The organism is Micromonospora sp. SH-82 (assembly GCF_051132485.1).
GTDB lineage: Bacteria > Actinomycetota > Actinomycetes > Mycobacteriales > Micromonosporaceae > Micromonospora.
This window is the reverse complement of the sequence record NZ_CP148049.1, coordinates 3,320,240-3,435,223: the sequence shown is the minus strand read 5'-3', so window position 1 is coordinate 3,435,223 and position 114,984 is coordinate 3,320,240. Positions and strand designations below refer to the sequence as shown.

Annotated in this window: 107 protein-coding genes and 1 pseudogene (1 of these 108 running past the window's edge); 60 read left to right on the top strand and 48 right to left on the bottom strand. The window is 70.7% G+C overall.

Annotated features, from left to right (window positions below):
- The 3 genes from WHN02_RS15755 to WHN02_RS15745 form a co-directional block, all read right to left on the bottom strand.
- Nucleotides 1-669, bottom strand: partial view of a DUF6194 family protein gene (locus WHN02_RS15755; protein WP_434739499.1) — the 5' end (the start) only. The gene continues 912 nt to the left of window position 1, outside the view; only the first 669 of its 1,581 coding nucleotides appear in the window; the start codon lies at nt 667-669; its stop codon lies beyond the left edge, outside the window.
- A gap of 183 nt (nt 670-852) precedes the next feature.
- Nucleotides 853-1,593: an SDR family NAD(P)-dependent oxidoreductase gene (locus WHN02_RS15750; protein WP_434739498.1), complete on the bottom strand. Its 741-nt coding sequence runs from the start codon at nt 1,591-1,593 to the stop codon at nt 853-855.
- 140 nt (nt 1,594-1,733) lie between these two features.
- Nucleotides 1,734-3,893, bottom strand: coding sequence for an acyltransferase family protein (locus WHN02_RS15745; protein WP_434739497.1), 2,160 nt, complete (start codon nt 3,891-3,893; stop codon nt 1,734-1,736).
- Between the two features lie 189 nt (nt 3,894-4,082).
- Here WHN02_RS15745 and WHN02_RS15740 point away from each other — a divergent pair, with 189 nt between their 5' ends.
- The 3 genes from WHN02_RS15740 to WHN02_RS15730 all read left to right on the top strand — a co-directional run bounded on the left by WHN02_RS15740 (nt 4,083) and on the right by WHN02_RS15730 (nt 6,890).
- The gene (locus tag WHN02_RS15740; RefSeq protein WP_434739496.1) at nt 4,083-5,192 is read left to right on the top strand and encodes an endo alpha-1,4 polygalactosaminidase; all 1,110 of its coding nucleotides are present in this window, start codon (nt 4,083-4,085) and stop codon (nt 5,190-5,192) included.
- A gap of 86 nt (nt 5,193-5,278) precedes the next feature.
- Nucleotides 5,279-5,812: a SigE family RNA polymerase sigma factor gene (locus WHN02_RS15735; protein ID WP_434739495.1), complete on the top strand. Its 534-nt coding sequence runs from the start codon at nt 5,279-5,281 to the stop codon at nt 5,810-5,812.
- The gene (locus tag WHN02_RS15730; RefSeq protein WP_434739494.1) at nt 5,805-6,890 is read left to right on the top strand and encodes a hypothetical protein; all 1,086 of its coding nucleotides are present in this window, start codon (nt 5,805-5,807) and stop codon (nt 6,888-6,890) included. Before WHN02_RS15735 ends, WHN02_RS15730 begins: the two co-directional genes overlap by 8 nt.
- A gap of 27 nt (nt 6,891-6,917) precedes the next feature.
- On the opposite strand, the gene WHN02_RS15725 is transcribed toward WHN02_RS15730, so the two are convergent.
- The 3 genes from WHN02_RS15725 to WHN02_RS15715 all read right to left on the bottom strand — a co-directional run bounded on the left by WHN02_RS15725 (nt 6,918) and on the right by WHN02_RS15715 (nt 11,923).
- Nucleotides 6,918-7,985 (bottom strand): FAD-dependent oxidoreductase, encoded by a 1,068-nt coding sequence (locus tag WHN02_RS15725; protein ID WP_434739493.1) that lies wholly within the window; start codon nt 7,983-7,985, stop codon nt 6,918-6,920.
- 261 nt (nt 7,986-8,246) lie between these two features.
- Nucleotides 8,247-9,656: a cellulose binding domain-containing protein gene (locus WHN02_RS15720; RefSeq protein WP_434739492.1), complete on the bottom strand. Its 1,410-nt coding sequence runs from the start codon at nt 9,654-9,656 to the stop codon at nt 8,247-8,249.
- A 134-nt stretch (nt 9,657-9,790) separates the two neighbouring features.
- Nucleotides 9,791-11,923, bottom strand: coding sequence for a sigma-70 family RNA polymerase sigma factor (locus WHN02_RS15715; protein ID WP_434739491.1), 2,133 nt, complete (start codon nt 11,921-11,923; stop codon nt 9,791-9,793).
- A 261-nt stretch (nt 11,924-12,184) separates the two neighbouring features.
- Here WHN02_RS15715 and WHN02_RS15710 point away from each other — a divergent pair, with 261 nt between their 5' ends.
- Nucleotides 12,185-12,784, top strand: a complete 600-nt coding sequence (locus WHN02_RS15710; RefSeq protein ID WP_434739490.1) for a hypothetical protein — start codon at nt 12,185-12,187, stop codon at nt 12,782-12,784.
- A 43-nt stretch (nt 12,785-12,827) separates the two neighbouring features.
- Here the strand turns inward: WHN02_RS15710 and WHN02_RS15705 are convergent, their stop codons facing one another.
- Nucleotides 12,828-13,094: a helix-turn-helix domain-containing protein gene (locus WHN02_RS15705; protein ID WP_350897477.1), complete on the bottom strand. Its 267-nt coding sequence runs from the start codon at nt 13,092-13,094 to the stop codon at nt 12,828-12,830.
- 83 nt (nt 13,095-13,177) lie between these two features.
- On the opposite strand from WHN02_RS15705, the gene map reads away from it, so the two are divergent.
- The 3 genes from map to WHN02_RS15690 are packed head-to-tail and all read left to right on the top strand — an operon-like array spanning nt 13,178 to nt 14,746.
- Nucleotides 13,178-13,969: a type I methionyl aminopeptidase gene (gene map / locus WHN02_RS15700; RefSeq protein ID WP_434739489.1), complete on the top strand. Its 792-nt coding sequence runs from the start codon at nt 13,178-13,180 to the stop codon at nt 13,967-13,969.
- A gap of 58 nt (nt 13,970-14,027) precedes the next feature.
- A complete protein-coding gene (locus WHN02_RS15695) occupies nt 14,028-14,453 on the top strand; it encodes a hypothetical protein (RefSeq protein WP_434739488.1) in 426 nt (141 codons plus the stop codon).
- Complete coding sequence (locus WHN02_RS15690; protein WP_434739487.1) at nt 14,450-14,746, top strand: transcriptional regulator; 297 nt, start codon at nt 14,450-14,452, stop codon at nt 14,744-14,746. The genes WHN02_RS15695 and WHN02_RS15690 overlap by 4 nt, the downstream gene beginning before the upstream one ends.
- A 59-nt stretch (nt 14,747-14,805) precedes the next feature.
- Here WHN02_RS15690 and WHN02_RS15685 read toward each other — a convergent pair whose 3' ends face one another.
- Complete coding sequence (locus WHN02_RS15685) at nt 14,806-17,796, bottom strand: family 16 glycoside hydrolase (RefSeq protein ID WP_434739486.1); 2,991 nt, start codon at nt 17,794-17,796, stop codon at nt 14,806-14,808.
- Nucleotides 17,797-18,122: 326 nt separating this feature from the next.
- Between WHN02_RS15685 and WHN02_RS15680 the strand changes: the two genes are divergently transcribed.
- Nucleotides 18,123-18,839, top strand: a complete 717-nt coding sequence (locus WHN02_RS15680; RefSeq protein ID WP_434739485.1) for a hypothetical protein — start codon at nt 18,123-18,125, stop codon at nt 18,837-18,839.
- A 166-nt stretch (nt 18,840-19,005) separates the two neighbouring features.
- Here WHN02_RS15680 and WHN02_RS15675 read toward each other — a convergent pair whose 3' ends face one another.
- Nucleotides 19,006-19,845, bottom strand: a complete 840-nt coding sequence (locus WHN02_RS15675) for a helix-turn-helix transcriptional regulator (RefSeq protein WP_434739484.1) — start codon at nt 19,843-19,845, stop codon at nt 19,006-19,008.
- 193 nt (nt 19,846-20,038) lie between these two features.
- Between WHN02_RS15675 and WHN02_RS15670 the strand changes: the two genes are divergently transcribed.
- The 4 genes from WHN02_RS15670 (at nt 20,039) to WHN02_RS15655 (ending at nt 23,130) form a co-directional block, all read left to right on the top strand.
- The gene (locus WHN02_RS15670) at nt 20,039-20,983 is read left to right on the top strand and encodes an SDR family oxidoreductase (RefSeq protein ID WP_434739483.1); all 945 of its coding nucleotides are present in this window, start codon (nt 20,039-20,041) and stop codon (nt 20,981-20,983) included.
- Nucleotides 20,984-21,049: 66 nt separating this feature from the next.
- Complete coding sequence (locus WHN02_RS15665; RefSeq protein WP_434739482.1) at nt 21,050-21,676, top strand: histidine phosphatase family protein; 627 nt, start codon at nt 21,050-21,052, stop codon at nt 21,674-21,676.
- 77 nt (nt 21,677-21,753) lie between these two features.
- Nucleotides 21,754-22,347, top strand: a complete 594-nt coding sequence (locus WHN02_RS15660; RefSeq protein WP_434739481.1) for a YdeI/OmpD-associated family protein — start codon at nt 21,754-21,756, stop codon at nt 22,345-22,347.
- Nucleotides 22,348-22,362: 15 nt separating this feature from the next.
- On the top strand, nt 22,363-23,130 hold the full coding sequence (locus WHN02_RS15655; protein WP_434739480.1) for an SIR2 family NAD-dependent protein deacylase: 768 nt from the start codon (nt 22,363-22,365) through the stop codon (nt 23,128-23,130).
- Between the two features lie 96 nt (nt 23,131-23,226).
- Here the strand turns inward: WHN02_RS15655 and WHN02_RS15650 are convergent, their stop codons facing one another.
- The gene (locus WHN02_RS15650; RefSeq protein WP_434739479.1) at nt 23,227-23,775 is read right to left on the bottom strand and encodes a dihydrofolate reductase family protein; all 549 of its coding nucleotides are present in this window, start codon (nt 23,773-23,775) and stop codon (nt 23,227-23,229) included.
- Nucleotides 23,776-23,966: 191 nt separating this feature from the next.
- Here WHN02_RS15650 and WHN02_RS15645 point away from each other — a divergent pair, with 191 nt between their 5' ends.
- Complete coding sequence (locus tag WHN02_RS15645) at nt 23,967-25,445, top strand: alpha/beta hydrolase (RefSeq protein WP_434739478.1); 1,479 nt, start codon at nt 23,967-23,969, stop codon at nt 25,443-25,445.
- 244 nt (nt 25,446-25,689) lie between these two features.
- A complete protein-coding gene (locus tag WHN02_RS15640) occupies nt 25,690-27,408 on the top strand; it encodes a cellulose binding domain-containing protein (RefSeq protein ID WP_434739477.1) in 1,719 nt (572 codons plus the stop codon).
- A gap of 71 nt (nt 27,409-27,479) precedes the next feature.
- Here the strand turns inward: WHN02_RS15640 and WHN02_RS15635 are convergent, their stop codons facing one another.
- The gene (locus WHN02_RS15635; RefSeq protein ID WP_434739476.1) at nt 27,480-27,878 is read right to left on the bottom strand and encodes an MmcQ/YjbR family DNA-binding protein; all 399 of its coding nucleotides are present in this window, start codon (nt 27,876-27,878) and stop codon (nt 27,480-27,482) included.
- Nucleotides 27,879-28,165: 287 nt separating this feature from the next.
- On the opposite strand from WHN02_RS15635, the gene WHN02_RS15630 reads away from it, so the two are divergent.
- The 9 genes from WHN02_RS15630 to WHN02_RS15590 all read left to right on the top strand — a co-directional run bounded on the left by WHN02_RS15630 (nt 28,166) and on the right by WHN02_RS15590 (nt 36,126).
- Nucleotides 28,166-28,801, top strand: coding sequence for a SipW-dependent-type signal peptide-containing protein (locus WHN02_RS15630; RefSeq protein WP_434739475.1), 636 nt, complete (start codon nt 28,166-28,168; stop codon nt 28,799-28,801).
- 9 nt (nt 28,802-28,810) lie between these two features.
- Nucleotides 28,811-29,443: a hypothetical protein gene (locus WHN02_RS15625; protein WP_434739474.1), complete on the top strand. Its 633-nt coding sequence runs from the start codon at nt 28,811-28,813 to the stop codon at nt 29,441-29,443.
- Between the two features lie 10 nt (nt 29,444-29,453).
- Entirely contained in the window at nt 29,454-30,755 is a 1,302-nt protein-coding gene (locus WHN02_RS15620) for a signal peptidase I (RefSeq protein WP_434739473.1), read from the top strand.
- A complete protein-coding gene (locus WHN02_RS15615) occupies nt 30,752-31,282 on the top strand; it encodes a hypothetical protein (protein ID WP_434739472.1) in 531 nt (176 codons plus the stop codon). Before WHN02_RS15620 ends, WHN02_RS15615 begins: the two co-directional genes overlap by 4 nt.
- Before the next feature lie 778 nt (nt 31,283-32,060).
- Nucleotides 32,061-33,227 (top strand): glycosyltransferase, encoded by a 1,167-nt coding sequence (locus WHN02_RS15610; protein ID WP_434739471.1) that lies wholly within the window; start codon nt 32,061-32,063, stop codon nt 33,225-33,227.
- Nucleotides 33,224-34,543, top strand: coding sequence for an aromatic ring-hydroxylating oxygenase subunit alpha (locus tag WHN02_RS15605; RefSeq protein ID WP_434739470.1), 1,320 nt, complete (start codon nt 33,224-33,226; stop codon nt 34,541-34,543). The genes WHN02_RS15610 and WHN02_RS15605 overlap by 4 nt, the downstream gene beginning before the upstream one ends.
- Entirely contained in the window at nt 34,540-35,052 is a 513-nt protein-coding gene (locus WHN02_RS15600; protein WP_434739469.1) for an aromatic-ring-hydroxylating dioxygenase subunit beta, read from the top strand. The genes WHN02_RS15605 and WHN02_RS15600 overlap by 4 nt, the downstream gene beginning before the upstream one ends.
- A gap of 122 nt (nt 35,053-35,174) precedes the next feature.
- Nucleotides 35,175-35,567, top strand: coding sequence for a carboxymuconolactone decarboxylase family protein (locus WHN02_RS15595; RefSeq protein WP_434739468.1), 393 nt, complete (start codon nt 35,175-35,177; stop codon nt 35,565-35,567).
- Nucleotides 35,557-36,126 carry a hypothetical protein gene (locus WHN02_RS15590; RefSeq protein ID WP_434739467.1) on the top strand — a complete coding sequence of 190 codons (570 nt, stop codon included), beginning with the start codon at nt 35,557-35,559 and terminating at the stop codon, nt 36,124-36,126. The genes WHN02_RS15595 and WHN02_RS15590 overlap by 11 nt, the downstream gene beginning before the upstream one ends.
- Here the strand turns inward: WHN02_RS15590 and WHN02_RS15585 are convergent.
- A complete protein-coding gene (locus WHN02_RS15585) occupies nt 36,069-36,749 on the bottom strand; it encodes a flavodoxin family protein (RefSeq protein ID WP_434739466.1) in 681 nt (226 codons plus the stop codon). The genes WHN02_RS15590 and WHN02_RS15585 overlap by 58 nt on opposite strands.
- Before the next feature lie 174 nt (nt 36,750-36,923).
- Between WHN02_RS15585 and WHN02_RS15580 the strand changes: the two genes are divergently transcribed.
- Nucleotides 36,924-37,718 carry a class I SAM-dependent methyltransferase gene (locus WHN02_RS15580; RefSeq protein WP_434739465.1) on the top strand — a complete coding sequence of 265 codons (795 nt, stop codon included), beginning with the start codon at nt 36,924-36,926 and terminating at the stop codon, nt 37,716-37,718.
- Nucleotides 37,719-37,802: 84 nt separating this feature from the next.
- Here WHN02_RS15580 and WHN02_RS15575 read toward each other — a convergent pair whose 3' ends face one another.
- Entirely contained in the window at nt 37,803-38,750 is a 948-nt protein-coding gene (locus WHN02_RS15575; RefSeq protein ID WP_434739464.1) for a ketopantoate reductase family protein, read from the bottom strand.
- Nucleotides 38,751-38,834: 84 nt separating this feature from the next.
- Between WHN02_RS15575 and WHN02_RS15570 the strand changes: the two genes are divergently transcribed.
- From WHN02_RS15570 to WHN02_RS15560, 3 genes are all read left to right on the top strand, one after another.
- Nucleotides 38,835-39,401 carry a TetR/AcrR family transcriptional regulator gene (locus WHN02_RS15570; protein WP_434739463.1) on the top strand — a complete coding sequence of 189 codons (567 nt, stop codon included), beginning with the start codon at nt 38,835-38,837 and terminating at the stop codon, nt 39,399-39,401.
- A gap of 255 nt (nt 39,402-39,656) precedes the next feature.
- A complete protein-coding gene (locus WHN02_RS15565; protein WP_434739462.1) occupies nt 39,657-40,928 on the top strand; it encodes a glycosyltransferase family 2 protein in 1,272 nt (423 codons plus the stop codon).
- Nucleotides 40,929-41,126: 198 nt separating this feature from the next.
- Entirely contained in the window at nt 41,127-41,798 is a 672-nt protein-coding gene (locus tag WHN02_RS15560; RefSeq protein WP_434739461.1) for a hypothetical protein, read from the top strand.
- A 136-nt stretch (nt 41,799-41,934) separates the two neighbouring features.
- Here the strand turns inward: WHN02_RS15560 and WHN02_RS15555 are convergent, their stop codons facing one another.
- Nucleotides 41,935-43,269, bottom strand: coding sequence for an amidohydrolase family protein (locus WHN02_RS15555; RefSeq protein ID WP_434739460.1), 1,335 nt, complete (start codon nt 43,267-43,269; stop codon nt 41,935-41,937).
- A 20-nt stretch (nt 43,270-43,289) separates the two neighbouring features.
- The gene (locus WHN02_RS15550) at nt 43,290-44,015 is read right to left on the bottom strand and encodes an Atu4866 domain-containing protein (RefSeq protein WP_350895589.1); all 726 of its coding nucleotides are present in this window, start codon (nt 44,013-44,015) and stop codon (nt 43,290-43,292) included.
- Between the two features lie 103 nt (nt 44,016-44,118).
- On the opposite strand from WHN02_RS15550, the gene WHN02_RS15545 reads away from it, so the two are divergent.
- Complete coding sequence (locus tag WHN02_RS15545) at nt 44,119-44,994, top strand: helix-turn-helix domain-containing protein (protein ID WP_434739459.1); 876 nt, start codon at nt 44,119-44,121, stop codon at nt 44,992-44,994.
- Between the two features lie 8 nt (nt 44,995-45,002).
- Here WHN02_RS15545 and WHN02_RS15540 read toward each other — a convergent pair whose 3' ends face one another.
- Complete coding sequence (locus tag WHN02_RS15540) at nt 45,003-46,217, bottom strand: winged helix DNA-binding domain-containing protein (protein ID WP_434739458.1); 1,215 nt, start codon at nt 46,215-46,217, stop codon at nt 45,003-45,005.
- Entirely contained in the window at nt 46,214-47,179 is a 966-nt protein-coding gene (locus WHN02_RS15535) for a helix-turn-helix transcriptional regulator (RefSeq protein ID WP_434739457.1), read from the bottom strand. Before WHN02_RS15535 ends, WHN02_RS15540 begins: the two co-directional genes overlap by 4 nt.
- 99 nt (nt 47,180-47,278) lie before the next feature.
- Between WHN02_RS15535 and WHN02_RS15530 the strand changes: the two genes are divergently transcribed.
- Nucleotides 47,279-48,097, top strand: a complete 819-nt coding sequence (locus WHN02_RS15530) for an NAD(P)H-binding protein (RefSeq protein WP_434739456.1) — start codon at nt 47,279-47,281, stop codon at nt 48,095-48,097.
- Nucleotides 48,098-48,177: 80 nt separating this feature from the next.
- Here WHN02_RS15530 and WHN02_RS15525 read toward each other — a convergent pair whose 3' ends face one another.
- Complete coding sequence (locus tag WHN02_RS15525; RefSeq protein ID WP_434739455.1) at nt 48,178-48,381, bottom strand: hypothetical protein; 204 nt, start codon at nt 48,379-48,381, stop codon at nt 48,178-48,180.
- Nucleotides 48,382-48,468: 87 nt separating this feature from the next.
- Nucleotides 48,469-48,960 carry a zinc-binding dehydrogenase gene (locus tag WHN02_RS15520; protein WP_434739454.1) on the bottom strand — a complete coding sequence of 164 codons (492 nt, stop codon included), beginning with the start codon at nt 48,958-48,960 and terminating at the stop codon, nt 48,469-48,471.
- 53 nt (nt 48,961-49,013) lie between these two features.
- Here WHN02_RS15520 and WHN02_RS15515 point away from each other — a divergent pair, with 53 nt between their 5' ends.
- The 4 genes from WHN02_RS15515 to WHN02_RS15500 all read left to right on the top strand — a co-directional run bounded on the left by WHN02_RS15515 (nt 49,014) and on the right by WHN02_RS15500 (nt 51,807).
- Complete coding sequence (locus tag WHN02_RS15515; RefSeq protein ID WP_434739453.1) at nt 49,014-49,499, top strand: helix-turn-helix domain-containing protein; 486 nt, start codon at nt 49,014-49,016, stop codon at nt 49,497-49,499.
- Between the two features lie 80 nt (nt 49,500-49,579).
- On the top strand, nt 49,580-50,077 hold the full coding sequence (locus WHN02_RS15510) for a FluC/FEX family fluoride channel (RefSeq protein WP_434739452.1): 498 nt from the start codon (nt 49,580-49,582) through the stop codon (nt 50,075-50,077).
- On the top strand, nt 50,074-50,433 hold the full coding sequence (gene crcB, locus WHN02_RS15505) for a fluoride efflux transporter CrcB (protein ID WP_434739451.1): 360 nt from the start codon (nt 50,074-50,076) through the stop codon (nt 50,431-50,433). Before WHN02_RS15510 ends, crcB begins: the two co-directional genes overlap by 4 nt.
- 141 nt (nt 50,434-50,574) lie before the next feature.
- Nucleotides 50,575-51,807, top strand: a complete 1,233-nt coding sequence (locus WHN02_RS15500; RefSeq protein WP_434739450.1) for an RCC1 domain-containing protein — start codon at nt 50,575-50,577, stop codon at nt 51,805-51,807.
- Between the two features lie 195 nt (nt 51,808-52,002).
- On the opposite strand, the gene WHN02_RS15495 is transcribed toward WHN02_RS15500, so the two are convergent.
- Complete coding sequence (locus WHN02_RS15495) at nt 52,003-52,443, bottom strand: VOC family protein (RefSeq protein ID WP_434739449.1); 441 nt, start codon at nt 52,441-52,443, stop codon at nt 52,003-52,005.
- 131 nt (nt 52,444-52,574) lie between these two features.
- Here WHN02_RS15495 and WHN02_RS15490 point away from each other — a divergent pair, with 131 nt between their 5' ends.
- On the top strand, nt 52,575-53,135 hold the full coding sequence (locus WHN02_RS15490) for an RBBP9/YdeN family alpha/beta hydrolase (protein ID WP_434739448.1): 561 nt from the start codon (nt 52,575-52,577) through the stop codon (nt 53,133-53,135).
- A 71-nt stretch (nt 53,136-53,206) separates the two neighbouring features.
- Here WHN02_RS15490 and WHN02_RS15485 read toward each other — a convergent pair whose 3' ends face one another.
- Entirely contained in the window at nt 53,207-53,944 is a 738-nt protein-coding gene (locus WHN02_RS15485; RefSeq protein WP_434739447.1) for a VOC family protein, read from the bottom strand.
- Between the two features lie 287 nt (nt 53,945-54,231).
- Between WHN02_RS15485 and WHN02_RS15480 the strand changes: the two genes are divergently transcribed.
- On the top strand, nt 54,232-55,338 hold the full coding sequence (locus tag WHN02_RS15480; RefSeq protein ID WP_434739446.1) for a hypothetical protein: 1,107 nt from the start codon (nt 54,232-54,234) through the stop codon (nt 55,336-55,338).
- Nucleotides 55,339-55,399: 61 nt separating this feature from the next.
- Here WHN02_RS15480 and WHN02_RS15475 read toward each other — a convergent pair whose 3' ends face one another.
- Nucleotides 55,400-56,419 carry an aldo/keto reductase gene (locus WHN02_RS15475; protein WP_434739445.1) on the bottom strand — a complete coding sequence of 340 codons (1,020 nt, stop codon included), beginning with the start codon at nt 56,417-56,419 and terminating at the stop codon, nt 55,400-55,402.
- Between the two features lie 238 nt (nt 56,420-56,657).
- Here WHN02_RS15475 and WHN02_RS15470 point away from each other — a divergent pair, with 238 nt between their 5' ends.
- Complete coding sequence (locus tag WHN02_RS15470) at nt 56,658-57,251, top strand: TetR/AcrR family transcriptional regulator (protein ID WP_434739444.1); 594 nt, start codon at nt 56,658-56,660, stop codon at nt 57,249-57,251.
- Between the two features lie 160 nt (nt 57,252-57,411).
- On the top strand, nt 57,412-57,552 hold the full coding sequence (locus WHN02_RS15465) for a hypothetical protein (protein WP_434739443.1): 141 nt from the start codon (nt 57,412-57,414) through the stop codon (nt 57,550-57,552).
- Between the two features lie 361 nt (nt 57,553-57,913).
- Here WHN02_RS15465 and WHN02_RS15460 read toward each other — a convergent pair whose 3' ends face one another.
- The 4 genes from WHN02_RS15460 to WHN02_RS15445 form a co-directional block, all read right to left on the bottom strand.
- Entirely contained in the window at nt 57,914-58,243 is a 330-nt protein-coding gene (locus WHN02_RS15460) for a hypothetical protein (protein ID WP_434739442.1), read from the bottom strand.
- A 38-nt stretch (nt 58,244-58,281) separates the two neighbouring features.
- Nucleotides 58,282-58,812, bottom strand: coding sequence for a hypothetical protein (locus tag WHN02_RS15455; protein ID WP_434739441.1), 531 nt, complete (start codon nt 58,810-58,812; stop codon nt 58,282-58,284).
- A 100-nt stretch (nt 58,813-58,912) separates the two neighbouring features.
- Complete coding sequence (locus WHN02_RS15450) at nt 58,913-59,965, bottom strand: hypothetical protein (RefSeq protein WP_434739440.1); 1,053 nt, start codon at nt 59,963-59,965, stop codon at nt 58,913-58,915.
- 336 nt (nt 59,966-60,301) lie between these two features.
- Nucleotides 60,302-60,607: a hypothetical protein gene (locus tag WHN02_RS15445; protein WP_434739439.1), complete on the bottom strand. Its 306-nt coding sequence runs from the start codon at nt 60,605-60,607 to the stop codon at nt 60,302-60,304.
- 203 nt (nt 60,608-60,810) lie between these two features.
- Between WHN02_RS15445 and WHN02_RS15440 the strand changes: the two genes are divergently transcribed.
- Complete coding sequence (locus WHN02_RS15440) at nt 60,811-61,800, top strand: helix-turn-helix domain-containing protein (protein ID WP_434739438.1); 990 nt, start codon at nt 60,811-60,813, stop codon at nt 61,798-61,800.
- 396 nt (nt 61,801-62,196) lie between these two features.
- A pseudogene (locus tag WHN02_RS15435) lies at nt 62,197-63,390 on the top strand (cytochrome P450); the annotation flags it as partial.
- Nucleotides 63,391-63,424: 34 nt separating this feature from the next.
- On the opposite strand, the gene WHN02_RS15430 reads toward WHN02_RS15435, so the two are convergent.
- Nucleotides 63,425-65,446 (bottom strand): heparinase II/III domain-containing protein, encoded by a 2,022-nt coding sequence (locus WHN02_RS15430; RefSeq protein ID WP_434739437.1) that lies wholly within the window; start codon nt 65,444-65,446, stop codon nt 63,425-63,427.
- Between the two features lie 340 nt (nt 65,447-65,786).
- Here WHN02_RS15430 and WHN02_RS15425 point away from each other — a divergent pair, with 340 nt between their 5' ends.
- From WHN02_RS15425 to WHN02_RS15400, 6 genes are read left to right on the top strand one after another with little or no spacing between them, the layout of a single operon-like run.
- Nucleotides 65,787-67,814, top strand: coding sequence for a DUF2264 domain-containing protein (locus tag WHN02_RS15425; protein WP_434739436.1), 2,028 nt, complete (start codon nt 65,787-65,789; stop codon nt 67,812-67,814).
- Nucleotides 67,811-69,112 carry an ABC transporter substrate-binding protein gene (locus WHN02_RS15420; protein ID WP_434739435.1) on the top strand — a complete coding sequence of 434 codons (1,302 nt, stop codon included), beginning with the start codon at nt 67,811-67,813 and terminating at the stop codon, nt 69,110-69,112. The genes WHN02_RS15425 and WHN02_RS15420 overlap by 4 nt, the downstream gene beginning before the upstream one ends.
- The gene (locus WHN02_RS15415; RefSeq protein ID WP_434739434.1) at nt 69,109-70,050 is read left to right on the top strand and encodes a carbohydrate ABC transporter permease; all 942 of its coding nucleotides are present in this window, start codon (nt 69,109-69,111) and stop codon (nt 70,048-70,050) included. The genes WHN02_RS15420 and WHN02_RS15415 overlap by 4 nt, the downstream gene beginning before the upstream one ends.
- Complete coding sequence (locus tag WHN02_RS15410; RefSeq protein ID WP_434739433.1) at nt 70,047-70,961, top strand: carbohydrate ABC transporter permease; 915 nt, start codon at nt 70,047-70,049, stop codon at nt 70,959-70,961. The genes WHN02_RS15415 and WHN02_RS15410 overlap by 4 nt, the downstream gene beginning before the upstream one ends.
- A gap of 3 nt (nt 70,962-70,964) precedes the next feature.
- Nucleotides 70,965-71,633, top strand: coding sequence for a hypothetical protein (locus WHN02_RS15405; protein ID WP_434739432.1), 669 nt, complete (start codon nt 70,965-70,967; stop codon nt 71,631-71,633).
- A gap of 19 nt (nt 71,634-71,652) precedes the next feature.
- Nucleotides 71,653-72,750 (top strand): substrate-binding domain-containing protein, encoded by a 1,098-nt coding sequence (locus tag WHN02_RS15400; RefSeq protein WP_434739431.1) that lies wholly within the window; start codon nt 71,653-71,655, stop codon nt 72,748-72,750.
- Between the two features lie 4 nt (nt 72,751-72,754).
- Here WHN02_RS15400 and WHN02_RS15395 read toward each other — a convergent pair whose 3' ends face one another.
- Nucleotides 72,755-73,558 (bottom strand): alpha/beta fold hydrolase, encoded by an 804-nt coding sequence (locus WHN02_RS15395; protein WP_434739430.1) that lies wholly within the window; start codon nt 73,556-73,558, stop codon nt 72,755-72,757.
- A 73-nt stretch (nt 73,559-73,631) separates the two neighbouring features.
- Here WHN02_RS15395 and WHN02_RS15390 point away from each other — a divergent pair, with 73 nt between their 5' ends.
- On the top strand, nt 73,632-74,345 hold the full coding sequence (locus WHN02_RS15390) for a winged helix-turn-helix transcriptional regulator (protein WP_434739429.1): 714 nt from the start codon (nt 73,632-73,634) through the stop codon (nt 74,343-74,345).
- A 168-nt stretch (nt 74,346-74,513) separates the two neighbouring features.
- On the top strand, nt 74,514-75,914 hold the full coding sequence (locus WHN02_RS15385) for an RICIN domain-containing protein (RefSeq protein ID WP_434743970.1): 1,401 nt from the start codon (nt 74,514-74,516) through the stop codon (nt 75,912-75,914).
- 27 nt (nt 75,915-75,941) lie between these two features.
- On the opposite strand, the gene WHN02_RS15380 is transcribed toward WHN02_RS15385, so the two are convergent.
- From WHN02_RS15380 to WHN02_RS15365, 4 genes are all read right to left on the bottom strand, one after another.
- A complete protein-coding gene (locus WHN02_RS15380; protein ID WP_434739428.1) occupies nt 75,942-77,276 on the bottom strand; it encodes an ABC transporter substrate-binding protein in 1,335 nt (444 codons plus the stop codon).
- A gap of 52 nt (nt 77,277-77,328) precedes the next feature.
- On the bottom strand, nt 77,329-78,189 hold the full coding sequence (locus WHN02_RS15375; protein ID WP_434743969.1) for a carbohydrate ABC transporter permease: 861 nt from the start codon (nt 78,187-78,189) through the stop codon (nt 77,329-77,331).
- A 77-nt stretch (nt 78,190-78,266) separates the two neighbouring features.
- Nucleotides 78,267-79,172: a carbohydrate ABC transporter permease gene (locus WHN02_RS15370; RefSeq protein WP_434739427.1), complete on the bottom strand. Its 906-nt coding sequence runs from the start codon at nt 79,170-79,172 to the stop codon at nt 78,267-78,269.
- Nucleotides 79,173-79,371: 199 nt separating this feature from the next.
- Complete coding sequence (locus tag WHN02_RS15365; RefSeq protein ID WP_434739426.1) at nt 79,372-80,013, bottom strand: ThuA domain-containing protein; 642 nt, start codon at nt 80,011-80,013, stop codon at nt 79,372-79,374.
- Between the two features lie 285 nt (nt 80,014-80,298).
- Between WHN02_RS15365 and WHN02_RS15360 the strand changes: the two genes are divergently transcribed.
- The 4 genes from WHN02_RS15360 (at nt 80,299) to WHN02_RS15345 (ending at nt 84,906) form a co-directional block, all read left to right on the top strand.
- On the top strand, nt 80,299-81,804 hold the full coding sequence (locus WHN02_RS15360) for an RICIN domain-containing protein (RefSeq protein ID WP_434739425.1): 1,506 nt from the start codon (nt 80,299-80,301) through the stop codon (nt 81,802-81,804).
- Between the two features lie 20 nt (nt 81,805-81,824).
- Nucleotides 81,825-83,330: a family 43 glycosylhydrolase gene (locus tag WHN02_RS15355; RefSeq protein ID WP_434739424.1), complete on the top strand. Its 1,506-nt coding sequence runs from the start codon at nt 81,825-81,827 to the stop codon at nt 83,328-83,330.
- Between the two features lie 387 nt (nt 83,331-83,717).
- Nucleotides 83,718-84,014, top strand: coding sequence for a DUF1540 domain-containing protein (locus WHN02_RS15350; protein ID WP_434743968.1), 297 nt, complete (start codon nt 83,718-83,720; stop codon nt 84,012-84,014).
- Nucleotides 84,015-84,123: 109 nt separating this feature from the next.
- Nucleotides 84,124-84,906 carry a DUF2470 domain-containing protein gene (locus WHN02_RS15345; protein WP_434739423.1) on the top strand — a complete coding sequence of 261 codons (783 nt, stop codon included), beginning with the start codon at nt 84,124-84,126 and terminating at the stop codon, nt 84,904-84,906.
- 126 nt (nt 84,907-85,032) lie between these two features.
- On the opposite strand, the gene WHN02_RS15340 is transcribed toward WHN02_RS15345, so the two are convergent.
- From WHN02_RS15340 to WHN02_RS15330, 3 genes are all read right to left on the bottom strand, one after another.
- Nucleotides 85,033-86,298: a DUF6357 family protein gene (locus tag WHN02_RS15340; protein WP_434739422.1), complete on the bottom strand. Its 1,266-nt coding sequence runs from the start codon at nt 86,296-86,298 to the stop codon at nt 85,033-85,035.
- Nucleotides 86,299-86,323: 25 nt separating this feature from the next.
- Nucleotides 86,324-86,974, bottom strand: a complete 651-nt coding sequence (locus tag WHN02_RS15335) for a hypothetical protein (RefSeq protein WP_434739421.1) — start codon at nt 86,972-86,974, stop codon at nt 86,324-86,326.
- 238 nt (nt 86,975-87,212) lie between these two features.
- A complete protein-coding gene (locus WHN02_RS15330) occupies nt 87,213-87,401 on the bottom strand; it encodes a hypothetical protein (RefSeq protein ID WP_434739420.1) in 189 nt (62 codons plus the stop codon).
- 359 nt (nt 87,402-87,760) lie between these two features.
- Between WHN02_RS15330 and WHN02_RS15325 the strand changes: the two genes are divergently transcribed.
- Nucleotides 87,761-88,354, top strand: coding sequence for a maleylpyruvate isomerase family mycothiol-dependent enzyme (locus WHN02_RS15325; RefSeq protein WP_434739419.1), 594 nt, complete (start codon nt 87,761-87,763; stop codon nt 88,352-88,354).
- Nucleotides 88,355-88,489: 135 nt separating this feature from the next.
- On the opposite strand, the gene WHN02_RS15320 is transcribed toward WHN02_RS15325, so the two are convergent.
- Together WHN02_RS15320 and WHN02_RS15315 are read right to left on the bottom strand one after the other, a co-directional pair.
- On the bottom strand, nt 88,490-89,110 hold the full coding sequence (locus WHN02_RS15320; protein WP_434739418.1) for a hypothetical protein: 621 nt from the start codon (nt 89,108-89,110) through the stop codon (nt 88,490-88,492).
- Between the two features lie 168 nt (nt 89,111-89,278).
- Nucleotides 89,279-94,729, bottom strand: a complete 5,451-nt coding sequence (locus tag WHN02_RS15315; RefSeq protein ID WP_434739417.1) for a DUF3320 domain-containing protein — start codon at nt 94,727-94,729, stop codon at nt 89,279-89,281.
- A 275-nt stretch (nt 94,730-95,004) separates the two neighbouring features.
- On the opposite strand from WHN02_RS15315, the gene WHN02_RS15310 reads away from it, so the two are divergent.
- Complete coding sequence (locus WHN02_RS15310; RefSeq protein ID WP_434739416.1) at nt 95,005-95,580, top strand: NADAR family protein; 576 nt, start codon at nt 95,005-95,007, stop codon at nt 95,578-95,580.
- A gap of 169 nt (nt 95,581-95,749) precedes the next feature.
- On the opposite strand, the gene WHN02_RS15305 is transcribed toward WHN02_RS15310, so the two are convergent.
- The gene (locus WHN02_RS15305) at nt 95,750-96,088 is read right to left on the bottom strand and encodes a YciI family protein (RefSeq protein WP_434739415.1); all 339 of its coding nucleotides are present in this window, start codon (nt 96,086-96,088) and stop codon (nt 95,750-95,752) included.
- A gap of 195 nt (nt 96,089-96,283) precedes the next feature.
- Nucleotides 96,284-96,904, bottom strand: coding sequence for a TetR/AcrR family transcriptional regulator (locus tag WHN02_RS15300; protein ID WP_434739414.1), 621 nt, complete (start codon nt 96,902-96,904; stop codon nt 96,284-96,286).
- Between the two features lie 122 nt (nt 96,905-97,026).
- Between WHN02_RS15300 and WHN02_RS15295 the strand changes: the two genes are divergently transcribed.
- Nucleotides 97,027-97,821 (top strand): glucose 1-dehydrogenase, encoded by a 795-nt coding sequence (locus WHN02_RS15295; RefSeq protein ID WP_434739413.1) that lies wholly within the window; start codon nt 97,027-97,029, stop codon nt 97,819-97,821.
- A 181-nt stretch (nt 97,822-98,002) separates the two neighbouring features.
- Nucleotides 98,003-98,158, top strand: a complete 156-nt coding sequence (locus WHN02_RS15290) for a hypothetical protein (protein ID WP_434739412.1) — start codon at nt 98,003-98,005, stop codon at nt 98,156-98,158.
- Between the two features lie 210 nt (nt 98,159-98,368).
- Here WHN02_RS15290 and WHN02_RS15285 read toward each other — a convergent pair whose 3' ends face one another.
- Nucleotides 98,369-99,103, bottom strand: a complete 735-nt coding sequence (locus WHN02_RS15285) for a hypothetical protein (RefSeq protein ID WP_434739411.1) — start codon at nt 99,101-99,103, stop codon at nt 98,369-98,371.
- A gap of 247 nt (nt 99,104-99,350) precedes the next feature.
- Here WHN02_RS15285 and WHN02_RS15280 point away from each other — a divergent pair, with 247 nt between their 5' ends.
- Together WHN02_RS15280 and WHN02_RS15275 are read left to right on the top strand one after the other, a co-directional pair.
- Nucleotides 99,351-99,752, top strand: coding sequence for a YunG family protein (locus tag WHN02_RS15280; protein WP_434739410.1), 402 nt, complete (start codon nt 99,351-99,353; stop codon nt 99,750-99,752).
- 110 nt (nt 99,753-99,862) lie between these two features.
- Nucleotides 99,863-100,144, top strand: coding sequence for an AMP-binding enzyme (locus WHN02_RS15275; RefSeq protein ID WP_434739409.1), 282 nt, complete (start codon nt 99,863-99,865; stop codon nt 100,142-100,144).
- Here WHN02_RS15275 and WHN02_RS15270 read toward each other — a convergent pair.
- A complete protein-coding gene (locus WHN02_RS15270; RefSeq protein WP_434739408.1) occupies nt 100,134-100,874 on the bottom strand; it encodes a hypothetical protein in 741 nt (246 codons plus the stop codon). The two genes, WHN02_RS15275 and WHN02_RS15270, sit on opposite strands and share 11 nt — an antisense overlap.
- Nucleotides 100,875-101,022: 148 nt before the next feature.
- Here WHN02_RS15270 and WHN02_RS15265 point away from each other — a divergent pair, with 148 nt between their 5' ends.
- Together WHN02_RS15265 and WHN02_RS15260 are read left to right on the top strand one after the other, a co-directional pair.
- Nucleotides 101,023-104,130, top strand: coding sequence for a hypothetical protein (locus WHN02_RS15265; protein WP_434739407.1), 3,108 nt, complete (start codon nt 101,023-101,025; stop codon nt 104,128-104,130).
- Between the two features lie 232 nt (nt 104,131-104,362).
- Nucleotides 104,363-107,221 carry a BTAD domain-containing putative transcriptional regulator gene (locus WHN02_RS15260; protein ID WP_434739406.1) on the top strand — a complete coding sequence of 953 codons (2,859 nt, stop codon included), beginning with the start codon at nt 104,363-104,365 and terminating at the stop codon, nt 107,219-107,221.
- Nucleotides 107,222-107,310: 89 nt separating this feature from the next.
- Here the strand turns inward: WHN02_RS15260 and WHN02_RS15255 are convergent, their stop codons facing one another.
- Complete coding sequence (locus WHN02_RS15255; RefSeq protein ID WP_434739405.1) at nt 107,311-107,718, bottom strand: Fur family transcriptional regulator; 408 nt, start codon at nt 107,716-107,718, stop codon at nt 107,311-107,313.
- On the bottom strand, nt 107,715-108,083 hold the full coding sequence (locus WHN02_RS15250; protein WP_434739404.1) for a hypothetical protein: 369 nt from the start codon (nt 108,081-108,083) through the stop codon (nt 107,715-107,717). Before WHN02_RS15250 ends, WHN02_RS15255 begins: the two co-directional genes overlap by 4 nt.
- Before the next feature lie 890 nt (nt 108,084-108,973).
- Between WHN02_RS15250 and WHN02_RS15245 the strand changes: the two genes are divergently transcribed.
- The gene (locus WHN02_RS15245) at nt 108,974-109,135 is read left to right on the top strand and encodes a hypothetical protein (RefSeq protein ID WP_434739403.1); all 162 of its coding nucleotides are present in this window, start codon (nt 108,974-108,976) and stop codon (nt 109,133-109,135) included.
- Between the two features lie 23 nt (nt 109,136-109,158).
- Here the strand turns inward: WHN02_RS15245 and WHN02_RS15240 are convergent, their stop codons facing one another.
- The 5 genes from WHN02_RS15240 to WHN02_RS15220 all read right to left on the bottom strand — a co-directional run bounded on the left by WHN02_RS15240 (nt 109,159) and on the right by WHN02_RS15220 (nt 114,902).
- The gene (locus tag WHN02_RS15240; RefSeq protein WP_434739402.1) at nt 109,159-110,886 is read right to left on the bottom strand and encodes an ABC transporter ATP-binding protein; all 1,728 of its coding nucleotides are present in this window, start codon (nt 110,884-110,886) and stop codon (nt 109,159-109,161) included.
- A complete protein-coding gene (locus WHN02_RS15235; protein ID WP_434739401.1) occupies nt 110,883-112,649 on the bottom strand; it encodes an ABC transporter ATP-binding protein in 1,767 nt (588 codons plus the stop codon). Before WHN02_RS15235 ends, WHN02_RS15240 begins: the two co-directional genes overlap by 4 nt.
- A gap of 143 nt (nt 112,650-112,792) precedes the next feature.
- Nucleotides 112,793-113,098, bottom strand: a complete 306-nt coding sequence (locus WHN02_RS15230) for a hypothetical protein (protein ID WP_434739400.1) — start codon at nt 113,096-113,098, stop codon at nt 112,793-112,795.
- Nucleotides 113,099-113,430: 332 nt separating this feature from the next.
- On the bottom strand, nt 113,431-114,162 hold the full coding sequence (locus tag WHN02_RS15225) for a class I SAM-dependent methyltransferase (protein ID WP_434739399.1): 732 nt from the start codon (nt 114,160-114,162) through the stop codon (nt 113,431-113,433).
- Between the two features lie 17 nt (nt 114,163-114,179).
- Nucleotides 114,180-114,902 carry a thioesterase II family protein gene (locus WHN02_RS15220; protein ID WP_434739398.1) on the bottom strand — a complete coding sequence of 241 codons (723 nt, stop codon included), beginning with the start codon at nt 114,900-114,902 and terminating at the stop codon, nt 114,180-114,182.
- Nucleotides 114,903-114,984: the final 82 nt, after the last annotated feature.

The following is a 114,984-nucleotide window of genomic DNA, read 5'->3' as shown; positions in this document are numbered from 1 at the left end:
CGGCAGCGGAGCGGCGGCCTCGGCGTGGTAGCGCAGCAGCCCCACCGCGCTGGTGGCCTGCACGTGGGCAGCCTGCCAGCCCTCGGGTCGTCGGGGTGCCTGCACGTACAGCTCGGTCAGCAGGTCGTCGGCGATCACCCGGAGGCGCTGGGCGTCGGCGGATCGTCCGAACGACCGGCCCGGTTCCCAGATCGCGGCCGGGTCGCTCCACAGTGCCTCGTCGCCGACGAGGTCGTCGATCTCGTCGGCGCGGTCGGAGTCGAGGAAGGCGCAGACCCGCAGGAGGTGGCGGCGGGGACTCGGAGCACCCTCGATCTCCAGCGGGGCGTCGAAGCCGTGCACCGTCAGGCGGTCGGCGGCCGGCCGGCCGGCGTTCCACTCCCGCATCCGCAGGAGCAGGTCGCGGTTGGCCGGGGCGGCACCGAAGCCGTGGCTGAACCCTTCGGCGAGGACCCGGTCGAGCGGCACCGTGGTGCCGCCCCGGACGAACTCGTCGGCGAGCAGTCCGGCGGCCCGGTCGCTCTCCAGCGCGATCGACCGGTAGCCCCGCTCGGCCAGCGTCAGGAAGGCGTCGTTACGCAGTTGGAGGAAGGCCGACTCGCCGTGGGTGGGCTCGCCGAGGGCGAGCAGGGTCGGGGGTACGGGCAGCAGATCGAGGAAGAAGGTCACCCCTTCTACCGTATCGTTGGACAGCCCGTTGATACTTTCAAGCGAACAGCCTCGACAAGACCCCCGAAACCCTCAAACACCCCTCCCGTACGCGGACGCGGGTCGGCGCAGGGGCCGCCCGACGCACCGCGTGACGGTCGTGTGGCCCGGAACGACTCGTGGGTGTCGGTCGGCCCGGCCGGTTCAGGCCGTCGCGCCGCCGTCGATGGCGATCGCCGCTCCGGTGATGTGCCGCCCGCCCTCGCCCACCAGGTGGCTGACCGTCGCCGCCACGTCCTCGGGCGTCGCGTACCGGCCGAGCGCGATGTGCGATCGCTGGGCGTCGGCGGCAGCGCTGTCCGCCGGGTTCATGTCGGTGTCGGTGGAGCCGGGCAGGACCAGGTTGACGGTGATGCCGCGCGGCCCGAGTTCACGGGCGAGGGCCCGGGTCAGTCCGTTGACGGCGCTCTTGGTCATGGCGTAGGCGCTCACCCCGGGGGCCGGGACCCGGCTGGAGAAGCTGCTGCCGACGTTGACGATGCGTCCGCCCTCGCCGAGGTGACGGAGGGCGGCCTGGGTGGTGAGGTACACCCCTCGGACGTTGACGGCGACGGCCCGGTCGAGGTCGTCGAGGGCGACCGACTCGATCGCACCACCGACGAACACCCCGGCGTTGTTGACCAGGATGTCCAGCCGTCCCATCTCGGCGACCGCCCGGTCGACGGCACCGGCCACCGCAGCGGCGTCGGCGCTGTCGCTGCGGATCGCGAGGCCCCGACGTCCGTACGCCTCGACGGCGGCCACCACCGCCTTCGCGCTCTGCTCGTCGGTGCGGTACGTGAACGCCACGTCGACGCCGTCAGCGGCGAGCCGGCATGCGACGGCGGCACCGATACCACGGCTACCACCCGTGACCAGGGCGACTCTCGCGAAACTGATCGTCATCCCGTCATCCTGACAGTCGACTCAGGATGGCGCGCATCCGGGTGCACGGCACGGACGGTCGAGACGGACGGTCGGGCAGGGTAAGGACGACGAACGGCACAGGGTCGACGGTCGGGGGAACGACGGCACGGACGGTTCGTTCAGGGCAGGTGCGGCGAGGCGTGGCGACGTAACAGGTCGTGGAGCCGGGGCGCGAGGTGGCGGGCGTACGTGGCGGTCAGGTGGTGTGCGTCCCGGTAGACGAGCAGCCCGTCGATCACGGCAGGGCACTGTTCGGTGGGGCAGATCGCGGGGTTGACGTCGATCAGGTCCACGTCGGGCAGGGCGGCGGCGGCCCGCTCCTGGGGAAGTCCGACGGCGAGGGCCCGCTGTCGTGGTTGGGCGCAGGCGGTGAGCCGTTCCCGGTTGGCCGAGACGCACTCGGCCATGTCCCGCTGGAAGGCGGGGGTGTCCCGGATGACCACCAGGGGCAGTCCGGCCCGGGTCAGTTCCGACCAGGTCCGGGTCAACGCCGTGGTCTGGGCGTCAGTGGTGGCCGGTCCCGGCGGCGGGGTGCTCCCGGCTACCACCGGAACCTGCGTCACGCTGGAGACGATCACCATCCGGGGGCGGCGTTCACCGGTGAGCGCCGACCGGAGGTTGCGGTTCCACTGTGTGCAGCCGGGGTCGGTGCGTCCGGCGATGCTCGTCGGGGTCGCCAGGAAGGAGCAGGTGGTCTTGATGTAGGTGACCAGCCGCCAGCCGCGCTGGGCGGCGATGACCTGGAGGGCCGGCACCCAGTGCGCCGCGTGGGAGTCGCCGACCAGGGCCACCTCGACCGGCGAGTCGCGGTCGCCGTAGACGCAGCTGCGCAGGTGCGACTCCTGGGCCTGGGTGATGCAGTCGTCCCGGTAGACGTCGGGCAGGTCGTCTCGGGCGTGCAACGGGTCGGGCGTGATGCTGGGGTACCTGTCGACGGGGGCGGCGGGGTGCCCGCCTCCGGGTGCCCCGTCCACCGGGGCGGCACCGGCGGGTTGCGCCTGGTTCGCGGTGGGCGGGACCGACGGGGCCGGTGGGCGTACCGCCAGTTGCAGTCCGAGGCCGGCCGCGACGGTGAACCCGGTGGCGACCAGTCCCATCCGCAGGGTGCGGGCCTTCGAGAACTGCGCGTACCGGAAGGGGTTCTCCACCAGGAGGTGGGTCAGGACCGCCGGGATCGCGGAGGCGACGATCATCATCAGCCCGGCGGTGGTGCTCAGCGGACCCCACCGCGCCTGCGCCACCACCAGCAGCGGCCAGTGCCACAGGTACCACGAGTACGACACCACGCCCACTGCCCGCATCGGTCGCCATTCGAGCAGCCACGCCGGCCCGTACCGTCCGGCCCCGGGACCGGCCGCGATGATCGCGGCAGCGCCGAGGGTGGGCAGGAGCGCGACGTGGCCGGGGTACACCGCCGTCTCCGGTCGGATCAGGATCGCGGCGACGGCGACGGCGGCCACCCCGGCCCAGCCGAGCGCGACCGCCGCCGGGCGCGGCAGCCGGGACAGCTGTCCCGCCAGGATGGCCAGCGCACCTCCCAACGCCAGTTCCCACATCCGGGTCGTGGTGACCAGGTACGCCCGGGCGGGGTCGGCGTGGCTCAGATGGACCGACCAGGCCAGGGACGGGACGCCGACCAGGGCGATGGCGACCAGCACCGGGGCGGACGTCGGGTCGCCGAGCAGCGGCCTGCGGTGCCGCCCCGACGGGGTGGGCCGTCCCGTCCACACCGGTGTCACGGCGCCGGGTCGGAGGCGGACGGCGAACGTGACGGCGGCGAGCAGGAGCAGCGGCCAGAACAGGTAGAACTGCTCCTCCACGGCGAGGGACCAGAAGTGCTGGAGGATGCTCGGTGCCTCCTCGGCGCGCAGGTAGTCGGTGGACTGGTCGACCAGCCGCCAGTTCATCGCGTACACCGCGCTGGCCAGGGCGTCCCGGGCGGTCTCGGCCCAGCGGATCGGCGGCAGGTACAGGTAGGTCAGCAGGAGGCTGGCCACGACGACGACGGTGGCGGCCGGGAGCAGCCGCTTGGCCCGACGGACGTAGAAGGCGGTTATGGAGATCGTGCCGGTGCGGCGGATCTCGTCGACGAGGAGACCGGTGATCAGGAAACCGGAGATCACGAAGAAGACGTCCACGGCGACGAAGGCGCCGGGGAGGGCGGACACCCCGGCGTGCCCGACGAGGATCAGGACGAGCGCGAGTCCACGTAGTCCCTCGATGTCCGTGCGGAACCGGCCCGCCAGGATCAGCCCGTCACCGTCCGCTGGTCGCCTCATCTCCACCCCTTTCCTGGCGGAGCATAGGCGCGAAACGCGGATTGAGTAGGCTTTTGCCCCTTTTGGGCAGTGCACCACCTGTCAACACCCGGCAGCACAAAGTTGTCCCGATCCGATGGCAGCAGACCCGGCACCCCACGGCGTTGAGGGGGAGGAGTTCTCCCCTCGAACGCACAAGGAGTCACATCGATGGCATGGAACCGCAAGCGGGTCAGGGCGGGGGTGGCGGTCACCGCCGCCGTGACCGTCGCCCTCGGCGTCGGCATCGGCGCCGCCGGTGCGAGCGGCCGACAGCACTGGTGGGGAGGGGGAGAGAAGCAACCGGCACCGACGTCGAGCCCGACCTCCGAGGTCCCCTCGTCACCGGCGACACCGGCACCTGACGCGCCCCTGAGCGTTCCCCGGACAACAGCCCCGCCGTCACCGAGCGCGACACCGTCGCCGACCACGTCGGCCTCCGCCTCCCCGAGCGCGAAGCCCTCCGTCGCCCCGACGGCGTCCACCCGCGCCGCCACCCCGACCGCGACGTCACCGTCACCGTCGGCGACGAGGACCCGCACGACCACCGCCGCCGCCACGTGGACGCCCCCGCCCGGCAACGCGAGGTTCGACTACCAGATCGGCAGGCCGTACCCGCCGGCCTCCGGGGTCCGCGTGGTCAGCCGTGACATGGAGGCCAGCCCGGCCCCCGGGTTGTACAACATCTGCTACGTCAACGCCTTCCAGGCCCAGCCCGGTGCCGAGTCGTGGTGGAAGAACAACCACCCGGACCTGCTGCTGCGCGACGCCCGGGGCAACCTCGTCATCGACCAGGGCTGGAACGAGTTGATGTTCGACTACTCGACCGCTGCCAAACGGGCGGCGTTGACCAGGATCGTCGGCGGCTGGATCGACCAGTGCGCCCGCAAGGGGTTCAAGGCCATCGAGCCGGACAACCTGGACTCGTACATCCGCTCCAAGGGCCTGCTGACCCACGCCCAGGCCGTCGCGTACGCCGCGTCCCTGACCTCGTACGCCCACGGTAAGGGTCTCGCCGTGGCGCAGAAGAACCTCGCGGAGTTGACCACCGCCGAGGCGCGGCGGATCGGATTCGACTTCGCCATCGCCGAAGAGTGCGCCACCTGGAACGAGTGCGACGCCTACACCCGGACGTATGGTAACCGGGTGATCGTGATCGAGTACACCCAGAGCAGCTTCGACAAGGCCTGCCGCAGCCACGGCAGTACCCTCTCCATCGTGCTGCGCGACCTGAACGTCACCGCCCCCGGTTCGGGGTCGTACGTGTCGAAGGCCTGCTGAGCCGCTGACCGATCTCTCACGCCTCGGCGATCTCCGGTGACCCTCCCGGTCCCGGAGATCGCCGGCGGCCAGGCGAACAGGCCACGATGACCACCAACGAGTCGACGGACGTGAGGTCCCGCCACGCGGAGGACTTCGACGACTTCGTGCACGGACGCGGACGGGCGCTGCTCAGGTTCGCGTACGTGCTGTCCGGCGACGCGTACCTCGCCGAGGACATCGTGCAGGAGGTCCTGGCCCGGATGCACCGGAACTGGGACCGGATCACCGCGATGCACCACGCCGAGGCGTACGTGCGGACCGCGATCGTGCGGCAGTTCCTGTCCTGGCGGCGGCGACGGGCGTCCCGGGAGGCGATCCTCGCCGACGTGCCCGAACCGACCGGCCTCGACGAGCCCCAACACCGGGTGCTGGCCCGCGCCCACATGTGGCAGCTGCTGGCCGGGCTCCCCCGCGCCCAGCGGGCCGTGCTCGTCCTGCGGTTCTACTGCGACCTGCCGGACGACGAGATCGCCACACTGCTGGGCTGCGGAGAGTCGACGGTCCGGTCGCAGGCGTCACGCGCCCTCGCCCGGATGCGGACCGTGCTGAGTGAGAAAGGGGTGGACGGCAATGGATGACGTGGATCGGTTGCTCGCCGAGACGATGCACCGGGCTGTCGACGGCGCCCCCTCCGAGGCCGGGCTACTCCAGACGGTCCACGACCGGGCCCACCGGTACCGCAGACGTCGGGTCGTCACCCGACTGTCCGCCGTGGCGTTGGTCGTGGTCGTCGGCGTACCGGTGGCGGCGGTGATCACCACCCGACCGGATCCCGCTGTCGCGCCGCCGGTCGCCGTGCCCACGGTCTCCGCGTCGCCCTCGACCGAGGCCTCACCGTCACCGACTGTCGACCAGACACCGTCGAGCCGCCCGCCGTCGTCTCCGCGCTCGTCGCCGCCGTCGTCGCCCGCCACCGCCACCGCCGACCGCCGCGTGACCCTGGTCGACGGGTGGACGGCACCGACGTTCCCGTACACGCTGCCCGCCAAGGACGGGATGACCGCCCCCAGAGCCTCCATGGACGGCGGGAAGCCGATCGCCTTCTTCGAGGCCACCGAGCTGCGCCACCACGCCGACGTGACAGTCACCGTGTCGGGCGCGAGACCGACGTTCACCACCACCGCCACCGAACAACCGATGCGGGTACGCGGGAAGAACGGCACGTTCCGGACCGTCGACGTCTCGCCCGCGAAACAGCTCACCCTGTACTGGCGGGAGTCGTCGACCCGGTGGATCCAGTTGGCCACCGACGACACGTACACCCCGGAGCAGGTCGTGTCGATCGCCGACTCGCTCTCCCCCGCGTCGATCCGGGTGCTTCCCCCGTTCGACCTCGGCCTCAGCCCCGCCGGCCTGGTGGCCGACAGCGTCACCGCGTCCCGGATGACCTTCCGCACGCCGTCCTCGGCACCGGGAGACGCGGCGTTCCGCACCGTCCTGCGCGAACAGCGGCGACTCACCGGTGTCAACCGTAAGGTCAACGGAGACGACGCCGTGCTCACCCGTCGTGACGGCCGGGTCACGCTCACCATCGACGTCACCTACTGGGAGGCCACCCTGGAGGTGACCGTCGACGACGGCCTCACCATCAGCGACTCCGACCTGCTGCGGTACGCCGAGGGCGTGACCATCCTCAACCGCTCCAACCCGGAGTGAACCCCTCACCCCCGACCGTCGGCGGGTTCACCCCCGCCCGTCCGGCGTGGTCCGGTGCATCCCCGTCGACGGCGGGGTGGACCCGTCCAGCGCCGCACCGGCCAGCCGCCGGCCGAGCACCGGTGCCAACTTGAACAGGTTGTCGCCGTACACGGCCAGGACGCGGCCCCGACGCAGGACCCGGTAGCCGTCGTCGAGACCCGGGGTGGTCGTACAGTGCAGGACTTCGCGGACCCGCGGGTCGACGGCGGTGAGGTACCGCCGGACGTAGCCGGTGACGACCCGCCGGGACGCCTGGGTCGCGTGGTCGCGGCCCGCCTCCCACCGGACGTCGTCGCGGCCCACGTGCGCGCCGACCGCCCACTCCCCCGGGCCGCTGAGATGCTGGTACGTGTCCAGGCCGTCGGAGGACCTGCTGATCCAGCACTGGAACCGCTCGCGTTCCGACCCGCGTCGCAGCGCGAAGGTGAACCGCACGTGGTGGTTCAGGTCCGGGGGTGTGTAGATGCCCACCTGGGCCGCCAACCCCGAGGTCGCCGCGCCGGCGCAGACGACAGCGGCGTCGAACACCTCCGCCGAGGTGCTGCTGCGCACCAGCACACCCCGGGCCGTCTCCTCGACGGCGAAGACGGTGGCCTCGCGGACCGCCGAGGAGGTCACGGACCGCAGGTACGCGCCGACCCGGGCGGCCCGCACCACCCCGCCGGCGTGGTCGACGACTGACTGGGCCGGGATCTCGCCGGCGGGCAGCCGCAACAACGGCGAGGTCGGCCCGACGACGCTGTGCCGGGCACCGGCGGCGGCCATCGCCGCCGCCCAGGCGCTGACGTCCGGGCCGCTGACCACCGTCTCGGTGTCGTCGATCAGCTCTTCGGCGGCATCCCGGGACCAGGCGTCGTACATCCGGCGGGACCTGATCGCCAGGTCCACCAGTTCGGCATCGGTGTGCGCGAGCCTGAAGATCCGCGAGCCGCCGACGGAACGCTCCCCCATCGGCCGACCCCTGTCGTAACAGACCACGTCGGCACCCTGCCCGAGCAGGGCGACAGCGGTGGACAGACCCACCACACCCGCGCCGACTACCGCCACCCTCATCCGCCGCCTCCGTCGCCGCCGTCGACCCTGCACAGTGCCAGGTCCCCGGCCTCGACACCGCAGGGTCCCCCGGACGCCCACATGCTGACGCTTTCGCCGACCCGACGCAGGTACGCGGCGTCGGCAACCGGACGGACCCCGGACTCGACGTCGCGAGCAGGGTCCGCCCGGTCCCGTGTCACACCGAAGTCGACCCGAACCGTCCTACCGTCGGGACGGGGTTCAGGCCGAGGCGGTCACTGGTCGACGACCGACCGGCGGTCACAGGCCGATGGCCGCCTGGGGTCCGGCGTGGGTACGCAGCAGGTCCGGCACCTGGGCGGCCGGGTGCAGGGCGTAGGGGTAGAAGCTCGACGGGTCGAAGGCCGAGCCGCCGGACTCCCGTCGTCCGCTGCTGTCGACCACGACGTTGCCGCTCTGCCGCAGCTGCGCCCCCGAGTCCCGGTAGTAGGGGTTGGTGACCCGTTCGAAGTAGCTGTTCTCCAACACCATCCTGGTGGCGCCCCGGGAGTTGTTCCCGGAGCGGGCGTTCTGGAGGTAGTTGTTGTAGAGGTGGGCGTAGGCCACGTTGTCGGTGCTGGGCACCCGGGAGTTGACGTCCCGGAACCAGTTGTGGTGGATGGTCATCCGAGCGGTGACGTTCTCGGTCCACCCGATCCCGAAGGTCTTGTTCGCCTCGGAGATGATGTTCCAGGACACGGTCAGGTTGGTGGTGTCCTTCCGGCTGTCGATCGCCCCGTCGTTCATCCGGGTGATGTGGTTGTGGTCGATCCAGATCCGGTTGGCGGTGTCCATCTGGATGCCGTCGTAGTCGAAGTCCTTGTCGTCAGGGTCGTCCGAGGCCACCCGGGTGTCCCGGATGGTCAGGTTCCGGATGATGACGTTGCTGGTGCCGCTGCCCAGGAAGAACCCGCCGTTGACGATCTGGCCGTTGCGGCCCACCCCGACGATGGTCTTGTCGGACCGGACGGAGATCTCCTTGCCGTACGGGCTGATGGTGATGGCCCGGTCGATCCGGATGACGTGGGCGGCGCTGGCCGTGGCGTACCGCTCCAGGTCGGCCTGGTTGGTGACGGTGACGGTGGTGCCGCCCGCTCCCCCGGTGGTCCCGGCGGCACCGGCGAACCCGTCCGGGGTGCTGGAGTACGGCACCCCCGGCCCGGGGGTCGGTGGCGGGGTGGTCGGATTCGGTGGCGGGGTGGTCGGGGTCGGCGGGGTGGTGGCGGGTCCGGTGGTGGGGGCCACCGATCCCGTGCAGGTGGTGCCGTTGAGGGTGAAGGTGCTCGGGGCGGGGTTGGTGGAGTTGTTCCAGGACCCGTTGAACCCCACCTCGATGGTGGCGTTGGTGGGGATGGCGGCGTTGTAGTCGACGTTCGTGGCGACGACGGCACCGCGGGTGGGGGCGGCGGTGAACCCCCAGGCCTGGGTGACGGCCTGACCGGCGGGGAAGGACCAGCCCAGTCGCCACCCGTCGATCGCGTCGCCCAGGTTCTTGACGGTGATCGTGGCGGTGAAGCCGCCCTGCCACTGCCCGGTCACCCGGTAGCCCACCTGGCAACCCGCTGCCGCCTGGGCGGACACCGCCGTGACGACGCCCGCCGTGACCATCGCCGCGGTGCAGGCGGCGAGCGTCGCCGCCGTCAGACGTCGTCGTCGCAAACCGGTACTCATCTGGACCTCCTCGGACCCGTTCGGTGTGGGGACGGGACGGGGTCCCCCCGGGACACCCGTCGACACCGCAGACGGATCCCCGGCCGGTTCGTTACCGGAAATCGGTGGGGAATTCTCCGCGCGACGGCCGGGGGTCACGGGTCGGACATCCGCGCCCCGACCTCCTCGCGGGAGTCCAGGTAGTCGGTGGGCGGCAGACCGCCGTCGGCCGGGCGGTCCCCTTCGGCCCCGGTCGGATCGGTCGAGCGCAACGTCGACCTGGCCGCGTCCCACGAGTTGTCGGCGGCGGTGACGCCGGGGCCCACCCTGGTCTCCCGTTCGTTGTCGACGGCCAGGTTCGCTCGGGCGTCGCCGTTGGCGGCGGAGAGGTCGAATCCGGCCCCGCCGTTGTCGACGGCGGTGTTACGGACCAGGTCGAGCCGCCCCCGGTTGGCCTCGGCCCCGAACCCGTGCCCACGGTTGCCCCACGCCGCGTTGTCCCGGAGCCGGTGCCCCGACCGTTGGGTCTCCGGTCCCCCACCGAGGGAGAAGCCGTACCCGTTGCTGGCCCAGTCCGCGATCCCCCACCGGTCCTGGCCGTTGCCGAAGGCCCAGTTGCCCTCGACGGTCAGCGGACTGTCGAAGTCACCGAAGTCGAAGCCGTCGTCGGCGTTGTGGAAGGCCCGGTTGCCCCGGATGACGTTGCCCTCGCCGGACCCGAACTTCACCCCCAGCCCGATCCCGACGCTACCGCTGTCGTCCGGGTCGTGGTTGCCGAAGAAGTCGTTGTCGAGCACCCGGTTGCCGATGGTGCCGGGGTCGCGTAGGAGCAGCCCCGACCGGGCGTTGTCGTGCATGGACAACCGCCGGAAGGTGGTGTGTGTGCAGGCGGTGCAGACCCACGCGTGGCTGCGGGAACCCCGGACCGTGAGGTCCTGCACCGTCCAGAAGTCGGTCCGCTGGGTGACCGCCCACTGTCCGTCGGGCACCCCACCGGCGTCCAGGACGACCCGCTCCCGGCGGTGGGGTCGCAGCGTGATCGGCCGGTCGGCGGTGCCGCTGGTGGTGATCCGCACCGGCCGGGTGAGGCGGTAGGTCCCCCCTCGCAGCACGATCGTCTGGCCGGGCCGGACGACGTCGGCCGCGCGGTTCAGGGTGGCGAAGGGCCGCCCCGGGCTCCCGTCACCGTCGTCGCTGCCGTCGGTGGCCACGTGGACCTCGGTGCTGCGGGCCGCCGCCGAGGTGCTCGGGGTCGGCCCGCCGGTGGCGGGCCCCGGATCCGGGGGTCCCGTCGCCGACGGAGACGGGGTGACCGGTGCGGCCACCACCGGGTCGGCCGGCCTGTCGACCGGCGCCGACCAGACCGCCAGGGCCAGGACGCCGGCCACCACCACGGCGGCGACAGCGACCTCGGCGCTGCGGCGGTTCAGGGCCGTACGGATGCCGTCCGCCCAGGACACCGGCACCCCGGGTACGCCGAGGTGCGTGTCGACCGCCGCCCGTACGGCCGCCGCGACACCCACCGAGACCGGTAGGGCCACCACCCCGTAGACCAGGTGCTCCAGCGGGACCAGCCCTCGGCCGAAGTGGGTGCACCCCCGGCAGTCGCGGACGTGCCGGGTCAGACGTTTGCGCCACAGCGGCGACGGGCTGCCGTCCCACCGTCGGGTCAGGGCGGCCAACTCCGGGCACCGGGGGCGGTGGTGCAGCGCCGCGACGACGGCCCGGAGCGAGTCGAGGCGGGTACGCAGCCGGTGCAGCCGGACGGCGGCGGTGGCCTCCGACACCCCCCACGCGGCCGCCAGCTCCGTGCGGCTCACCCCGCCGGTGACCTGCTGCCACCAGAGTGCGAGGCAGGCGCGGTCGTCGGCGTCGAGCCAGTGGGCCGCCGCCGCGAACCGCTGACGCTGTTCGTGGAGCACGACCTCCGACACGGTACGTTCGGCCAGGTCACCGGGGTCGGGAAGATGGTCTTCGCCGGGTCGGAGAGGGACGTCGTGGCGTGTCGCGCGCCAGTGGTCCCGGATCTGCCGATAGGTGATCGACACCAGCCACGACCGGAACCGGTCGGGTTCACGCAGCTCCGGCAGGCCCCGGATGACCCGTACCATGCACTCCTGCACCACGTCGTCGACGTCGCCCCGGCCGTCGAGCGCCCGCCCGACGAGGTTGTACACCAGCGGCAGGTGTGTCTCGACCAGCTCTGCGACAGCGGCGCGGTCCCCCGCACGGGCCGCCTCCACCAGCGTCGAGGCGACGGTCTCGTCTCCGGAACCACCGTTTCGCACCGCCGTGTTCTCCCCCGTGCCCGGCCTCCGGCGAGATGACGGGTCGTGCCGCCCGCCGAATTCACCGATCGACGCCCGTCGACATGAAATGTTCACATACCGGAAACGGCCTGTAAAGATCAGCCGGGCGGGCACGACGGACGGACGGCCCGATCATCCGGGCGGGATCGCCCACGACGGCGGGTTCCGATGGCACTGGCCATCATGGACTAAGTTCGGGGCCTGCCATTCGGCGACGGTCGCAAGAAAGGCGGCAGCAGGGTGGGCACGCAGGGGCAGGAGTCCGGTTCCACGGGCGGGACAGCCGTGAAGATAGCTGTCATTTCTGCGATTTCGGTGGCGCTCACTGCGGTCGCCACGATCGTCGCGGGGCAGATGAACGCCGCAGCCGTCAGGTATCAGGCGGATCGTCAGAGCCAACCCGTCGCGTCGCCCGAGGTGGCCGCTCCCACGCAGGAGACGGACCCGCCGACGCCCAGGACGGTTCCCACGCTGGGGGGCGTTCCCACCGGCGGGTCGGTGTCGGGAGCGGCACCGAGATTCCCGTCGGCCTTCGACGGCTCCTGGAGAGGCGTCCTCCGGGAACCCGGTGGCGCTTCGTGGACACTTCGGGCCAGCATTCGCGCCGGCACCGGCAAGGCCGACGTCGAGTATCCCGGTTTCTGCGTCGGCACCTGGTCGGTCACCGCCGTGAATGGGACCACCGTTCACGTGCGAGAGAAGATCACCAAGAGCGTGCAGTTCTGCGACGACCCCTCGACCGTGGTCTTGACGCCGCAGGCCGACGGAAACCTCCACCTGCGCTACATTCCGCACGTCGGGACCTATCAGGCGGAGGCGACCCTCCGCCCGCAGGAGTGAGGACCCGTTCGGCGACGGCGGCGGATCGTGCGCAGGGGTGTCGCTAGGACGCCTGACGGATGGGCAGGTCGGCCCGCCAGACGTCGGCCAGGTCACTCAGGGAGACGTCGAGGGCCTGACTCAGGCAGACCACGGTGCCGAAGGCGGGAGCGGGGAGCCGACCCGCCTCGATCTTGCGCAACGTCTCGGGGGAGATACCGGCAGCCAGCGCCACCTCGACGAGGCTGCGACCGGCCCGCGCCGCCCGGAGGGCGACTCCGAGGCGCTGGCCCGCTGCGATCTGTTCGGCGGTGAGTGGTTGGCGAACCATTCCCGCAGGATACCCCCGCGAAGCGGACGACCCCTCGTGGTATAAAAATCCCGGTATAGAAATACCAGGAGAGGGAGGCTGTCGTGATCGAGCTCAAGTCCGCCGAGGAGATCGGCCGGATGGCGGTGACCGGCCGGTTCGTCGGCGAACTCCTCGCCGAGCTGGGCGACGTCGCCGCGGTCGGCGTCAACCTGATGGACCTCGAACACCACGCCCGACGGCGGATCGCCGAACGCGGCGCCGAGTCCTGCTACTGGGAGTACGCCCCGTCGTTCGGCCGCGGCCCGTTCCGTAACGTGCTGTGCCTGTCGGTCAACGACGCGGTCCTGCACGGCCTCCCGCACGACTACCTGCTGCGCGACGGCGACCTGCTCAGCATCGACATGGCGGTGAGCATCGACGGGTGGGTCGCCGACTCGGCCCGTTCCGTCGTCGTGGGCACCCCGGACCCCGACGACCTGAGGCTGATCGAGGCGACCGAGGTCGCCCTGGAGGCCGCCATCACCGCCGCCCAGCCGGGTGGCCGCCTCGGCGACGTCTCGGCGGCGATCGGTGAGGTCGCCCGCTCCTACGGGTACGGCGTCAACGGCGAGTTCGGCGGCCACGGCATCGGGCGCACCATGCACGAGGCTCCGCACGTCTCCAACGACGGGCGCGCCCGCCGGGGCATGAAGCTCGTCCCGGGCCTCACCATCGCCATCGAGCCCTGGTTCTGCCACTCCACCGACAAGATCGTGTTCGACGAGGACGGCTGGACGATCCGCTCGGCCGACGGGTCCCGTACGGCCCACTCGGAACACACCGTCGCCATCACCCCGTCCGGCCCCCAGGTCCTGACCCGGCGCCCCGCCGCCGACGGGAGTGCCGCCGCCTGACCCACCCCCGCCACCCACATGGTTGCCACCTTGGAAAGCATCTCGTATGCTTTCCAGCATGGAAAGTATCGAGCCGACGCCGAACCGCCACCAGGCAGCCGCCGACCTCGACGCCGTCGCCGCCGCCCAGCACGCGGTCCGGAACCGCCCCTGGCCGCGCTGGATCTACCCCGCCAACGCCCTGCTGCTCGGCGCGATGGCGCTGACCCCGCTTCTGGAATCGGCCAGGCTCGGAGCCTGGATCACCCTCGGCATCGCCGTGTTCGCCCTCAACTACTGGGCAGGACACCAGATCGGCACACCGTTCGCGATCCCCACCAGCCGTGGCTTCCTCGCCGCCGTCGCCCTGTCGGCCGTCTTCCTCGCCACGGCGATGATCGCCGGTGACGCCGACGCGACGTGGCTGGTCGTGGCCTGCGCGGCGGGGACCTCGATCAGCTACACGATCGGTTCGGTGCTGCACCACCGGAGCACCCGCGGATGACCGGGGAACTGGACCCGATCATCCACCCCACCCACCGGCTGAAGATCTGCGCCATGCTCGCCACGGCGACGACGGTGGAGATGTCTGTCGTCAAGGACACCCTCGGCCTGACCGCCTCCGCGTTGAGCAAACAGGTCGCCGCGCTCGTCGACGCCGGATACGTCACCCAGGAACGTTCCCAGATCGACTCCCGTCGCATCTGGCTGACGCTGACCCGGGAGGGCAAGAGGGCGTACCGCGACCACGTCACGGCCCTCCAGGCCATCGTCGCCGACTCGATGCGTACCGCCTGAGCGCCGAACGCAGGCTCGGCGCCCGCCGGGGAGGACCCGGCGGGCGCGCGTCCTCCCGGTCAGCTGAGCGGTTCGATCCAGATGTTGCGGAACTGGACGGGGTTCTGGTGGTCCTGCAACCGGATCGACCCGGTGGCCGGCCCCTCGGGGATGTTCCCTCCGGTCGGGCCGGTGACGGCCACGTCGTCGTGGACCCGGGTCCCGTTCCAGTCCACTGTCACCCGGGCGTTCTCGACCTTCGCCCCGGCGGCGTCGTACCGGGCGGCCCGGTACTCGATCTCGTAGGTCTGCCAGGTCCCCGGTGGGGTCGCCGCGTTCACGTCGGGAGCCTTCTGCAGGTAGACGGCCCCGGCCTCGTTGGTGTCCAGGGTCGGGTCCCCGTACGAGTCCAGGATCTGGATCTCGTAGCGCTCCTGGAGGTAGACACCGCTGTTGCCCCGGTTCTGCCCGGTCACCTCCGGCGGGAGCACCGGCACCTTGAACTCCACGTGCAGCCGGAAGTCGCCGAAGGCCTGACGGGTCCGCAGGTCACCGCCGCTCACCTGCATGGCGCCGCCCTCGACCCGGGTCCAGGAGGCGGATCGGCCGTCGGTGTGCTGCCACTCGGCGAGGCTCCCCCCGTCGAACAGGACGATCCGCTCCCCGGGGCGTCGGACCGTGACCAGGTCCAGGTTGACGTGGCCGGTGTCGCCGGTGTCCACCCGGTACTCGACGGTGTTGACCCCCTTGCGCAGGGTGAGGCGTTCGGTCCGGGTCGCCCACTCCTTCCAGGTGACGGTGCTGGGCAGCACCGTCTGGCGGACCTTGCGGCCGTTGACGTGGATGCTGAGGGTCTTGTCGCCGACGAACGGGTTCGGGCCGTTGCTGTAGCGCAGCCCGACCTCGTACTCCCCGGCGGCGCTCACCTCGGGGTGGACGGTCGTCGAGGCGTTCAGGCTGCCGTACCCGTCGACGAAACCGACTCCGGAGAAGCCGGCGTGCTCGGTGTCGACGGCCGCGCCGCCCTGCCGTCGACCCTCCTCGGCCTCGTAGAACACCCGGTCCGACTGGGGGCCGGGGATCGCGTTGAGGGTGTACCAGGCCTCCGTGCTCCACAGCTGCTCACCGTTGGAGGCGGTGAAGGAGCGGGGGGAGCGCAGGTGGACCACCCGGTCCCGCTGGAGCCCCTCGACGGTCAGGGTGACCCTGGTGCGGTCGTCGGAGACCTTGACGCCGGAGACGGTGAGGGTCTCCTGGTCCACCTTCGGACCCCCGTAGGTCGGGGTCGGGGCGTAGCGCCACTGCTCGACCCGGTACCGCTGGGCGATGTCCTGGATGGTGTCGGTCGACAGCGGCCTGGTGTACTCGATCGTGAAGCCGTCCCGGGTGGCGCTCATCGACTTCATGTCGAAGGTCCGTTTCCCGTTCGGGGAAAGCTTCTGCAGGCCGTACTGGAGCTTGCCGGGCTGACCCCAGTTGCCGCCCGCGCCCAGCCCACCGACGTAGATGTCGCCGTCCGGGCCGAGGGAGACCCGGTTCACCCCGGCCTCCAGGCCCTGGGTGTGCCGGAACACCGCGCCCTGGTACTGCCCGTGGACCTTCTCCAGGTACGCCCGCTGCAACCCGCCGTAGGTCACGTCCCCGATCAGGAGCTGCCCCCGGTACGGGCCCTTCTTCAGCATGACCGGGGTGCTCGGGGAGTTGGCGATCTCGTTCTGCGGCAGCCAGAGCACCGGGCGGGTCACCGGGTTGGCGTCGAAGCGTCCGACCGGGTTGGTGTAGTGGTTGTAGAAGCGGTCCGGCTCGATCTGGACGAGCTTCGAGGCGGGCAGGTACCCGCCCTGGTTGTCGGTGACGAAGAGGGCGTTCTCCGGCCCCCAGCCGAGACCGTTGGGGGTGCGCAGGCCCCCGGCGACGTAGCTGACCTTCCCGGTCCGCCGGTTCACCACCACGCTGGTGCCCCGGTCGGGGGCCGGCTGCGGGTCGGTGGTCGCCCCGCCCTGGTTGATGGCGACCGACAGGTTCAGGTAGAAGTTCCCGCCCTTGTACAGCAGACCGAAGGCGAACTCGTGGAAGTTCCCCCCGTACGGCCAGGTGGCGATCGTCCGGTGCTCGTCGGCGACCTCGTCGCCGTCGGTGTCCCGCAGCTCGGTGAGTTCGTGCTTCTGCGCCACGTAGACGGTGCCGTCGACGACGGCGACCCCCATCGGTTCGATGAGCCCACCTGCCACCTTGTGGTAGGTGACGTCGTCCGGGCCGGTGGCACCGGTCACCCCGTCGAGGATGTACACCTCACCGGTGCGTGCTCCGCTGCCGCCCCAGGTGCTGACCACGAGCCGACCGTCGTCGGTCCAGGCCATCCCCGAGACCTGCGGGGTGAACCCCTCGGGCCGCAGGCCGGTCAGGGTGTAGTCGGGGTGCACCGAGTCCAGGGGCAGGCCGTCCCCGGGTGAGTCGTCGACCCCCTGGCAGGCCTTGAAGCCGGGGGCGGTGACCCGGACCACCCCGGCGTCGGTGCTCAGCGCCGAGGTCGGTACGACCACGAAGCCGCTCGCCCCCGGGGGCTGCCAGGAGAGGGTGAGCTGCTGTCCGCTGCCCGCCTCGAAGTGCTCGATCCAGAGGGTGTGCGGGCCCTCGGTCAGGGTGACGGTGCCGTCCTTGGCGGTGGGACCGTGCAGCCCGTCGTGGTCGATCACGAGGGCCCCGTCGATGTGCAGCCGGGAGCCGTCGTCGCTGGTGAGGCGGAAGGTGTAGCTACCGGCGGCCGGGATGTGCAGGTTGGCGTGCACGTGGGCGACGAAGTTGTCGGCCAGTCCGAAGTCGGCGGTGCTCGTCCAGTCGACGACCGGCATCAGCTTGTCGACGTTCGGGGTCTGCCCGGGCTTGAGGGTGCAGATCTCGCGCAGCGGCACGCGGACGTCGTAGCTGCGCAGGGTCACCCCCGGCTCCTGGGGCGGCAGGTCCGCCGCCCGGGCCGGGTCGGGTGACGGTGCTACGGCGGCGAGCCCGAGGACCAGTGCGGCACCGAGCACGGTGCCGAGGCGGCGGACTCGTGGGGAACCGAGGAGCATTCCCGTTCTCCCTTCGACGATGCGCCGAGACGCGTCGTCCCAGCGGGGACGGAGCTGGGCAGCGGAGGTGGGAGTCTCGGCGACTGGGAGAATCATCGGCCACATTCATCGCAAAATCTAGATCTTTCGACATCATGGCCGGAACTTCCGTCGATCCGAACGGAAGGTCGCCCGCTTCGCCCGGGGATGCCGGCGTATAGGAGGCATGGTGAGCTACCGCACGATTACCCCCATCGGTGAACCCCAGGGTGTCGGTCGGAGTAAAGGGGACCGACCGCACGAGAACCTCCGGTGGATGCTCCACCGGCCACGAAGATGGAGACCCCGTGGACTACCTGAATCGCGACCCGCTCACCGAGATCCGGACATACTGCGACGCCGCCGTGGTGCGGAATTACGTCGATGTCCTGGACGAGACCAGCCAGCAGATTCTGGCACTGGACCCCACAGTGACCGACAGCCTCACGACCATCCGGCGCACCGCTCTCGACCTCGCACGCCACCAGTCCATCGCGGATGCCGCTGCAGAAGGTCAGGGCTACGGATATCACGAGGAGACCTACCGCGACAGAAACAACCGGCTCGTCGAATCAGCTTTCGTCAACGAGGGACACCAGATCTTCCCCTACACCTGGACCGGCGCCGGTCTGCACGGCCAGGCGAACATCGTGTCAGCCACGGCGCACTACCTGTACGATTCGGGACGGACCATGATGCAGTGGCGAGAGGATCAACTCCGGTCGCTACACGCACGCAACCGTCATCCCGAGAAGGACGCTTTCGCAGACGCCCGGAATCGCGGCCTGGCCAGCTCCGAACGCCTGCTCAGAGAGGCCACCACGGCGAACCACCAGGCATTCAGACAACTGTCCACGGCGGTCAGGACCGCCTCCGAGGGCATCCAGTACCTCAATGCCACGATGGCCGCACAGGCAAACAACAACTACCTTCCACAGGGTCCCGGCTCCGGTCCGGGTGGTCCCTCGATGGGCTATCAGGGGTGGAACACCGGCGCGTCGGCGGGTCAGGCCCGCGGGCGCTGACCGGCCCGGCCACACACGGTGACGACGGGCGGGGAGGACCGTCACAACGGCTCTTCCCGCCCGTAGACGGGCACCGACCGGATCAGGGGCTGGTGAGGGTGAGCACCGGCGCACCCACCGTTCCTCACCGAGGAAGCCCGATCAGGTCGTACGCCCGGTCCGTAGCTCAGCGAAGTGTCTGCGCGCCGATGACGGAGAGGACCTGGAGCTTCTCGTAGCTCTCACTGCCGGGGACAGCCGTGTAGACCAGCAGTGCGTGCGCCTGCCCCGGGTCGACGAGCTGCTGACAGTTCAGTTCCAGCTCGCCGACCTCGGGGTGGACGAAGTGTTTGACCTCGCGGGGGTGTACCCCGATCTCGTGGTCCTCCCACACCCGCCGGAACTCCTCGCTCCCGGCCAGCAACAGCTCGGCCAGGTGCGCGGCGCGGGAGCCGGGTCCCCGCAGGGTGACCTTCTCACGCAGCCCCGACGCCCACATCCGGCTGAGGAAGGCGTGGTCTCGCGGCGCGTAGAGCCGACGGGTGGCGGGGTCGGTGAACCACCGGTATCCGGCGCTTCGGGCCGGGCCGGTGTGCCGCGTGTTGTCCCCGGTGAGGGCCACCCCCATCGGGGACTGCCGCAACGTCTCACCGAGTTCGGTGACGATCTCGGCCGGGGTGTCGTCCAGGCGGTCGAGCACCCGGAGCAGTCCGGGACTGATGTGCTCGGTGGCGGCTCCCCGGGGTGGCGGTGTGTGCCCGGCGAGCCGGAACAGGTGGTCCCGCTCGTCGATCGACATGTGCAGCCCCTGCGCTATGGAGGAGAGCATCCCCTGGGACGGCTGAGGGCCGCGTTCCCGCTCGATCCGGGAGTAGTAGTCGACGGACATGTGGCACAACGACGCGACCTCCTCGCGCCGCAGCCCGTCGGTCCTGCGACGTCGCCCACGCGGCAACCCCACGTCCTCCGGTTGCAGCGCCGCACGCCGGTTACGAAGAAACTGTGCCAACCCGGTGCGATCGATCACGACGCCCTCCCTTCGATGTACTGCCCCGGTTCTACAGTCCGCAGGAGACCGTAGCCACGCCCCGTCGATCCCCCCGTCCGGGCACAGGGGGATCCGGTGAGCCTGGGATCGACAGGGCGTGGCTACCACCGGCGCTCCGGTCGACCATCGACGGCGTACCCCGAGGAACCGAACGACCCAGGGAGCGCAAGCCGTGTCACGTACTCCGTTCGACGTCACCGTCCCCGACCTCACCGGCAGGCGAGCCGTCGTCACCGGCGCCAGCGACGGGATGGGCCTGGGGATGGCGGCCCGGCTGGCCGCAGCCGGCGCCGAGGTCGTCCTGCCCGTCAGAAACCGCGCCAAGGGTGAGGCCGCCGTCGCCAGGATCCGGCAGACCACGCCCGACGCCGACGTCTCACTGCGCAGCCTCGACCTGTCCAGCCTGGACTCGGTAGCGGCCCTGGCCGACACCCTCCGTGGTGAGGGCAACCCGATCCATATCCTGATCAACAACGCGGGGGTGATGCGGCCACCGGACCGGCAGACCACCGCCGACGGATTCGAACTCCAGTTCGGGACCAACCACCTCGGCCACTTCGCCCTCGTCGCCCGACTGCTCCCACTGCTGCGCGCCGGCAACGCCCGGGTGACCTCCCAGGTCAGCATCGCCGCCCGCCGAGGACGGATCAACTGGGACGACCTCAACTGGGAGCGGTCGTACGACGGGATGCGCGCCTACAGCCAGTCGAAGATCGCGTTCGGGCTCTTCGGCCTGGAACTGGAACGCCGCAGCGCCGCACACGGCTGGGGCGTCACCAGCAACCTCTCCCACCCCGGGGTGGCCCCCACCAGCCTGCTGGCCGCCCGCCCCGAGCTGGGCCGCAGCCGGGACACCCCGGCGTACCGGCTGATCCGGGCGCTGTCCGAGCGCCGGATCCTGCTGGGCACCGTGGAGACCGCGAAGCTTCCCGCGCTGATGGCGGCGACCGACCCCACCGCCAGGCCCGGCGTCCTCTACGGCCCCGGTGGACCGGGCAACCTCGGCGGTCGGCCCGCCGAGCAGCGGACCTACCCGCCGCTGCGCAGCGTCGAGGAGGCCCGGCGGGTCTGGCAGGTCTCCGAGCAGCTCACCGGGACCGCCTTCGTCCCCGCCTGAACACCGGCTCCGACGGCGGTCGGTGCCGGCGGCGGCACTGTGGCGGGACCTCCTAGACTCCGCGAGGTGAGAGAGCTGTACGTCGTCACGCACCCGGAAGCGACCCACCACGTCGACGGACTGGTCGGCGGCTGGTACGACTCGGACCTCACCGACCGGGGCGCGGCCCACGCCGAACGGATCGCGGCGGCGCTGGCCGGTCGGCTGTCGGAGGCGGGCGTCGTCGACGTCTTCTCCTCCGACCTGCTCCGCGCCCGCCGGACGGCGGAGATCCTCGGACAGCGGCTCGGGGTGGGGGTGGTGCTCGACCCCGACCTTCGGGAGAAGTCGTACGGCGAGGCGGGAGGACGTCCGCAGGCGTGGCTCGACGAACGGTTCGTCCCGCCCCCCGCCGTCGGTGAGCGGATGCGCCACGACGAGGGGATACCCGGTGCCGAGACGAAATGGGAGTTGGCGGTACGGACGTACGCGGCGGTGCACCGCATCCTCCGGTCGGAGGCGGTGCACCAGGTCGTGGTGACCCACGGGGGAACCGCCACCTTCGTCCTGGCGGCGTGGATCGGCATGCCTGTCGACGCGGCGGGGTCGGTGGGTTGCCGCTTCACCCCCGGAGGGATCACCGTGCTGCGCGAGGACGACCACTTCCACAACCGGTGGATCGTCCGCCTCGACGATGTCGACCACCTGCGGTGACGTCCCGCCGACTGGTGAGTCTCGGTGCGGTGGCGCGGGTGGGCCGGCCTGTCGGTGGGCGGCGCTATCCTGCCGGCATGGCGGCCCCCGAACTGGAAGAGCTGATCGTCGCGGACGCGGGAACGCTCCGCACCTGGCTGTCAGCCCATCACGCGTCCTCCCCCGGCGTCTGGCTCGCCCTGACCAGGAAGGGCGGCACCGTCACCACACTGACCTGGCAACAGGCGGTCGACGAGGGCCTCTGCTTCGGGTGGATCGACGGGCAGGCCCGTAAACGGGATCACGAGACCTCCTGGATCCGGTTCACCCCCCGCCGGGCCCGCAGCTCCTGGTCCCAGCGCAACGTCGGGCACGTGGCCCGGCTGGAGGCGGCGGGACTGATGCAGCCCTCCGGCCGCGCCGCGGTGGAGGCCGCCAAGGCCGACGGGCGGTGGGCGGCCGCCTACGCGCCGCCGTCGGAGGCCGAGCCACCGGCCGACCTCCTCGCCGCCGTCGCCGCCGACCCCGCCGCCCAGGCGATGTTCGACGTCCTGACCAAGGCCAACCGGTTCGCCCTCATCCACCGCCTCAACGCCGTCAAGCGGGCGGAGACCCGCGAGCGGAAGATCCGCGAGTTCGTCGCCATGCTGGCCCGCCACGAGACGTTCCACCCGCAGAAGGCCACGCCGTAGGGCGGTACGAAGACCATGGAAGATGCACCGGCCCAGCGAGCGGCCCGACTCCTGCGGACCGCCCACCGGATGGTCGTCTTCACCGGAGCCGGGATGTCGGCCGAGAGCGGCGTACCCACCTTCCGGGACGACCTGACCGGCCTGTGGGCGCGCTACGACGCCGCGCAGCTCGCCACCCCGCAGGCCTTCCAGGCCGACCCGGACCTGGTGTGGGGCTGGTACGAATGGCGGCGCACCAGGGTCAGCCGGGCCGTACCCAATCCGGGACATCTCGCCGTCACCACCATGGCGGCCCGGATCCCGGACACCACGGTCGTCACCCAGAACGTCGACGACCTGCACGAGCGAGCCGGCACCCCGGCCCCGATCCACCTGCACGGCAGCCTGTTCACCCCACGCTGCACGGCGGTGGACGGCCACCCGGCACCACTTCCGCCCGACACCGAAGCGCCCCCCGAGGGCAGCCGGATCCCGCCCCCGCGCTGCGCCACCTGCGGCCACCCGGTACGCCCGGGGGTGGTGTGGTTCGGCGAGCCCCTGCCGGAGGCGGAGTTCGCTGCTGCCGTCGACGCCGCCGCCACCTGCGACCTGCTCCTGGCCGTCGGCACCTCCGGCGTCGTCCACCCCGCCGCCGAGATCCCCCGGGTCGCCGCACGTTCCGGCGCCACAGTGATCCAGGTCAACCCGCAACCCACCCCACTCGACCCCGTCGCCACAGTCACCCTGCGCGGCACCGCCGCACAGACCCTCCACGGCCTCGTCTCGGCCGCCTGGCCGCACTGACGGGACCGCCGGACGCACCCTCGGCCGACGGACGAACCGACCGGTCCGGATGGTCGGTGCCGTCCCGGACGAGGGCCGGCGGATCGGTCGGGCCGGCTACCTCCTGGGCTCGTACCGCATCACCATGGCGCCGGAGCCCAACTCCGAGCGACTCACGAGCTTCAGGTCGACGGGTCGGGACAGCCCGGCGAACACAGTCGGTCCGTGTCCGGCGACGGCGGGGTGCACCATGAACTCGTACTCGTCGATCAGACCCAGCTCGGTCAGGGCCGCTGCGAGCTGAACCCCGCCGACGAGGATCCCCCGGTCGGAGTTCTGCTTGAGCTGCACGACGGCTCGGGCCAGATCGCCGCGTACGAGTTCGGCGTTCCAGTCGACGTGCTCCAGGGTCCTCGACACGACGTACTTCTTCGCCGCGTCGATGGTCCGGGCGAACGGTCTCGTCCAGTCGGGGCCGGAGTCCGTCGGGACGGGCGGTCGCCACGCCGCCTCCATCATCTCGTACGTCACCCGGCCGAACAGGAGCGCGTCGGCCCGCTCGAGGTTCCCGACGTGGTGGCGGTGCATCTCCTCGTCGGGAACTATCGCCCGGTGGTCGCAGCACCCGTCCAACGTGACGTTGACGGCGTATCGAAGTGGCCCCATGCCGACACCGTATCGCCCCGGGCGACGAGTCGTCGGGCTCCTCGGCTCGCCCCGCACGTCCTCCCCGGGAAGCCAGGCCGACATCCTCACTAGACACTGAGTGTATAGCTCGTGTGTATAGTGGCTGACGTGCCGGTGACGACACCACCGGCGGCGACAGAGGACAGTGACGCGAGACGGAAGGCCGTGACGTGAGACGACAATCCCTGACCGGCGTGGCGATCGCCGCGCTGACCGCAGTGGCACTCGGCGTCCCACCCGCCCACGCGAGTCCGCAGACCGGGCCGGGCGACGCCGGCACCGGCATCGACTGGCAGCCGTGCCCCGACGAACCGGCGGCGCAGTGCGGCACCGTGACGGTGCCCGTCGACTGGGCCGACCCGACCGGGGAGACGATCGAGATCGCGCTCGCCCGCCGTACGGCCACCGCACCGGCCGAGCGGGTGGGCACCATCCTCACCAATCCGGGCGGCCCGGGGGCGTCGGGGGTGGCCGACGTCAAGGCGGGGGGCATCGGCGGCAGCTTCGACGACGACGTACGCCGCCGGTTCGACGTGGTGGGCTTCGATCCCCGGGGCGTGGGCGATAGCCACCCGATCCGGTGCCGGATGTCGACCGGGCCGGATCCGGAACTCTTCCCCACCACCGCCGAACACTTCGACGACCTGCGCGAGTGGACCCGGGCGTACGGCGAGAGCTGCCGCGAACTCAGTGGTCCGCACGTCGACTTCCTGGACAGCAGGAGCGTCGCCCGGGACATGGACGCCATCCGGGCCGCACTCGGCGACGAGAAGCTGACCTTCTACGGCAACTCGTACGCCACCCTGACGGGACAGCAGTACGCCCGCCTCTTCCCCGACCGGGTCCGGGCCATGGTGCTCGACAGCACGATGGACCACAGCCAGGCCACCACCTGGGACTTCCTGCGCAGCGAGACCAAGGCGACGCAGGACGGCTTCGACCAGTACGTGAAGTGGTGCAAGCGCTCGACCGACTGCGCCCTACACGGCCAGGACGCCCGCAAGGTCTTCACCGACCTCTACGCCCGGGCCGAGCGCGGTGAGCTGGTCGACCCGAGAACGTCACAGCACATGAGCCCGACCGACCTGCTGAGCGACACCCAGTGGACCTTCCTCGGGCCGTACTGGGAGCAGCTGTCGCAGCGGCAGGCGGAGCTGGCAGGAAGCGAGCCCGAGCCCGCCGACGGCGTACGCACCACCGTCCAGACGTCGGGAGAGCCGGTCGAGGATCCGAGCTCGGCCATCTTCTGCCAGGACTGGCGACTGCCGCTGCGCGACGTCGAGCAGGTCGAGTCGTACCGGAAGCGGCTGGCCGCCGTGGCACCGCAGATGCGGGTCAACCTCCAGGCGTGGGGTTCGACCCTGCTCTGCCTGGACTGGCCCACCCCGGTCCGCAACCCGCAGGAACCCCTGCGGTGGGACGGTGTCCCCCCGGTGTTGCTCCTCAACAGCCGGTACGACCCGGTCACGCCGCACGAGTGGGCCCGCAACGTGGCACGCCAGTCCGGTGCGGTCCTGTTGACCTACGAGGGGTCGGGGCACGCCGTCTACTCCCTCGGCAGCAGCTGCGTCAGCGCCGCGACCACGCGGTACCTGATCGACGTCGTGACGCCTCCGCGCGACACCCGGTGCCCGGCGGTGCCGCAGTGACCCGGTGACCGACGACGAGACGTCGGGGGCCGACGCGGACCGGATTCCCGGTCCGTTTCGGCCCCCGACACGTTCCCGTTCACAACCTTTCCGACTGCCTCCACGCCGACCGACCTCCACCCGGGTTGACCAGGGATTCCACTGCAGAGAGAACCCGTCATGACATTGACAGCCTTCGACGTTCGGATTACATTGTGAACGATAACAGGACATCGTTTGCCCCCTCCGGAGGATCGCGACAGTGATGAGAACTCCCCCGAGAAGCCGCAGAGTCCACGCCGCCTGGGTGGCGGCCGGCACCGTGCTCCTGGCCTCGACGGCGACCGCCGCAGCCCTACCGGCCACCGCAGCAGCCGCCGGATGCTCGGTGAACTACGCGGTGTCGTCGCAGTGGCAGGGTGGCTTCAACGCCGACGTCACCGTCACCAACCTCGGCGACCCGATCACCAGCTGGGCCCTGACCTGGTCCTACGGTGCCGGCCAGCGCGTCACCGACGCCTGGAACGCGACAGTGAGCCAGAGCGGTGCCGCCGTCACCGCCCGCAACGTCAGCTACAACGGCAACGTCGCCACCAACGGCACCGCCTCCTTCGGCTTCAACGGCTCCTGGAGCGGCAGCAACCCCGTCCCCACCGGGTTCGCGCTCAACGGGGTCACCTGCACCGGCGGCACCACCCCCACCAACCCGCCGACCACCCCGCCCACCACCTCCCCGACCACCCCGCCCCCCACCGCGTCGGCGGACATCACCGTCAACAGCGCCACCAGGTACCAGACAGTCGACGGATTCGGGGCCGCACAGTCGATCTGGGGCAGCGCCTGGTCGACGGCGGAGACCCAGACCCTGGTCGGCCTCGGTGCCAACCAGCTGGGGCTGTCGATCGTGCGGACCGGCGTCTCACCGGTCTCCGGTGAGTGGCCGACCCACGTCAACGCCCTGAAGACGGCGAAGTCGTACGGGTCGGGGGTGAAGATCCTCGCCTCCCCCTGGACCGCCCCGGCGGCGTGGAAGACGAACAACAGCCGGATCAACGGCGGCAAGCTGCGGACCGACTACTACGACGACTACGCCAACCACCTCAACAGCTACGTGCAGTACATGCGCAACCAGGGGGTGACCGTCGACGTCACGTCGGTGCAGAACGAGCCGGACTGGCACCCGGACTACGACTCGATGGACTGGAGCGGCACCGAGCTGCGCAACTTCGTCCGGGACCACGGTTCCCGGGTGCAGAACACGAAACTGATGGTCGCCGAGGCGGTGAACCTGAACTACACGTACACCGACCCCACCCTCAACGACGCCACGGCCCGCAACAACATCGGCTACATCGGCGGCCACCTGTACGGCACCGAGGCCTCCGGCCGACTACGCTCCTACCCTCTCGCCGACCAGCACGACAAGCCCGTCTGGATGACCGAGTGGAACCTGCACGCCGCCGACGGCAACGGCTCCAACATCTGGGGCAACCCCGGTAACCAGACGGTCTGGAACGAGACCCTGGACGACATCATGCGTACCGTGCACCGGTCGATGGAGGCGAACTGGACCGCCTACGTCTGGTGGTACGGCAAGCGCTACTACTCCTTCATCGGCGACGGGGAGGCGGCCTTCGGCACCACCGCCGGCGCGCCACTCAAGCGCGGGTACGCCTTCTCGCAGTACTCCAAGTACGTCCGCCCCGGGTACCAGCGGGTCGCCCTGACCAAGAGCACCAAGGCCAATCCCCTGGAGGTGACCGCCTACACCGGCGGCGGGAAGACCACCCTGGTGATCCTCAACCGGTCGACCGGTGCGGTCGACGACGCCGTGGTGCAGGTACCGCAGAACATCACCCGGGCCGAGCACTACCTCACCTCGGTGAGCGCCAACGCGGCCGGCCAACCGGTCGCCGTGAACGGCGGGCAGGTCACCGTCGACGTCGGTGCCCGCAGCATCTCCACCGTCGTGCTCACCCACTGACCCGGAATCGTCACCGGACCCTCCTCCCGCGCCGCCGGGGAATCCCCGCCGTACGGGGGCCCCGGTCACCGTCACTGCCGTCGAGAGTCGAGCACGGCGACCCGGCGTCGCCCCGCCGTTCGGCGGTAGCTGGCGTCGAGAAGCTCCTCGACCTCGTCCCAGTCGGTGTCCGGGGTCAGGTCCACCCCGATCCACCCGGCAGGACCCAGGTAGGCCGGGACGAAGCAGCGGTCCTCGTCCAGCAGTCCCGCACGCTCGTCGGGTTCGAGCAGGACGAGGACCGCCTGTTCGTGCTGCCGATGACTGCCGTCGACCTTCACCGAACCGCCGTAGTAGGCGAAGACCTTCGTGGTGAAGAAGGCGGGACGACCGTGGGAGACCTTCTCGGCCGCGTCGGGGAGGGCCAGGGCGAGCGCCCGCACCCGGTGCAGGAGCGGGTCCGCCTCGTCGAACATGATGGGATGCGACATATCGGAGGGTAACCACACGGCGGGCAGCCGTGGTGCCCCGACCCGACAGCCACCCCGCTCCTCGGTGGATCGGCACGGGAGCCGTGGAGCGGGCGTACTCCTCACCGGGCTTTGGGATTTTGGGTGTTTTGTCGGTTTCGAGGACCTAAGGTCTTCCTTGCGTGACAGCTTCCGCCACCTCCCCTCCGGTCCGATCGACGGTCCCCGACGGCACCAGCCGGTCAGATCACCGCTGTGCTCCTGTCACCACCCAGGACAGCCATCCGCGCCGCACCGAGGAGAACACGTTGATCAGAGGAACCAGGACGACCACGGGAACACCCGCCGGTCGAGGAGCCAGCCGCAAGCTCAAGGCCGTCCTGGCCGGGGGGATCGCCCTCGGCCTCGGGGCCACCATCACCCTCGCGGCCTGGAACGACTCGGAGTACGTCCGGGGCACCTTCACCGCCGGCAGCTTCGGCATCGAGGGCAGCACGGACGGCACCACCTACGCCGAACACCCCACCCCCGCTGCTGCGGCGGCACTCACGTTCAGCACCGGCTTCGACGACATCAGCCCCGGTGACGTGGTCGCGGCGCCCTTCGCCGTCCGGCTCACCGCCGCCACCACCTACGACGCGACAGTCACGGTGGCCTCGGCCAGTCCCGCCCCGCCCGCCTTCGCGGGCCTCACCTACGGGATCGCGACGGTCCCGACCTTCGCCGACTGCGACGCGGCACCCACCACCCCGACCTGGGTCGTCCCGCAGGGCACCCCCCTCGACTCGGTGGCCGCCGCGGTGCCGTTCAACCTGACACAGGGCACCCCGCCCACCACCCCGGGCGCACCGGAGTTCCTCTGCTTCGTCGTCACCGCCGACGCCGGTCTGGTGCAGGGCACGTCGGTGACGCAGACCTGGCAGATCCTGGCGGAGTCCGTGTAGGTGGCAGCCGTGGTCAAACGTCAGAGGACGACCGGAACACCACGGCTGCGTCGAACCCGTGCCGTACTCGCCAGCGCCCTCGGCCTCATCCTGGGGGTGCCGTCCACCCTCGCCACGTGGACCGACAGCGAGTACGGCACCGGGTCGTTCGCGGCCAGTGTCTTCGGCACCGAATCACAGACCGCATCGAGTACGTGGGCGAGTCACACTCCGGTGGTGAACGCCGCGATCCTGGCCTTCAACGCCACCGCGATGTCCCCCGCCATCTCGTTCTACGCCTGGATCAACATCCGGACGACGACGATGACCAACGTCGGCGGCACCGTCGCCCTGACCAGCTCGTCGAACAACGGCGGCACCCTCCTGCCCGCCCTCGAGTACCGCGCGGTACGGACCGCCAGCAGCAGCTCCACCTGTGCCGCCGCAGCCTTCAGCGGTTCGCCGACCTGGATCGTCGGCCCCAGCTACTCGGGCGTCACATCGGTGCCCGCCTCCCCGATCTACTCCCCCATCACCGTCCCGGGGGGCGCGACCCCCCAGTTGCGGTTCTGCTTCGAGGTCCGGATCCAGTCCGGCGCCAGCAACCTGTACCAGGGGACGACCGGCTCCGTCACCTGGGGTTTCACAGCCTCGTCTACGTAAGGAACTTCGAATGGTGCGAGTGCGTCGATGGCAGGATGTGCTGACCCGGGTCGGTGACCTGGCGCTGACCCTGCTCGCCCTCGCCGGGACGGTGTGCGTCGTCCTCGTCCCCCTGGCATTCTTCTTCGACATCTCGCTCATCCTGTTCAAGACCGGATCGATGAGCCCGACCATCCCCGCCGGATCACTGGCGGTGGTGCGGGAGATCCCCGCGTCGAAGGTCGAGGTGGGAGACGTGGTCACCGTCGACCGCACCCCGCTGCCACCGATCACCCACCGGGTCGTCGCCGTCGCCGACGGCGGCGGGCCGGTCCGCCTGCTCACCATGCGCGGGGACGCGAACACCGCCAACGACGCCGCACCGCACTCGGTGACCCACGTCCGGCTCGTCGAGTGGTCGGTGCCCAGACTCGGGTACGGAGTACACGCCCTGTCGAACGTGTACGCCGCGAGCGCCATCACGATCGGCATCGCCGCGATCGTCACCTGGGCGTTCTGGCCCCGCCCCACCGACCCGCAGACGCCGCGAGATACCACGTGGCGACGTACCCCGTCACATCCCCGACGGCCGGGCCGGTCGGAGTCGACCGAGCCGGAGACGGACCCCGGTGCCGACACCCCGACGGGCGGCACAGCTGCAACCGGTGACCCGACCCTGCGCCGCATGCTGCTCGTGGTGGCGTTGCTCCCCGGTGTCGCCGCCGGGATCCTCACCACACCCGACACGGCACGGGCGGACACCACCGAGGAGGTGGTCCGCAGCCACGCCCTCACCCTGGTCTCGATCGGCGACCGGGACCGCATGACGAACATGGCGCCCGACGAGCCCGTGCCCTGGCAGGTGGGTGTCTCGGCGCACGCCGAGGAGCCCGGCACCGTGACCGTCACGCTGTCGGCGCTGGGTCCGCTCACAGTGGAACCTGACGGACTCCGGGTCGGAGCCGCCGTCTGCACCGAACGGTGGGTGGCGGACACCTGCCCCACCGGTCCGAGGCAGGTCCTCCCGAACGGTCCCGCCGCCAGACTGACCGGGCAGCCGGTCACCGTCGCCTCGATGCGCTCCGACGAGCAGCGGTGGGTCCTGGTGACCGCCGTCCTGCCGCCTGGATCCACCGCCTCGGGGTGGGCGGACCTCGTCGTCACCGCGACCGGACTCGGCGACCGGGCCTCGGCGGGCGGCAAGGTCGGGCCGCTTCCGCGCACCGGCGTCGACCTGCGGACACCGGTGCTCACCGGTGCCGGTGCGCTCCTCGCCGGGCTGCTGCTCATCCGCGCCACCCGCAAGCACCGGATCCGGGTGGGGCAGCAGTGAGACGCCCACGGACCCCCGGCCCTGCCGACGTCGCCGTCGTACCGGCCCGGCGGATCCGACAGGACGATCCCGAGCCCCGGAGGCGAACCCACCGCCGGCGGTGGATCGCGGGTGCCGCCGCCCTGGTGCTCGCCGCCACCGCCGTCGTCGTCGCACCACCACAGGCGACGCTGGCCACGTGGAGCGACACCGAACACGGCAGGGGTTCCCTGCAGGCCGGCACCGTCAACCCACCGACGAACCTGCGGTGCACCGCAGGCCTGGCCACCCCACCGACGTTCACCTGGGACCTGCCCGTCGGCGGACTGACCCGCAGCGGCTTCACGTGGTCCCTGTCGGGCGGCTTCACCGGAGGCGGCACCCTCGGCCCCGCCGTCACCACCGTCACCATCCCCGGCGGGCTGCTGAGCATCGGCACCGGCACCTTCAACCTGTGGGCGAACGGCCCCGGCGGGTGGACCTCGACGCCGACCACCGGCACCGTCAGCATGCTGACGGCGCTGCTCTACTCCTGCAGCGTCCCCTGACCCGGCCGCCGGTTGCCCCGGTACGCCACCTGTCGACGAGGTAGGACACGGTGAGGTAGCGCCCCTTCTGGATGATCAGCTTCTCGGTCACATGGTCCCCCAGGTTCCGATCGACCCCGTCGGGGCCGCTGGGGTCGTTCCCGTCACCGATCCGGCGCACCAACAGCAGTTGGTGTTCCTTCAGCGGGTCCCATCTGTTGACGGGTTGACTCCGTAGCGACCCAGATGTCGATCATCGCACCGGTCGATCGGTCGTGACCATCCGGTTCTCGGGGTACGCGCGGCCGCGACGGGCTCGTCGGGGCACGTCGCCACGTCCCTCCGGCACAACAGTCGAAACCCAGACCGGTCGCTCCAACCGCTCAGAATCCACCGAAACGGCGAAATGACATTACCGTCGAAGTCAGGTCCACCCGTCCACGACCGCCGACGCGCGTGAGGCATTGACATTGATCGCACCGCCCGGCAGGCTTTGCGAAACCGCCCGGGACAGGTCGTGAACCGGGTTTCTTCCAGATTTATCCGAGTAGCGTCGATCTATGCACCCTCTCAGCGATGCGGGGCGTGCGTACGCCCCTGAGCAGCGCCTGGACGTCGGCGGCCCCTGTCGGCCCGTCGGCAGATCCGGCCTGTCTGGGGGCGGAGTGCTGCCGTTCGTTCGCCGCCGTCTCGACCGGATTCCGAAGGCAGGAGGTGTCGCTTTCATGGCTGCTGTGATGCGACCGGAGCCAGTTCTCGATTCGAACTGTTCGCATTGTTTGGATGGATGGGAGATGTGATGCGTGTCGCTCTTCTCACCACGACTCAACACGGTCACCTGAACCCGTACGTTCCGGTGGTCAACGCACTTCGAACTGCCGGCAACGAGGTCGACCTGCTGCTGTTGTCCGCCGACGGGGGCACCCTCGACGAGCAGCGCCGCCAGGCCCTGGGCGACGTCCAGGTCCACTCGGTCGGACAGGTGGAGATGGCACCGTGGAGTGGCGACCCGGCGAAGATCGGCCCGATGCTCCAGTCGTCGCCGGTGGCGGACCAGACGGCCGACGTGCTCCGGGCCACCGCTCCCGACTTCGTCCTCGTCGACTCGCTGCCGGTCACGGCGGCGGCCATGGTCGGGGCGGAGGCGTCCGGCGTGCCGTACGGGATGGTCTGGGCCAACCTGGGCGGGGTCTGCCCGAGGGAGCACCGCCGAGGCCGCTGGGCGTACGACGAGCAGGTCGGCGACTATCTGACCCGGCACGGGGTGCGGTGGTCGACGCGGACCCACTCGGCGCGGTCGCGGCTGCTCAACGTGATGCCGACGATTCCCGCGCTGGTCGGGGAGGACGCGGTCACCGACGACGGGGTGCAGCTGGTCGGGTTGCCGGGTGCGGCGGGGCCCCGTGGTGACGAGGTCGTCTTCTCGGACCTGGATCGCCTCGACCCCGACCGCCCGGTGGTGTACGTCTCCTTCGGCACGATCTTCTACCGGCGGCCGGACCTGCTGCGCACGACGATCATCGGGGCGGCGGCGACCGGGGCGCAGGTGGTCGCCGCGGTGGGCGACCTCGCCGAGGAACTGGCGCTACCCGACGACGTGTTCACCGCCCCCTATCTGCCACAACGTAAGGTCCTCGAACGCGCCGACGTCTTCGTCACCCACGGCGGATACAACTCCGTCGCCGAGTCGATCCGGGCGGCGACGCCGATGCTGGTGGTCCCGCTGGCGGTGGACCAGCCGATCCAGGCGTACTTCGTGGGTCGGGCGGGCTTCGGGACGGCGATGGAACCGGCCGCCGTCACCGAGCGGTCGGTCGCCGACGCCGTCACCGATCTGCTCGACCCGGCCCGGGACTACCGGTCCCGGTTGGGCAAGGCGCAACCGGAGTGCGGCGATTCGGCGGTACGCACTGCCGAGCTGGTCACCGCCACCGTCCAGACGCTTCAGCGCGAGGGGGATAGGTGACGATCGAGGTGCAACGGCCGGGAGACGATCGAATCGTGGTCGACGACCTGGAACGTCTCTCGTTCCGGGTGGATCGCCGCGCCTACACCGACGACGACGTCGCCGCGCAGGAGATGGCCAGGATCTTCGATCGATGCTGGTTGTACGTCGGTCACGAGTCGGAGGTGCCCGGACCGGGCTCCTTCGTGTCGCGCGACGTGGGCGGACGACCGGTGGTCATGACACGTGGATCCGACGGGGTGATCCGGGTGTTCGCCAACAGCTGCACCCACCGTGGGGCGCTGATCTGCTCGCAGCCGGCCGGTCAGGTCAGGTCGTTCCGGTGCCCGTACCACGACTGGACCTTCTCCAACCAGGGTGACCTGGTGGGGGTCCCGATCCCGGACGGGTACGGGCCGGGCTTCCGGAAGGCGGACTACGGGCTGGCGCGGCACCGCAGTGACACCTACCGCGGGTTCGTCTTCGTCACCTTCGACCCGCAGCAGCCGCGCACCCTGACCGAGTATCTGGCGGGTGCGACGGAGTACCTCGATCTCGTCGACGACCAGTCCGAGGTCGGGATGGAGGTGATCCAGGGCGCGCAACTGCACGGGGCGCGGGCCAACTGGAAGCTGATGATGGAGAACAGCGTCGACATCTACCACTTCCGGGCACTGCACAAGCGCTACGTCTCCTACATGGAGTCGCTCGGGTCGGTGCCGCCACGACGGCGGGGCGGGTTCGGTCGCGCCCTCGGACTCGGTCACGGCGCCAACGAGTTGCCACCGGCGGCGGCCCGCCCGCTCGCCTACTGGACGCCGATGTTCGGCCCCGAGGTCCGCCCCCGGATCGAGGCGACGGCCGCCCGGTTCGTCGACCGGTTCGGCGCAAAGCGCGCCCAGCGGATCACCGGCACGAACCGGGCTCTGCTGATCTTCCCCAACCTGATGATCATCGACGCGATCGCGATCACCATTCGCAAGATCGACCCGGTCGGCGCGGACCGGATGGCCATCACCTCGGTCGCTCTGGCTCCCAAGGACGAGGACCCGGACATCCGGGAACTCCGCAAGAGCCACTACCTGACCTTCCTCGGCCCCGCCGGATTCGCCACCCCCGACGACATCGAGATCATCGAGTCGTGCCAGCGGGGCTACCTCAACCGCACGGTCCGCTACTCGGACCTGTCCCGGGGGATGAACAAGGAGGTCCCCGAGACGACCGACGAGCTTCCCGCCCGCGAGTTCTGGCGGCAGTGGGACCGGCTGATGCACGGTGACGACGGGCACCACGAGGTCGCGCACCGGGCCGAGATGCAGGGGGCGCAACCGCGATGAGCACCGAACCGACCGTCGACGAGACGGCCCGGGTGCGGCTGTGGCACCGGGTGAGCCGGTTCCTGTTCCGGGAGGCGCGGCTGCTCGACGAGTGGCGTCTGGTCGAGTGGTACGACGAGATGCTGACCGACGACATCCGCTACACGATCCCGGCCACCGACGTCCGCGCCGAGACCGTCGGTGCGCTCGGGCTCGTCGACGACGACGCCGCCCGACTGCGCCAACGGATCGAACAGCTCCTCAACGACGAGGTGTGGTGCGAGAACCCCCGGTCGCGCACCAATCGTCTGATCAGCAACGTGGAGATCCTGACCGACCGGGGCACCCACCTCGACGTGGTGGCGAACGCCGTCGTCCACCGGTTCGGGCACGGACGCTCCGACGCCTACGTCGGGAAGTACCGGTTCGAGCTCGTCGTCGAGGACGAGTCGTTCCGGATCCGCAGACGGGTGGTGGTCCTCGACCACGAGACGCTCTACGAGCACGGCAAGCTCAGCATCATCCTCTGACCCGACGGTGACGGCGGCCCGGCCGCGGCCCGGCCGCGACGGCCGGCGTCGGCCGCTGGTCGCCGCCTTCGTGACGTCGTGGACGTCGACACCTGTCCGACCACCTTCGAAGGAGTTGATCGATGAACCAACCGGCTGTCCGACACGAGCGGGGCAAGGCCGTGTTCCAGCAGGTCTTCGGCCGCGAACCGCGCCCGGGTTCCTACCCGGACTTCCTGGAGATCACCGTCGACCACCTGTTCGGTGAGATCTGGACCCGCCCGCACCTCAGCGTCGAGGAGCGCGAACTGGTCGCGTTGACGGCCGTCACGTTGGCGCGCACCGACTGGGAGTTGCGCGGCCACATCGGTGCGGCCCTGCACCTCGGGATGTCCCGGGAGAAGATCGTCGAGATCATCATCCAGCTCGCCTACTACGGCGGGTGGCCGGTCGCCAACAACGGGCTGCGCGTCGCCCAGGAGGTCTTCGCCGAACTCGACGCCGCACCCGGTGAGGAGACCGACGGTGACCGGTGAGCCACCCGGACCGGTTCCGGACTCCGGGCCGACCGGCTCGGCCATCGACCCGGCCGAGAAGGTCGACCTGTGGCGTCAGCGGTTCTTCGAGGCCCAGGCCGCCGCGGAGGAGTTCATCCTCGGCGAGCACGGCGAGGAGGGCCTCGCGTCGTGGATCCAGGCGAACTCCCGGATCACCGCGGAGCTGCTGGCGGCGCAACGGCCCGCCGGGCTCTCCGCCACCGACCACTTCATGACCCGGCTCCAGCGTCAGCTGCTGCTGTACGACTCGGCGGTGACCAGTGAGCCCCAGCCCTCGGGAACCGTCCTGCGCAACGCCGACTGCGGGATCCTGCGTTACCGCAGGCAGGCCGCCCGCGACGGCGTCGTCCTGACCTTCTCCTCACCGTGCCAGTACTGCCAGGACCTCAACACCGCCATCGCCGGACGCTACGTGGAGTCGGACGTCACCGTCTCGTGCGAGCAGGCGGGCGACGGGTGCACCTGGCGCGCGGAGTCGCCTCAGGCTCCGGTGGCGGACACGGCCGGATCACCGCACCGGGGACGAGCCGGCGACTGAACCACAGGCAGCGCGGTGCGGCCGGCGGCCGGCGACTGAACCACGGGCGGTACGGCGCTGTCGGCGGCCGGCGACCGGCTGACGTCGAGCGTCATGCCGAGTTGCCGGCCCACCGCCGTACACAGGTCGACCGCTGCGGTACGGGTCAGGTCCGGGTGGCCGCTCTGGGTGACGCACGCCGACGCGACGTTCTTGTTCTTGAGGCGCAGATACCACGGGAACAGCGACGCCAGCGCCGGCTCGGTCAGCATCGTGCGCGAGTGCACGATCGTCCCCACCAGGAGGTTGCCGAACGGGCGCTGCCGGGCGTTCATGAAGCTCTTCAGGCGTTCCTGGAAGATCTTCAACACCGCCGGTACGTTGCCCGCGTACACCGGCATGGCGAGCAGCATCCCCTGGGCGCCCTCGGCGAGGTCGACGACGCGCTCGAAGTCGTCGTCGAGGGTGCACCGGCCCACCTCGGGATCCAGGCAGGTGTCCTCGCCCTCGCACATCTCGATGCGATGGTCGATCAACCGGATCCGTTGGATCTCCGCGTCCCCGACCTCCCGGACGACACCGGCGACCGCCGCGTCGAGCAGGGCGTCGGTCAACGACGGGAGACGCCTCTGCGTACAGGACATCGCGATGATCTTCACCCGACGGGCCTCCCCCTGGTCCGCTCAGCGCCACCCGAGACCGGCCGCCTGACGAGGTCTCCGCCGGGCGGGAACGATGTCAATCTATCCACAGGGGAGCGTCACCGGAAGGGGGTATTCGGTTGCCCGCCCCCACCCGGGCCGGACACGATCGGTGGCATGCTGGGATCCGAGGTCATGGCGTACTACCGGCGGGGCGGCGAACGCGACCGCCTCACCGTCGGGCAGGGCCGGTGGGAGTTCCTCCGGACGTGGGACGTCCTGTCCAGGACGCTCCCCGATGCACCGGCATCGGTCCTGGACGTGGGCGGGGCGACGGGTGTGTACGCGGACCCGCTGGCCAGGGCCGGGTACCGCGTCCTGGTCGTCGACCCGGTCCCCGAGCACGCGGTGGCGTCGGCGACCCACCCCGGGGTACGGGCCGTCGTCGGAGACGCCCGGGCGTTGCCCGCCACCGGTCACAGCGCCGACGCGGTCCTGCTCCTCGGACCGCTGTACCACCTGCTGGAGCGGGCGGACCGTGTCACGGCGTGGCGGGAGGCGGCTCGGGTCGTCAGGGCCGGTGGGGTGGTCGTGGGTGCGACGATCAACCGGTTCGCGTCGTTGTTCGACGGGTTCGTGAAGGGCCACCTCACCGACCCCCGGTTCCGGCCGATCGTCGAGCGCGCCCTCACCGACGGCGTGCACCGCAACGACGACGGCCCCGAGGCGTGGTTCACCACCGCCTACTTCCACCACCCGGACGAGCCGGTCGGTGAGGCGACCGAGGCGGGCCTGACGGTGCAGCGGCGGGTCTGCGTCGAGGGGCCGCTGGGGATGGCCGGGCCACGACTGACCGAGATCCTGGCCGACCCCGACCTGACCGACCTGCTGATGGAGATGACGCGCTCCGTCGAGGAGGAACCGAGCCTGCTCGGCGCCGGCAGCCACGTCCTCACGATCGCCACCCGGTAGGGGTCCGCCCCGACACCGGTGCGCCGACACCGGTGCCGCCTCCGTCGACGGGGGTCGCGAAAGCGCGGCGGGCCGTACGCGCCCTCAGGCCGCCCGCTCGGCGGTGAAGTAGCGCTCGGCGGCCTCCAGCCGGGGCACCTCCACACCCGTCCTGCGGGCTTCCGCCAGGGTGTCGCGGCAGAGGGCGCGGGTCTCCTCCGGGTTCGCGTGGGCCTCCATCACCACCCGCATCGGCGGGAAGTGCCGCAGGAGTCGGGCGAGCACCGGTGCTCCCAGCCAGACGGGTGCCGTGAAGGGCAGCAGTTCGCTGCGGTGCCGCCGCAGGTCGACGCCCCGGGCCTCGACGAGCGGTAGCAGTTCACGGGTGGCGAGGATCGCCTCGCGGGCGGCGTCGGTCGTCCACCGGGAGAGCGAGCCCAGCCTCAGGGTCTGGGTGTGCAGGCCGGCGTTCTGCACGAAGTGGATCGCCAGCCAGCCACGGAAGTCGGAGTTCTCCCGGATCCGGAACCCCGCCTGGCGGAAGACCCGGCGTACGGCCCGGTCCCGCTCGGTCTGCGGGCGGTCCAGGGTGCCGAAGAAGACCACGGGCAGCAGTGCCCCCCGCAGCACACCGTCGTCGCCGAACCCTCCGCCGGCCCCGGGGAAGCCCCAGGCCACCTGATCGGCGGGGAGGTGTTGCGTCGCTGTGGTCGGCTCGACCAGGAGGTTGTTGAAGACGAGCACCGTGGCTGCGCCCACCCGCGGTCCCAGGAAGGCTGCCGCCTCCGGGAAGTTGTAGTGCTGCACGCTCAGCACGATCAGGTCGAAGTCGTGGTCCGGCTCCAGGGACTCCCGGTAGCGCACCGGCATGCTCTCGGTGACCCGCCTGCCCCACGGCCGACGCCGGGCGTCGAGCAGGTCGAGGTCGATCGTCTCCCCGTACTGGGCCGCCCGCCCCGGTCGGACGTAGAACTCGACGTGGTGCCCGGCCCGTTCCAGGGCCCAACCGTAGATCGCGCCGATCACGCCCCGCCCGAACATCAAGATCTTCACACCGCACCTCGTGCATCTATAATCGGAGACGACCTCCACTTAAAAAATATGGAGACAGTCTCCACTTGTCAATGTGAGGACCCCGTGACCGACGCCAGACCCCTGCGCGCCGACGCCCGCCGCAACCGCGACACCCTGATCGCCAAGGCCCGCGAACTCTTCGCCGGCGGCTGCTTCGACCTGCGTTTCGACGACTTCGCCAAGCGGGCCGGCGTGGGCACCGGCACCCTCTACCGCCACTTCCCCACCCGGGAGGCCCTGGCCGAGGCGGTCTACCACGAAGAGATCACCGCGATGTGCGACCGCGCCCGGGAGTTGCGCACCACCCTCCCCGCCGACGAGGCGCTGGCCGCATTCCTCCGCGACGTCGTCGACCACCTCTACTCCCACCAGGGCCTCGCCCGCACCCTCGCCACCCTCATGGCCACCCGCTCGGACGCCCTGACCGAGGGGGGTCGGGCCATGTACGAGGTCGTCGCCGACCTCCTGGCCGACGCCAGGCCGGGAACCTTCCGCGACGACGTGGGCGCCGGGTCCGTCATGATGGCCCTCCAGGGCATCTGCGCCGCCTACGACCAACCGACCCACCGGCACGACGCCGACGGCGTCATCACCCTCGTCCTCGCCGGACTCCGCCGCACGGCGCAGTAGCCGCACCCCCGGCACCGGTCGAGGCCCGACCGGCCCCTGCGCTCCACCGAACGGTCACCCTCGATCCTCGGTACGCTCCACGGCCCCCCGGTCCAGCGGAGCCCGTCTATGCTGTGGCGGGCCGTACGACGACAGGCCGGGTCTCCACACCGGACGAATGTGGCGTGTCCTGCGCACCCGGCCTCCCCGGTCGGGCCCGACCGGCCGGTCAACAGCGATCCGCATCCCTCGGTGCGGTGTGGGAGGCCAGCGACAGTGACCCTCAGCGTCGTCATCCCGTACTTCCGGCAGGTCCGGGCACTCGACCTGAGCCTCGGCGCCCTGGCGGCCCAGGACCCGGACGCCGGCCGTTTCGAGGTCGTGATCGTCGACGACGACTCCCGGGACGAGGTCGAGTCCCTGGTCGAGACCTACCGTGACCGGCTCGACCTGAGGCTCGTCCGCCTGCCGGTGAACCTGGGTCGGGCCGCCGCCCGTAACCGGGGGGTGGCCGAGGCCACCGGTGAGCGGATCGTCCTCCTCGACGCCGACTCCCTGGCCGACCCCGGACTGGTCGGGCGGCACGCCCGGTTCCACATCGACCATCCGGAGAAGGTCCTGCTGGGTGCCCGGATCGAACACGACTGGCGGGCGGTGCACGACCCGACCCGCCCCCCGCCCCCGTCGGCCTACCACACCGACCTGCGCTACCGGTGGGGCCTGGACCCGGAGACCTTCTCCGACAGTCCGGCCCCCTGGATCTTCGGATACAGCCACCACATGTCGGTGCCGACGGCGCAGATCCGGGCCCTCGGCGGATTCGACGAACGCTTCGTCAGGTGGGGGCACGAGGACGTCGAGTTCTCCTACCGACTCTTCCTCGCGGCGGGTCGGCAGCCGGGCCACTTCCACTTCGACCCGCTCGCCCTCTGCCACCACGTCCCGCACTTCCGCAACGCCCTGAGCAACTGGGCGGAGGCCGACGGGATCCTCCCGTACATGATCGACAAGCACCGCACCATGGAGGTGGAGCTGTACAAGGAGGGGCCACTCGGCGTCAACGCGGCCCTCCCGACGTACCTGGAACGGCTCGGATCCCTGCACGACCGGGACAACCGGGCCGCTCTCGACGAGATCCTCGCCGCACTGCCGCACCGGCAGGAGCCGGGGCGGCTGGGGATCGGCATCGGGCTGGCCGACCGGATGGCGTCGCACCCCGGCACGGAACTGGTCGACCACCGGCCACCCGCCGAAGCCCCACCCGGCCTGATCGGTCTGCGCCTGCCCTATCCCGGGGACCGCTTCGCCGACCTGCTCAACCTGGACGTGTGGCGGATCGCCTCACCCGAGCACCTGTCCAAGATGGTGATCGAGAGCCTCCGGGTGGCCCGGGCCGTCTACCTCGGCGGATCCAAGGGGCTGCCCACCGACGACCTCGGTCTGGTCGACTGCCCCGACCACCTCTGCGACATGCTGCGCGGACACACCGACAGCGAGGTGATCCACGACGGCGACCACGCCTGGGTGATCCGGATCAGACGTCGCTAGTCCCAGACCGGACCCGGCCGAGGCAGGCCGGACCGACGGGTGAGCGTCGGGGCGGAGAGGTGACGAAGGCGTCAGCCCCTCGCGTTGACGAACTCAGCTAATGCACGTAGCTTTTCAGCTATGGCAATTAGCCATCGGTGCTCGGCCGTCACGCCGGGCGTCGACGTCGCCACCCGATCACCGACGCTGGAGAAACACGTGCCCACTCCCCCCTCCCGCCCCCGGTTCGGTGCCCTCGCCCTCGCTGTCGCCGGCGTCCTGTTCGCCCTCTACCCGGCCACCCGGCCGTGGCACGACGAGTCGACGGTCGACGGCGCGACCCGGGCCATGACCTCCGGCTGGTGGGTCGCCTCGCACCTGTTCGCCATGATCGGGTTCGTCCTGGTGACGCTGGGCCTGCTCGCCGTACGCGACGTGGTCAGGCACACCCGGGCCGAGCGACTCGCCTTCGCCGCCGTCGTGACCGGCTGGATCGGCGTGGGACTCGTCCTGCCCTACTACGGTGCCGAGACCTTCGGCCTGCACGCCATCGCCACCACGTCCGCCGCAGGCCAGCCCGTCGACCTGCTCGACCTGGTCGACACGGTCCGGTACCACCCCGTCCCGGTCACCACGTTCGGAATCGGCCTGCTCGCGTTCGGGGTGTCGGCGATCCTCACCGCCGTCGCGGTCTGGCGCTCGGGTGTGCTGTCACGTGCCGGCGGCGTCGGCTTCGCACTCGGCTTCGCGCTCTTCCTGCCGCAGTTCTACACGCCTGCGGCCATCCGGGTCGCGCACGGTCTGATCGTCGCTGTCGGATCGGTCTGGCTGGCGGTGGCCCTGTGGAGGGGTGAAGTCGCCGCCCGCCCCGGTGGGGAGCCACCGGCGTAGGTCGGCACCCCCGGCCAGGACTCCTGACGGGCGGTTCACCGCCGCCGACCACCCCTCGGTGGCCGGCGGCGGCAAGGACCGCTCAGCAGTCGACGCCACCGACCCCCCCTCGGCAGCCGGCGGCGGCGAGCACCGCTCAGCGGTCGGCGGCCTTCAGGACCGCGTCCCGCGAGGCGGCGACCTCCACCCGGAGCTCGTCCAGGTCGACCCCCACCAGTTCACCGGCGAACTTCCGGAACCGCCCCGCCACCAACACCATCTCCACGTTGCGGGCGTCGGCCCCGAGGACCAGGGTGCCCACCGCGTCGTTGAGCGGCATGTTGTTCACGGCCGCGGCGTCCACGACCACCAGGTCGGCCTGCCTGCCCGGGGTCAACGAACCGGTCACCTCCCCCAGACCGACGGTCCGGGCCCCCTGCCGGGTGGCGAAGTCCAGCACGTCCCGGGTGGTGATCCGCTCCGGCACGGTGTCGGTGCCGTAGGCCGCGTTGACCGCACGCATCCGCTGGACCGTGTGCAGGGCCCGCATCTGGGTGAACATGTCACTGGCCAGGGCCACCTCGACGTCGATGCTGAGTCCGGGGCGGACGCCGACGGCGAGCGCCTCGTCGATCGCCGGCACCGCGGTCTCCAGTCCGATCTGGGCGTCCGAGGTGGGCGCGAGCGACACCGTCGTGCCGGTGTCGGCGATCGCCCGCCACGCCTCGGCGGTGAGCCCGGTGGCGTGGATGAGCGTCACCTCCGGGCCGAGCAGACCGGCGTCGGCCCAGCGGAGGATCGCGGCCGACGAGGCCGCGCCGAAGACCGCGTCGATGCTGACACCGATGCCCAGGTCCCGGGCGACGGCGGCCAGTTCGGGACCGTACGCCAGCTGGGGTCCGGCGATCTCGTCGGTCGCCAACGCGGCCAACCTGAGCGTTACCAGCCCGTCCCCGCCACCGTGGTACGCGGTGTGCAGCCGACCCAGGTCGGCGGGCCACTGCCGGTCCCAGTCGCCGAAGTGTGGCCCCATGGAGGCGTGCACACCCCGCAGACCGGTGTCCGACAGGGCCTCGACGGCCGCGTCGGAGTGGGCGGCGCTGCGGGAGTTGTGCGAGAAGTCCAGCATCGTGGTGATGCCCGCGTCGAGGGCGGTCAACGCCGCCAGGCGGGTGCCGACGTACATGTCGTGCGGGGTGTACGCCGGGGCGAGCCGACCGAGGGTGGACACCACGTACGCGCCCAGGTCCGTCACGTCGGGGATGCTGCGCCGCAGCTGGGCCTGCCAGGCGTGCCGGTGGGTGTCGACGAAGCCGGGGGCGACGATCCGGTCGGTGGTGTCGACGATCCTGGCGTGGGCGGCACCCGGGTGGGAACCGAGGTCCGCCCCGACGGCGAGGATCCGGTCGCCCTCGACAAGCACGTCGCCCCGGGCCAGGTCGCCGACGTCGGGGTCCATCGTGACGACGGTGCCGCCGGTGAAGAGGATCATGTGGGGGTCTCCTGTGGTGGTCATCGGCGGTGGAAGACGTAACCGGCGTGGTGCAACACCCCGTCGGTGAACTGGCCGTACGCCCAGAAGCCCAGGTCGTCGAGGTAGACGATCCGGTCGCCCTCGATCCAGAACGACCCCTGGTACGCGTGCGGTCGGCCGCCGCGCGTCTCGTCGTACCGGCCGTCGGCGGTCAACTCCTGGTGCACGAAGCCGGTCTGGTCGATCCACATCCCGAGGTGTCGGCTCTCGACCTGACGCGGCTGTCCCGGGTCCCGGGTCACCGGAGGTTCGGTGACCAGCCGCCGTCCGTCGACGGCGTGGACGCGGCCGTCCACGACCACTGCGGCTGCCTGCTCGTACCGCCAGATCAGCCGGTCAAGCGACGAGGTCTCCCCCGGGTCGACCGCGAGCACCGCGAAGGTGGCCGGGTTTCCGGGCGTGAGGGTGCCGACCCGGTCGGCGGCCCGGCTCCGCAGGCCGGCGCGGGCGACGTGGTCGGTGACGCCGGGCACGATGGTCAGGCCGGTGCAGTCCACGACGACGGCGTTGTCGTCGCCGGCCGCGGTGTGCAGGCCGGGGCCCACTCCGACGACGACGTCACCGCCGAGCAGGAGGTCCGCGCCGGTGAGGTCACCGATCAGCGGGTCGAGGGTGTGGATGGTGGCGTTGACGAACATCAGCGGACGCCGACTGTCGGCGTCGATCTCCGCCAGGACGTCCTGGTTCAGGATGGATCGGGTCATGCCATCCACCGTCGGCGTCGCCGCCGGAACCGACCAGGGTGGGTTCGTCAGGGGTGTGCCGCACCCTGGCTGACGGCGTCGCACCCCGCCTAGCGTGGTGGGCATGACCGCCAACGAACTGGGAAGATTCCTCGCCGCCCGGCGGGACCGGATCCAGCCGGAGGACGTCGGCCTGGTCTCGCACCGGGTCCGCCGGGTGGCAGGCCTGCGCCGGGAGGAGGTGGCGGTGCTCGCCGGGGTGAGCGCCGACTACTACACCCGGCTCGAACAGGGCCGGGAACGGCATCCGTCGGCGTCGGTGCTGGGTGGGATCGCCCGCGCCCTCGGGCTCGACGCCGACGCCCGCGAGCACCTGTTCCGACTCGCCGGGGTCCCGCTCGGCGGACCACCCACACCCGCAGTGGAGCACGTCGACCCGGGGCTGCGGCAACTACTCGACGCCTGGCCCGACCTGCCCGCGTTCGTCTTCAACCGGCGGCTCGACCTGCTGGCCCACAACGCCATCGCCGCCGCACTGTTCGCCGACTTCGCCGCCCGGGACAACCTCGCCCGGATGACCTTCCTCGACCCGGTCGGGCGGACCTTCTTCGCCGACTGGGAGCGCACCGCCGAGACGTGCGTGGCGAACCTGCGGCTCGCCCACGGTCACGACCCGACCGACCGGCGGACCGGGGGCCTCGTCGCCGAACTGGAGTCGGCGAGTGAGACGTTCCGCCGGCTGTGGCGGCGCCACGAGGTCCGGGGCAAGACCCACGAGGCCAAGACGTTCCGGCACCGTGCCGTGGGTGAGCTGACCCTGGCGTACAGCACGTTCGACGTACGTGGGCACGCCGGTCAGCAGCTGGTCGTGTACCGGGCGGAGCCGCACAGCCGCGACGCCCACGCGTTGCGGCTGCTCGGGATGCTGGCCGCCACCGACCGGCGCGACGCCGACACCGGGTCGGGGCGCTCCGACGGTCTGCCCCGCCGGAACCGGTGACGGCGGGGTCAGCGGTGGGCCGAGGGCTGCATGGCCGGTGACGGGTAGACGGTGAAGACCCGTCGGCCGTCCAACCATTCGGTGAGCCTGCGCGCCTGCGCCCGCAGGGCGGAGTGTGCCGCCGGGACGACGCTCTCCAGCAGTCTCAGCTCCACGGCGCCCTGCCCGTCCTGCACCCAGGCACCGACGACCCGCCCGTCGACCAGGACCGTCGTCCCGGCGTTGCCGACGCTGTCGAACAGCTGAGGTCCGTGCGGACCGAGGAGGAAGTCCCGGCCCTTCCAGCCCATCACCGTGGGGTCGAGCAACGGCAGGAGCGCCACCCAGGGTTCGGGGGCGGTGACCGGGTCGAGGTCGTCCGCTCGTAGCCAGCCGATCGCACCGTCGTCCAGGGTCACGCTCTGGGCTCCGAGGTCTTCGAGGGCGGTACGCACGGCGGTCTTGGTGCCGCCGAGCCACCAGGCGACGTCCTCGACGGTGCCGGGGCCGTACGACCACAGCCACCGATGTACCAGCTCGGCGTAACCCTGTCGGGCCTCCAGGGCGTCGGGTACCTCGTGCCCCCACCACCGGGCGGTGGTCGTCCAGGTGGGGCGGCTCGTGTACCAGTCGCCCGCGTTGCCCGCCCGGGCCACCAGCCCGTCCATGCCGAGCTGGGCGAGCACCCTCGGGGCGATCGCGATCCTGCCACCCCAGGTCCTGTCGGGGGCCTGCACGATGACCCCGCCGACCTCCGGGACCTCCTCCCGCAGACGGGTCGAGGAGCGCGGCACCCCGTCGGCGAGATGGTTCAGGACGGCCTGCTCCGCGGCCTGCAACCAGGCGGTGCCCTGTCCCTCCGACACTGGCCCCCAGCGTTCCAGGTCCTTCACGAGCCGCCTGCGGTGGGCTGCGGCCACCCGGGCGGAGGCGCTCCCCCAGGCGGCCGGAACCAGGTCGCGGGGGAACACGAAGAGGGTCTCCCGCATGGCCTGCTGCCTGACCAGGGACCGCGTGTCGTAGAGCGCCCGTTCGACGTCCTGGATGCCGACGTCCTCGCTGCGTGCCCAGCAGGACAGGTGCACGCTCGGCGGTTCGGTCGCGTGCAGGCAGACGACCGCCCGAGCGGCCTCCTCCGGTGACGTCACGGTGGCCGACCGGGCCAGGGCGTGCCTGACGCCCAGCCGCGCCCGACGCTCCTCGTCCGTCACCGACCTGCCCCGGGCGTCCCTCACCTGCGTCACGGCGTTCCTCCTTCCGTCCCGGCGATCAGCCGTCGACCCCAGCTGCGCATGTGGTCGACGGCCTCCGGTGGGCCGTGGACGACCAGTGGGGCCTGCAGTGCCATGAGGCAGAACGCCGCCCAGTCGAGCGAGTCGGCGGGGATGCGGACCTCGCACGACGTGTCGTCGACGGGCTCCACCGTCCCGTACTGCGCGATCTCCCGCCTGACCCGTTCGGCGGGGGCCTGGACCGTGGCGCGGATCGGGTATCTCGCCGGTATCGACCTGATCCGGCCGCGTACGTACTCGACGGGGTCGGGTTCGGGTAGCGGGCGGGGGGCGAACGTCCGGCCGCTGCGCTCCGGGCAGTCGATCCGGTCGATGCGGAAGACACGCCAGTCGGCCCGGTCGAGGTCCCAGGCGACGAGGTAGAGGCGGTTGTCGACGCCGACGGTCCGGTGCGGGTGGACGGCCCGGTCGGAGACGGCACCGTCTCGTCCCCGGTAGGTGAACCTCAGCGCCTCACCGTCCCGGCAGGCGAGGGCCACGGTCGTCAACGCCGCGACGTCGGTGATGCCGGCCCGGTGACCTGCCGCCGCCGGGGTGGTGATGGTCCGCAGACTGTCGACGCGGCGGCGGATGCGTACCGGAAGCACCTGGACGATCTTGGCCATCGCACCGATCGCCGCCTGGGCAGACAGGGGATGGCCACCGGAGGCGATCTCCTTGAGGCCCATGACCACTGCGGCGGCCTCGTCCTCGCCGAGCACCAGCGGAGGCAGTGACGCGCCGGGGCCGAGCTGGTAGCCGCCGCCGGTTCCCCGGGTCGTGGTGATCGGGTAGCCGAGGGCCCGGAGGCCGTCGACGTCGCGCCGGAGCGTGCGTCGGCTGACGCCGAGGCGGCGGGCGAGTTCACCGCCGGGCCAGCGACGTCGGCCCTGGAGGAGGCCGAGCAGTTCGAGGGCCCGGGTGCCGGTGGACATGCCGCGAACCTATCCCGGCTTGTGGCCGTATGGCGGCCACAACGGTGCCGAGGATGGTGCCGGCCGCACCCGTCAGTCACCACCGGAAGGATCACGACAATGCGTGTTCTCGTCACCGGCGCCACCGGCACCGTCGGACGACACCTCGTCACCCACCTTCACGAAGCGGGCCACGAGGTCCGTGCCCTCACCCGCCGACCCGCGAGCGCCGGTCTCCCGGCCGGAGTCCACGTGGTCGCCGGTGACCTGAGCGACGTCGGTACGCTCGGCCCCGCCTTCGACGGCGTCGACGCCGTTCACCTGATCACCTTCGGCGGCGACGACGACCTGACCAACGGCCCGGGCCTCGTCGCCCTGGCCGAGCGATACGGAATCCGACGGGCGACGGTGCTCGGCGGCTGGTCCCCGACCGGCGTCGAGAGCGCCCTCGCCGCCGGCGGCATCGACTGGACGGTCGTGCAGCCCAAGGAGTTCATGGGCAACGCCCGCGAGTGGGCGGACGAGATCCGTACCGCCGGCACCGTGTCGATGCTCGCCACCTTCCCCAGCGCCGTGGTGCACGAGGCCGACATCGCCGCGGTCGCCGCACACGCCCTCACCGAAGACGGACACGGCGGGCGGAGCTACCCGCTGACCGGGCCGCAGGCCCTCACCCCCGCCGAACGGGTACGGATCCTCGCGGAGGTCACCGGCCGGGACATCACCCTCGTCCACCTCACCGAGGACGAGGAACGTGCCCGGCTGAAGGGACACGGCTACGACGACGACTACGTGGAGTTCGGCATCCAGCTCGCGACCGACCCGCCCGAGGCCGCCGGCGTCGTCCTGCCCACCGTCGAGGCCGTCACCGGGCGTCCCGCCCGGACCTTCACCCTCTGGGCACAGGAGAACGCGGAGCTGTTCCGGGCCGCTGACTGAGCGTCCGGCCTGGGGAGCCGCGCGGCACTCCGGCCCGGCCGCGAGGCCCCGGCCACACCTGACTCGTCGGTCAGGTGGAGCTACGGCGTGGGCCGTCGACCCTCGGGACGTCTACTGCTCAGGTACGCGAACCACGGAAGCAACGCTGTGGAACCGAGGAAGAGGCTCACGTCCAGGTCGAGGCCGCCCACGACCGACAGCAGCGGCGAGAGAGCCCAGAGCAGGAAGCCGACCCCCGCCAGGATCCAACCCGTTCTCGTCACCGTCACGCCCGCGCCCCGCATCCAGGGAATCTACGCCCTCGACCGCCCCACCGGACAGACGTACCGCGTGGTCCACGAGACGACGGGGGCAGACACCGGCGGTCGCGGTCACGGCCTGACCAGAGCCTTGATGGCGCGGCGTTCGTCCATCGCCGCGTACCCCTGCGCGGCCTCGTCGAGCGGCAACGTGAGGTCGAAGACCCGCCCGGGGTCGATCTCCCCCCGCCAGATCAGGTCGATCAGGTCGGGCAGGAAACGGCGCACCGGGGCCGGGCCACCATGCAGGTGTACGCCGGAGAAGAACAACTCCATGCCGGGCAGTTCCACGCCGTGGGCGACGCCGACATACCCGACGTGGCCACCGGGACGGGTGGAACGGATCGCCTGCATCATCGACTCCTGGGTGCCCACCGCCTCGACGACCGAATGCGCGCCGTACCCGCCGGTCAGCTCCTTCACCCTCGCGACCCCCTCGTCGCCGCGCTCGGTGACCACGTCGGTGGCCCCGTACTCGACGGCGAGTCTCTGCCGGTCGGCGTGCCGACTCATCGCGATGATCCGCTCCGCGCCGAGCTGCTTCGCGGCCAGGACCGCGTGCAACCCGGATCACCCCCGAGAAGGCGGGTCTGCCGGACTTCGGGGGCACCCGTCGGGTGACCGGGCTGCGCCGCGCAGAGGTGGCGCTGTTGGCCGGAGTGAGCCCCGACTACTACACCCGGCTGGAACGCGGCAACCTGTCCGGGGTCTCCGACAACGTCCTGGACGCGCTCTGCCGGGCCCTGCAACTCGACGAAGCCGAGCGTTCCCACCTGTACGACCTGGCCCGCGCCGCCAACGCCAACCCCCGCCTCGGACGCGCTGCACCTGCTCGCCAGTTGGGCGGCGACGACCGGCCACGAGGAGGCTACGGGCAGCAGCACCGAAGGGCGGTGACGCGACCGCCCCGGGCCGCCCGACCGCGCACCACGCTCCGCGCCAACCGGTGGCTCTCCCTCTTCCTGGTCGCCCTGCTGTCGATGGTCTTCGCTGTGCGGTCTTCGGATTCACGTTCGCGCTCGTCTCCGGGCTCGTCAGCCTCCTGTCCGACGACCCCGTCGGCGCGCCGGCCATGGGACTGGCGGTTCTCGGAGCGAGACTGAGGTGCCTCACCGCTTTGCTCAGCGGCGAGTGGCCGTACCACCTCGCCGCCCGCACGATCGATGAAGGAAGGAACCGCCGGGTGAGCGAGCCCTCCCCCAGCCCGGTCGACCCCGACGTCGACCTGACCGTGACGGCCGAACGTGTCGAGTTGCACCCCAGCCCGATCCCGGTGCTGGCCGCCGTCAGCGTCGGCGGGATGCTCGGTGCCGCCGCCCGCCACGGCCTCGGGGTGGCCTGGCCACACACGCCCGCCGAGTTCCCCTGGGCCACCCTGGTGGTGAACGTTTCCGGGTGCCTGCTCATCGGGGTACTCATGGCAGTCGTCACCCGGGTGGGCTCCGGGCGGCTGCTGCGCCCGTTCCTCGGTGTCGGCGTACTCGGCGGGTACACCACCTTCTCCACCTACGTCGTCGACATCCAGCAGGCCGTAGCCGCCGGGCGGGCCGGGGTGGGTCTGCTCTACCTGGCGGCCACCCTGGTGGCGGCGTTGGCGGCGGTCTGGGCCGGCGTCGGCGTGACCGGCCGGCTGATCCGTCGACGTACGGCACGGCGTCGCGGCGGGCAGGAGAACCGGTGACGATACTTTTGGTGTTGCTGGGGGCCGCCGTCGGCGCGCCGCTGCGCTATCTCACCGACCGGATGATCCAGGCCCGTCTCGGGTCGGACTTCCCCTGGGGCACGCTGACAGTCAACGTCGCCGGGTCGCTGCTGCTCGGCTTCCTCATCGCGTCACCGGCCGACCCTGCGGTGGCGGCGCTGGTCGGCACCGGCTTCTGCGGCACGCTGACCACCTACTCCACCTTCGGCTACGAGAACCTGCGCCTGGCGCAGAGCGGCGCCTGGTTCCACGCTGCCGTCAACATCGTCGTCTCGATCGGGGCCGGACTGGGAGCCGTGTACGTCGGCGTGTTCCTGGCCTCCGTCGTCGCCTGACCGCCCCGATACTTCCACACCGATCCACGTAGATGTATATCGATGTAGAGTCTGATCACGACGAAGTGACAGGTCGCCGACGACCTGCCGGGGCAACGCCGCCTCCAGTCTGCAGATTCAACGATGTCTGGGGAGAAGGACATGAACGAACATCAGGAGGGTCGGCTGCGGACCCGGTGGCGGCGGGCAGCCCGAACCGCCACCGCGACGGTGGCCTCCATCGGGGCGGTCGTCCTCGCCCTCGGCTTGACGGCAGGGACGGCCGTGGCGGGCACCGGCCCGGCCGACCCGGGCACCTCGAACGTCTCGGTCGCCGCCGCCCCGGTGTCCCGGGTCGCCGCCGGTGACCTGCACACCTGCGCGATCCGTACCGACGGGACGCTCTGGTGTTGGGGCAACAACTTCAACGGGCAGCTCGGCGACGGGACCACCACGACCCGGTCCGGTCCGGTCCGGATCGGCACCGCCACCACCTGGGCGCGGATCGACGCCGGCAAGAGCAACACCTGTGCGGTACGCACCGACGGCACCCTGTGGTGCTGGGGCGGCAACAACAACGGGCAGCTCGGCGACGGGACGACCACGGGCCGGACCAGCCCCGTGCAGGTCGGCACCGCCACCACCTGGGCCAACGTCAGCACCAGCAACAACCACACCTGCGCGATCCGGACCAACGGCACCCTGTGGTGCTGGGGCCTGAACGGTCACACGCAGCTCGGCACCGGGACGACCCCCCTGCTGTCCACCACCCCGCTGCAGGTCGGCACCGCCACCACCTGGGCGAACGTCACTACCGGGTACGCGCACAGCTGCGCCACCCGCACCGACGGAACCCTGTGGTGCTGGGGTAGCAGCTCCGACGGGCAGCTCGGTCTCGGCATCCTCGACTTCCGGGCGACGCCGACGCAGGTGGGCACCGCGACCACGTGGAGCGGGGTGACCGCCGGATACGTACACACCTGCGCGGTCCGAACCAACGGAACCCTGTGGTGCTGGGGCGAGAACGGGTACGGCCAGGTGGGTGGGGGCAGTGGCTTCCAGACCACCCCGCTCCAGGTCGGTACCGCGACCACCTGGGCGAAGGTAGACACCAGCATCGACACGTCGTGCGCGACGCGTACCAACGGCAGCCTGTGGTGCTGGGGCCGCAACACCTACGGGCAGGTCGGCGACGGCACCACCGCCCACCGACCGGCTCCGACCCAGGTCGGCACCGCCACGACCTGGACCGACGGCGTGGCCGTCTCCTACCACGCGTGCGCTCCCCGCACCGACGGCAGCCTGTGGTGCTGGGGCGACAACTTCCTCGGGCAACTCGGCGACGGCACCACCACCGGCCGGTCGACCCCGGTGCAGGTGACCCTGCCGGCCTGACCGGCACCGTCGGTCCCCGTGCCGCCGCTGGTGACGGCGGCGGCACGGGCCGACCCCACGGCGCTGTCGACCCGGTGCACGCCTGCCGACAGGGGCCGGCAGGCCGGGTGCGGACGGCAACCCGCAGGCCGGTGCGGACGGGAAATTGCAGGCCGGTGTGGACACCGCCGACGGCAGACCCGAGGGCAGCGCCGCTCAGCCGATGCACTCGGCCAGCGACACGATGATCCCCTCCGGCCCCCGGACGTAGGCCATCCGCCAGGCACCCTCGTACTCGCCGATGCCACCGACCAGGCCGTACCCCTGGCCCGCCGCCCAGTCGACGGCGGCCTGCAGGTCGTCGACCTCGAAGGACACGTTGCGCAGTCCCAGCTCGTTCGGCATGGCGGTCGGCGAGCCCGGCACGGAGTCCGGACGCACGAACCTGGCCAGCTCCAGGCGGCCGCCGTCACCCGGCGACCTGAGCATGACGATCTCGGTACGCGAGTCGGGGATGCCGCAGACCGTCTCCAGGAACTCGCCCTCGACGAACGCCCGCCCCTCCACCTCCAGGCCGAGCGCCACGAAGAAGGCGGTCACCACATCGAGGTCCGCCACCGTGATCCCGATGTGGTCGAAGCGTCGTATCCGGGCCATGACCGCACTCCCGTCGTGTCGTGTCGACCCAGCGTCCACCGTCGGTCGGTGTTCTGCGGTGTCGACGTCGACCGGACAGGCCGGTCGCCATCGGGTCAACGAGTCCGGGAAGGTCGCGCTACCCTCCGGTCATGACCCGTTACCTGGTCGTGCCCGGGCGCGGAGTGCCGTACCCCGAACACTGGTCACACCGCTGGGTCACCGACCACCCGGACTTCCACTGGGCGCCGGAACCGCCCGGACCACCGTACGTCGCCGCCGAACGGGTCGCCGCCCTCCACGCCGCCGTCACCGCCGACGCCGAACCGGCGATCCTGGTGGCGCACAGCGCGGGGTGTCTGACCGTCGCCGTCTGGGCCCGCCACCACACCGGTCCCGTGGAAGCCGCCCTGCTGGTCACGCCGCCGCACCTGGATCCAGGATGGAGTCCGGCCCCGGGCGAGGCCGTCGATGTCGTCATCGACCACGTGCCCCGGGAGACGCTGCCCTTCCGCTCGATCCTGGTCGCCAGCCGCAACGACCCGTACAGCACCTTCGAGCAGTTCGAGGCGTACGCCCGGGACTGGGGGGCGGAGTTGTTCGACGCGGGCGCGGTCGGACATCTCGACTCCAAGACCGGGTTCGGCCCGTGGCCCGATGGTGAACGTCTGGTCCGGTCACTCGCCCACCCCGGAACACCACCACGCCGCTGACACCCCTTCTGGATGTGCCGCCGGGGCGCGTCGCGGGACCCGGGCTCGGCACCGACGCGGACCGGCCCGGGTCAGCCCGGGGCGAGCAGGCAGAACTCGTTTCCCTCCGGGTCGGCCATGACCGTCCACGAGACCTCGGCCGCACCGAGGTCGACCACGGTGGCACCGAGGGTGACCAGTCGCGCCGTCTCCGCTTCCGGATCGTCACCGGGGTACGGGCGGACGTCGAGGTGGACCCGGTTCCACCCGGTCTTGGCCTCGGGTGACCGCACGAACCGCAGGTACGGGCCGACGCCCTCGGCGGAACGCAGCACCGCCTCGTGGTCGGTCACCTCGTGCACCGTCCAGTCCGTCGCCGTGCCCCAGAAACGGGCCATCGCGCGGGGGTCCACGCAGTCGACCACCACAGCCGCGATCGGCCCGGTGTCCTGGTGGAGGGGTCCGGGATCCAGGACGCAGAACTCGTTGCCCTCCGGGTCGGCCATGACCGTCCACCCGACGTCGCCCCGGCCGACGTCGGCGGGGGTCGCGCCGAGGTCCCGCAGACGCGTCACCAGCTCCGTTCGGTGGGCGGCCGAGGTGGTGGCGAGGTCGACGTGCACCCGGTTCTTCCCCGCCTTCGGCTCGGTGGAGACGACGAGGTCGATGCAGACGGCCGCCGGATCGGGATAGGAAAACCCCTCAGGTTCCAGGTTCGTCACCCCGGGCGCCTCGCTGGAGACCCCCCATCCGAGCGCCGCCGCCCAGAAACCCCCCAGCGCGGAGTCGTCCCGAGCCTTCATGTTGATCTGCACGAGCCGGGTAGCCATGTCGGCAATGCTAGCGGCGGTCCGGCATTCCGATCAGTCGGCCGGTTCTGGTACGCCTGGCGCAATTCACAGGCGTCGGTCGCGTAGGCGACAGGACAAACAGGAGTTCTGGTCCCAGCTGATACTCATACCGGGTGACGAAGAAACCTCAGTGGTTCGCACGGTACCGGAGGACACGTCGAAGCCCCTTGGTCACCTCTCCCGGCACGACCCCCGACACAGACACCCATTCACGTACCTGGCCACTGGTGCTGTTCATCGTGGTGGCCGCCCTTCTCCTCATGTCCGTGCGCTATTACCTCGTGGTCAGCGGGTTGCTCTTCGGATCGACCCGAATCGTGCTGGTGGACGTCGCACTCTGTGCCTTCGTCCTGCTGGTCGCCACGGTCGCCTACCGCGCCCGCATCCCCGGTCGCAGCCCGGCGCCCGCCGAGGGATCGACTCCGGCCGGCATGCTCGGGATCGCGGCCGCGCTGCTGGGGCTGCCCGCACTCGTCGGATCGCTGCTGAACTTCGTGGCGCCGCCTACCCCGGCGGAACTCCCACTGCCGGCCTGCCCGGCCGTGCAGACGTACGACACTGCCTTTCGCGGTGTCACCAACGGCCCGACCGGCAACTTCGCGCGATCCGGACCTGGCCTGGCCTTTCCCCAGACTGATCGATTCACCCGGGACTGTGTCGTCGGCTTCACCGGTTACTGCATCGGGGATCCCGTGAAGGATACGATCGTGCCCGGGTGGGTGAACACCCGTTGGCTGCTCGCCGCCCGGCACGAGGACGAACCCACCCGCACGTTGGCCAGATGGCTGTCCGGTGAACCGGCAGCCCCGAGGTTCCTCTCCAGCGCCTACCTCGTCCCGCAGAGCCCCGACGAGAAGCTGCGGCACCTCGGCGACCGCTGCCCGGACGGGCTCCCGCTGCCAGGCCGGGCGAGCCTGACCGCCAAGATCTCGTCGACCACGAAGGTGGCCTTCGAGGCCCAGGCAGCCCACGCGTTCAACATCGGCATCGCCGTCATGGTCGTCGACCCGGATGCCCTCCGGTCCGGCACCGCGACCCGCCAGGTACTCGGCAGCGCCACCGAGCCCGGTGGGACCGCCAAGAAGACCTGGGACACGGGTGACTTGAAGGTCGACCTCAGGCCCGACCGTCCTCGCACCACAGTGGTGGCGCTCGCCGTACCCTGCCTCGACCCCCTGGCGCCAGCTCCACCCGACACGGCGGCGACGCTGGCGTTCGAGGTCAGCGCGACGGCGGCCGTGAAGCAGGTACCGGCCGTGCCGGATCTGCACCCCGACCAGTCGGCGCGGCTGCGCGCCATGGCCTGCGACACCCAGAGCGACGAGGCCGCCATACAACAGGGTGAGGGACAGTCCGGCGGTCCTGCGGAGTGAGAGCACTCCGCAGGACCGCCGGGTCGGACGAAGCGGACCGGCTCCGGTCCTTCCCCGCCGGTCAGCGTCGGCGCAGTGCCGGGTCGAGCAGGGCCGGCGGGGTGTCGTGCTTCTCGCCGGGGGCGAGGTCGACGCCCGGTGCGACGATCGCGTCGATCGCGTCGAGTACGTCGGTGGAGAGCACGGTGTCGGCGGCGGCGAGATGGCTGCGCAGATGGTCGATCGTGCGGGGGCCGACGATGGCGCTGGTGACGCCCGGGTGGGCGGTGACGAAACCGAGCGCGAGTTGGATCAGGGTCAACCCGGCCTCGTCAGCCACCTTGGCCAACTGCTCGACGGCGTCGAGGCGCGCCCGGTTGGCGGGAACGCCGAGGTCGAAGCGTTCCGGCAGGACGTCGGCGCGGTGGGTGGTGATCTCCCGGCCCGCCCGGACCGCGCCCGACAACCATCCCGAGGCGAGCGGACTCCAGGCGAGGACGCCGAGCCCGTACTGCTCGGTGACGGGCAGGACGTGCGTCTCGATGCCGCGTTGCAGGATCGAGTAGCTGGGCTGTTCGGTGACGTACCGGCTGAGGTGGTGTTCCCTGGCGGCCCATTCGGCCTGCACGATCCGGTACGCGGGGAACGTCGAGGAGCCGAAGTAGCGGATCTTGCCGGCGCGCTGGAGGTCGGTCAGCGCGGACAGCGTCTCCTCGTCTGCTGTGGTCGGGTCCCACCTGTGGATCTGGTACAGGTCGACGTGGTCGACGCCGAGCCGGCGGAGGCTGTCGTCCAGGGCGGTGTACAGCCAGCGGCGTGAGCTGCCCCGGTGGTTGCGCTCGTCGCCCATCGGCAGGGTCGCCTTGGTGGCCAGGACGATGTCGTCGCGGCGGCCGGCGATGGCCCGGCCGACCATCGTCTCCGATTCGCCCTGGCTGTACCGGTCGGCGGTGTCGATCAGGTTGATTCCCCCTTCGAGGGCGGCGTCGATGACCGCGGTGGCCTCGTCCTGGCTGGACCGGCCGATGTCGCCGAAGTTCATCGCGCCGAGCACGAGGGTGCTGACCTTCACTCCGGTGCGACCGAGGGTGCGGTACTGCATGGCGTTCCTCCGTGAGGTCGACGGTGATGGCGGTCCGACAGGACCGCTGGTGAGGCGGGGGTGGCGGCGCGAGTGGACGCGCCCGTGTTCGGATTCGTCGGTGCGGTGCGAGAACCGGGACGCCTGCGTGGTCGCCCGTCATCCGGCTCTGGCATGATGAGCCAACCGGAACAGCGTTCCGCTACAGACCATACGGAACCGTGTTCCGTTTGCCAAGAGGGTCGGAGGTGACGACGCGATGCACGACAGCGGGACGGCGTCGCCGGCCCCACGCAAACGGGCCGACGCCCGACGCAACGAGGCGACGCTGCTGGAGGCCGCCGCCGCGGTCTTCCGCGCCGCTGGAGTCGACGCACCCGTCCGGGACGTCGCCGCCCGCGCCGGGGTCGGCGTGGGGACGATCTACCGCCACTTCCCGACCCGGGCCGACCTCATCGTCGCCGTCTACCGACACCAGGTCGAGGCGTGCGCCGAGGCCGCACCGACCCTGCTCGCCACCGGGGGTACGCCGCACGCCGCACTGACCGCCTGGATCGACCTGTTCGTCGACTTCCTGGTCACCAAGCACGGCCTGGCCGAGGTGTTGCACTCCGATGCGGCGACCTTCGAGACGCTGCACAGGTACCTCCTCGACCGGCTCGTCCCCGCCTGCGCACTGCTGCTCGACGCCGCCGCCGAGGCGGGCGAGATCCACCCCGGCCAGAACGCCGAGGAGATCCTGTTCGCCGTCGGCAACCTCTGCGCCGGTGGTGGGCGCACACCCCACTACGACGCCCGCCGCATGGTCGGCCTCCTCATCGCCGGCCTGCAACGAGGCTCGTCGCACCCTTAGGGCACATCACGCGACAGTGACCACCAATCACGATCCGCGGTAGTCATGTCCGCTTGAGAGCGTCTCACTGAGAGATTGGGAATCGGTCTGACGACCTCTCGAAGGGAGAAGGCAACGTGGGTCGCATGCCCCCTGGCTGCACCGGCTCACCCTCGTCGCGATGTCCGGCACCCTGCTCTTACGGATACTGACCGGATTCGACGAGCCACTGGAGATCATTTCTGGCGGTATCGCCGCCGTACTGGTCGTGTGGTCGACGGCCGCCCTGGTCCTCGGCCGGAAGAACAACACCTCCGAGTAGGTCCGACCAACTACTGGGCGATGATGGCAGCAGCAGGATTCGAGCCTCGACCGTGGGCGATGTCCGCGGTCACAGACGTCACGAGCAGCTACTGAGTCGATAGTCAGAAGGGGCGCAGGATGGGAAGAAGACTGGGACTCCCAGCTTGTGTCGCCGCGTCCACGGCCATCACCTCTTTTGCCGTTCTGTTCCCTCTGACGTACACGAGCGGACTGGGGACCGCCGAGCTTGCGGCCCGCATCGGTGTCGGAGTCGTCGCGATCACTGTGCTTGTGGCCTGCCTTGTCTGGATCCGGCGGTTGGCTCGCCGGCAGCCAAGTTCTGGCCGCTGACGCCGTTGGGCTGGCCTCTCGGCAGTGCTTCAGGCTTGACCGGCGAGCACCGCCACACACAGCAGCACCGGTGCGGCGGCGACGGTGCCGAGCACCACCGCCGAGTTGATCCGGTTTCCCGCCATGAGCCTCCGGAGCAGGACCAGACCAACCAGCAGGCTGCCGAGGAGCATCGGTACACCGACCTGGAACCCGAAGATCATCATGTCCTCCTTTGGCGCGTTGCCCCACGACTCACGCATTGAAGACTGCCGGTCGAGGAGAGCGAGGTAGACGATGATCACCAGGCCGTGCCAGCCGAACAGGACGACGTGCGCGACGACGCGGCTCGCGGCCGACCGCCTCCCCGCTGGTAGCACCGGGCCATTGTCGTGTACGGGCATCGGGACCTGACCCGTCACAGGAGGAGGTAGCCGAGCAGACCTTCCAGCCGCTGGCCCTCGCAGTTCGGATCGACGGAGTCGAAGTGTTCCCCGTTGCTGCGGACGAGGCACCGGTAGAACGCCCGGTTCGGGGCGGCCGGCGGGGCGCTGTAGGCGTACCCGATCTCCCCGATGTTGGACTTCCCCTCGCAGTTGAACTGGGGCGAGGTGAACCGGTCGGTGCCCGTCACGCACTGGAACAGTGGATGGGTGCCAGTGGCCCAGGTGGTGTGGATCTGCCCGAGCACGAACTCGGCTGCGTAGCCCGCGCCCGGGTGGAACACCGAGGACATGTGGTCCTTCTTCGACCCCCAGTACCTGGTGAGCGGCGCGGTCTCGGCGAGCAGCAGGCGGGGTGACGAGTCGCTGCCCGATCCGATGCTTGCGGCCGTGTCCGGACGTGCCACATCTCGTACGTCTTCCGTGGCCGCCGCCGGTGCCGCCACTCCCATCGCCATGATGGTCGCCGCGACCGTCGACACGACCCGACCCGCCACACGTCGCACCAAACGAGAATCCATGACTTCGAATTCTTGAGATTAAAATGAGGCTTGTCAATGCCTGTCGAGTGCACGCAGCGAGTACGACAAGGCCCAGCGCGACCAGCTACCGGGGGCGCCACCGGGCGGGATCGTCGTGGCCGTCGACCAGCCGGATCGACGCCGCCAGCTTCAGCACGTCCCTTCCTCCCACCGCCTCGTGGGCCTGTCGGGTCAGGACGCCGAACTCCACCACACACGCGGCGCACCCGGGAAGCTGCGCCACCCGGTAGAGCCCCGGTCTGCTCTTACTCCGCCAGTCGGTCGCGGTGGCGGACCGGCCGGACACGGTGACGTCCTCGGTGAGGTTGCTCCTGCCGCTCGCAAGGTCCTCGGTGGTGAGGCCGACCACGATGTCCGGCCTGTTGTGGTCCTGGTTCGACCGGAGCAGGTACTGGGAGGAGGCCCTCAGCGGCCCGTCCTCGGCCCATTCCAGGCGCGCACCGCCGAGCACGGCACCGTCGGGCAGCCCCCCGGCCGTGAACGGCAGAGCCAGCGGTGCCGCCTCCCAGCGGATACCCTCGACCACCCGCCGGAGAATCTCGTCATGTCGGTCGACGCCGTTGAGCGTCAACCGCATCCACGCGTTCCGGGCGTACTCCCAGGACAGCACCCGACCCTCGTTCTGGAAGGCCGGGCGACCGCGCACCGGCGCGACCGCATCACCCGGGACCCGCCATCCGTGCTCCTCGTCGTACTCCCGGTCGTAACGGTGCACGTCGACGTCGCGGGCCGCCATCATGACCTCGACCCACCAGCCCTGGTCGGCTGCGGCCCGGTCACCCTCCTCCGTGGCCGGTGCACCGTCGGGTAGCCCCCTCACCGTGACGGTGTGCATGTCGGGCTCGGTCACATAGGTGGCCTCACGGACGGGGCCGGGCAGGAAGTCGAGGCGGATCAGTTGCTGTCCGGGGTCGAACCGGACGGGCACGGAACGAGGCGGGCCGCCCGAGGCGTCGTCCGCCTCCGGCGGCGCCTGCCTGGTGAACCACACGGTCACGCCCGCCACCATGGCCACCACGACCGCCACGGCCCCCAGGATCAGGACCCTGTTCCTGCGCCCGCCCTCCGGCGGTGCACCGCCCCCGGACGCGGACGAGACCTCACCCGCTTCACCCACCGCGGACCACCTCCCGCCACCACGCACCGATCGACGGCGCGACCCGGGGAGTGTACGACCATGCAGGCCTCACCGGTGGGACTCGCCCCGTACGCCCGCCACGCCGACCAGACTCCGTGAGGCCGGTCTCCTGCCAGCCGGATCCCGACGAGCACACCGTCGGGATCCTGTGGCGACGGACGGGTCAACGAGGCTCAGACCAGGATGCAGGCGATCCGGTCCTCACGAGAGCCCTCGGCCATCAATCATCATCCCCCGATAGACAAGACGATCGACCGAGGGCTGTCGTCATGATCAGCCAAGGTCACCAACAGCCACCACAGGTTGAAGGCCGAGCTAGCAGCTCGCCTCGTAGATTCCCCGACCTCGCGGCAGGATCGTGCCGACGTACTCGTCCGTCTCGGTGGCGTACGCGGCGACGCTCTTCAGTGGATCACCGATACCGGGGACGTCGACCCGGTAGCACTTCTTCACACTGCAGGAATTGCGGACGGTGACAGTTCGCCACACGCCATTCGTGCCCCAGCTCACGGAGTGCACGCACGCGGCACTGACAGTGGCGACATCCTCGTCGGAACGGACGTTCGCCGATGCGGGCACTGCGAAGGCCAGTGGGGCCACCAACACGATCGACAACAGCACACCTGCATGCTTGGCCCTGGAACGCAACCTCACCGAAACCTCCTACGTGTCGGAGAAACAACTGCCGCAACCTGTTCCGTGCACCAATCCTCGGACGTCACCGTCGGCCTGTCGTTAGCGCCCAGCGCACAGTCGTAGCCACTCAGCGCACATCGATGGATCACTCGTTACGCTGGGAGCGCATCGATGGAAGGGCGGGGGCCATGATCAATGTGTTCGACGGTGCAACGATCGCCGCCCGGGAACGTCTGGACGCCTGGCGGCACGTCACGGCCGCTTCGCTGATACCGACGGCGCTCGACAGCCCCGTCCCCGAGGCGTTCACCGCCCACCTGCGGGTCATGCCGCTCGGCGACGCACAAGTGGCCTCCATGGCCTACACCTCGTTGTCGTCGCGGCGGTCCTCGAAGGAGATCCGGAAGTCGGACCCGGAGCACTACCAGATCGCTCTCATCCGGGCGGGCAGCCAGGGAATCGAGCAGAACGACACCAGCACCGTGCTCCGCAGCGGGGACCTCGTCATCTATGACAGCTCCAGACCCTTCGAGGCGGTCGTCAGCGCGACCTCACCGGCGGAGACCGTGATCCTGCAGTTTCCCAAGAGGACACTTCCGCTGCCCGTGGATCAGGTGGCCGGCCTCTTCGCCACGTCGCTGCTCCCCGAGTCGGATGGCATCGGCCGTCTCCTGTCCACCTTCCTCACCTCGCTGGCCGACGGCCGGGCCCCATGCACCGAGAGCGATGCGCTACGCCTGGAGACCATCGTGGTGGACCTGACCACCGCCGTGCTCGCCCACCACCTGGAACGCAGGAACCCGCCGCTGCGCTCCGCCACGCACACCCTCTACCTGCGCGTCATCGCCTTCATCGAGGACAACCTGCACCACCCGCAGCTGCGTCCCCCCACCGTCGCCGCCGCCCACCGGATCTCCCTGCGTTACCTGCACCGCATCTTCCAGCTGCACCACCCGGACAGCGTCGCCACCCACATCCGTACCCGCCGCCTCGACCGGGCCCGCCGCGACCTGGCCGACCCTCGCCTCAACCACCTGACCATCGCCACCATCGCCCGCCGCTGGGGCTTCACCCGTCCTGCGGAGTTCAGCCGCGCCTTCCACCGCCACACCGGCGCCCCACCCCGCGACTACCGCGACACCACCTGGCACACGGACGCCCCGCAGGGGCGGGCTTGATCCGGAACATCACTCGAATCGCCGGATAGCGCCCTGCCCGCGTCGGCGGCGGCGGTGTCGTCGCTGGTCAAGGTCGGTCACGGCGAGGTCCGCGCCGCACCGGTTGCGGCACCGCCCCGGCATCCGGGCGGCGGCCGTTGCGCCACGCGTTCGCACCGTGACACGATCTCGCCCACGAGATCGTCATCGATCGATCGGGGAGGTGAACCATGGCACGGAAGCTGCGTTACGCGGCGGCCCGTCTGACCGGCCGCACGCGGGTCAGCGGGCGCTACCCGTACTGGTTCTACAACTACCAGTGATCCGTACCCGTCACCACGTCCGTCAGCGACCGTAGGCGACACGCGCACAGGATCCCGGCCCCGGGGTCCTGTGTTCCTCTTCCCGGGAGAGCGGATGGCAGACGGCGAACGACCCGGCCGACCGCCGGGCCCACGCGGGCAATGGCTGACCGGCAACACCACCGAGTACGACGCCGACCGGATCGGGTTCCTGCGCCGCTGCCACAGCGAGTACGGCGACGTCTTCTCCTTCGACGAACGGACCGTCTTCGTCGCCGACCCGGACGTGGCCCACGAGGTGCTCACCCGCACCAACGACAGCTTCGTCACCGAACTCGCCCCGTTCGGCGACCGACCCGACGTCGACCGGGCCGCCGAGGAGGCCGAGGCCTGGATGTCGGCCCGCCGTACCGTCTGGCCGGGGTTGAACCGGGCCGCCGCCGGCGCGGCCGACCTGCGTACCGTCGAGTTGTTCGACACGGTCACCGACGCCACCGCCGGCCGCGAGGTCGACGTCCTGACCGTGATGCGCGACTTCACCGCCCACGCCGTGGCGGACTACTGCTTCGGTGCGGACGCCGTCGGGATCCCCGTCCTGCTCGCCGAGAACCTCGACGCCACCGCCCCCTTCACCGCGACGTCGTTCCAGTTCCCCGCCTGGTTCCCCCTCCCCCGGCACCGCCGCTTCTTCAGGGTGCACCGGCGCACCGTCGAGACCCTGACCGGGATCGTCCGCCGTCGTCGGGCCGCCTCCGGGCCACCGGGGCGTGACCTGCTCGCTCTGCTGCTGGCGGTCGATCCGCCGCTGTCGGACCACACTGTGACGGCGACGCTGCGCGGCGTCCTGATGGGCGGCCACGGCATCCCCGCCGCCGCCCTGGTCTCCGTCGTCCGGGAACTCGCCCTGCGCCCCCGGCTCCTGGCCGACCTGCGCGCCGAGGCGGGCGGCCCGACCGACGGCGGTGCCCCGACCGACAGCGGTTGCCCGGTCGACGGCGACGCCCCGCCGACGGCGCGGCTCCCGCTGGCCGAGGCCGTGGTCCGGGAGGTGCTCCGGCTCTACCCGCCGGTCTGGCTGATGACCCGGACCGCCCACGCCGACGCCACCGTCGACGGGTGGTCGCTGCGCCCCGGGGACGAGGCGCTGCTGAACCCGTACCTGATCCAGCGGGACCCCCGGTGGTGGTCGCGGCCCGACGAGTTCGACCCCGGCCGGTGGGCGCCCGGCTGCCCGGTGCCGGGCCGGGCGTACCTGCCGTTCGGTGCCGGTCCCCGGGTCTGCCTGGGCTCGACGCTGGCGCTGCGGCAACTCACCCTCGCCACCTCCCGCCTGGCGCAACGGTTCACCCTCGACTCTCCGAACGCCACGACGGCGGCTCCGAGGTTCCTCGGCCGGCTCGCCCCGGCGGGTCTGCGCGCCCGCTTCGTTCCGCACGGCCAGGCCCGGACCGAGGGGGCTCCTCGACGGTGAGGACGAACGCGCCGGTGGCCGTGGTCGCGCCGACGTCGATCTCCAGGCGGGTGAGTCCGCGTCCCCACACGCCCACGAGCAGGGGGTCGTCGAGTGGGCGCGCGGTCACGGTGCCGGGGGCGGAGGCGGGCTGCCAGGTCAGCGTGAGGCGGCCGGCACCGTGCCTGGCGGTGATCTCCGCCCGGCCCGCGCCGACCTGCACGTCACCGGCGACGAGCAGGTGGACACGGGTCGGTGGGGCGGTGTCGGTCGGGGCGAGATCCCAGGAGTCGGTGACCACGATCCGTCCGCTGTCGCGCTCCAGCCGTGCGGTGCGCCGCCAGTGGCGTACGTCGGTGCGGGGATAGGCGGCGGCGATGTCCAGGGACAACTCGGCCCTGGTGGGGTCGACGACGGCCGCCAGGTCGCGGGCGCGGTGGGCGTGGCCGGGGGCCTGGGCGGTCCCCCGGATGTGGGGGACGTTGTGCCACTCGCTCTGCATCGTCCAGATGTCGTACCGGTCGGGTCCGAAGGTCTGCGCGGTGTAGGTGGGGCGACCGGCGTCGACGAGGACGGGTATGCCGTCGAGGGCGACGACGAATCCGCCGACGTCGTTGTGGTTGTGGTGTTCGCCGTTGTGCCCACCCTTGACCGCCAGGGTCAGGCCGGCGGTGCTGCCGTGCCGGGGGCGGGCCAGCAGGACCTGGGTGGAGGGAAGCCACACGTCACGGGGTAGCGGCGGTGTCCCGGGGGTGGCGTCGATCCATTCCCGGTGGGTCAGTGCGCGCAGGAGCCGGCCGAGCCCCTGGTCCTCGTCGGCCACGGGGGCGTCGCGGTTGCGGTGGGCGGCGGCGTGGGCCAGGGCGTCCCGGTCGCCGACGCGTCGGGCGGCCCGGTACAGGGCGTCCCAGGGTGGGGTGGCCGGTGGCCGCGCCGTCCCGTCACCGTGGTTGAGATACCAGGCACCGCCGAGGTGCATGCGATGCGGAAAGGCGACGGTGTGCCGCAGGGCCTCGCCCGGTACGCCGTCGAGCCGCCCGCCGCTGGCGTGGGCGAGGATGTCGAGTGCCTCCAGTGCCCGGCATGCGCCCTGCCACCAGTATCCGTAGCCTTCGTCGACGGCACCGTCGGCCGGCAGGGAGGCGGCGTACCGGTCGAGGCCCTCGACGACGGAGGCGACGATCGCCGCCCGGCGGGGTGGGTCGTCGACCAGGCGCAGCGCGGCGACGAGGACGTTGCCGTGGATCCACGCACTCCAGTTGTGGACGTCGCCGTCGAGGCCGAGCCAGTGCCAGTCCCGGCGGTCGGTGAACGGGGTCAGCACGCGCCGGTCGACTTCGTGTCGGATGCGCGGGCGCAGGCCCGGGACGTGTTCGTCGAGTGGCCGGCCGAGCAGGTGGTCGATCCAGGTGAGCTGCGCGGCGACCTCGCCCGCGCCGAGGTCGAGGTACGGATCGGTCACCGTCGGCAGCACGGCGCCGTGGCGGGTGTGGGTGTCGTCGTGGGCGGGCCAGCACCAGGAACTCTGCTCGCACAGCGACACGACGCCGTCGACCACCTCGTCGAGCCAGTCCGGGTCGAGGGTCGCGGCGGCGAGGACGCCGGCCCGGGTCAGCCGCCGCTGGCGGGCGAAGACCAGCTGTTCGTAGGTGTCGCGGTCGCCGTCGCGGAAGTACCTGGCGTAGTGCCGGGCCGGCAGCGAGGGCCAGGGTCCACCCAGGTCCTCTTCGGCGTGGGCGCGTAGCCGCCGCAGGGTGGGCGGGTCCAGCCGCGACTCGGCCCAGGTGGTCCGGTCCTGCGCCGGGGGTACGGGCAGCGACGTCTCGGGGGGCTGGAGGACCTGTTCGAGCAGGGCGGGTCCGACACCCGGCCAGGCGACGGCGAGCGGACCGGTGAAGCGGTCGGTGGCGGTCATGGGTCCTCGGTGTACGGCAACGCGGACATGAACCACGGCGACCGTACCAGGATCGATGTCGATCGTTAACACATCGATCCACGGCAGTCGGGTCCGACCGGGAGCCGCACCCGGTATCCGACCGGCGTCATGTTCCCGTCCCGACGGACATTCCCAGTTCGCAGCGGTGGCGGATGAACGTTCGTGATCGAACGTGTCCGCCTGCGTTCACTCATGGCATTGACACGTATCGTTGTGAACGTTTTACTTCGGAAACCCCGCCGCGCCCTGTCCGACACAGAGCCGGCGACGTCTTCCGTTCGCCCACTCCCCGAGGTGGGCCGAGGCGACAGGACCGCCGATGATGTCCGGCACACCGAGGGACCCCGCCCCCACCACGGCGGTCCCGCCCACCGCTGCGACGTGGAGCCGCCTCGACTGGCTGGCCCTCGCCGACCGGCTGCTCGCCGCCGCCCGGACGCACGCCTCACCGGGGCACGCCCTCGTCACCTTCCCCGGCCCACCGGGTGGCTACGGGCGAGCCGTCGACGGGCTGGAGGGATTCGCCCGGACGTTCCTGCTGGCCGGCTTCCGGATCGCCGGTGCGCAGGGCAAGGGTGTCGACGAACTCGTCGACCGGTACGCGGCCGGGATCACCGCCGGCACCGACCCGAACTCGCCGGAGCGGTGGGTCCGACTGGACGAGCACCCCCAGGCGAAGGTGGAGGCCGCCTCGCTGGCCCTGATCCTCGACCTGACCCGGCCGTGGCTCTGGGACCGGCTGCCCCCCGCCGTGCAGGAGCGCGTGGTGCGCTACCTCGCCCCGGCCGTCGGCGACGACACGTACCCGAGGATCAACTGGGTCTGGTTCCGCCTGCTCGTGCAGACGTTCCTACGGTCGGTGGGAGGGCCGTACTCGCTGGGCGAGATGGCCGAGGACCTCGCCACCCACGACAGCCTGGTACGCCCCGACGGCTGGATGTCCGACGGCCCCGAACGCGCCTACGACCACTACGTCGGATGGGCGCTGCACCTGTACCCGACGCTGTGGGCGAGGATGTCCGGCGCCGACGACCTCGCCGCCGGCCGACGGGACACCGATCGCGCGAACCTCGACCGGTTCCTGCGTGACGCGATAGCCCTCGTCGGCGGCGACGGATCACCCCTGATCCAGGGACGGAGCCTGATCTACCGGTTCGCCGCCGCGGCCCCGTTCTGGGTCGGCGTCGTCGCCGGGGTGCCGTCTGTCGACCTCGGGCGGCTTCGCCGGGCCGCCACGCAGACCGTACGCCACTTCGTCACCCGCGGCGCTCCGGACGCGGACGGGCTGCTCACCCTCGGCTGGCACCGCCCGTGGCCACGGCTGGCCCAGCACTACTCCGGACCTGGATCCCCCTACTGGGCGAGCAAGGGACTGCTCGGCATCGCCCTGCCCGACGACCATCCGGTGTGGCGGGTGCCGGAGCAGCCACTGCCGGTCGAGGAGCACGACGCCGTCCGGGCCGTACGCGCCCCGGGCTGGCTGGTCTCCGCCACCCGCTCCGACGGGATCGTCCGGGTGGTCAACCACGGCACCGACCACGCGACAGAGGGCACCGCCGTCGGAGACTCCCCCCTCTACACCCGGCTCGGCTACTCGACGGCGACCAGCCCGGTGCTCGACGAGTCCGGCTGGGTGACCCCACTCGACCAGTCGGTCACCCTGGTCGACGACGCCGGTCGTGCCACCCACCGCGCCGGCATGCGCCTGGTGACACAGCGGGTCGGCGGGGACGGCGTCGGCGTCGCCGGGTCGCGTACCCTCGCCCACTGGCTCGACCCGGACCCCGACCAGCGCGACCACGGCAGCGGGCGCGGTGGCCGGTCGCGGCCGGCCGGTCACCTCACCGTCTACTCGGTGGTCCGCGGCCCCTGGGAGCTGCGCCTGGCCCGCGTCGAGGACCTCGCCGAGGGCGTCGACCCGACCGGTCTACGGCTGGTCGTCGGCGGGTGGCCGGTGCCGGACGGGGTGGCCACCACCGAGGGCGGCGGCGGGCTCCGCGTGACCGGGGCGGGCGTGACCAGCCGGATCGACGACGTCATCGGCACCGGCAGCCCCGGCACCACGTCGGTCGCCGACGCCGGGCCGCTGGGCGGCGGGGCGTCGACGGTGCCGTGGCTGGCGTACCCGGTCCGGACCGGCACCTGGACCGCCTCCCTCGTCGAACTGTCCGGCGGTGCCGGGTCCGCGCGACGGCGGGCGTGCCGGGCCGTGCCCGACACCGCCGGTGCGCAGCTGACTGTGCGGTGGCCGGACGGACTCGACACCACCGTCCGCCTCGACGCGGACCCGACCACACCGACCGGCCGACCTGACACCACCGGCCCCGAATCCGAGGAGCAGGCATGAAACGCGCGACGTCAGCCGTCGTCAGCGCCGCGATGGCGTTGACGCTCGTCCTCGCCGGTTGCGGCGGCGAGGACGAACCAGTCGACCCCGACGCCCCGGTCACCATCACCCTGGCGGGGTGGAGTCTGGCCTCCACACCGGAGTTCAAGACCCTCGCCGACGGGTTCACGGCGACCCACCCCGACGTGACGATCGAACTCAAGGAGTACGACGCCACGAACTACGACACCCAGATGATCGCCGACCTCGCCGCCGGCACCGCCCCGGACGTGTACGTGTTGAAGAACCTGAAGAACTTCGCCACCTACCAGAGCGGCGGCCAGCTCCTCGACGTCTCCGACGCCGGATCCGCCCTCGGTTCCCTGCCCGCGCTGGCCCCCTACCAGGTCGACGGCACCACCTACGCGATCCCGTACCGGCAGGACTCCTGGGTGCTGTACTACAACAAGGAGCTGTTCGACGAGGCGAAGGTGGCCCACCCGGACGGAAGCTGGACCTGGGACGACTACGCCGTCGCGGCCAAGCAGCTCACCGCCGGGCTGAAGGCCGCCGGATCCACTGCGACCGGCGCCTACCAACACGTCTGGCAGTCCACGGCGCAGGGCTTCGCGCTCGCCCAGACCCCCGGCGCCGACCTGCTCTCCGGCGACTTCTCCTACCTCAAGCCGTACTACCAGCGGTCGCTCGACCTCCAGGCCGCCGGCGCCCAACCGACCTTCGGCACCGCGAACACCAACAAGCTCACCTACCAGGCGCAGTTCGGCAAGCAGCAGTCGGCGATGCTGCTCATGGGCACCTGGTACGTGGCCACGTTGCTCAACCAGCGCGGCACCGGCGACGCCGACACCTTCGAGTGGGGCATCGCCCCCGCCCCGCAGTACGACAGGTCCACCGCCGGCACCGGCGCCACACCTGTCACCTTCGGTGACCCGACCGGCATGGGGATCAACCCGAAGATCAAGAAGTCGAAGGTCGCCGCCGCCCAGGAGTTCCTCGCGTACGTCGCCGGTGAGGACGCCGGCAAGGCGCTGGCGGGTATCGGCATCACCCCCGCCCGGGTCTCCGCCCCGATCACCGAGACGCTGTTCGCCCTCGACGGCGTACCCGGGGACGACCTGTCGAAGTTCGCGTACGGCACCCACGACATCCGTCCGGAGAACCCGGTCTCGCCGCACACCGCCGGCGTGCAGAACGTGCTCAACGACCTGCACTCGGCGGTCATGTCCGACAGCGAGGGCCTCGACGAGGCCGTCACCCAGGCCCAGACCCGTGCCAGGAACGAGGGCCACACCCGGTGACCCCCGGTACTGTCGGTCGCGGCCGGGGGCGGCTCCGGTCGACGGGGTCGCGCCCCGGACGCAACCGCCTGGTATGGCGCAACACCCTCGCGGGCTGGTCGTTCATCCTGCCCAACTTCGTCGGGTTCGCCCTGCTCACGCTGGTGCCGGTGGTGGCGCTGGGCTACCTGGCCTTCACCGACTGGAACGTGTTCGGGGTGGCCCGGTGGACCGGGAGCGCGAACTTCCGGCGGATGTGGGAGGACGCGAGCTTCTGGACCGCCCTGCGCAACACCCTCTACTACACCGCCTTCCACATCCCGCTGACCATGGCCGCGGCCCTCGGCCTGGCGCTGCTGCTCAACCGCAGGCTCCGCGGTGTCGGGTTCTTCCGGACCGCCGCCTTCTTCCCGTACATCACGTCGGTGGTGGCGATCGCCGTCGTGTGGAACCAGTTGTTCAGCCCGGAGTACGGGCCGGTCAACGCGTTCCTGCGGGCTGTCGGTGTCGACAGTCCGCCCGGCTGGACGACGTCGGCGGACTGGTCGATGCCGGCGGTCGTCATCGTCGGGACGTGGCGCGAGACGGGCTACTACATGCTGCTGTTCCTGGCCGGCCTGCAGACCATCCCCGCCCAGCTGTACGAGGCCGCCAGGATCGACGGCGCGAGCGCGTGGCAGCGGCTGCGGCACGTCACCGTCCCCGGGCTGCGGCCCACCACGTTCTTCGTCGTCGTGATGCTGACCATCGGCAGCTTCAAGGTCTTCGACCTCATCCTCGTGATGACCGAGGGCGGCCCGGGCCAGTCCACGCTGGTGCTGTCGCAGTACATCTACCAGAAGGGCTTCGTCGAGAACCAGTTCGGTTACGCCTCGGCGGTCTCCGTCGTGTTGTTCGCGATCTGCTTCGGGGTCACGGCCGTCCAGTTCTGGGTCAACAACCGGAGGGAGAGCCGATGACCGCGACCCGCCGCACCCCGTCACCCGTACCCGTCGCCACCACCGGGCCGGTCCGGTCCGCACCCGGTCGGCGGTCCGCACCCGGTCGGCGGTTCGCCTCCGGTCGGCGGGTCGCCGGATACCTCGCCCTCGTCGTCGCGGTGGCCGTCCTGCTGCTGCCGTTCTACTGGATGGTGATGTCGTCGTTGAAGACCGACAGCGAGGTCTTCACCATCCCGATCCAGTGGTTCCCGGACACCCTCGTGTGGCGCAACTACGTCGACATCTGGCAACGGTCGGAGATGACGACGTGGCTGAGGAACACCCTGCTGCTGTCGGTGCTCGTCACCCTGCTCCAGGTGTTCACCGGCAGCTTCGCCGCGTACGGCTTCGCCCGGATCCGGTTCCCGGGCCGCAACCTGCTCTTCCTGGCCTACATCGGCACCATCGCCGTCCCGTGGCAGTCGTACATGATCCCGCAGTTCATCCTCATGTCCGAGCTGCGCCTGTCGAACACCCTGTGGGCGATCGTCGCACTCCAGGCGTTCGGCGCGTTCGGGGTGTTCCTGATGAAGCAGTTCTACGAGACGATCCCCGAGGAACTCAGCGAGTCGGCACGGGTGGACGGCCTCTCCGAGTTCGGCATCTACCGGCGGATCATGCTGCCGCTGTCCCGCCCGGCGCTGGCGAGCCTGACCCTGCTCACCTTCGTCACCACCTGGAACGACTACCTCGGTCCGCTGATCTACCTGCGCAGTCCCGACCTGCGCACCGTCCAGCTGGGGCTGCGCACGTTCATCTCGCAGTACAACGCCGAGTACGCGCTGATCATGACCGGGTCGGTCCTGTCGGTCCTGCCCGTCGCTGTCATCTTCCTGCTCGGGCAACGGCACTTCGTCGAGGGCATCGCCACCACCGGGCTGAAGGGCTGACCGATGCGTCACGACACCGTCCACGCCGTCCTCGACGGGGTGTACACCGCCCTGGTCACCAACATGCTCCTGGTGGTCGGCGGTCTGCCGCTGGTGCTGCTCGCCGTCACCACCGACAGCACCCGGGCCTGGCCGCTGTACGCGCTGGCCGCTCCGCTGTGCGCGCCGGGGCTGTGCGCGGTCTTCGCGGTGATGTCCGCCTACACCGCCGGGCGGGCCGACGGCCCGCTGCGCACCTTCGGCCGGGCCTGGCAGGCCACCGCCCGACCGGCGATGCGCTGGGCCGCCACGGCGACCGTCGTCCTGGTCGTCCTCGGCGTGGACGCGTACGCCCTCTGGGGACACCGGGCCGGAGCGGTCGCGCTGCCGATCCTGGCCATGCTGGCCGTCCTCACCGTCGCCACCACACTTCTCGGACTGGTGGCCATCGCGGAACAGCCCGCCGCGCGGCTGCCCCGGGTGGCGCGGGCCTGCCTCTACCTGGCGGTACGCCGCTGGTACCTCACCGGCGCGTCGCTGCTGGTCCTCGCCCTGTTGGCGCAGCTGATCACGCTGCGTCCCGCGATCGCCCTGGGGGTGGCCGCCGCTCCGCTGCTCTACGTGGTCTGGGCGAACAGCCACTTCAGTCTGCGCGTGGCACTCGACCCGCCGGCCGAACCCCGAGCCACCTGACACCCCGGATGGGGCGGGCATGACGACAGGGCGGCTCTTCGGTACCCAGCGGCAGGAACGACTGCTCGCCGCACTCCGGCTCACCGGTGCCGTGCGGGTACGTGACCTGGCCGGGGAGTTCGGGGTCAGTGAGCTGACCGTCCGGCGTGACATCGCCGCCCTGGCCCAACGGGGCCTGGTGACCAAGGTGCACGGCGGTGCGGTCCTGCCCGTGCGGGGCGGCCCGGACCGGCAGCCGCGACGCGCCCCGATGCGGTTCACCGTCGGCATGGTCGTACCGTCGCTGGACTTCTACTGGCCCTCGATCGTCGGCGGGGCGAGGGCAGCGGCTGCGGCCCTCGGCGTCGACATCAGGTTGCGCGGCTCCAGCTACGACCCCGAGGAGGACCGGCGTCAGATCAGCCTGCTGGTCGCCGGCCGACAGGTCCAGGGGCTGCTGTTGGCCCCCAGCCTGGAGGGCGACAGCGCGCAGGAGATGCTCGACTGGATCGGACGGCTCCAGGTGCCCACGGTCCTCGTCGAGCGCCAGCCACGGCGGTGGACGCCCGCCACCCGGCAGATCGAATGGGTACGCAGCGACCACGCCCTCGGCCTGGAGATCGCCGTGCACCACCTCCGGCAGCAGGGGCACCGCCGGGTGGGTCTCGTCGTGGCCCCCGGCAGCCCGACCTCCGCCCACCTGCTCCGGGCCGGGCAGGCGGCGACCGCCGATCCGGCGGTGTCCGACGTCCTCGTGCTGCGGGACCGGGTGACGCTCGGCGCGACCGGCGACCGGGATGCCGTCGGCAGGCTCGTCCGGCGGTGCCGGCACGCCGGGATCACCGCGCTGGTCGTCCACAGTGACTCGCACGCGATGGCGATCGCACAGGTCTGCGCCGAACACGGCCTCACGGTCCCCGACGACCTGGCGATCGTCTCCTACGACGACGAGGTCGCCCACCTCGCCGATCCGGCGCTCACGGCGATCCGACCACCGAAGAGCCACGTCGGCCGGCTCGCTGTGGAGTTGATGGTCTCGCGCCTGCTCGACGGGGAGCGCCGCCCGGCGTACCGGGTGCTCCTCGCCCCCGAGCTGGTCGTCCGGGACTCGTCGCGGCCGTGGTCGTCGATGCGCTGACGGTTCAGCCGGCGAAGAACGTGCCGAGGATGGGACCGAGCACAGCCGGATCGGCGACGTGGCCCGCGACCTCGACGGTGTCCCGTCGGGCGTCGGGCAGTGCGGCGGCGGCAGCGTCCGCCGCCGCGCCGAAGAAGTCGACGGGCAGCCCGGCCATCTGCGGGTCGACAGCGACGCCGGTGGTCAGGAGCACCGGCTGCCGCACTCTCGCAAGCCGGTGTGCGGGCGGTGGGCCGTCGCCGAGGCAGGCCGCGTCGTAGCGCAGTGTCGGTGCCAGCGCACGCAGCGCCGGCCACACCGGGGCGGCCTGCGCGCCCGCGACGTCCTGCTCGGACGACCCGGCGAGCAGCATGAACAGCCGGAGCGCCTGGTCGCGGTCGCCGGCGTCGAGCACCTCGTCGAGTTCGCGCCGGTACGTCTGCCAGGCGGCGACCATCGCCTCGTCCACCTGGTACGGCACCTCGTGGACGGCGATCCGGTCGACGGGAAGTCCTGCGGCGGCAGCCTCCAGCGCGAGTGCCCCTCCGGTCGACGCGCCGAACAGGTGCGCTCGCCCTCCGACGGCGTCGACGACCGCTGCAAGGTCTTCGATCTCCCGTTCGACGGCGTAGGGCTGACCGTCGTCGCTGTCGCCGCGGCCTCGGCGCCGGTAGTTCACGACGCCGAAGCTGCTCGCCAGGTGCTCCCCGAGCGGTCGGTTCTCCGTGCCGTCGTCCAGGCCGCCCCCGACGAGCACCAGTACCGGTCCTTCGTCGCTGAGCCGGTCGTAGCCGATCGACGTGCCGTCGACCGAGTAGACGTGTGGCATCCCGTACCCCCTCGGTTGGATGTTGCTCCTAAAGTAGGAGTAACTGGTGTCGAATGCAAGGTAGCATCTGGTCATGCGGAGCTACCGGGACCTGTGCGGCATCGCCAGGGCGCTCGACGTGGTCGGCGAACGCTGGGCGTTGCTGGTCGTGCGCGAGTTGCTGTTCGGCCCCAAGCGGTTCGCGGACCTGCACCGAGGGTTGCCCGGCATGAGCCAGAACGTGCTGACCCAACGCCTACGCGACCTCGAGGACTCCGACGTGCTGGTGCGGCGTCGCGCCCTGCCCCCGGCGGCCGGGTTGATCTACGAGCTCACCGACCACGGTCGGGCACTCGAACCGGTCCTGCTGGCGCTGGGTCGCTGGGGCAGCCCACTGGCACCCCGCCCGGACTCGGCGAGGGAACTCAGCCCGGACGCGCTGATCGTGGCGCTGCGCACCACCTTCGACCCCGCCGCGATGGGGTCCGGACGCGGCACCGTCGCCCTCCGGCTGCCCGGCGACGCCTTCCTGCTCACCGTCGGCGACGGCGGACTGGAGGCGGTCCGCGGCGACGCACCCGCCGACGCCGTCCTGACCTGCGCCACGCGCACCGTGCAGGACCTCGTGTTCGACCGGCGGGATCTCGACGACGCCTGCCGGAACGACGTCGCGAGCGCCGAGGGCGACCTGCGGCTGCTGCGCCGGCTCCTGGCCGCCTTCGACGACCACCGCGAGCCCGTGGTCGAGGCCGCGCGACATTTCCCGGCGGAAGGACCACCAGGTCGAGGGGCCGAGAAACGCCGGTGACCGCCGGGCGCGTTCGGCTGTGCACGTTCGTGGATGAACAGGTGCGATCTGTGGCGTACCAACCCCGCATCGGTTACCAAGAAATTACCGACGTGTGAACCGTCGCCGTACCGGAGGTGCACAGTGCGATCCCGCAGACGGCTCCTGTCCCTCGCGACGGCGCTCGCCATGACGGCCACGGCGGTCCTGGCAGCGGTCACCGGTGACGTCCGACCCGCCGTGGCGGCGCCGGTCACCGTCACCAACGGCACCCAGTTCACCGACACCGACGGCAACGCCCTGCACGCCCACGGCGGGGGCGTCCTCAAGGTCGGCTCCTACTACTACTGGTTCGGCGAGAACCGCCACCCGGACAACAGGTTCCGGGCGGTGTCGGTCTACCGCTCGACCGACCTGCGCACCTGGGAGTTCCGCAACAACGTCCTCACCCAGTCCTCGGCGGCGGAGTTGCAGTCGGCCAACATCGAACGGCCGAAGGTCATCTACAACGCCGGGACCGGGCGCTACGTGATGTGGATGCACAAGGAGAACGGCACGAACTACAGCGAGGCCCGCGCCGCCGTGGCCTCGTCGGCCACCGTCGACGGCACCTACACCTACCACGGCAGCTTCCGCCCCCTCGGGCACATGTCACGGGACATCACCCTCTACAACGACGGCGGCACCGCCTACATGATCTCGGCCGCCGACGAGAACTACGACCTGCACGTCTACCGGCTCACCCCGGACCACCTCAACGTCGCCGCCCTGGTCGGCAACTTCTGGAACGACGCCCACCGCGAGGCGCCCGCCCTGTTCAAGCGGGGCACCACCTACTTCATGCTGACCTCGGGTGCCACCGGGTGGAGCCCGAACCAGGCGAAGTACGCGACGGCGTCGAGCATCTCCGGCCCGTGGACCGGCTGGAGCGACGTCGGCGACTCCACCACCTTCCGCTCCCAACCGGCGTACGTGCTGCCCGTCCAGGGCACCACCACGACCAGTTACCTCTACCTGGGCGACCGCTGGGCCGGCGCCTCGGGCGGGCCGGTCAACGACTCGCAGTACGTCTGGCTGCCGATCACCTTCCCCTCCGCCACCAGCATGAGCCTGAACTGGGCGCCGTCGATCACCGTCGACACGGCCACCGGCACGATCACCGCCGACTCCCCCACGTACCACCGGGTGACCAACCGCAACAGCGGCCGGGTGATGGACGTGGTGAGCAGTTCGACGGCCGACAACGCCGAGGTCAAGCAGTACGCCTGGAACGGCGGCGGCAACCAGCGGTGGGAGTTCCAGGACGCCGGTGGCGGCTACCTGCGTCTGGTCAACCAGACCAGCGGCAAGTGCCTCGACGTCGCCTCCGGATCGACAGCCGACGGCGCCAACGTCATCCAGTACACCTGCGGCACCGGCACCAACCAGCAGTGGCGGTGGGTGGCCGTCGACGGCCACCACCAGCTGCGCGCCCGACACAGCGGCAAGTGCCTCGACGTCGTCGGCGCCGGCACCGGCGACGGAGCCGACATCCAGCAGTACACCTGCGGGGCGGGCACCAACCAGCAGTGGACCCGCACCGTGGCCTGACCCCGGTGGCCGGGCCCCGCCGGTGGGTCACCGGAGGGTGAACCCCTGTTCCCGGCCGTACTTCACCGAGACGTCCTGCCAGGCCGAGAGTCCGTCCTGCAGGCTGGTGCCGCCCCCGAGGTACGCCTTACCGCCGGTGTCACCGAAGACACTGTTGGCGTAGACCTGGAACGGCAGGTAGGACCAGCCGGGGGCGACCTGCTTCGCGGACTCGGCGAGGACCCGGTTGACCTGCTGGCCGCCGAAGTACGGGAACTCCTTGTCCAGGAACTGCGGCGAGTTCAGCTGGGCGGTGGCGGCGGGGAAGGCCCCCTGGTCGGTCCTGGTCTGGGCGCCCTCGGCGACGGTGGCGTACCGGAGGAAGGCGTAGGCGAGGGTCTTGTTGCCGCCCTGCGCGGGGATCACCAGGGCGCTGCCGCCGTGCTCGGCGGTGACCGCACCCCCCGCCTCCCACTGGGGCATCGGGGCAACGCGCCACTTGCCCTTCGCGGCGGTGACCCCGGACTCCAGGTTGGCGGGCATCCAGGCACCGATGACCAGAGTCGCGATGGTGCCGTCACCCAGGCCCTGGTACCACGCGTCGGTCCAGCCGGGGACGGGAGCGAGGAGGTCGCCGTCGATGAGCCGTTGCCACGTGTCGGTGAACCGCCGGGTGGCGGGCTCGGCGAAGTCGATGCCGACGGTGGTGCCGTCGACCCGGTACGGTCTGCCGCCGGCCTGCCAGATCATGCTGGTGGTGAAGCCGGCATCCCCGGCGTCGGCGGTGATGTACGCCTTCGGGTCGGCCCGGTGCAGCTTCTCGGCCTCGGCGACGTACTCGTCCCAGGTGGTGGGGACGGTCAACCCGTGCCTGTCGAAGACCTCCTCGTTGTAGAACAGGGCCATCGGGCCGGAGTCCATCGGCAGGCCGTGGACGGCGTTCCCGGACCGCACGGCGTTCCACGGTCCCGGGGTGAAGGTGGCTTCGAGGGTGCCGGCACCGTACCCGCTCAGGTCGGTGAGCGAACCGGTGAGCACGAACTGCGGCAGGGCGAAGTACTCGACGTGGGCGACGTCGGGCACCCCGGACCGGGCGGCGATCGCGTTCTGCAGCGCCGCGTACTGGTCGTCGCCGGTGCCGGCGTTGACCAGGTCGACAGCCACCTTCGGGTACCTGGCCTGGAAGTCGGCGACGACCTGCTTGAGGGTCGGCTCCCACGCCCACACCGTGATGGCACCCCCGGCGGCCAGGGCGGCCTCGATGTCGGCGTCGGAGACGACGGCCGGTGACCCGTCGCCGTCGTCGCCGGAGCCGCAACCGGTCACCAGGACCGAGGCGGAGAGGACCGCACTCGTCAGGAGCGTTCGGCGGGATACCGACATCTGTGATCGTTCCCTTCGTGGATCGGGTCGGGGTGGGACCACCGGTCGCGGGCTACTCCTTGACGCTTCCGGTGGACAGGCCGGACTGCCAGTACCGCTGGAGCAGCAGGAACGCCGCGATCAGGGGCACGATGGTCAGCAGCGAACCGGTGATCACCAGGTGGAAGACCGCCTCACCCCCGGCGGTGCCGGCCTGCTGGCTCCAGGTCTTGAGCCCGATGGTGAGCGGATACCAGTCCGGGTCCTTCAGCATGATCAACGGCAGGAAGTAGTTGTTCCAGGTGGCCACGACGTTGAACAGCAGGACGGTCACCACGCCAGGCGCCAGCAGGGGCGCGCTGACGGAGAAGAAGGTCCGGAACTCGCCGGCGCCGTCGACCCGCGCCGCCTCGACCAGCTCGTCCGGCACCGCGTCGGCGGCGAAGATCCACATCAGGTAGAGGCCGAAGGGGGAGACCAACGACGGGATGATGATCGCCCAGGGGGTGTTCGTCAGGCCCAGCCGGGAGAACATCAGGAAGGTCGGCACCGCCAGCGCGGTGCCCGGCACCGCCACCGCGCCGATCACCACCGCGAAGACCACCTTCCGGCCCCGGAAGTCGTACGTCGCCAACCCGTACCCGGCCAGGGCCGCCAGCAGGGTGGCACCACCGGCCCCGACGCAGACGTAGAGCACTGTGTTGAGCAGCCAGCGCAGGAAGATCCCGTCGTCGTAGGCGAGGGTGTCGGCGATGTTGTCGAACAACGCGAAGTCCTCGGCCGGGGCCAACCCGAAGGAGTCGAAGAGCCCCTGCTGCGTCTTCGTCGCGTTGATCAGCAGCCAGACCAGCGGCAGCAGCGCGTACACCAGCACGAGGCCGGTCAGCGCGGTCAGCGTGACGCTGCCCCGGCGACCGGTGGCGCGTCGCCGCACCCGGGGCGACGGGCGACCGGTCGGCCGTCCGGGCGTCCGGGCGGCGGTCGGGGTAGCACCGGAGGGCACGACCATGGTCAGGCCGCCTTCCGGATGCCACGGAGCTGCACCAGGTAGGCGACGACCATCGTGACGACACCCATCACGATCGCGACCGTGGCCGCATAGTTCACCTGCTGACCGGCGAAGGACAACGAGTACGCGTAGAGGTTCGGCGTGAAGTACGTGGTGATCGAGTTCGGGGCCAGGGTCTGCAGGATGCTCGGTTCGTTGAACAGGTGGAAACTGCCGATGATCGAGAAGATCGTGGCGATCAGCAGGGGGCCGCGCAGCGCCGGCAACTTGATCGCCCTGATGATCCTGACCTGACCGGCCCCGTCGATCGCCGCCGCCTCGTACAGCACCGGGTTCACCACCCGCAGGGCGGAGTAGAGGATCAGCATGTTGTAGCCGACGAACTCCCAGGTGACGATGTTGCCGATCGAGGCGAGGATCAGGTCCGGCGAGAGCGGGTCCGGCAACGAGATCCCGAACGCCTCGTTGACGTTGCCGACCAGGCCGAACCGGGTGCCGTACAGGAACCCCCACATCAGGGTGGCGACGACTGCGGGCACCGCGTACGGCAGGAACACCGAGATCCGGAAGAACGACGCCCCGTACAGTCGTCCGCTGTCGAGGGCCAGGGCGATCAGCAGGGCCAGGAACAGCATGATCGGCACCTGCACGGCCAGGAACAGGGTGACGGTGCCCAGCGCCGACCAGAACTGCGGGTCGGCCAGCACCCTGGCGTAGTTGTCCAGGCCGACGAAGGCCGTACCGCCGACCAGCTGCGTCCGGAACACGCTCAGGTACAGCGAGTAGCCGATCGGGGCGAGGAAGACCAGGGCGAAGACGACCAGGAACGGGGCGGTGAACTGCCAGCCGGCCCGCGATCTCCGGGTGCCGGTCGTCGGCCGGCGGCGGGTGAGCCCGGTCGACGCCATCGGCGCGCTCCTCTGCGACAGATCGCCGGACGACGGTGACGACGCAGACGTCGGTGTCGGAGTCCGGCCCGTGGACCCGAGAATCATAGAACGATGTCGATGTTTTCGTAAGTTCCGCGCTCTCCCCTGCGCCGTCGCCCGTCGACGCCGACGACACCCGCGCCGTCGGCGACCACCCCGACACGGGAGTGGGGAGCCGTCAGGCGGACTCGCCGGTCACCCACCGCAACGCGTGCGCGAGGTGGGCGCGGAACGCGGGCTCGGCGTACGCCTCGATGGTGTGGCCGAGCCCGGTGTAGAGGGACCGCCCCCCGAGCCGTTCGTGGCACCAGGCCAGCGGATGGTCGACGCCCATGCCGCCACCGACGTAGGTGGACTCGTCGACGCGCAGCAGGATCCGGGCGTCCGGGTACGAGCGGAAGTCGTACCACTCGTCGACGCGCGACCCGGACACCGGCAGGTGGGCGGTCGCCGGATGATCCGGGTCGACTCTCGTGACCCTGGCGGACTGCACCTGCGGGTGCCTGTCGAACCAGGCGCCGACGAGGTCACCGTAGAACTGCCAGTCGTACTCGGTGGCGGCGGCGGAGTGCACGCCGAGGAAGCCGCCGCCGCCGCGCACGTACCCCTCCAGGGCCGTCCGGCCGGCGTCGGTGAGCACGTGGCCGTTGGTGTTCATGAAGACGACCGCAGCGAATCGCGCCAGGTTCCCCGGCGTGAAGGCGTCCGGGTCCTCCGTGGCCTCGACACCGGGCCGAAGCTCGCCGACGGCCCGCACGCCGGCCGGGATCGAATCGTGCCGGAATCCCGTCGTGCGGGAGAAGACCAGGACCGGCTTCATCCGACGTCCGCCGGGGTGATGGCGACCCGGTACTCGTGGTTCGTCATCCCGGGACCGCTCACCCCCGCACGATGCCACCCCGCACCCCGACCGGCAACCCCGACGGCATCGATCACCACCATGACGGCGGGCATCCACCGGGACCGGTGTTCGAGCCCGAATGTTCCTGAACGTCCCCGTACGGAATCTGGTGTCCCGTTGACGTTTCCGTTACCGATGTAACCCATACGGCATCAGCCTGATCTCCGAGGCCGCGGACACCAGGTTCCAGTGATTGGACATCCGATGACACGGATCGAATCGACCGACCGTCGCACCTTCCGACCGTCGCGCCGGCTGCTGATCGCCCTGGTGACCGCCCTGACAGCCCTCGGGAGCGTCATCGTCGTCGCCACCTCGTCCCCGGCCACCGCCGCCACCCGCCAGTTCCGGGGGATGAACTGGGCGGTGCTGGGAGACAACTTCAGCACCGGCCCGCTCGTCGTGCAGGGTCTGAGCGCCTCCGACAGCAACGCGACGGTACGGGCCAAGGCCAACGCCCTCTACGACGACATGGCCGCCACCATGGGGGTCAACACCGTCCGGCTGCCGATCAACACCCACACCGTGGGCACGGCGTGGTGGAACGCCTACCGGGGTGCCGTCGACGCCGCCACCGACCGGGGATTCAAGGTCATCCTCGCCTACTGGGAGGACGGCGCCGCCTCCGGCGGCCGGATCACCGACCTCGCCGCCTGGAACACGATGTGGTCCACGGTGACGAACACGTACGGCGCGAACCCCAACGTGTACTTCGAACCGATGAACGAGCCGCACGGGTACAGCTCCGCCGAGTGGCGCACCATCGCGGCGAACTGGCTCACCTACCACTACTCGGCGGTGCCCGGCCGGGTGCTGATCGGCGGCACCGGTTACAGCCAGGACCTGCGGGACGTCTGCAACGACAGTCGCTTCGACTCGACGCTGCTCTCCTTCCACCACTACGCCTTCTTCTACAGCCCGATGACCTACGACGCCTTCCGCAGCCACATCCAGGCCCGCCTCGGCGACTGCGCCGCCCGCGCCGTCGCCACCGAGTTCGGCGCGCCCATGGACAACGGCCTGAACTACGCCGACCCGAACAGCACCGACAACTTCGTACGCCACATCCGCGCCATGGCCCAGGTCCTGCGGGACAACCAGATGGGCGGCACCTACTGGCCCGCCCTCGGTGGCAAGCCCGGCACCATCGGCTACGACTGGTACTCGATGTTCGCCCTCACCGGCAGCGGCACCGCCCTCGACCTGACCATCCGCAACACCTCCGGCGCCGACCGGATCCGGTACGCCTGGGGCGACACCGTCGGCGGCGGCCCCACCACTGCCCCGCCCGGCACCGTGTACCGGGTCGACGTACGCCACAGCGGCAAGGCCATGGAGGTCCAGTCGCCGAACACCGACAACGGTGCGCGCGTGGGCCAGTACACCTACAACGGCAACGCCTGGCAGCAGTGGCGGTTCGACAACGCCGGCAGCGGCTACTGGCGGATCGTCAGCCGACACAGCGGTAAGTGCCTGGACGTGGTGAGCGCCTCCACCGCCGACGGCGCCGAACTCGTCCAGTACACCTGCGGCACCGGCACCAACCAGCAGTTCCAGCTGGTCACCACCGGCAGCTACTTCCAGCTCAGGGCCAGGCACAGCGGCAAGTGCGTGGACGTACCGGCCGCCTCGACGGCCAACGGCGTGATCCTCAAGCAGTATCCGTGCAACACCGGCGCCAACCAGCAGTGGTCGCGCACCGCCGTCTGACGGCCGAAAGGACACCCATCATGGGCAGTCGTCCACGATCCTTCGTCACCGCGGTGGTCGCCGCCCTCGTGCTCAGCGTGAGCCTGGTGGTGTTCCCCGGCCCGGGTGGCGCGGCTCCCGGAGCCTCGTTCCAGAACCCCGTCGTCGGTACGCCCAACAGCGCCGACCCGTGGCTCGGCTACCACGACGGCAACTACTACTACGCCGCCACCACCTGGACCGGGAACATCCTCATCCGCAGGGCCCCGACCCTCGGCGGCCTGCGGACCGCACCGGAGACCCGGGTCTTCACGATGTCGCAGCCGAACGCCACCTCGAACATGTGGGCACCCAGTCTGCACCTGCTCGACGGCCCGAACGGGCGGCGCTGGTACCTGTACTACTCGGCCGGCCCCAGCGCCTGCTGCGGTGGGCAGCGTCAACACGTTCTGGAGAGCGCAGGGACCGATCCGATGGGTCCCTACACCTACCGGGGTCAGCTCGTCCTGATGCCGAACAACGGCTGGTCGATCGACGGTAGCGTGATGACCGTCGCCGGGGTGAACTACTTCGTGTTCTCCGCGTTCACGAACAACTCCGGGTTCGAGAACGGCGGCCTCCAGGCCCTCTACGTCACCCGCCTGACCAACCCGTGGACGCCTGCGGCCCCGGGGACGCTGATCTCCGAGCCGACCCTCGCGTGGGAGCGGCAGGGCAACCCCGTCAACGAGGGTCCCTACCTGCTGCAACGCGGTGGCCGGACCTTCCTCACCTACTCGGCCAGCTACTGCGGCACCCCCGATTACAAGATCGGGGCACTGGAGCTGACCGGCACCAACCCGCTCAACCGCAGTTCGTGGAGCAAGCTGCCCGACCCGCTCTTCCAGCGCAACGACGCCAACGGGGTGTACGGCCCCGCCCACCACACCTTCTTCACCTCGCCGGACGGGACGGAGGACTGGATCGTCTACCACGCCAACTCCTCGTCCTCCCAGGGATGCGGCACCACCCGTACCAGCCGTGCCCAGCGGATCTCCTGGAACCCGGACGGCACCCCCCACCTGGGCGTCCCCGTGGCCACCTCGACGGTCCTGGCCGGCCCGTCCGGCGAGTCCGGCAACCCGGGGGCGGTGCCGGTCGCGCGGTTGCAGTCGTTCAACTTCCCGGACCGTCACGTACGGCACCAGAACCACGCCGTCCGGATCGACCCGACCGTCAGCCCGGCGTTGGACGGGCGGTTCCGGGTGGTCCCCGGACTGGCGAACGCCGCAGCCGGGTACGTGTCGTTCGAGTCGGTGAACTTCCCCGGGCACTATCTGCGGCACGCCGACTACGTCCTGCGGCTGGACCCGAACAACGGCTCGACCACGTTCCGGGCGGACGCCACCTTCCGTCAGGTGGCCGGACTGGCCGACCCGTCGTGGTCGTCGTTCCAGTCCTACAACTTCCCCGACCGGTACGTCAGGCACAACAACTACGTGTTGCGGATCGACCCGATCAGCACCGACACCGGCCGCGCCGACGCCACCTTCCGCCGGACGTCGTAGTACCGCGAGGACAGCCGTTCGAAGACCGCCGGGTCTCCGCTGGTGGCAGGCCGAGGCGGGGCGGCGCCTCGGCCGGAGGGCATCGTATCGGCCACCGGCGGTTCGCGCAGGGGTTGTTCCCATTCCGCGGCGAGGTGAATTGCCAGGGCAGGCTAGCCTTACCTAAAAGTCTTGAATTAGCGTAGCCTCAGCTTTCTTCGGACTCCGTGGATCGATTGTCGAGGACCCATTCCGCAAGTGCCGCAGACCGCCTGTGAGCAGCAACGATGCCCACGGTGACGACCGGGTGCCAACTCGCGCAAATATGCTTCGAGAGCCCGTCGACTTGCTAGCCTCGTCTTGGTTATGTGAGTCTGGATCAGCACCACGGCAATGGACGGAGGAATGATGAAGACGCTTTTGCAGATGCCTGCGGTACGCGAGTGCGCCGCTGTCTCGTGCAGCTTCAACGACGGTGGCTGTCACGCACCGGCCGTGACCGTCGCGGCGGCCGGGGAGGCCGCGTCCTGCGCGACGTTCGTCGAGTCGTCGGTCCGTGGAGGCATCGCGGACGTCACCGGCACCGTCGGGGCCTGCGCCCGCACCGACTGCTCGTACAACACCAACCTCGCCTGCAAGGCCCCGTCCGTCCAGGTCGGGTCGGGCACCACGGTCAGCGACTGCCTGACCTACCAACCGGCCTGACCAGGGCAGACCTTTCACCGGCCTTCTTCCACCGCAGTCTTGAATGAGGTAAGGCTTACCTACTAAGGTGAGCTCGCGCCTTGGTCAGCTGCGGTGGAAGGAGGCCGGTGTGGCATTGGATGCCGAGCAGTCGTCCCTCCTGGCCGACGTCGGGCAGGCAGCCGACGCGGTCAGGGTCCGATCCGTCCTCACCGTCGCCACCTCGCTGCGACTACGGGTCGCCGACACCGACACCGACCTGATGGACGCCCACGTCACGCTGCCCGACGGCACCGTCGTCGTCGCCGCCGACGCGATGACCCCCCTCGGCGGGCTGCTGGTCGCCGCCCGGGGCGCGGACGGCGCGGTCCAGCTCGACGTCACCGACCTGGTGCCGGTCCCGGTCCGCGCCCGGGTGCGGGCGTGGATGACCCTGACCGGACGAGTGAACCGTTTCGACCCCGAGACCCTCGACACGTGCGACCACGACGCCGTCGTCGCGTTGCTCGGCCTGCCGCCCGTGGCCCTCTGGACGATCCGGCCCGACACCGTCCACGTCCGACGACACGAGGCCACCGTCGAGGTCCCGATCGCGGCCTACCACGCCGCCCGCCCCGACCCGGTCGCCACCGTCGAGGCCGCCCACCTGGCGCGCCTGACCCGGCACCATCCCCGCCTGCACCGCCGGATCGCCGCGATCGTCGACTCCGACCTGCTCGTGAACGGCACCCGTGTCGTCCCCGTGGCCCTCGACGCCGACGGTCTCACCGTCCGGGCGGAGACCGTTCACCGACACCACGACGTCCGCCTTCCGTTCGGCAGCCGGGTGACCGACGAGGCAGCCCTCGACCGCGAACTGCACCGCCTGGCGGCCGGCGACGGCCCCTCCCGGCACCCGGAGGAACAGGCGTAGCCGCCTTCGGCACCGAGGTCGGCCGAGGCGACGTCGTCATCGGACGGGCGACTCGCGGGGCGGGGTCCGCTGGGGGTGACCGGCGACGCGTCGTCACCGACCGGACCGGAACAGGGCCGTCCGGGACTACCCGGCGTCGCGCCGACGGCGTGCCCGCTCGAACTCGGCGACATCCGCCATCCAGGGACCGTACGGTTCGAGGGCGGCGCACCCGCCCCGGACGAAGGCGGTCACCACGGTCCGGTACCCGCCGATCCCGTCGACCAGGCTGTACTCAACCAGGTACTGCGGATCCGACCCGGCCTCCCCGGGGCGCACCGTCGTGATCCGGGCGACGGAGTCCGCGTAGAAGTGCAGCTGGATCCCCTCGCCCATCTCCTCGTCCTCGACGGTGAACACCTCGTTGTCCCCGGCGGAGCGGTCGGCGACGAACTCCCAGAACTCGGCGGAGGCGGTGCGGGAACCGTCCCGTACCCACTTCTTCTCGCCGCCCTTGTCGTCGGTGAACGACAGGGCCGATTTCCCCGCGCTCCCAGAGAGGTCGGCGCGGTCGTCGGCCGCCTCCTCGTCGTCCTCGACCGGGTTGCTCCTGGAACGGTCCGCAGCCTCCGAGCACATCAGGAAGCTCACCGTCCGCACCGCGTCATCGACGAGTCCGGGGTACGCGCGGCGCACGGCCGCCTCGACGGTCGCCGCCATCCGATCCCAGTCACGCCTGTCGGTGGCCCTGGCTCCCCGTCGCGGATCGAGACCGATCCGCATCCCGGCGCACGCCCGCTCCGCAGTGGCGATCACCCGCATGACCTGGGGCAACAGTGCGGAGTCGACGGCATCGGGGATCCGCCTCGGCACCGTCGCGCCATGCAGATACTGGCCCGTGTACCTGAGAATCCCGGCGTCGAGCGGCCCGAGGACCACTCCGCGTTCGGCGCGACGGCGAGCCGCCTGATCCTCCTGGGCACGTTCGTGGTCCGCCCCCTCCGTGGCCGCGCGCATCGCCTCGCAGAACCGGCCGCGCTCCAGTAGCCCGATGTCGGCCCCGTGGGCCACCAGCAGGCTCCTGTCCCACGCGACGCGTCGAAAGAGCACGTCGACGTCCGCAGGCGCGGAGAGCAGGACCGGGTCCAGGAGCGCGACGGCGGCGTTCTCGTCGAGTCGGCCCCGGATTCCGGCGGCGTCGCACAGCGGAAGGAGCGCACTCCACAGCAGGAGGTGTCGAGCCAGGTCCTCCCGGATCACCGCAAGATGGGCTTCCCCGATCGGGAAGGTGAACGTGCGAGGGTCGTGGTTGGCGTCGGCCCCGGCGGCGAGCATCAGCCTCAGCTCGCCGTCCTCGCGGACCACTCGCGGGATCCAGCCGTTGCCGGCGCGCGCGAAGACGATGTCTCTCACAGGTCAGGCTTCTCCCAGAAGGTCACTACCACCGTGCACACTCGGCGACCAGGCGTGGGTCGGAGCGCACCCAGACCTCGCCCCCGGCGGCCCCGGCCGGGGTGTCGACCCGTTCGAGACCGAGGAACCCGATCAGCTGGAGCAGCTCGGCTCGTTCGGCCCGGTCCTCGTCGACACCGTGCGAGTCGAAGAAGACGTAGTACTCGTCGCTCGGGTCGACGGCCCCCGAATCCGCCCAGATCCGGCCCACCTCCTCGATCGCCGCCGCTTCCGTCGTGATCGTCGCGGCCCGGGCGGCACCCCGGGTCTCCGGCGACGCGTCGAGGTCGGAGAGGTCGGGCAACCATTGGCCGAAGCGGTCGAGGCCGGCGTACCCGTTCTCGAAGAACAGCATCGCGCTCGGCAGGTAGCGGTTGGGCCTGTCGACCCGGAGGTGTTCCGACCGAGGGTGGTCCGCGTCCCTGATCCGGGAGATCACCCCCAGGGGTGGCATGAGCACCAGACTCTGCCGCGCCGGTTCGTCGATGATGGTGTAGGTGTCGGACTGCCGCCCCCGGAAGAACGCGGAGAACGCCATGTACGCCTCCTGAGGATCACCCACCGAGACACGCTGGTCGTTGCCGTCACCGACAGCGAAGACGAACTGCTTCGGTCCCGGTTCGTAGGGGCGGCCCATGTGTGCGTCCTTCGTTCACGTCTGCTGGCTCCACCACCGTAATGGATCACAGCGAACATGCCCCCGCCCTGGTCACAGGCCTTCGCACCCCGGCGACCCACACGACAGTCCCGACACGGTGAGCGCTACCAGCGTCGGCTCGTGACGTCGTCCTGTATCGGTTACAGGAGGTGGTGCCTACGGGCGTAGTCCGGGAACGGCAGACGAGCACCGGTTGCTCTGAGCTGGGCCGTCAGGCTCACGGCGCGATCTCCACGTCGTCGTCCGGTGGCAGATCCGCCTCGACGACGTGGCCGTGCATCAGCTCCACAGCCCTGGCCCGGGTGATTCGCCTGTTCCGCAGCCCGTCCATCACGGCCTGGGCGTAGGCGGGCGATACCCGTACCGACGCGAGGTCAGGCTGCGGCGTCCAGCCCAGCGCCTCCATGAACTCCGCGTGGGTGGGCCCCCGCCGCGAGATCCTGCTGCGAGATCCCCAACGACAGCCGAGCCTGCCGTACCTGCTCACCGACGAGCGGCCAGTCCCAGCCAGAAGCCATGGTGCGATAATCGCACACCGCGTGCCGAATTGAGGCGACACGGAAGGCACGGCGGGTGGCGATGCCTCACGAAACCCGCCGAACTCGCCCACTTCCGGGGTCCGTGCGGCACAGCCACTCCGCTCGACGGGATCATCGTCCGGTCAATCACGAACGACCCGTACCCGAGGCCCGCGCCGGCTCCCCGCACCGCCCTCGACACAAGGTCGAAGAACACCTCGTCCCACCTCGACCAAGGAGACCGACAGTGACAGACCTGCAGTCCTGGGTGGCACCCACCTACGACCGGCTCGCCGACCTCCTCACCGCCGCAGACCTCGGCACGTGGGACGCCCCGTCGCTGTGCGAAAGGTGGCTCGTGCGTCACGTGATCGCGCACGTGACGATGCCGGCGCGGCTGACTCCCGAGCAGTTCGGCGCAGGGATGGCAGCGGCCGGCGGCGACTTCACCCACTTCTCCGACACCGTGGCCGCCCGGGACGCGTCCCTACCCCTCACCGACCTCCTCGACCAGCTCCGATCACCGAGACTGCACGCCTGGCAGCCACCGGGCGGCGCAGCCGGCGCACTGAGCCACTCCGTCATCCACTCCCTGGACGTGACGATCGCACTCGACAAGCCCCCTGTCGCACCCACAGCAGCGGTGACCGCCGTCCTCGACCAGCTCACCGCTGCCGACGGAACGCTGTTCGGGGTAGACCTGGCCGACACCCGCCTCGATGCCACCGACACCGCCTGGAGCTGGGGTGGCGGCCGGCAGGTTCGCGCCGACAGCGGTTCACTCGTCGCACTCCTGAGCGGGCGGACACTGCCCGACGGCCGGACGCTACCCCGCAGCTGACACCCCGAGGCCACCCGCGGTGCAGACCCCCAGCGGTCGATTCGGCGACGGTCCGTCGATCGCGCAGGCGGAGGGCAGTGCCCCTCGATGCGGAGAGCGCCGCCGAACGAGCGGACTTCCCGACACCCGCTCGGGTCAGTCGGGGTGGCGCTCGCCGTGCGCGTCGTTCAGTCCGTCGACGAGCAGTTCCGCCTCGTCCGCCGAGACTGCCAACGTGGCGCTGAGCAGTTCGACCGCCTGCTCCCGCTGCCCGGCTTCCACGAGTGCCGCGATCCGGAGCCAGGCGAAAGCGTCGACCATCGCGTCGTTGTTCCCCCCGGGCACCGACTGCCACCCGTCCGGCGGGGCAGTGCCGTCCTGAGCCGGCCGGTCCCCCGCCGCGACGTCCGGAGATCCCGCGCCCGGTGACGCCGCATCCACAGCAGGCGCATCGGTGGCCAACGCGTCAGAGGCCGGCGCGTCGGAAGTGACCCCAGTAGGGGTGAGAGCGGCTTCAGCGGGGGTGGCAGCGCGGGCGGCCGTCTCGTGAATGCGGGCGTCGGCGACCCGGGTGGCGGCGTCGAGCAGGCGGGTGTCCGCCTGCGGAGACGCAGCGGCGGCGGCCCGCGCCTCCAACTCCCGTACCTGGGCACCCAACAGATCCCGGCGATCGCTACGGCGACGCAGGATCACCGTGATCACGGCGATGAGCGAGACCGCGACCACGAAACCCACCACCAGTTCCAGCAGGCTCGCGTCGGTACCACCGGGGCTCATGAGGTCGGGCGGCCTCGACCGCGCGGGTGCCTGCCGGCCGGGACGGGGTACGCGGCAGCGGGCCACGCCACTGCCGCGATCGCTCCGGTCTCCCACCACATGCGGGGCATCGTAGTGCCCGATCCTGCCGAAGAGTCACCTGAGTATCGAAGCGTTGCGGCGGGTGGCTCAATCCTTCAGGTTGAGTGATAGCGCCGTTGCGTCTCCGATGAGTGTTCCGTCAGCCAGCAGGCGGTCGATGACCGCTGCCAGTCGGGCGTTGATCCCCGAGCCGCGACGGCTCCAGCCGTACAGGCGGGCTGCGGCAGCCGTCAGGTCGTCGTGGTTGACCGTACCGCCGCTCTTGACGAGGTTGGTGAAGGCTAGTTCGAGTTCTTCGTCGGCCACGTGTTCCACCTGGCGTTGGACACCGTCGGCCGGGACGCGGACACTGACGACAGGGCGGCCGGCGACGTCGAGGAAGTCACCGTCGGTGATGACGTGGGCCGACCTGATCGCCGCGTCGATGTTGGCGCGGATCTTGCTACCGACTCGCCCGATGTTCCAGGCGTCCCGAAGTCGTTGCAGAACGACGTCGATGTGAACCGGCCCCTCGGCGACGGCGACCTCCTCGATGCCACCTGCCATGTCGAAGCGGCTGGCCGGGTCGGAGGGGTCGACCCAGCGGCGAAGTGGTGTGACGTCGGCCTTGCGGTACGGCGACGTCCACTCAGGCACCGTGTCCCGATCCACCTCGGCGGTCCGGATCACGGGGCGCTCGATGACGTCGTGGGGGGTGGAGAGCCTGCCACGAACGGGTGCGGCGACGGCTTCGGTGATCGCAGCGAGAAGCCGCTCGCCTTCATGCTGGCGGTTGCGGTACCAGGCGGTGCCCCAAATCCTGTGCAGGTTCCAGCCCAGTCCACGCAACACCTGGTCGCGTAGCCTGTCGCGGTCTCGTGCCGCCGGGGAGGAGTGGTACATCAGGCCGTCGCACTCGACGCCGAGGACGAAGACGCCGGGCTGAGCGGGATGCCGGACGCCGATGTCGATGCGGTAGCCCGCCGCGCCGACCTGCGGCTCCACGAGGTAGCCCCACGAGCGGATGGCATCGATCACCGAGTCCTCGAACGGGCTGTCGGTGCCACGTCCGCTCGGACCGATGTCCAGGGCTAGGGCTTCCATGCCGCGCTCGGCGAAGTCCAGGTACGCGGCGAGGTGGCGGACGCTCTCGTTCGTCGTGTCGGGGACGTTGCCCGCGCGGATGGACGTGACGATCTCGATACGTTGACGTGCTCGAGTGATCGCCACGTTGAGGCGCCGCCACCCCTTGGGCTTGTTGAGGGCACCGAAGTTACTAGTGATCTTGCCGTATTCGTCCGGGCCGTACCCGATGGAGAAGATGATGACATCGCGCTCGTCGCCCTGGACTGATTCCAGGCTCTTGATGAAGAAGCCGTCCAGCCTGTCACCGTCGAAGTGACGCTCGAGGTCGGGTCGCTCGATCAGGCCTCGATCGAGGGCCGCCTGGATGGCGTCGGCCTGGGCGACGGAGAAGGTGACGACGCCCAGGGTCGAGTTCGGCCGGGTGCTGTAGTGGTGTAGGACGCGCTCGACGACCTTCGCTGCTTCGACGAGATTGTCGCGGCTGGTCCCACGCCGGTAGACGCCCGGCACATGGAACATCTCCACGCCCACGTCCGGTCCGTCGGTCTGGGCGCTGGGATAGGTGACCAGCTTTCCTTCGTAGAAGGCGTAGTTGGAGAACGCGATGAGCGCCTCGTGCCGACTGCGGTAATGCCAGTGCAGGGCGAGGTTCCGGAACGCACCGCAGGCCTTCGACAGTTCGAGGATCGACTGGAAGTCGCTGACGTCGGTGGCAGCGTCCTCGCCGCCGTCGTCCGCCATCCGGTCGAAGAAGGAGGTGGGCGGCAGCTGGCGGTCGTCTCCGGCAGTGATCAGGGCCTTGCCACGGTAGATGCAGTTGACCGCGTCGCCTGGGGTCACCTGAGATGCCTCGTCGAAGATCACCACATCGAACGTCATGTCGGACGGCAGGTACTGGCTGACGGCCAACGGGGACATCATGAAGCACGGTTTGATCGCGAGCGTGGCGTTGCGGGTCGACCGGATGAGGTCTCGTACCGCACGGTGCCGGGTCTTCTTCATGCCTTCGCGGCGGATCATCGCGGGTTCTCCGACGTCCACGGAGGCCGGCCGGCGGGTGTTGACGGCGCGAATGATGTCGCTGGTGGCGGCTGGAACGAGTTGCCGGTCGAGCCGCCGGTACTCCTCGACCAAGGCCTCGCGGTCCTGAGCCCGCAGGGGTATCAGTGCGCTGTCGTCGCGGAGAATGTGATCGGCCCAGGCACGCAGCAGCGCCCGGTCGACCACCTGCGGCACCTGGGTCGCCGTGACGGCCTGGTTGATGCAGAAGTCGACAGCGGCGTCGAGGTGGTGGACAGCCAGGTCTTCACGGGCCTGCTGGTAGGAGAACCATTCGTCCTGCCCGCTGCTGTCGCGACGCAACTCGTCGAGGAACCCCGCTCCGGTGGGGTAGTCGTCCAGTTCGGTGAATAGTTCGGTGTGCCGTGACGCGGCGAAAGCGGTGACGATGCGATCCAGCGCACTCTCCCACCTGGCGTACGCGTCGGCGAGGCTCCCGGTGGGCTGGGCGTCGGCGAACGCCTTCACCTGCTCCTCGGTCAGGGCGTCGTCGAAGCCGGTACGGGCGCTGCGGGTGGCTCGTGCCCAGGCGAGCGCGGCGGCGAGCGCGGCCTCGTCGGTGTCCGTGCCCCGGTAGGCGACGTCACCGAACGCCGCCCGGTAGGTGTCCGCGCGGTCGTGCAGTGCCGCCTCCGCGGCGGCGGCGGCCTGCCGGTGGCGAAGCACCTCGTCCGCCTCGGCCAGAGTCAGCGCTCGCCCCGTGGCCACGCTCACAGCCCCGGCTCGGGTAGCGGCGCTGCGCAGCGGCAGGACGTGGCCGCGTAGCCAGGCGACCACCTCGGCGAGCGGCTCGAGAAGGAGGTCCGGGCTGGCCGCGGGGGCCGGTGCCGGTGCGAGCGTGGTGCGCCACTGGTCAAGGTCGGCGCGGACGTGCCCGATGAGGTCGCGCAGCACAGCGGACGGATCGGGATCGCATACGTGTTCGGCCACCACCGGGAGCGCGCCGGGAGGGGCCAGGCGCAGGACCTGTTCAGCGCACCCGACGGCCTCGTCGAGGGCGGAGAAGTCGGTGGTGCGCTGCTTCCAGTACGAGCCGAGTGCATGAGCGTTGGCGGTGGCGGCGGCGTCAAGGCCGGCATGGGCCTGCTGCCACGCGACCGCGAGCCCCAACTGGCTGATGGCAGCGTCCACGGTGACACCGGTTGCGGTGAACGCGGCCAGGATCTTCTTGTCCCGCCGGTACTGGCCTCGGAGTTTTCGCAGGCCCTTGTACAGGTTGGTGAACCTGTCGAGCAGTTCGGACAGGGGCTCGTCGAGCGCCGCGTCGGTGAAGTAGACGCGGGCGGCTGCCTCTGCCGCGTCCAGGGCAGCGATCCGTTGCCGAAGGACGGCTGCGGCGGCCGTGACGGTCTGGGGGCCGTCAGCGGCGAGCCAGGCTCGTTCAGGGCGGTGGCGCGCGTAGGCGAGGCCTGCCAGGGTGAGGACGTTGGTGGCGTCCTGGATCGTCCGTACCGGCGGCAACTGCATCCGGTCGGTGAACCCGGCGAGTGACCGCAGTCGGGCTTCCAGCCGCTCGGCGTCCGCGGTGAATCGGTCGGCCAAGCCCTGTGCGGTCTCTCCGTCGAATCCGGCGAGAGCCAGCGGCGCGGGAGCGAGGTCCGCAACGGTCGGCGACGGTGGTAGCTGCGTCGGGTCAGGTAGCGACGCCCACTCCACGCCGCAGTGTGCACGTGCGGCCTGGGCGGTGTCGCGGATAGCGGCCAGGTCGAGAGCGAGAGAGTCGGCCACTCCGGTGAGCGCGGCAAGGTCGGGCTCGGTCAGCCACCCGTCGAGCGCCTCGTCCGGACGGTTCGCGTTCTGCGCAAGCAGTGTGAGCAGTGCGGGTGTGTCACTCGGCCGCATGATCCCGAAGGCGTTGGAGAGGAGCCGGTTGAACCCCGTGATCCCCTCGAGTTCTTCGAGTGCCAGCTTCGCCTGGTAGAGGCGGGTGTCCAGCGATGCCTTGTCGATGACGTCGCGCCACAGGAAGCTCTGGCCCTGAGATGCGGGCCGCCAGGCCCGGGCTGCTCGCCGGGCGGCGTCGCGGATGGCGTTGAGGCCCTCGGGGGTCAGGCTGACAGGAGGCAGGTCAGGCGTCGGGGCAGCCGGGATGTGATCGAGGTTCGCGATCAGGCCGAGAACATCGTGCAGGCTGTATCCGAGGGGTTCACGGATCCTGTTCATCGCGTCCGCGTACGCGTTGAGCTGTTCACGCCGTTCGACGAGCACCTTGCGGCTGATGGTGTCCATGCCCGCCGGCGGCACCGGGACGTTGTCCAGGGCCTGAGCCAGGGCCGTCGCGACTTCCTTACGGCTGGCCTTGTGACTGTGCAGTTCGAGTAGGTAGTTGTCCAGGCCGGCCTCGGCGAGACGGTTGCGGACGACTTCGAGCGCGGCGGCTTTCTCCGAGACGAACAGGACGGTCTTTCCCGCGTGCAGGAGTGCGCCGATCATGTTGGCGATGGTCTGGGACTTGCCGGTGCCGGGCGGGCCGTCCATGACGAAGCTGCGGCCGGCGACCGCAGCCGCGACGCAGGCTCGCTGTGAGGAGTCGGCTTCGAGGACGAGCGGAGTGTCCTCCGGCGGAGCGTGTCGGTCGATGTCCTGTGGGCTGATCTCGTCAAAGTGGAAACTCATGCTCTGATCGGCGACGTTCTGGCTGGCCAGCGCACGCACGACCGGGTGGCCGATCACCTGCTCCTCGTTCTCGAGCAGGTCGCGGTACATCGCCTCCTTGTGGAAGGAGAAGCAGGACAGTACGGCGGTGTCGGTGACCTTCCAACCGTCGCGCCCACGAGCCATCCGCTCGATCTGGGAGAACAGCGCTTCGATACTCAGATCAGCCAAGTCCTCGATGGCGGGCAGGGCGATCCCGAAGTCCTGCATGCGCAGCGCGAGGGCCGGGTTGAGCACGGGATCGCCCTCGCCGATTCGCAGTCGGGGCCTGTCTCGAGGACCGGTCACAGTCAGCTCTACCGGAATGAGCAGTAGCGGGCTGGCCAGGGACGTGTCATCGGTGTCCCGCCAGTTGAGCATTCCGAGAGCCAGGTAGAGCACCGACAGACCGCGGTCGAGGTATTCCTGCCTGGCTTTGCGCATGAGGCTGCGCAGCACCGGCGCGAGGTCCTTGTCGACCTTCGGGCTGTGCAGCACGCTACCGGAGGGCAGGTCGAGCGGTTCGTCCTCCGCCGCCTCGAACGACTGGTCAGCATCGCGAGTGCCCTGGAAAGACCAGGGACGACGGGCGCGCAGCCCGTCGAGGATCTCCTGCCCCGTCGGGTTGCTGATCTGGACCGCTCCGGTCCTCGAGTCCTTGAAGTTGATCAAGCGGTTGGCGCCGGTCAGGTTGACGAGGCTGTCACGCCAGACCCCGAGTGCGTTGATGATGTCATCACGGTGCGCGTCACCGGCGAACATGCCCTTGTCGATCCCCACGAGGGGCATCGTCGCAGAGTCTGCCGACAGCCCATATCCGCTCCTTGGCTGCATCGCTCGCCACATGGTGGTGCAGGAACTACCAAACCCCTGAACCAGCCAGGGCCTGGGCAAAGGCGTCAGGTGACGCCGAGTAGCGCCCGCGCATGGGTGCTGTCGGTTGGACGGGCAGGGTCAACCCCATCCGACGGCGCGCGACGGCACCGGCGGCGTGGCCGGGATCAGCCCGGAAATGGCGGTGCGGTGGAAACCGCTGCTGCCGGACAATCGCAAACATGATCATGCCAGTGAAGAGCGTCGCCGAGCTGACCGACGCGATGAGTGCGGGCACCCGGATGAGGTTCCTGTTCTTCTGGGGCCATCGGCCCCAACACGACGGCAGCACCGGGGCCGGATGCCTGAGCCAGTGGTGGCCGGCACCGTTCACCGTCGACGGGCAGCGCTTCGCCACGGCCGAGCACTACATGATGTGGCGCAAGGCCACCCTCTTCGACGACCACGCCACAGCCGCCAGAATCCTGACGGTGGCGCATCCGCGTGCGGCGAAGACGCTGGGCCGGCAGGTCACCGGATTCGACCAGCAGAGGTGGGAGCAGCACCGGTACGACATCGTGGTGGCCGGGAGCGTGGCGAAGTTCGGCCAGCACCCTGCGCTGCGCGCCTACCTGCTCGACACCGGCGAGCGGGTGCTCGTGGAGGCCAGCCCGCTGGATCGGGTCTGGGGCATCGGTGTGGCCGCCGACCATCCGTACGCCGCCGATCCCGCACGCTGGCAGGGGCTGAACCTGCTCGGCTTCGCGCTCATGCAGGCCCGCGTGATCCTGCGTGAACAGGAACGGACCGACGGGTAGGGCACCGTACCTGGTCGCCGCCGGCAAGTGACCGGCGACTCGGGCAGGACCTTGCGGTAGACCTCGGCGAAGGCTTCCCCCAGCCGGCGCGGTTCCGAAGGTGGTCACCACGATCCTCGGTGACACCAATCCGCTGACCGGCGGGCCGGAGCGCCGAGGTCTTCTCGCCTCACCCTCCCGGCGGGCGCTCGATCGGCCAGACCTCCACGACACCGTCGGCGACCGCGCACGGGGTGTCCGCCACCAGCGCGATGGCGTCCTCAAGGCTGTCCGCCTCGATCACCATGAAGCCCGCGACCGGCAGGTCCGAGCGCAGGTAGGCACCCTCGTCGCGTCTGACGCCGCGCCCTCCGGGGTTTCGCACCTGCACGGGCTGCCCTGCTCGGCCGATGCGTGCACCCTCTCCCTGCAGCTTCTCGTCGTGCGCGTGGGCCCGGTCACGGACCGATGGGTCGGTTCGGTCGTACCCGGCCCGATCGCCGTAGCCGATGGTGATGAACATGGGCATGGGCTGCACCTTTCCCTGTCGAGATCCTCGGGACGCCGGTCTGTCGCCCCGGCTCCCCACGTGATGCCACCTGGTGCACCTCAGGCGTTCCCCCGGACCGCCCAGGCTCCTGATTGCACCGTTGCACAGCCGGCGGCCGGGGCGAACCCATCGACCAGGCGGTCCCTGCGCCAGGGTCCTGGCCTTCTGCCGTGTTCAGGGCCGGTATCGGGCGATCATGGTGTCCACCGCCTCCGTCACGGCCCGCTCGATCGCGGAGGGCTCGGGCGCCCAGTCGGTGAGCAGGAGGGTGGGCCAGAAGACGAAGTTGGAGATCATGCCGAGGAACTGGGTCGCCGCGAGGGTGGGGTCCTCGACCTTCGCCGACCCGGCGGTGTGTGCGGCGGTCAGGTATCGGCTGACCGACTCGAAGTAGGGCATCTTCCCCTGGCTGAACTGGGCTTCCCCGAGTTCGGGGAAGCGTGGCAGCTCGGCGATGACGATGCGGAACAGTGCGGTCATCCCGGGGCGGGTGAGCAGGTCGACGTACCGGTGACCGATCGCGGTCAGGCCGGCCCGCAGGTCCTCGACGGACGGGTCCGGGCCGCCTGAATCCTCGATTTTCCAGGATTCGGTCACGATGGCGTCGAAGAGTGCCGCCTTCGTGGGGAACTGCTTGAAGAGGGTCGCCTTCGACACCCCCGCCGCCTCCGCGATCCTGGCGAGCGAGGTGCTGTCGTAGCCGGATGTCAGGAACAGGCCGGTGGCGGCCGTGAGGATGGCCGCGCGCTTCTCCTCCGCCACGCGTCGGTGGTACGCCGAGGGTTCGGTGCTCATGGGTCCCAGTATGCCCGCTGGCGAGGTGAGTCACTTGACTCACCTTCACCCCAACCGGTAGCGTGCGATGGCAAGGTGAGCCGGTCAGCTCACCTTGAGATCAGCCTACCGAGGGGGTAGAAATGGCACGCTTCACCCACCAGACCGCGCTGATCACCGGGGGTACCGGTGGACTCGGCGAGAGTCACGTACGGGCCTTCCACGCCGAGGGCGCGAACGTCGTCGTCGGCAGCACGGCAGGCGGCCTGAGCAAGGCCTCGCAGCTCGCTGCGGAGCTGGGCGAACGCGCCCTCGCGGTCCACCTCGACGTCACCAGCGAGGACGACTGGACCGCCGCCGTCACCGCCACCGAGCAGGCCTTCGGCACGCTGACGGTCCTGGTCAACAACGCGGGCGTCCAGAACTCCGCCACCACGATCGAAGCCACCGACCAGGCCCGCTGGGACCGTACCTTCGCGATCAACGTGACCGGCCAGTTCCTCGGCATCAAGACCGTCACCCCGGCGATGCGGCGGGCCGGCGGCGGCTCCATCGTCAACATCGGATCCACGATGGGGTACGGGGGAACCGCCCTCTACGCCTCGTACGTCGCCGGCAAATGGGCGGTCAGGGGCCTGACGCTGAGCGCCGCCCTCGAGTTGGGCCGCGACAACATCCGGGTGAACGCCATCCACCCCGGTGTCATCTCGACCAAGCTGATCCACGAACCGGCGGCCCCCGGTGAGCGGCCCATCTCGGACTTCTACGACCCTGCACCGTTCGCGATCCCCCGCCTCGGCGTACCGGCGGACGTGAGCGCGGCACTGCTCTACCTGACCTCACCGGAGGCGTCTTTCGTGACCGGCACCGAGCTGGTGCTCGACGGTGGCCTGCTGCTCGGCCCGGCACTACCGGCGGGCGTCGCCGAGGCCGCCTGAAGAAACCACCCCGGCACTGCCCTGGGACCTTCCGGACGACGACCTGGCCCACCTGTGGCCCCACGTCGACCTCCGGAACACCGCCCCGCAGACGTCAGGGCGGTCGGTGCACGCGGCAAGTACCCGTTTGCCACAGCCCACGGGTGGGAAAGTCCGACACATGTCTATATGGAGCAGGTTCATGAAGAGGCGCAGCAGGAAGATCGAACAGCAACGCAACGAGGCTGTGGCCAGGGCGATGTCCCGTGGCGCCACCCCGGGAGAGGCAGCGGCAGCCGGAGATCGCGCGGCGCGCGGTGACACCGCCACCACCGTGATGCGTATCAACAACCTCTGACGGGATGTGCGGCCGGGACGACTCCGTCTCGGCCGCACCCCGTCGACCACGCCGACCTCGACCAGCCCCGACCGGCCCGATATCGGCGTGGTGTAGGCCCTCCGCCGCCGTGGACCACATGGTCCACCCCGCACGGGTCCTGCATACGGTCCACGACCTGCTGCCCGTGCAGGCCTCCTCAAGGCCGTCGACCTCCCCGACGGCTGCCGTTCAGAACAGGGCCGGGGGTTCGGCCGGAAGGCCACGGTGGTGGACACACGGGCCGCCGCCGGTGGCCGCCGTGCAACGTCGGCCCTTGACCGGAGCCCCGCACTGCACGGCCGGATCGTGGACGTGGCACAGCCCGGACGGTCGGGGCTCGATCAGGCAGGGGTGACCGGTACGGGTCGTTCCTGCGCACCCGCCCACCGGCGGCGGTGACGGCGTCGACGGTGGTGGGGTGGCGGGGGCGGCAGGTCGGGGTATCCCCGGCCCGTGGGCGGGGGCGGGCAGCGCCGACGGCGGTACCCGGGTGTAGAGCTTTCTGCCCACCGCGACGTCGTGGTGGCCGCGCACGTCCAGGCGCACCATGTGGACGCCGGCCGGTGCGGGCTGCCACCGGGGCGCACCCCACTGCACCCACAATCCGAGTGCACCCGCCGCCACCTCGTGCTGAAGCTTGCTGCGGGACCGGATCTTGTCGGTCCGGTCGATCTCGATCGCCACCCTGGTCCCGTCCGGCCGGCGGCACAGCAGGTCCAGATACCCGACCCCCGACGGCCGGGTCGCCGACTCCACCACGGAGGGCACCTCCCGGCGGACCTGCCACCGCTGCTCGGTCGCCCATCTGGTGATCCGGTCGGTGAGCAGCTCGGTCACCTGAGCCGCCCGCCAGCGGGCGAAGGCCACCGGTTCCAACCAGGCGGCCAGGAACAGCGACAGAGATCGACCGTCGTCGGTACGCACGAGTCGACAGTAGACCGAAGGTAGCGCCTGACGCACAACCCCTAAGCGTCCTAGGAGGATGGGTCAGCGGCTCCTCGTACCCTCGGCTTGATTGTCAGGTCCCTGGCACTGCCGCTGATCGACTTGTGAGATCCGGGCCGTGTTCTCGAAGTCTGATGTCGGCACAGCGGTGGTCGACCCTCGATCAGGTCGAGGACCCACCCTGATCGAGAACGTCCCGCACGCGATCGACCAGTGGAGACCTCGGATGCTCGACCTGGAAACACTACGGCCGATCCTGCGCGCCACCTGGACCGCTGACACCTGCGACCCCCACGACCTACCCGACTGGCGGCCGGACAACCCCGCCCGAGGACAGTGCGGAGTCACCGCCCTCATCGTCCAGGACCACCTCGGAGGAGACCTGATCCTCGGCGAGGTCCTCGCCCACGGCACCAAGGTCGGCCACCACTACTGGAACCGACTACCCGACGGCCGTCACGTGGACCTCACCGCCGACCAGTTCCGGCCCGAGGAGGTCATCGTCGGCGGCCAGACACAACACCGGCCACCCGGTGCCCCCCGACGGTGCCGCGAACAGTACGACATGCTGATACAGCGGGTCCTCACCGACCTCGGCGACCGAACCGACACCGGTCGGGACCGGTGACCGGCCGGGACCACGCACCCGACAGCCGTCCATGATGTCCCTGCACGGCTCCCCGCGCCGGCCGTCTGCCAGTCGGTGAGCTGGTTCATCTCGGTCGCCTCGACCGGCAGGTGCAGCTCGGTGGGCGGCGGGTCGAACCGGGCGAGATCGAGGCGGTGCTGCGTCGGCAGGCGACAGTCGAGGACGCGGTCGTCGTCACGGAGCGCGATGAGCGTACGCTCTGCGCCGTTTACACCGGCGTCCCTGACGGCGCCTCTGCGCTGCGCCTGGCGCTGAGTGAGCTGCTTCCGCCGTACATGGTGCCGGCCCGGTTCGTCTGGCTGTCGAGCCTGCCGCTCAACCCGAACGGCAAGATCGACCGACGACGCCTGGCAGCCGAGGTCAGCCGTTGACGAGGTCGCTCAGACGCGGCCCCAACACTGCTGCGAGGCGGGCGTCGTGGTGACGCAACTCGGCCACGAAGGCGTGGGTGGCGGACCCTAGAGCCCGAGACAACTCAGGGTGGTCCAGGCTGCGGACCAGTGCCTCGCGCAGCGGGGAGCTCGCCTCGACCGGAAGTCGGTCGGCGCTCTTGAGATGGTCGCCCGGATGACCGAGCCGATGGGACATCAGCGTCAGTGTGTTGTCCCGCAACGCGCTGATCCAGTATTCGGCCTGCCAAGCCGCCGAACGCTGGATGCAGACGTACGCGTGCAGCACGTGGTGCCAGCATCGGCCGGCGAGGTGGTCGGTGTCGGTGACCGCCGGCTTACGGTCTACGCCCTGACCGAAGAGCACCTCGAACGCGCCGTCACCCACCGGGCCGAACGCGCTCGCCGGAGTGAAGCCGAGGTCGACCTCGAGAAGGTCGTCGAGCAGGAACGCGCGGTAGGTGGCCGGCCCGGCGACCAGGTCGAAGTGGTGAACCGCCCCGAGTTCGTCGTAGAGATAGCCGGTCCAGTCGTTCAGGACCTCGGCGGTCGCCCCGCCGCTCACCCCGAGGAAGAGGTCGATGTCGGACCAGGCGTCCTCGGTCTTGTGGGCAGCCGAGCCGGTCAGGGCAGCGGCGGTGATCCTGGAATCGCCGTGTGCGCCCTCGATGAGCCGGCGGCGTACGTTCGCCCGGCTGTCCGACGTGAACACCGGCGGAGCGTATCAGCGACGCAGAGGCGCAGAGCGGGATGAACCTGGTACCCCGTCAGCTTCCCATTCGGATCCCATCGGCTTCCCAACGCCGTGATCGAGGGTGGGGCGACGGTCGTCAGTGACCGCGAGGATTGGGGAGACGGCAATGAGAGGACGAGTAGCCGACCGGGCTGACTCGGATCCGGTCCAGGAGCTGCGACGCTACCTGGTTCGAGCTGATGGGTTCGTTGCGCGACTACGCAGGTTGCTCGCGGCGATGTTGGCGGTGGTGGTGCTGGGCGGCGGTGGATTCGTCGCCGTCGCCCCGGCCGCCGCGAACGGGACCGTCGAGGTGACCGTGGACGATCCCCTGCTGCGCAAGCGGTTGTTCACGAACCACATGCGGGCACGGATGGACGGGGCCTCGGGTTTCAAGGACCTCATGCTCAGCGCGTCCATGGTCGCCTACCGGCAGCAGAACCCCGGCGCGACCTACCAGCAGCTCCTGCAACATGTCACGGTGCTGCGGCAGCACTACACCGAGAGCCTCACCGCCGCCGACCTGGAACGTCCGGCCTACCAGTTCGCGATCAAGCTGCTGGAGCTGACCGCTCTCGCGCCCGGTGGGGCGGTGGCCTCCCCGCTGATGAAGGAACTCCTGGAGTCGACCGTCGGGACCCAGCTGCGCAACTACGGCAGCATGGTCGACCAGATCACCGCCGCCCAGTTCCAGCACTCCTGGTTCCTCCAGCAGTACACCGCCCAGGACCGGGTCTGGCAGTACGTCCACAACATCGCCCTGGTCGACCCCACCTTCAAGAACGCGTGGAATGCCGCTTTCGGAGTCCACTACAACGTGGACGCGGCAGCGCTCACCGACACTTTCGCCGCCGACCCGCACATGGCGAACTGGATGAACATCGGTGCCATCCTCGACAACCAGGCCAACCAGACGCGATACCTCGAGGAGGCGATGGCGCAGCTGAAGAAGCTGCTCGGCGACATCAACGGGGAGGTCACCGACTACAACGAGGCTCTGCGGTTCCTGGCCGCACGCTTTCCGCTGAGCAACGACGGTCCGAAACCGGACGCGGCGGTCCACCAGGCAGCTGTGCAGCAGGCCGCCGCCGCCCAGGAGTGGATCAGCGGTGCGGCGAGCGCCGTGCAGATCCTGTCGACCCTTGTCGGTTTCGCAGACAAGCGGTCCGGCGAGATCGTCGCCGGGGTGGGCGGGGCAGCGGTGCAGATCGCCTCGGCGATCAACCAGTACCTGCCGACGATCGCGGCCAAGGGGCTCGCTCAGGCCCTGACCTCGATGAGCACTCTGGCGCTCACCGGGAACGTCCTGGGGGCGATCTCCGCGCTGCTGCCGGTCTTCGCCGGCGGGGCCACCCCGGAGCAGCAGATCCTGGATGAGTTGGCCGCACTGCGGGGACAGGTGGTCAGGTTCGAGACGAACATGCACAGCCGGTTCGACCGGATCGAGACGTCGTTGACGACCATCTACGCCGACATGATGACGCAGTTCGAGACGGTCATCCAGTTGCAGAACGCGACGAACGCCCAGCTCCGGCAGATCAACACCCAGCTCGCCCGGATCACCGAGCGGATCGACCTCTGGGGCAACGCCATCTTCACCAACCAGCGTGAAGACAAGATCAATGAGACAAAGGAGCTGATCAACAGCTACGTCGGGTACACGGCCCGGTCCGGCATCGAGATGGACTACCAGCGCGACTACCTCCCGGTCTCCAACGCGCTGCAGTTCGACATCACCGACGAGGCGAAGGCCACTGTCTTCACCGCCCCGCTCACCGAGACCGACCCGGACACCGCCCTCGACTTGAAAGGCGTCTACGGCTCGATCGGCTATCTGCACAAGTACGCCCGGGACAACCTGGGGCTGACCGCACCGAACGTCGACCGACCGGCGGACGCCGAGGCGTGGCTGCTCGGGGCGACCGGCTACCAGATGCTGCTGGCCCAGAACCCGCAGCACGCCGCCCGGGTCCAGGGCCAGGCCGAGGCGGTGGTCGAGTCCGGTGAGGACATCCAGAACGCGGTACGCACGTTCAGCAAGCCACGGAAGCCGACCGGGGACAATCCGCGTTACCTGAACAACTTCGTCTACGACGTCGTGATGGCGTACCGGTGGACGGCCTTCCACATGGCCCAGCGGATGGCGGTGATCCGCGACGAGATCCGGCAGGGGCGCGAGCACGACATGTTCGGCAGCCCCACCCAGGCGGTGCCGACGGGCCAGAAGCCGACCGCGGATCCGGCGACCGTCCCCTCCTGCTCGGGTCACTCGGCTGCCCTCACCCGACCGGCCCAGGTCAAGTACGCCGACCTGCCTCAGGAACTGTGGGTGGCCCAGTACGGCAAGCCCGACGCGGCCGTCACCCTCTGCCACGAGTCCGGTTGGATCAACCAGTTGACGAGGCACATGGGCGGCTGGGAGGTGACCACCGCCGACCTGGAGTTCAAGTTCGTGGTCCGGCAGCGGTGGGACGGTGGCACCCGTACGGTGCGGGAGTGGAGCAAGGTCTTCCCGCAGGGAGTGGTCTGCCGGGTGCACGAGACCCTGCCCGGCAGCGAGTGCCGCTTCGCCGACCAGGAGTTGGCCAGGTGGAACAGCACCTACCGGTCGCAGTTCGAGCAGTCCGCCACCTCCGTCGACAACACGGCCGAGGCCCAGCAGCGGTCCCGGAACTGGTTCCGGGGGCAGGCTGCCGCCTACTACACCACTGTCACCGGCGAGTTGACCAACCCGAACCCGAGTAACCCGGCCGTGCAGACCCTGCACAGCCTCAACAAGCAGCTGACCTCGCAGTCCCGGCTGATGCGGGCGTACCTGAAGTTGGGGTTCGGCACCGCGCTGGCCCAGGACGACCTCCTCGCCCTCAACGTGCTCGGGACCGAACGTTTCCCGTCGGACCTGGACGGCCGGAACATGATCACGGCGTCGTTCGAGAAGGCCCGCGCGAACTACTGCGCGGACCGCAAGTCGCCGTGCACCCTGAAGGCGGAGATCGAGGGGCCGAAGGCCGGGCAGACAATGATCAACTGCCACAACCCGGTCAGCACCGACCCGATCGCCTACTGCGCCGAGTGGTTGACCTACTACCGGACCGACGAGATGTACAAGCGCCTGGACTTCTGGTCCAAGAAACTCGACGACGGTGACTACGTCGAAGGGCTTCCGGCGGTGGACCTGGCCATACGCAGCATCGACACCGCGAACCGCATCGCCACGCAGATCTCCACTCCGTGACGTCGGTGGGTCCGACCTCGGATCCGGGGTCGGACCCACCGACCGGGCCCGACACCCACCTCCGGCCCGAGATCCCGTCCAGGCCTGACGAGGGACCCGACCAACAGCATCCCGAGCAGGTCGGGTCACCGGCCGGATCCGGACTGGAAACATCCTGTGCAGGTCTGATCTGATCTTCAACCGAAACCGGTACCGGGGCGAGGGGACCCCACCGGAACGGGTTGGAGGACGGATGCAGGTCCAGTTCCGGGTTCTTGGTCCGCTGGTGGCGGAGGTCGACGGCCACGGCGTCGACCTCGGGGGACGTCGCCAGCGGGCCGTCCTGGCCGCACTGCTGGCCGCGCGCGGAAGCATCGTCTCCGCCGAGCGCCTCCGAGAGCAGGTCTGGAGCGACACCGAACCGCCCTCGATGGCCACCCTCTTCGGATACGTGGCGACGCTGCGGCGGATACTGGAGCCGCGACGACAGGCCCGCACCCCCGCCCGACTCCTGGTACGGGAGGGACCCGGCTACGCCCTGCGGGTCGCCGCGGACGCCGTCGACGCCGAACGCTTCACCCGGCTGGTCACCGAGGGCGGCCGTCACCTGGAACGTGCCGAACCCACCGCCGCCCTGCGCCAGCTCGACGACGGGCTCGCGCTCTGGCGCGGCCAGGCGTACGGCGACTTCACCGACGCACCGTTCGCTGTCTCGAAGGTGGCCCGGTTGGACGCGTTGCACGCCGTGGCACGGGAACTGCGCCTGGCCGCCATGCTGGCAGTCGGCGACCATCACACCGCTGTCGGCGAGCTGGAGGCCCTGGTCATCGAGCACCCACTACGGGAACGCGGATGGGAGTTGCTGGCATCGGCCCTCTACCGGGCCGGCCGGCAGGGCGATGCGTTGGGCGTGCTGCGCGAGGCCCGCAACCTCCTCGCCGCCGAACTGGGCACCGACCCCGGGCCGGGCCTGCTCCGGGTGCAACAGGCCATCCTCAACCAGGACGACACGCTCACCTCACCCGCCGGCACACCACCTGCCGCACCTTCCGCGCCGTCCAGCCGTAACCTGCCCGCCGCCCTCTCATCCTTCGTGGGCCGACGCACGGAACTCGACCGCCTGGCCGGCCTGCTCACCGCCCACCGCCTGGTGACCGTCGTCGGCCCCGGAGGCATGGGTAAGACCCGGTTGGCCCTGGAGGCGGCCCGGAACCGCTCCGACCCGGACGGTCCATGGTTGGTCGAGCTGGCCGGGGTCCGCGACGCCACGCTGGTGGCCCGCGCCGTCGCCGACGCCCTCGGTCTACCCGTCCCGCCCGGGGTGGCCGAACTGGCCACCGTTCTCGCCGACCGGCACCTCCTCATCGTGCTGGACAACGCCGAGCACCTACCGAACGCCGTCACCGAGGTCGCCACCGCCCTGGTCGCCGCCGGACCGGGAGTACGGGTACTGGTCACCAGCCGGCAGCCACTCGGTGTCGCAGGCGAGGGCCTGCTGGAGCTGACGTCACTTCCACCGGAGGACGCGGTGGCGCTCCTCGCCGCCAGGATGGCGGTGGTGCTGCCCGACAGCCCGCTGACCGAGGCCGACCGACCGGTCGCCCGGCGACTCTGCCAGGAACTGGACGGCCTACCGCTGGCCATCGAGTTGGCCGCAGCGCAGGTCCGGGCCTTGTCCCTACCGGAGATCGCCGCCCAACTCGACGACCGGTTCGCCCTCCTCGACAGCGGACGACCCGACGGGCACCGACACGCCACCCTGGAACAGACCATCGAGTGGAGCCACCACCTGCTCACCGAACCCGAGCAGTGGCTGTTGCGGCGACTCAGCGTCTTCGACGGCGGGTTCGACCTGGACGCCGCCACACAGGTGGGCACCGGGCCGGAGGTGCCCCGAGTGCTGCCCGTACTACTCGGACTGGTCCGCAAGTCGCTGGTCGCGGTCGACCCCGGCACCACCCCACGCCGGTACCGAATGCTGGACTCGATCCGCCACTACGCGGACAGGTCGGTGTCCCGCCCCGAACGCGCGGCGGCCCGCTCGCGGCACCGGATCTGGCTGTCGGGGTTGGTGGAGGAGGCCGAGCAACGGTTGCTGACCGCCGACGGCACCCACTGGATACAGCGACTGCGACGCGAACGGGACAACATCGCCGCAGCCGTCGAGTCGGCACTGGAAGCCGGGGACGCCCTCGGTGCAGCCCGAATCTGCGGTGCCCTGGCGTGGTTCTGGTTCCGTACCGGGCAGATCAGCGAGGGAACCCGCTGGGCTCGTGCCACCGACGCGGCCTTGCTCGACCGTATCGGCGGTGCAACCCCGGCCCAGGACGACCTGACCTTCGCGCGGGCCCGCCTGCTGTTGGCCGTCGGCGGGGTCACCTACCTGGCAGGAGAGCACGTCGCCGCCGCAAACGCCTTCCGCACCTCGGCGCAGCTCAGTCAGCACGTCGGCGCACGAGACACGCAAGCCACCGCCACCATCTACCTCGCGTCGATGACCATGATGGGTGGAGACGTCGCCGGCTCGCTGCCCCTGGCCGACGAGGCGGTCGCGTTGGCGGAGGCGGTCGACCAGCCCGGCCTGCGCGCGGAGGCACTGACCGTACGCGGACAGGTCAGCCGGGTCTGCGGAGATCCGGAACGGGCGCACCGGGAACTGGCCGAGGCGAACCGGCTGGCCCGCACCGCCGGACACTGGTGGGCGGTGCTCTCCTCGGCCTGGGCGGACAGCAAGGTCAGCATCGACCAGGGGCGGCCGGAACAGGCCGTCCGGACCCTCCACTCGCTGACCTTGGAAACAGACCCGGGCGACGACCGTGCCAGCTGGCTGGCGCTCGTCCACTCGCTGGCCGGGGCACTGGCCCGGACCGGACGAGCGCCGACGGGGGCGGTGCTGATCGGGGCGGTGCAAGCCCTCGGCGCCCCCATCGGCTACCACCCGGAACGGATGGACCCCTTCGACGCCCCGCGGGACACCAAGGCCGTCCGTGAAGCACTGGGCGAGGACCGGTACCGGGCCGGGCTCGCCGACGGCAACGGGCTGGGGTGGGCGGAGCTGGTGTCGCTGCTACGGAGGGAGCACGAGTCGGCGCAGTGTCGACACGTGGAGTGAACGACAAGTGATCCTGGGTGTTGGATCGTCTACGACCACCGCACCTGGACCATCACCGCATTCGGGGGTCATCGGCCAGAAACGGACCGTCAGCAAGGGCTACAAGCGGCGCAGGTACCCATGATCTCCAGGGTGTGGTTCACGTCGGTATAGCCGTGCCGGTCGGCAACCCAGTGGGTCCACGACTCCACGGCGGGGCCGGTGATCTCCACGGTCCGCGCGCAGTGCCGGCAGATCAGGTGGTGATGGTGGGTACGGCTGCACCGGCGGAACAACTGCTCCCCCGAGGGCAGCCGCATCACGTCCACATCCCCCGCCTCGACCAGGGCTTGAAGGATCCGGTACACGGTGGTCAGACCGATGGACACTCCCCCGTCACGCAGGTCGGCGTACAGGCGTTGGGCGCTGCGGAACCCCTCGGAGCGGGCCAACATCTCGATGAGGTGCGTCCGCTGCCGGGTGATGCGGGCCGTTCCCGGCAGCGGCCCGGTACTCACCGGGTGCCCTTACCGGGCCCGAAGCCCGTGATGGTGATGCGCACCGCGTCGGTCAGGGACAGTTCACCGCCGGTGTTTCGGACGGATGCCAGCGCTTGTGCCGCATCGACGGAGGCTGCCTCGATGCGGTTGGACGGAAGGTGGCGCAGCAGTTCCCGACCGCCGTGCGATCCCATCGTCTCGTCCCGGTACTTGGCGACGGTGGGGGCCATCAGTCCCGCATCCGTCACGATCGCTTGCAGGCCGGCCCGGGCGACGTCCCGAGCGGTGAACGCCGCCGTCGCCGGGGTGAGATCGGTAGCCGTCAAGGGCCGGGCCTCGGCAACGGGGAGGACCGACCCCCGGCCGCAGCCGACATCGAGCACCCGTTCACGGTCCCGACACAGATTGGGGTGCACGCCAGCCCGGTGCGGCATCACCACATCTCCGTGCGGGGTGAACGAGGGTGTGTCCGCCCCCCAGCGCCCCTGCCGGGACCAAGTTGCCGACCGGGACGACTTCCGCCTCGCCATCGCCGCCTCCTTCCAGAGCCACCGAAAGCATATCGCTATTGGTTGTCGTTTTCACATCGGCCTGAGCCCGGATGATCACTTCATGCGGCAGCCCTGCCTACAGGTCCGGGAAGGTGGCGGGAGCACTGCTGCCACCGAGCGCAGGTCGACCGTCCGAAGGGCGGTGGTGGCCGCTACCGGCGGCCACCACGGCTCAAGCGGGGTGATCGCCTCACCACGCATGGACGGTCACCCCGCAGGAACCCGCACCTCTGGGCAATTTCCTGCAAAGGGGCACCATTGCTTTCAAGCCGGAGGTTGGATGGCTCGTCGTGCGCCGACGGTCCTGCATCGACCCTCGACGACCGGGCCGGCACGTTCGACGCAGCCCGGGAACAGGCTGGGAACCGGTGCTCGACCGGTCGTACCTCGTGTGGCCCGATCGACACCACGACGGCCCGAGCAGCAGCGGTCGCGGATCGCCGAGGCCCGCCCGGCGCGCACAACGCCGAAGCCGTGGCCCTGCCCGCCCGGCTCGGCGCTGTCGTCGCCATCAACATGATCGGGCACCTCGCCCCGGCGGCGAGACGGACGCTGTGGCGACGGGTCGCCGAGCGGCTCGCCCCCGGTGCACCACTGGTGGTCAGCCCGCAGTCCCCGGTCGAACCCGTGGAGATGGCGGAGACGGCGTTCGTGCGGGTACGCGTGGGTGCCCACACCCACGTCGGCAGCGGCGGCGCGCAGCCAGCGGGTCCGGACTTCGCATGCTGGACGCATCCGACCGGCTCGTCCGGGAGACCACCGCCGAATACCGGTGGCAGGTCCTCTCCCCCGCCGGGCTTCTCGCCGAGGTGTCGACGGCGGGATTCAAGGCCATCGTCGGGCCGTTCGACGTCGTCCGGGCCGTGGCGACGCTTCCGAGCTGAATCCCGCTGTTCGCCGGCACCCCTCAGGAGTCGACGAGCCGCCAGCCGTCGGACTCCACGCGCGCCCGCCAGAAGGAGGCGTAGCGGCCGTCTGCCGCGACGAGTTCCTCGTGCCGACCGCGTTCGGTCACCCGCCCGCCGTCGAGTACCAGGATCTGGTCGGCGGCCGTCACCGTCTGCAGCCGGTGGGCGATCACCAGCAGGGTGGCGCGCTCGGCCAGCGCCGCCACCGCGGTCTGCATGGCCGCGTCGGACTCCGGGTCGAGGGAGGCGGTCGCCTCGTCCAGGACCACGATCGGGGCCTGTTTGAGCAGCGCCCGGGCGATCGACACCCGCTGGCGCTGCCCCCCGGAGAGGGCCCCGCCGGCCTCACCGACCGAGGTGTCCAGCCCGTGGGGCAGGTGGTCGGCCACCTCGTCCAGTCCGACCCGGGCGGCGGCGGCCCGTACCTCCTCGTCGGTGGCCTCCGGCCGCCCGAGTCGGATGTTGTCGGCCAGCGAGCCGTCGAAGAGGTAGACGTCCTGGAAGACGACGGAGATGCGACCTGTCAGGTCGGCGGCGGCGATCTCTCGGACGTCGACGCCGCCGATGCGGACGGAGCCGGCGTCGACGTCGGCGAAGCGGGCCAGCAGCCTCGTGACGGTGGTCTTACCCGCCCCGGACGGCCCGACCAGCGCGGTGAGGCTCCGCTCGGGGAGGGTGAAATCGACCCCGGTGAGGACGGGACGGTCACCGTGGGCGAAGTGCACGTCGGCGAAGACCACCTCGGCGCCGGTCGGGGTCCGGGGCGCGGCCGGCTCGGGCAGGACCGGCGTCAGCAGTACCTCATTGATGTCGGCGAGCTGACCGGAGGCGATCCGCAGGGCGGCGCCGAGTTCGGCGGCGGTGGTCAGCGGTTCGGTGAACCGCACGGCCAGCACCAGCACCGCCACCAGGGTGGGTGCGTCCAGGCGACCCTCGAGGGCCAGCCAGACGCCGAGGATCAGGACGGCCGCGAGCAGGGCGCGCACGGTGAACCCGAAGGCCACGAGGCCGGGTACGGCCCGGCGGGACAGTGCCCGGTCGGCGTGTCGCTGCGCGACCAGGGCCTCGTCGAGCAGGGTGTGTTCGGTGGCGAGCCGGCCGTAGGCCCGCAGCAGCGGCTGGGCCTGGGCGTACTCCACCACCCGGGAGGCCGTCTCGTCCGCCGCCCGGTGCCGGTCCGTGTCGGCATCGACCACCGCCCGGTTGGACAGTCGCAACACCAGGAGCAGCAGCGGTGTCGCGACCGCCACCGCGAGACCGATCCGGAGGTCGACCAGGAGCAGCACCAGCACGACGACCGACGGGGTGACCACTGCGGTCACCACCGGCCGCAGCAAGTGCGCGGGCACGCTCATCATCTGGAGCACACTCTGGCTCGCCAGCCGGGCGAGTCGGCCGGTCCGGGCGGTGGTGAACCAGCCCAGGGGTAGCTGGACGATCTTCTCGCCCAGCCGGTGGTGCAGGATGCGGGCGAGGCCGGTGCCGAAGGCGAAGGCACGGCGCTGGGCGAGGAAGGTCAGCGCCGCGTGTCCCAGCACCACGGCGGCGAAGGCGACCAACCAGGGCAGCGCCTCGGCCGGTTCCGGACCGAGCGCGGCCCGCAGCAGGGGGACGACCAGGGCGTACGCCAGACCCTGGGTGGCTGCCGCCGCCACGAGCAGGGCCAGAAGCCGGTGCAGGGCGGGGGTGTGCTCGCGGCCCATCGCGGTCCGCAGTGCGCCGATCACGCCGGTCCCCCTCCGGGCAGGGCCCCGGTCGGCCTGACCCTCTCCTGTGCCTGCCACATGCGGGCGTACCGGCCGTCGGCGGCCAGCAGGTCCTCGTGTCGGCCCCCCTCGACCACCCTCCCGCCGTCGAGGACCACGATCTGGTCGGCGGCGCGTACCCCGGCCAGCCGGTGGGCGATCACCAGCAGGGTGCGACCTGCGGCGACCGCCGACAGGGCCCGTTGGATGGCCCCCTCCGACTCGGGATCGGCGTAGGCGGTCGCCTCGTCCAGGACCAGGACGGGGGTGTCCGCCAGCAGCGCCCGGGCGATGCTGATCCGCTGCGCCTCCCCACCGGAGAGGGCGAGGTCCACCCCCACCACCGCCTCGTATCCGCGCGGGTCGGCGACGATCCGGTCGTGGATCTGCGCGGCCCGGGCGGCCGCCTCGATCTCGGCCCGGGTGGCCTGCGGCCGCCCGAGCGCGATGTTCTCGGCGACGGTGGAGCGCAGCAGGGTCACCTCCTGGAAGACGAAGCCGACCGTCCGGTGCAGCACCTCCGGGGGCAGTCGTCGGAGGTCGACGCCCCCGAGGGTGATCTCCCCAGCGGTGGGGTCGTGGAAGCCGGCGACGAGTCGGGCCACCGTCGACTTGCCCGCGCCGGAGGGTCCGACGAGGGCGGTGACGGTTCCGGGGAGCAGGTCGAGATCCACCTCGCGCAGGGCGGGGGTGAGGCCGTCGTAGGAGAAGCCGACCCCACGGAACCGCACCGTGCTGTCCTGCGGGTCGGCGTCACCCGCCGGCCGGGGCCGTACCGGTTCGTCGAGCAGCGCGGCGACCTCGGTGGCGGCGAGGACACCGGTCCGGAGCGCCTGCAGACGGGTGCCGATGCCGGCGACCGGTCCGGCGACCGCTGGTGCGAGCAGCGCGAACGCCGGCAGCGCGGCAGGTTGCACCCAGCCGGCCACGGCCCCGCCCACCCCGGCACCGAGCACCACCAACAGTACGATCGCCGGGGCGACGGCCACGTGGGCGGCGGTGGTGACGGTGGTGGTCGCCGCGGACCAGCGGCCGAAGAAGTCGCTGAAGGCGTCGGCGGCACGTAGGAACCGCTGGTGTGCGGCACCGGCCCGGCCGAAGGTCTTGAGTACTGCGATGCCGTCGACGAACTCCACCACCCCGTTGTTGATCTCGGTGGCGGCGTGCCCGTAGGCGGCCATCTTGGGGCGCGCCTCCCGCATGGCGTGCCGGAACAGGGCCAGCCCGGCGGTGAGCGGCAGCAGACAGAGCAGTGCGAGTCGCCAGTCGACTACGGCCAGGTAACTCAGCGCCGCGACCGGGGTGACCACGACCGCGGTCACGTCCAGGGCGGTGTGCGCCACCAGGTGGTGCATCGCCTGTACGTCGTCGTGCACCACCTTCTTGACCTGGCCGCTGCCCCGGCGGGCGTACCAGTCCAGCGGCACCTGCCCGAGTCGGTCGACCAGGGCTCGGCGCAGGGAGAGCTGCAGGAGGCTGTCGGCCCGGTGGCTCACGCCGTTCGCGGCGGTGGCCAGCGCCACGGCGGCGACGGCGGCCAGGCAGGCGCTGACGGCGACGCCCTGGACCGGGCCGGCGGCGTCCGCCGGGCGGGTCAGGAGACGCTCCCCGATGACGGCCATCGCGACCAGGACGGCGGTGCCGCAGATGCTGGAGAGCGCCTGCAGGGTCACCGCGAGGGTGAGGCGGCCGCGTACGGGCGCGAGAATCCTCGGCAGGGGACGCGGCGGCGGGGTGTCCGTCATAGTAAAACGAAATAGTAGTCGTTTTCATTAAGACTGGACAGTGGGGTCCACCCGGGGGGCAGGATCCGCAGGGGTGGGGCGGAGAGACGGCACGGCCGGGTCACGTCCGTCGAGAGACGGGGGCGACCCGGCCGATCCGAGGGTCAGTGCTCGTCGTAGTGGTCCCCGTGGGGGGCGTGGCGGTGCTCGCCGTGCAGGTAGTCGACGTGGTCCCCGTGGGGGACGGCCTCGTGCCCGCACCCCTCGGCGTGCCGGTGTTCATGTGTCTCGGCCGCCACGTGCACGCCCTCGACGGAGCACTCGTCGTAGTGGTCGCCGTGGCTGTGGTGGGCGTGCCCGTCGTGCAGGAAGTCGACATGGTCACCGTGCTGGACACCGACGTGCCCACACCCGTCGGTGTGTCGGTGCTCGTGCCCGGTGTGCGGTACGTGTTCGGTGGCGGTACCCATGGTTGCTACTCCTTGTTCGGTGTCGGATGGAATCTCGGCCGGTGACCTACGGCCAGCCCCTTGACTTCCCATCCTCAGCGGCCCGACCCCACCGTATGCTCTTATGCGCAGAATTGCATATGTGATGGACGGGTTGTGGAACGTCTCACACGCGAGACATCGGTCCGGGACACCTCCGCGACGGCCGGGGCGAGACCGGACCCCGGGCGCGACAGCCACCAGACCGCCCCGGACGCCGGGAGACCGACCACGAAGGGTCGACCGGGAGCACCGCCACCCACCCCACCTGGTGTCCTCCCGACCGAATCGGGAGGACACCGGCAGACGGGCCGTCAGCGGGTCAGGACCCCGATCTCCGGAGAGCCCGGCACCCCGGAGCCACCGAGGTGACGCGCGGTCATGCCCGACTCGGCGGCCAACCCCTCCAGGCTCAACGTCGCCCAGTCGTAGACGTCCTCGACCTCCCGGAGGGTCTCCGCACCGGAGAGCACCTTCCAGGTGGTCCGCCAGCGCATCAGCGTCGGCGTCCGCACCTCGGCCGAGGTCCACCACTCGTAGGTCTGGGTGCCGATGGTCTCCCGGAGCATCCGGATCGGCTCGATGCGCCGCGCGCGGTGTCCCCCCATCAGCTCGACGGCGATTGGGGCCCCCTCCGGCAGCCGGGACCGCAGCAGCTCCCAGAGTCGGGCCCGGTCCTCCTCCCCGAGGTGACCGAGTACCCCGAAGACGACCACGGCACCGATCCGGTCGGGCAGCCGCAGCTCCGGGGCGGCCTGCGCGACCACGTCGACCCGGCGCCGCAGGTCGGCGTCGGCGAGGACCCGGCTGGTGAGGACCGCCCGCATCGGGGTGGAGGGCTCCACGGCGATGATCCGGGCGGTGGGGAGCCGATCGGCGATGACCCGGGTCAGTCGGCCGGTCCCCGCGCCGATCTCCACCACCGGGCCCAGGGCGGGGTCCACCCCGCGCAGGGCGGTGGCCAACGGGCCGACACTGGTGCGGACGTGCCGCTCGGCAACCATCTCGTAGAACTCGGCGGAGGTGCTGTAGAAGTCGGTGACCATCGTCGTCTCCTGGGTCGTCACGGGGTGCTGGGCCACGCGGTCGCGGCGGCCGTCGGCAGGTCGAGTGCGGACATCAGGGCGGCGACCACCCGCCGCCGCTGCGGAACCAGGAAGAAGTGGTCGCCGGGGAACACCTGCACCTCGGTGGGGCCGGTGGTCATGCCGGCCCAGCCGGCGGCGTCGGCCGCGCTGCACTCGGGGTCGGCGTCGGCGACGAAGACCGACACGGGACAGTCCAGCGGCGGCGCTGGCCGGGGAGCGTAGGTCTCGGCCAGCCGGTAGTCGTTGCGGACGATGTCCAGCACGGTACGGCGCAGGTCGGGGTCGGCCAGCACCTCCGGGTGGGTGCCGCCGAGCCGCCGGAGTTCGGCGACGAGGGTCTCGTCGTCGCCCCGGTGGACCTGGCCGGGGCGCAGGTCGGTCGGCGCCTGCCGGGCGCAGGCCACCAGCCGCTGTGGACCCTCCCGACCCCGTCGCCGCAGTTCCTGGGCCAATTCGTAGGCCACCGCCGCACCCATGCTGTGGCCGAGCAGCACGAAGGAACCGGTCAGGTCCAACTCGTCCAGAAACTGTGCGACGAGGTCCGGCATCCGGTCGACCAGAGGTTCGACGAACCTGTTCTCCCGCCCCGGGTACTGCACCGCGACGAGTTCCGCCTGCGGCGGCACCAGCCCGCACCAGGAGCGGAAAGCGCTGGCGGAACCGCCCGCGTGCGGGAAGCAGAAAATGCGTACGGTCACTTTTAATTTCTCTTTCCGAGCAGCACGAAACACCCTTTCGGGGACGATGAAAAATGTGCGGTATTCATTTTTCAGGTGTAGA

Bases quoted from the DNA above. Each gene is read 5' to 3' on its own strand.
- WHN02_RS15750 (WP_434739498.1), bottom strand. From the start codon at position 1,593: ATGACGATCAGTTTCGCGAGAGTCGCCCTGGTCACGGGTGGTAGCCGT.
- WHN02_RS15745 (WP_434739497.1), bottom strand. From the start codon at position 3,893: ATGAGGCGACCAGCGGACGGTGACGGGCTGATCCTGGCGGGCCGGTTC.
- WHN02_RS15740 (WP_434739496.1), top strand. From the start codon at position 4,083: ATGGCATGGAACCGCAAGCGGGTCAGGGCGGGGGTGGCGGTCACCGCC.
- WHN02_RS15735 (WP_434739495.1), top strand. From the start codon at position 5,279: ATGACCACCAACGAGTCGACGGACGTGAGGTCCCGCCACGCGGAGGAC.
- WHN02_RS15730 (WP_434739494.1), top strand. From the start codon at position 5,805: ATGGATGACGTGGATCGGTTGCTCGCCGAGACGATGCACCGGGCTGTC.
- WHN02_RS15725 (WP_434739493.1), bottom strand. From the start codon at position 7,985: ATGAGGGTGGCGGTAGTCGGCGCGGGTGTGGTGGGTCTGTCCACCGCT.
- WHN02_RS15720 (WP_434739492.1), bottom strand. From the start codon at position 9,656: ATGAGTACCGGTTTGCGACGACGACGTCTGACGGCGGCGACGCTCGCC.
- WHN02_RS15705 (WP_350897477.1), bottom strand. From the start codon at position 13,094: ATGGTTCGCCAACCACTCACCGCCGAACAGATCGCAGCGGGCCAGCGC.
- WHN02_RS15695 (WP_434739488.1), top strand. From the start codon at position 14,028: ATGGAAAGTATCGAGCCGACGCCGAACCGCCACCAGGCAGCCGCCGAC.
- WHN02_RS15690 (WP_434739487.1), top strand. From the start codon at position 14,450: ATGACCGGGGAACTGGACCCGATCATCCACCCCACCCACCGGCTGAAG.
- WHN02_RS15685 (WP_434739486.1), bottom strand. From the start codon at position 17,796: ATGCTCCTCGGTTCCCCACGAGTCCGCCGCCTCGGCACCGTGCTCGGT.
- WHN02_RS15660 (WP_434739481.1), top strand. From the start codon at position 21,754: ATGGCGGCCCCCGAACTGGAAGAGCTGATCGTCGCGGACGCGGGAACG.
- WHN02_RS15655 (WP_434739480.1), top strand. From the start codon at position 22,363: ATGGAAGATGCACCGGCCCAGCGAGCGGCCCGACTCCTGCGGACCGCC.
- WHN02_RS15650 (WP_434739479.1), bottom strand. From the start codon at position 23,775: ATGGGGCCACTTCGATACGCCGTCAACGTCACGTTGGACGGGTGCTGC.
- WHN02_RS15640 (WP_434739477.1), top strand. From the start codon at position 25,690: ATGAGAACTCCCCCGAGAAGCCGCAGAGTCCACGCCGCCTGGGTGGCG.
- WHN02_RS15635 (WP_434739476.1), bottom strand. From the start codon at position 27,878: ATGTCGCATCCCATCATGTTCGACGAGGCGGACCCGCTCCTGCACCGG.
- WHN02_RS15620 (WP_434739473.1), top strand. From the start codon at position 29,454: ATGGTGCGAGTGCGTCGATGGCAGGATGTGCTGACCCGGGTCGGTGAC.
- WHN02_RS15610 (WP_434739471.1), top strand. From the start codon at position 32,061: ATGCGTGTCGCTCTTCTCACCACGACTCAACACGGTCACCTGAACCCG.
- WHN02_RS15600 (WP_434739469.1), top strand. From the start codon at position 34,540: ATGAGCACCGAACCGACCGTCGACGAGACGGCCCGGGTGCGGCTGTGG.
- WHN02_RS15595 (WP_434739468.1), top strand. From the start codon at position 35,175: ATGAACCAACCGGCTGTCCGACACGAGCGGGGCAAGGCCGTGTTCCAG.
- WHN02_RS15585 (WP_434739466.1), bottom strand. From the start codon at position 36,749: ATGTCCTGTACGCAGAGGCGTCTCCCGTCGTTGACCGACGCCCTGCTC.
- WHN02_RS15580 (WP_434739465.1), top strand. From the start codon at position 36,924: ATGCTGGGATCCGAGGTCATGGCGTACTACCGGCGGGGCGGCGAACGC.
- WHN02_RS15555 (WP_434739460.1), bottom strand. From the start codon at position 43,269: ATGATCCTCTTCACCGGCGGCACCGTCGTCACGATGGACCCCGACGTC.
- WHN02_RS15550 (WP_350895589.1), bottom strand. From the start codon at position 44,015: ATGACCCGATCCATCCTGAACCAGGACGTCCTGGCGGAGATCGACGCC.
- WHN02_RS15545 (WP_434739459.1), top strand. From the start codon at position 44,119: ATGACCGCCAACGAACTGGGAAGATTCCTCGCCGCCCGGCGGGACCGG.
- WHN02_RS15535 (WP_434739457.1), bottom strand. From the start codon at position 47,179: ATGTCCACCGGCACCCGGGCCCTCGAACTGCTCGGCCTCCTCCAGGGC.
- WHN02_RS15530 (WP_434739456.1), top strand. From the start codon at position 47,279: ATGCGTGTTCTCGTCACCGGCGCCACCGGCACCGTCGGACGACACCTC.
- WHN02_RS15525 (WP_434739455.1), bottom strand. From the start codon at position 48,381: ATGCGGGGCGCGGGCGTGACGGTGACGAGAACGGGTTGGATCCTGGCG.
- WHN02_RS15500 (WP_434739450.1), top strand. From the start codon at position 50,575: ATGAACGAACATCAGGAGGGTCGGCTGCGGACCCGGTGGCGGCGGGCA.
- WHN02_RS15495 (WP_434739449.1), bottom strand. From the start codon at position 52,443: ATGGCCCGGATACGACGCTTCGACCACATCGGGATCACGGTGGCGGAC.
- WHN02_RS15490 (WP_434739448.1), top strand. From the start codon at position 52,575: ATGACCCGTTACCTGGTCGTGCCCGGGCGCGGAGTGCCGTACCCCGAA.
- WHN02_RS15485 (WP_434739447.1), bottom strand. From the start codon at position 53,944: ATGGCTACCCGGCTCGTGCAGATCAACATGAAGGCTCGGGACGACTCC.
- WHN02_RS15475 (WP_434739445.1), bottom strand. From the start codon at position 56,419: ATGCAGTACCGCACCCTCGGTCGCACCGGAGTGAAGGTCAGCACCCTC.
- WHN02_RS15470 (WP_434739444.1), top strand. From the start codon at position 56,658: ATGCACGACAGCGGGACGGCGTCGCCGGCCCCACGCAAACGGGCCGAC.
- WHN02_RS15465 (WP_434739443.1), top strand. From the start codon at position 57,412: ATGTCCGGCACCCTGCTCTTACGGATACTGACCGGATTCGACGAGCCA.
- WHN02_RS15440 (WP_434739438.1), top strand. From the start codon at position 60,811: ATGATCAATGTGTTCGACGGTGCAACGATCGCCGCCCGGGAACGTCTG.
- WHN02_RS15430 (WP_434739437.1), bottom strand. From the start codon at position 65,446: ATGACCGCCACCGACCGCTTCACCGGTCCGCTCGCCGTCGCCTGGCCG.
- WHN02_RS15425 (WP_434739436.1), top strand. From the start codon at position 65,787: ATGATGTCCGGCACACCGAGGGACCCCGCCCCCACCACGGCGGTCCCG.
- WHN02_RS15420 (WP_434739435.1), top strand. From the start codon at position 67,811: ATGAAACGCGCGACGTCAGCCGTCGTCAGCGCCGCGATGGCGTTGACG.
- WHN02_RS15410 (WP_434739433.1), top strand. From the start codon at position 70,047: ATGACCGCGACCCGCCGCACCCCGTCACCCGTACCCGTCGCCACCACC.
- WHN02_RS15405 (WP_434739432.1), top strand. From the start codon at position 70,965: ATGCGTCACGACACCGTCCACGCCGTCCTCGACGGGGTGTACACCGCC.
- WHN02_RS15400 (WP_434739431.1), top strand. From the start codon at position 71,653: ATGACGACAGGGCGGCTCTTCGGTACCCAGCGGCAGGAACGACTGCTC.
- WHN02_RS15395 (WP_434739430.1), bottom strand. From the start codon at position 73,558: ATGCCACACGTCTACTCGGTCGACGGCACGTCGATCGGCTACGACCGG.
- WHN02_RS15390 (WP_434739429.1), top strand. From the start codon at position 73,632: ATGCGGAGCTACCGGGACCTGTGCGGCATCGCCAGGGCGCTCGACGTG.
- WHN02_RS15385 (WP_434743970.1), top strand. From the start codon at position 74,514: ATGACGGCCACGGCGGTCCTGGCAGCGGTCACCGGTGACGTCCGACCC.
- WHN02_RS15380 (WP_434739428.1), bottom strand. From the start codon at position 77,276: ATGTCGGTATCCCGCCGAACGCTCCTGACGAGTGCGGTCCTCTCCGCC.
- WHN02_RS15370 (WP_434739427.1), bottom strand. From the start codon at position 79,172: ATGGCGTCGACCGGGCTCACCCGCCGCCGGCCGACGACCGGCACCCGG.
- WHN02_RS15365 (WP_434739426.1), bottom strand. From the start codon at position 80,013: ATGAAGCCGGTCCTGGTCTTCTCCCGCACGACGGGATTCCGGCACGAT.
- WHN02_RS15360 (WP_434739425.1), top strand. From the start codon at position 80,299: ATGACACGGATCGAATCGACCGACCGTCGCACCTTCCGACCGTCGCGC.
- WHN02_RS15355 (WP_434739424.1), top strand. From the start codon at position 81,825: ATGGGCAGTCGTCCACGATCCTTCGTCACCGCGGTGGTCGCCGCCCTC.
- WHN02_RS15350 (WP_434743968.1), top strand. From the start codon at position 83,718: ATGAAGACGCTTTTGCAGATGCCTGCGGTACGCGAGTGCGCCGCTGTC.
- WHN02_RS15335 (WP_434739421.1), bottom strand. From the start codon at position 86,974: ATGGGCCGCCCCTACGAACCGGGACCGAAGCAGTTCGTCTTCGCTGTC.
- WHN02_RS15330 (WP_434739420.1), bottom strand. From the start codon at position 87,401: ATGGAGGCGCTGGGCTGGACGCCGCAGCCTGACCTCGCGTCGGTACGG.
- WHN02_RS15320 (WP_434739418.1), bottom strand. From the start codon at position 89,110: ATGAGCCCCGGTGGTACCGACGCGAGCCTGCTGGAACTGGTGGTGGGT.
- WHN02_RS15310 (WP_434739416.1), top strand. From the start codon at position 95,005: ATGATCATGCCAGTGAAGAGCGTCGCCGAGCTGACCGACGCGATGAGT.
- WHN02_RS15305 (WP_434739415.1), bottom strand. From the start codon at position 96,088: ATGCCCATGTTCATCACCATCGGCTACGGCGATCGGGCCGGGTACGAC.
- WHN02_RS15300 (WP_434739414.1), bottom strand. From the start codon at position 96,904: ATGAGCACCGAACCCTCGGCGTACCACCGACGCGTGGCGGAGGAGAAG.
- WHN02_RS15295 (WP_434739413.1), top strand. From the start codon at position 97,027: ATGGCACGCTTCACCCACCAGACCGCGCTGATCACCGGGGGTACCGGT.
- WHN02_RS15290 (WP_434739412.1), top strand. From the start codon at position 98,003: ATGAAGAGGCGCAGCAGGAAGATCGAACAGCAACGCAACGAGGCTGTG.
- WHN02_RS15280 (WP_434739410.1), top strand. From the start codon at position 99,351: ATGCTCGACCTGGAAACACTACGGCCGATCCTGCGCGCCACCTGGACC.
- WHN02_RS15265 (WP_434739407.1), top strand. From the start codon at position 101,023: ATGAGAGGACGAGTAGCCGACCGGGCTGACTCGGATCCGGTCCAGGAG.
- WHN02_RS15260 (WP_434739406.1), top strand. From the start codon at position 104,363: ATGCAGGTCCAGTTCCGGGTTCTTGGTCCGCTGGTGGCGGAGGTCGAC.
- WHN02_RS15245 (WP_434739403.1), top strand. From the start codon at position 108,974: ATGCTGGACGCATCCGACCGGCTCGTCCGGGAGACCACCGCCGAATAC.
- WHN02_RS15235 (WP_434739401.1), bottom strand. From the start codon at position 112,649: ATGACGGACACCCCGCCGCCGCGTCCCCTGCCGAGGATTCTCGCGCCC.
- WHN02_RS15230 (WP_434739400.1), bottom strand. From the start codon at position 113,098: ATGGGTACCGCCACCGAACACGTACCGCACACCGGGCACGAGCACCGA.
- WHN02_RS15225 (WP_434739399.1), bottom strand. From the start codon at position 114,162: ATGGTCACCGACTTCTACAGCACCTCCGCCGAGTTCTACGAGATGGTT.